Raw genomic sequence first — 115,343 nt, forward strand, 5'->3', positions numbered from 1 at the left:
CCGAGACACGAAGGGCATATCCCTTGATACGGTCGAGTGGCGCGGCGCTGATATCGGTGCAAAAGCGCCCGTCCCTTCGGGTTTCCGATTGGCGGACGCCCGATGGCGAACCGGTCTCGCCCGATGCGGGAGCATCGAACTTCACCCGTTTCACCACCGGATCGTGCGCGCCAATCGAGAAACAGAATTGACCCGGAGTTTACCGGAAATGCTCTAGAACCCACCGCATAAAAAAGCGGGCGCATTTGCGCGCCCGCAACGGTTGGGGGTGTAGCCTGTCAGGCGGCCGAAACGACCGACGGCATATCCTGGATCCGCCAATCCATTCGCCTCTCGAAGGCAATGCCTTCAGCATCGAAGAGATGGCAGTCTGCGGCGCGGATACCCGTTGCGATACGCTGTTCGACGCGAACAGGTGCGGAGCCGGAGAGGAGCGCGCAATAGGGTTCACCATCTGGCAGATTGGCATAAGCCACCGTGTTGACGCCGAGGCGCTCGATCACCGCCGGTTCAACATGGATGGTGAGATCACTTTCCCCGAGCAGCAGATGTTCCGGACGGATGCCGAGAGTGAGGGATTTGCCGGCCATATCGGCGCGCGGCTCAACAGGCAGCACGATGGTTTGTCCGTCATAGGAAACTGTAACACCTTCAGGTCCGACGCTCGTGCAAGTCACCGGAATGAAGTTCATCTTGGGATTGCCTATGAAGCCCGCGACAAACAAGTTCTGCGGCTTGTGGTAAAGCTCCAGCGGCGCGCCCACCTGTGCGATGCTGCCCGCGTTCAGAACGACGATCCGGTCCGCCATCGTCATCGCCTCGACCTGGTCGTGCGTGACGTAGATCATCGTGGCTTTGAGATCACGGTGCAGTTTGGAAAGCTCGATGCGCATATCGGCGCGCAGCGCAGCATCCAGGTTCGAAAGTGGCTCGTCGAACAGGAAAATCTTCGGTTCGCGCACGATGGCACGGCCGATCGCGACACGCTGGCGCTGACCGCCGGACAACATGCCCGGACGCTGCTGAAGCCGCTTGTCGAGTTGCAGGATCCTGGCGACCCCTTCCACCTTCTCGCGGATCTGTGCCTCCGGCATCTTCTCGACGCGCAGGGGAAAGGCGATGTTCTCGAAAACCGTCATATGCGGGTAGAGCGCGTAGGACTGGAAGACCATGGCAATGCCACGCTGGACGGGCGGCTTGTCATTCACACGGTCGCCGTCGATGAGAATGTCGCCGTCGCTGACGGAATCCAGCCCGGCAATCATACGCAAAAGCGTGGATTTGCCGCAGCCGGATGGGCCGACAAAGACGATGAACTCGCCATTGCCCACGTCGAGCTGGATGCGCTTCAGCACCTCGAAATCGCCGTAGAATTTCTGAACGTCTTTAAGAGAGAGCTGTCCCAAGGGGGTCTCCGTTCGCCGGAACGAGCGGCTTAAAATCATGGTCGGAAAAGGGGATCGCGGCGCAACACCGCGATCCCGGCGAATGGAGGCTTACTTGTACTGGTCGAGATCAGCAGCAGCCTTCTTCAGTGCTGCAGCCGGTTCAGCCTTGCCGGTCACGACCGACTGAACCATTTCGATCACGGTGTTCTGGAAGCCCTTGTAGTCCTTGAACAGCGGCTCCGGACCACCATAGGTGATGCCTTCGATCAGCGGCTTCCAGAACGGATCGGCCTTGACGAATTCATCAACCTTCGGCGATGGACGCAGAGGAGTCAGGCCTGCATCGCCCTGCAGTTCGTACTCGCCCTGCGGACCCGGCGAAGTGATGTACTTGGCGAATTCGATGGCCTTCTGTTCAACGCCTGAACCCTTGAAAATGGCCAGCGAGTCGGTGATCAGCAGCGTGCCCGGGCCCTTCGCGGACGGACCGAGTGGCAGGGTTGCGATACCCCAGTTGATGCTGGTCTTCTTCAGGCGGGACGCCGCACCGGAACCAGCCTGGATCATGCCGACCTTGCCGTCGAGGAAGATGGCGCGAATTTCGTTCTGCTCGTAAGCCGTTGCGCCTTCAACGGAGTAAGGCGTGATGTCCTTGTAGGCCTGCAGCGCTGCCAGCACTTCCGGGCTATTGGCGACAACCTTGTCGCCGTCGATCATCTTGCCGTTGTTGGTGTACACCCAGTGCATGAACTGGTGCATGGTGTTGTCAAAGGTCTTGGCCGGCAGGCCGTAACCGGCAATGCCCGTCTTTTCCTTGATCTGCTTGGCGAAGGCGATTTCTTCAGCCCAGGTCTTCGGCGGGGTTTCCGGGTCAAGGCCAGCCTTCTTGAACAGGTCCTTGTTCCAATAGAGAGCCTTGGTGGAGAAAGCGATCGGTACGCCCCACTGGGTGCCGTCGAAAGTAACGGTATCGACGATGTGCGGATAGTAGCTCTTCTTCTCCTCATCCGTCATCGGGACCTTGACGATCATGTCGTTCTCGGCGAACTCCTTGAGAGTACGAGAGCCGACATAGGCCATGGCAACCGGTGTGCCGGCAGCAGCCAGCGTCGTTGCCTTGTCCTGGCACTGCGCCCAGCCCACGACTTCCGGCTTGACCTTCCAGCCGGCATTCTTGCCTTCCCATTCCTTGATGTATTTTTCGTGGATCGGGTCGATCTTGTCGCCGCAATAGATCCAGGAGATTTCCTTGTCGGCGGCATGTGCCGCCATTGCGCTCAGCATTGTAGTGCCGGCCAGCGCTACGGCATAGATCCCAGTCTTGATCGAGATAGTCACGGTCATGCTCCCATTCTCTGTGGTTGTTTATTGTTTCACCGCGCCTGCGGTCAGTCCGCTGACGAGATAGCGTTGCAGGAAGAAGATCACGATCATGGCGGGCGCGATGCCGACAAAGCTCGCAGCCATCAGCTCATTCCAGATCACTTCCTGTCGGCCGAAATAGGCAAACAGCCCAACCGGCAATGGCATGTATTCGCTCTTGGAATTGAAGGTCAGCGCAAAGATGAACTGCTGCGCATAGGACCCGATAAAGGTGGTGATCGCGACAACCGTAATGCCCGGCATGGCGATCGGCAGGATCACCCGGCGCAGCGTGTAGAAGTGGCTGGCGCCATCCACGTATGCCGCCTCATCCAGTTCCTTCGGTATGCGCATCATATAGGTGCGCAGCAGCCAGATGGCAGACGGGATCAGGAATGCAACGCCCGGGACGATCATGGCGAGATAGGTATTCAGCACGCCAAAGGTGCGCATGAGCCGGAATAGAGGGATCAGCAGCACAGCGCCCGAGAACATGTTGACAGCCAGAAAGGCGCCCAGCAGCGGGCCGCGCCCGCGAAACTCGAAGCGCGCAAATGCGTAGGCTGCCGGCACCACCAGAACCAGAACAATGCAGGTGACGATACCAGAGATGAAGAAGGAATTGAAGATGTACCAGCCAAATCCCGGCACGCTCACCCACATGGTGCGATAAGCCTCGAACGAACCGTTTTCCGGCCAGAATCGATAGGGCGATGAAAACAACTGGCTCAGCGGCTTCAGGGAAACCAGAAAACCTTCCACGAAGGGCGACAGGACGAAAGTCAGGAACACGGCAATGCCGCAATAGATCCCGACGATCTCGTACCACTTGTAGCGATTGATCAGGATGGGTGGTTCCTTCATCGCAGATCCCCTTACTTCTTGTCGCCGGCCGAAAGCCGGCTGGTGACGCGGAAATAGCAGATGCAAAAGATCGACAGGAAAATGCAGATCAGCACCGCGCGGGCCGCGCCCTCACCATACTTCTTCGAGCCAATCGCGGTGCGATAGGTATCGATGATCATGGTCGTGGTTTCGCCGTTCGGTCCGCCTTGCGTCAAAATCCAGATGATGTCGAAGGAGTTGAATGTGGCGATCAACGACAGCATCGACATGGTGATCATCGACGGCAGCAGCAGCGGGAGGGTGATGCGGCGCCAGCGATAGAAACGGCCTGCCCCATCCGTCCAGGCGGCTTCGTAAAGATCCTGGGGGATCGCCTGCATGGCGGCCAACATATAGAGCGTGACCATGGGAACGCCGATCCAGACGTCGGTAATGACGGTGGCCCAGAAGGCGGTGGAGCCCTGCGCAAGGAAGGCCACCGGTCCAGACACAAGCCCGACCCGCTGCAATAGCCCGGAGATCATGCCGAACTGGCCATTATACATCCAGCCCCACATGAAGATGCCAATCGCCATCGGCACGATCCATGGCGGCATCGTCAGCACGCGAAACAGTGCTCGGCCTGGCACGGCAGAGTTCAGCATAGTCGCGCCAAACGTGCCGATGATCATCTTGATAGACACAGAAAAGAAGGTCCACACGAAGGTGCGGATGATGACCTCGGCAAAGGTCGAATTGAAAATCTTCTCGTAGTTTACCCAGCCCACCCATTCCGTTGTGCGCTTCAGCGACGCGTCGGTGAAGGACAGGATAAACGTATCGACCAGCGGATAGGCGACGATGATCGTCACATAAAGAAGTGCGGGCGCCAGAAGCAGCCAGGCAAAAAGAACGGCGCTGCGTTGTGCATGCATCCTCGCCTCCCTTTAAGCGGATTTCGCCTGGGCGAGATTTTCCTTGCCGTGCAGGCAGGCATCATATTGAGCCCAGACCGGCGCAAGGTCCACGACCTTTCGATCGATGCGGGCCTGATCCATGGCAAGAGCGAGAATGCCGGCCTCGATGGCGTCAAGAGCCGAAACAGGCTGCTTCGCGCCTGTTTGAACGAAAGCCAGCACGTCTTCCGCCATCTGCTCGTCGGCACCATAGTGCTGCGATTTTTCCGAAGGCGCTTTGTAGGTGTTGGCAATGACCTTCTCATTGGTACGGGCGTTGTGCACGTCGAGGAAGCCGCGCACGAAATCGCCTTCCGCCATGCCCTTCGAACCGATCACGCAGAAGCGGCGGAACTGGTCAGGCACGTTGAGATTGGTGTGGAAGGTCATCGACACGCCGTTCTCGTATTCGATGATCGCCGTCTGGTAATCGATGATATCGGCATCGCTATCGAAGACCTTATCAGCCCCCATCCAGCCGCTCGGCTTGCGGTGGTAAAGCTCGAGATCATTGATGCCTTCATTCTCCGGCGCATTGGTCGGAACGAAACTCTTGCGACCGCCAAAGCTCGCAACGAAGCGCGGGCGAGCGCCAACGACACCATTGTAAAGGTCGAGGTCGTGGCAGCATTTTTCCAGCATGAAGCCGCCGGCATAGCGGCCGTAGCGGCGCCAGTCGCGCATGAAGAACGCGCCGTGATAAGGCTCGATATGCTCGGATGCTTCAATGGAAACGACCTCGCCAAGGCTCCCCTCTTCCTGGGCCCTGCGCAGGTCGCGGTAGAGCGGCGAATAGCGAAGCACGAGCCCGACCAGCAGCCTCTCATGCCCATATTTGTTCAGGAGGCGCGCAAGCTCCAGGCTTTCCTCGATCGAGATAACGATCGGCTTTTCGGTGAAGACAGTGAGGCCGGCTTCCAGACCAATGCGGATATGTTCGAGGTGAAGATGATTGGGGGAGCCGATCATCAGAAGATCGAAGCTTTCGCCGGCAATCAGTTCCTGAGGCGTAGCGTAGGCCTTACCTGCGGAAATGCCTGCTTCAGTCAGACCTTTCAGTCCTGCGGGGGCAGGATCGACATAGCCAACGATCTCGAAGGAAGGATCAATCTCACTGAAGACGCGGCCGAGATACCCGAGACGAAATCCAAGCCCGATAATGGCGACCTTCATGGCGGTCACGCTCCCCTTTTCGTAATTTATTTTCACAGCCTGCGGCAATTCCGCGAGACCGTCAACATGAAATCGGAAAATTCCCGAGATCATGAAAACCATTTTCACAAACACAAAAGGCGAGCATGAGAACCGGCGCGAATCCACGCCACCACTTCTGCACTCCGCTGTTCCACCGAGCAGCATCTGCTGGCCCCTTGCGGTGACCGCCATCTGCTTCATTATCTTTTATTAACAAACCATACCAAAAAAATGCCAATCGTCTACTGCTTTATCCAATTTTTTCCTCATCTCCCGTCGGACGCGCGAATTTGTTTTGATTTCCTCCTCCGACGAAGGCGAATGCTAACAACGGGTAAAACCATTTGCGGTTTTGGCATTGCGTTGGTATTGTTATGGTCTTGGAACCGGAGGGAACGGCGCATGGCGGGACGGCATCCTGCAGATGTCCGATCGGCAAATAGCACCCAGGCATGCGAATGCATGAAGGGTGCATGCCCATGACCACTGCCCTGCCCCTGTCCGATCTCCAGAATACCAGTGGCGGTCCGCTGTACATGAAGCTGAAGCGAATGATTGAGGAGGCCGTATCGACCGGCCGCCTGCAGCATGGCGATGCCCTGCCTGCGGAACGCGACATTGCCGATGCCGCCGACATCAGCCGCGTGACCGTGCGCAAGGCCATCGATGAACTGGTCGATCAAGGCCTTTTGGTCCGCCGCCGTGGATCTGGCACCTTCGTGGTGAAGCCGGTTCCGCGCATGCAGCAGCCGCTGACACGGCTGACCTCCTTTTCGGAAGACATGCGCCGCCGCGGTATGGTTCCGGGTTCTCGCTGGCTAACCCGTGGACTCTATCACCCGACGCCCGAGGAAACGATGGCACTGGGCCTGAGCGGCAGCGCGCTGGTTGCGCGGATCGCGCGTCTTCGAACAGCCAATGACATGCCCATCGCCCTGGAGCAGACGAGCCTGCCGGACGATATTCTGCCAAATCCTGATATCGTTGAGAACTCGCTCTATCAGGTCCTCTCACAACGGGACATACGCCCGGTACGGGCCAACCAGCGCATTTCCGCGGCGCTGCTGCGGGATGAGGAAACCGAATTGCTGGGCGTACCCTTTGGCTCGGCCGCACTGCGCGTGCAGCGTATCGCCTATCTCTCCACGGGTCGGGTCATGGAAGTCTCGACCGCTCTTTATCGCAGCGACGCCTATGACCTCGTTGCGGAACTGACCATCGGCTCCTGAAGCCGCCTTAAATTAGGAAAGACATTGCCCATGACATCGATGATGCGACAAGAGATCAACGAGATCCCGCAGGCGGCTGCCCGTCTTCTGGCGGATTCCAACGGGGCGATCGCAGAGGCCGGACGTCGCCTGCGCGAACGAGATCCCGCTGTCGTCGCCACCATCGGCCGCGGTTCTTCCGATCACGCAGCCTATTTCATGAAATACGCCATTGAGCTGGAACTTGGCATTCCGGTTGCTTCGCTTGGCCCATCGCTGAGCTCCATCTACGAAGTGCCGCTGAAGCTTGAACGTGGCGCTGCAATCGCGATCTCACAATCCGGCGCAAGCCCGGATATCGTATCGTTGGCGCGCACAACCAAAACCGGCGGCGCTCTTGTGGTCGCGTTGGTCAACACACTGCCTTCTCCGCTTGCCGAGATGGCCGCCATGTCGGTCGATATCCTGGCCGGCAAGGAAATCGCCGTTGCGGCGACAAAATCCTTCACAAACTCGATCGTTGCCGGCCTGGCCGTGCTTGCCGCCTGGAGCGACAAGCCGGAGCTTCGTCGTGCGCTTGCCGCCCTGCCGGAGCAACTCGACAGGGCTCTCAGCCTGGATTGGAGCGACTTGGTCGAACCGTTGCGTCACTCCGAATCGCTCTACATGCTGGGTCGCGGCCCGACACTGGCGATTGCCTCGGAAGCAGCGCTGAAGTGCAAGGAAACCTGCGAGCTGCATGCCGAAGCCTATTCCTCGGCCGAAGTACTACACGGGCCGGTGTCGCTTGTGGCGGCAAACTTCCCCATCATCGCTTTTGCGGCGCGCGACAAGGCGGAGACTTCCATTGCAAGCACAGCCAGCGGGCTGGTCGCCAAGAATGCAGCTGTCTATCTGACATCAGCCAAGGGTGAGGGCCCGCATCACCTGCCCTTCATCGAAACAGGGCATCCGCTCACCGATGCGCTTGCGCTGATCGTGCCCTATTATGGCATGGTGGAAGCCCTGTCGCGCGCCCGCGGCTTCAACCCGGACAAGCCGGCGGCGCTGAAGAAGGTCACTGAAACGCAATGAGTGAAACTTTTGCCGTCATCGGCGGCCGAATCTTCAACGGCGAAAGCTTCGCAGACGGCGAAGCCCTGCTGATCCGTGACGGAAAGATCGAGGCTGTTGTCCCGCAGGCATCGCTGCCCGCTGATATCAGCCGCATCGATGCGCATGGCGCCTTGGTCGCACCGGGCTTCATCGATCTGCAGGTCAATGGCGGCGGCGGCGTGCTGCTGAACAACGACCCAAGCGTGCAAGGCATAGCCACGATCTGCGCTGCCCACGCGCGATTCGGGACCACAGCGTTGCTGCCGACCCTGATTACCGACAGGCCTGATATCCGCAACCGGACTGTCGCTGCCGCACAACAGGCGTTTCAGCACAACGTGCCCGGCTTCCTCGGTCTCCATCTGGAAGGCCCACATCTCTCCCTAGCCCGCAAGGGCACGCATGACCCGGCTTTAATCCGTCCTATGACGGACGACGATCTGGATTATCTCGTGAGCGAGGCCCAAGGGTTCGGCCTGAAGCTCATCACCATCGCGCCGGAAAATGTCACGGAAGCGCAAGTGGCTGCCCTCATCAAGGCCGGTTATGTGGTGAGTCTCGGCCATACGGATGTCGGCGCTGAAACTGCCGGTCGCTACTTCCAGGCTGGCGCCAGCATGGTGACGCACCTGTTCAACGCCATGAGCCAGCTCGGCAATCGCGAGCCCGGCGTGGTGGGTGCCGCACTGGACACGGCCACCGTTTCCTGCGGATTGATCGCGGATGGTTTCCACGTCGATCCCATCTCCATGCACGTGGCACTCCGGGCCAAGCGTGGACCGGGCCGGATCTTTCTGGTGACGGATGCCATGTCGACCATCGGTACCGATGACACCGGCTTCGAGTTGAATGGAAGGCAGGTCTATCGCCGCGAGGGACGCCTGACGCTGGCGGACGGAACGCTGGCGGGTGCCGATATCGACATGCTGTCCTGCGTGCGTTTCATCCACGAACGGTTAGAATATTCGCTGCCGGAAGCGATCTCCATGGCAACGTCCGCCCCCGCCGAGGCCATCGGTGCGACAAGCAAGGGAAGCCTCGTCGCCGGAAAGGATGCGGACTTCATCCTTCTGTCGGATGATCTCCAGCTGCTGTCGACCTGGATCGGCGGCACCTGCGTCTATGATGCCGCAGGCGGGGGAGCACAAGCATGATCGTATGCTTCGATATCGGGGGGACGGCCATCAAGGGTGCGGTCGCTTATTCCGCCAATGACATCCGGCCCTTTCCGCGCCAGCCGACGCCCATCGATGACTTCGACGCCTTCGTTGCCGTGCTGCAAAGCGTGATCGATCAATCGGGTGGCAGACCGGATTGCGTGGCGCTTTCCATCGCGGGCGTCATCGATCCAGATACGCGCCGCGCCGTGGTCGCCAATGTGCCCTGTATCCATGGGCGCCGGCTGCAACAGGATCTGGAAGCCGCTCTTGGCCTTCCGGTTCTGGTGGCCAATGATGCCGATTGCTTCGTGCTGGCGGAAGCCGGCATAGGGGCCGGTCGCGGACACCGTGTCGTCTTCGGCGTCATTCTCGGCACCGGCGTCGGCGGAGGGCTTGTCATCGACGGGCATCTGATCAATGCGGAAGGCGGCTTTGCCGGTGAATGGGGTCATGGCCCGGTGGCTGCCACGGAAGCGGGCAATCCGCCCGTGCATCTGCCCCGCTTCGCCTGCGGTTGCGGTCAGATCGGCTGCGTCGATGCCATTTGCAGCGCGCGGGGCATGGAAAAGCTTCACCACCATCTGCATGGCGAGACGCTGACCAGCGAAGAGATCGTCAAGGCCTGGGGCGAACGCGATCCGCTCGCATCCCGCACCATCAATGTCTATGTGGACCTTTTAGCCTCGCCCCTGGCGCTCGTCGCCAATGTCACCGGCTGCACGATCATGCCGACCGGCGGCGGGCTGTCCAATTCGGCCGAACTGCTGGCAGAGATCGATCATGCCTTGCGGGCCCGCATCCTGCGCAAGTTCAATCGCCCGCTTCTGGTGAAGGCCGAGTGCGAGATCGAGCCGGGCCTGATCGGCGCGGCCCTGCTGGGATTGAGCTACCGGGCGGCATGACCGCCCGGGTCTACGATCTCAGGGATTATCGCGCTTGAAAATCCAGTCGTGGTCGGGATGGTTCTTGAAGCGCCACTTGCGCATCGGGCCTGCCATGACGTTGAGATAATACATCTCGTAGCCGTAAGGCGAACCGCAGGGATGATGCCCCTTTGGCACCAGCACCACATCGCCGTCGGACACCGACATGGTTTCATCCAGCGATCCGTCTTCGGTAAAGACGCGCTGGATGCCGAACCCTTGAGCCGGGTTCAGGCGATGATAATAGGTCTCTTCCAGATAGGTCATATCGGGATAATTGTCCTCGTCATGCCGGTGCGGCGGGTAGGACGACCAGTGGCCCGAAGGTGTGAAGACTTCCGTCACCAACAGGCTGTCGGCCACATCGCGCTCTTCCATGGCGATCGGGAAGATGTAGCGCGTATTGGTGCCCTTGCCGCGTTCGGCCAGCGAAATACCGTTGGGACCGATCACCTGCGCCTCGCGACCGGGCTTGGCCGGCGCCGTGCAGATGGCAAGCGTCACATCGGTCGTCGCAACCGCCGACCAGTCGCTACCGGCGGGGATGTAAACGCAATGCGGCGGCTTGCGCTCGAAAACATTCATGCGGTCGCCAAGTTCGCCGAAGCTTTTTCCGCCGCCAGAAATCTCGGCCTTGCCTTCGACCAGAACCAGGATCACTTCCGTCTCGCCGGTCGCTTCCGCCGCCGTTTCACCTGGCTTCAGATTATAAAGCCCGAAGCCGACATAACCCCAATTGGCGCTTTCCGGGGTGATGTCATGCACCTTGCCGCTTTTGCCCGTCGGCTTGCGCAAGAGATTGGTCATTCCGCGTCTCCTTCCCGCGAGGCGACGGAAGCCTGCTGTTTGGCGGCCTCCGCCTCTGCGATCGAACGATCATAGATGATAAGCAGTTCATAGGCCGCATAGGCAGCAGCGCCCAGGAACATGATGGCCCAACCCCAAGACCCGTTCAGCACCTCCACACCGCCCCAAAGGGCTGGCAGCACGGCGGTGAGAACACGCCGCCATAGCGGCTTGAAGAACGGATGCGTGGGGTCGAGCAGCTTCAACAGATTTTCCTTCGGGATGAGGTCAGATCAGGCCCGCATCCTTGGCGAAGCCCTTTAGCGATTTCAAGCCGAGGCTCTGATATTCGAAGGGATTGCGCACATCCGGATCCTGTTCCGCTTCGATGACGATCCAACCCTCATAGCCGTGTTCAGCAGCAATTTTCAGAACCGGCGGGAAGTTGACGCCACCTTCGGCATCGCCCGGAACGGTGAACACGCCACGGCGCACGCCTTCCAGGAAGGAGAGCTTTTCTTTGCGAACCTGTTCTGCAATGACCGGACGCACGTTCTTGGCGTGGATATGGCCGACGCGGTGCATGTATTTCTTGGCGACCGCCTCCGGGTTGCCGCCGCCGAAATAGCAATGGCCGGTATCGAGCAGCAGCTTGGCGTGCGGGCCGGTGTGCTGCATGAGCTTGTCGATTTCCTCTTCGCTCTCAACCACCGTGCCCATGTGGTGGTGGTAGACAAGCGAGATGCCCTGAGACGCCGAGAACTCGGCCAGCGCCTCTACGCCTGCGCCGAACTTGGCCCAATCGGCTTCCGCAAGCTTCGGGCGATCGGCAAGCGCCGTATCATCAGCGCCGTGGATGGCGTTCGAGGTTTCGCAAACGATGATGACTTTGCAGCCCATGGCCTTCAGTACATCGAGGAACGGCTGCATGGCAGCCTTTTCCTCTTCAATCGTGTTGGTCAACAGGTTCAACGAATGCCAGCCGGACACGAATTTCAGGCCGCGCGGCTCCAGAACGGATTTCAGGCCAGCCGGATCGGTCGGCAGCTTGTGGCCCTTCTCGATGCCATCGAACCCGATCTTCGCGGTTTCATCCAGGCACTGCTCGAGGCTGATATGGGCGCCGAGCGAACGGTCGTCGTCATTGGACCAGGCAATCGGGTTTGTACCGAAGAGGATCATCTTAAATTCTTTCCTTCAGGGCAGCTTCATATGCGGCGCGCGCCGTGTTGACTTGCTTACGGGCCGAGACCTCGGGCACGGCGACATCCCACCAATGGCCACCGCCATCCGGCGTCGGATAGGGGTCCGTATCGATGACGATGACCGTCGTCTGCGTTGCATCCCGAGCAACAGCCAAGGCGGCCTCTAGCTCGGTGACAGACGATACCTTGGTGGACTTCGCCCCCATGGCCGCCGCATGCGCGGCGAAGTCGATGGCAATCGGGCTGACATTCGAATGGGCGTAGAGATTGTTGAACTCCGCGCCGCCGGTGCCCATCTGCAACCGGTTGATGCAGCCATAGCCCCTGTTATCGGTGATCACGACGGTGATCTTCACGCCCATGCCGACTGCGGTCGCCAGCTCCGAGTTCATCATCATGTAGGAGCCGTCGCCGACCATGACGATGACATCGCGTTCCGGCTCCGCCATCTTGATGCCAAGGCCGCCAGCGATCTCATAACCCATGCAGGAGAAACCGTATTCCATGTGATAGGACAGCGGCAGCTTTGCCTTCCACAACTGGTGAAGCTCGCCCGGCATGGTGCCCGCCGCGCACATGACGACAGTGTTATCCCGCGAGGCACGCTGAACCGCACCGATAACCTGCATATCTGTCGGAAGCGTGTTGGCTTCCTTGGGCGCTGCGGTAACGGCATCTGCCTTGGCAAACCAGCTGGCTTTGAGGCCTGCATCGGGGGCATCAAAGCGATGATCACCGAGAGCCGCCGAAATCTTTTCCAGCCCCACCTTGGCGTCGGCCACGAGCGGAATCGCATCATGCTTGGCGCTGTCGTAAGGCTGCACGTTGAGCGCCAGGATTTTGCGGTTAGGGTTTTTGAACAAAGCCCAGGACCCGGTCGTGAAATCCTGAAAGCGCGTGCCGACGCCAATCACCAGATCAGCCTTTTCCGAGACGATGTTCGCGCTTTCGCAACCGGTGACGCCCACGGGGCCGAAGTTCAGCCCATGGTCCCAGGCAAGAGCCGACTTACCCGCCTGCGTTTCGACAACCGGTATCTGGTGCTTCTCGACGAAGCTCTTCAGCGTTTCCGTTGCACCAGAGAAATGCACGCCGCCGCCAGCGACGATGACCGGGTTCTTGGCAGCCTTGATGGCAGCGATCGCGGCTCCCAGCTCCACCACGTCAGGCTCCGGACGGCGGAAGCGCCAGGTCTTCTTCGCAAAGAAGCTTTCCGGGTAATCGTAAGCCTCGGCTTGCACATCCTGGCAGAAGGCGAGCGTCACAGGGCCGCAATCGGCCGGATCCGTCAGGGTGCGGAAGGCACGCGGCAGCGCCGTCAAAAGCTGTTCGGGCCGCTCGATCCGGTCGAAATAGCGGCTGACCGGCTTGAAGCAGTCATTGGCGGATACCGTGCCGTCCTCGAAATCCTCGATCTGCTGAAGAACGGGATCGGGACCACGATTGGCAAACACATCGCCGGGAATGAAGAGAACCGGCAGACGGTTGACATGCGCGAGTGCGGCCGCCGTCACCATGTTCAGCGCACCGGGACCAATGGAGGAGGTGACCGCCATCGCCCGGCGACGGCCAAGCTGCTTGGCGTAAGCAATCGCCGCATGCGCCATCGACTGTTCGTTCTGGCCGCGATAGGTCGGCAGCTCCTCGCGGATGCCATAGAGGGCCTCGCCGATACCGGCGACATTGCCGTGACCAAAAATGGCCCAGACGCCGGCGATGTAGGGAACGCCATCCTCGTTCAGCTGATTGGCGAGATAGCGCACCAGCGCCTGCGCCGCCGTCAAACGGATCGTTTTCATGCCTTTCCTCCCTTAACGGCCTTTGCGCGCGCTCCATCCCAGATCGCGCACAGGCTCTTGTATCGGGCCACCATATCCTCCACGGCGGCCTCATCCGTGATCTGACCGGCCAGCCACTTGCGGGCCGCATCGCCGAAGATGGTGCGGCCAACGGCAAAGCCCTTGACCAGATCGAAGCCTGCAGCCAGCGCAAAACTTTCCTCAAGCTCCGCCTGCGGCGCATCCAGACCCAATACCACGATACCGCGCGTACGTGTATCGTGGCGTTCTACCGCAGCACAGGCATTGGCCCAGGCGGCGTGAGACTTCATCGGCTCCAGCTTCCACCAATCCGGATAAACGCCGATCTCATAGAAGCGATCAATGATCTTGGCGGTCGTCTCATCATCCACAGCGCCGACCTTGGACGGAATGACTTCCAGCAGGAATTCCAGACGGTTGCGGCGGGAGGCCTCGAACAGGCGCTTCACCGTTTCTTCCTGTTTCTCCTTCACCTCCGCGGTATCATCGGGATGATAGAAGCAGAGAACCTTGACGACATGCTCGGCAGCCCATTCGCCCAGGCCACCGGAATCGAGGCCGAGTTCCGGCTCCAGCGTCAGCGGACGCGAGCCCGGCCACTCCGCGGGACGGCCGATCCAGAGGCCCGTACCGGCCGCGGCATAAAGTGCTTCCTTGCCGAGCCGGCCATCGCAGAGGATGCCATAACCGCCCCGCCCGCCAGCGACAGTCGTCGCGGCCTGGAGGCAGAGCTTCTTGAAGGCACCGATGCGGTCCACCGGCACGCCGGCCTCTTCGGCCATGGCTTCCAGCTGCATGCGGTGATCGAAGGCGAAAACGCGCATCGTCGACCAGTCACCCTTTCGGTTGGTCGACCAGTGAACCTGTTCGAGCGCCGCATCCTTGCGCAGCGCCTTGTTCTTGATGCCGGTTGCAAAGAAATATTGCAGCTCTTCCCAGCTTGGGTAAGCAGGCGTGCAGCCATGGCGGGACACGGCGAAGGCGCCGCAGGCATTGGCATATTTCAGGGCCGTCGGCCAGTTCTCGCCCGTCAGCCAACCCTTCAGCAGACCGGCCATGAAGCCATCGCCCGCTCCCAGTACGTTGAAGACTTCGATCGGGAAACCGGGGCCGGTCTGACCCTTGTCCAGACTATCCGGGATCTCGCCCTCAAAGACAGCCGCGCCCATGGGGCCGCGCTTGCAAACCAGCGCCGCCCTGGAGACCTTACGCACAGCGCGCAGCGCCTCCAGCGTATCGGTCGAGCCACCGGCAATGTGGAACTCTTCTTCCGTGCCGACGATGAGGTCGAACAGATGCAGCGTGCTTTGCAGCTTGGCGGTGACCTTGGCCGATTCCACGAAACGGCTTTCGCCATCGCCATGACCGGCGACGCCCCAGAGGTTCGGGCGGTAATCGATGTCGAGCGCGGTCTTGGCACCATTCTCGCGCGCCAGCCTGAGCGCCTTCATCACTGCCGCCTCCGTGCGCGTGTGCGACAGATGCGTGCCTGTCACCGTGACGCAGCGGGATTCCGCGATGAACGCCGGATCGATATCGTCTTCGCACAGCGCCATGTCGGCGCAGTTTTCGCGGTAGAAGATCAGCGGGAACTGGTTTTCGTCGCGAATGCCGAGCAGCACCAGCGCCGTCAGCCGTTCAGGGTCAGTGACCACACCGCGCACATCCACGCCCTCGCGCACCAGCTGTTCGCGAATAAAGCGGCCCATATGTTCGTTACCGACGCGCGTGATGACTGCGCTCTTAAGGCCCAGACGCGCTGCACCCGCGGCGATATTGGTCGGAGAGCCGCCAATGTACTTGTTGAAGGAGGACATATCCTCAAGCCGGCCACCCACCTGGGCGCCATAGAGGTCTACGGACGAACGTCCGATCGTAATCACGTCGAGTGGCTTCAATAGGCCCTCCCTTAGGCCGAGAATGGCAGATGGCGCTTGACGCGCAGGTTCGGCGTCTCCCACGCCGATTTCATTTTTGGACTATAAATTCTATTTTTGATGCTTTCAACACGAATATTCAAACTTTCCGCCGCGCACCGACCGCAGCGGACAAAGCGATGGCAACGCAGAGCGTGGCAGAAAGCGAACGGAATGCGCCGAAATCCACCTCAGACACGGTGAGAATGGTCGCTCCCATCTTGCGAAGCGGATTGACTGCCGTATCGGTCAGTGCCACGACGGCCACGCCGCGCGCCCGAACGGACTCGACGAGATCAAGCGTTTCTGCAGAATAGGGCGAGAAGGTAATCGCCAGCAGCGCGTCACTCGGACGAATCGCGGCGGAGCTATCCAGCCGCCCCGCTACACTGTGCAGCATGGCGGGCACCTGCATTTTCTCCAGCGCGTAGGCAATGTAACTCGCCACCGGGAAGGAGCGGCGTAGACCGATGATGTGGACGAGGTTCGCTGATGCCAGCAGGTCCACGGCCTCCTCAAGAGATTGAGGATCAACGGATTTCAGCAGATTTTCGAGTGATGAGCGTCCTGCCTCCACGAATTCCGCCAGAAGGCGCGGGCCGCTATGCTCCCCCATTTCGCGCAGGTGGTCGAGGCGGGTCGAATAATCCGGCCAGCCACCCACATAGTTCTCGCGAAACAGGCGCTGCATTTCCGAATAGCCGGAAAAACCCATGATCTGGCAGAAGCGCATGAATGCGGATGGCTGCACCCCTGCGGCCTCTGCCATTTCAGCGACAGTGGAGACGGCGATGCGATCGGTATTGGCTGCCACATAATCCGCACACTGCTTCAAACGTTTAGGCAGGGACGCCGCCACCTCCAGCAATTTCTCCTCGAACTCCCGCACTGTCGCGGGCGCCGCTGCATGCGTCATGCAATCGTCCTTTTTCTGCGCTTGACATGAATATGGCTACACACTAGCAAAATGGAACAGATATTCCAAATGCGTTTGGAACAAAAATTCCATCGACAGTTTCACTGGAGGAGAACCCATGGTGACGAAATTGGCCCTGCTCGGTGCAGGACGTATCGGCAAGGTGCATGCAAAGGCCATCGCTTCCGACCCGCGTGCAAAGCTGGTGGCCGTGGTGGATGCGATGGAAGCCGCTGCAAAGGCGATCGCTGACGAAGCAGGTTGCGAGGTCAGCACCATCGAGGCCGTTCTGGCCAACAAGGATGTCGACGCTGTTATCATCTGCACGCCGACCAACACCCATGCGGACCTGATCGAAAAGTTTGCCCGCGCCGGCAAGGCAATCTTCTGCGAAAAGCCGATCGATCTGGATGTTGCACGTGCCCAGGCCTGCATCGATGTGGTGAAGGAAACCGGCGCCAAGGTCATGCTCGGCTTTAACCGTCGCTTCGACCCGCATTTCCAGGCCGTCCGCAAGGAAATCGACAAGGGCACCATCGGCAAGGTCGAGATGGTGACGATCACCAGCCGCGATCCGGGCGCCCCGCCGGTGGAGTACATCAAGGTCTCCGGCGGCATCTTCCGCGACATGACGATCCACGATCTAGACATGGCGCGCTTCCTGCTGGGCGAAGAGATCAAGTCCGTCTTCGCAACGGGTGCCGTGCTGGTTGACCCGAAGATCGGCGAAGCCGGCGATTATGACTCGGCAAGCCTGATCCTCACCACGGCCAGCGGTCGCCAGGCGGTGATCTCTAACTCCCGCCGCGCGACCTATGGCTATGACCAGCGCATCGAAGTGCATGGCTCGCTGGGTTCGGTTGCCGCCGAAAACCAGCGCCCGGTGTCGATCGAAGTTGCCAACAAGGATGGCTACACCCGCCCGCCGCTGCATGATTTCTTCATGACGCGCTACACGGAAGCTTATGCGGCTGAAATCAAGGCCTTCATCGACACCGTTGAAAAGGGCGCTGCCGCTTCGCCGTCCGCTGAAGATGGCCTGATTGCCCTGAAGCTCGCCGATGCGGCGCTGAAGTCTGCCAAGACGGGCGCTGCCGTCAGCCTTTAAGGCCTACTGTTGCTTGAGAGCGTGACGCCAAAGGGCGCCTTGAAAGTCGGGACAACCAGCTTCAAGGGCGCCCTTTGTCTTTCTTTTCTATTTGCATTTCTTGCAACTTGAATGACTCTGGAACCCGCTTTACGAGAGAGCGTGGCAGACGCAGGCAGGCGCGCCAACTCCAAGACAGCGACACAATGCCGGAGGAACGAGTGAAGCCGAAAATTGGCCTGAAGGATGTTGCCAAAGATGCGGGCGTTTCTCTCAGCACTGCTTCCCACGCATTAAACGGCACCGCCCCCCTGACCGTTGAAGTGCGCGACCGTGTCATCGATTCGGCGCAGCGTCTTGGCTATCTCGAACGCAGGCGGACCCGCGCAACGATCGCAACGCTCAGAACCATCGTTCTTGCCATCACCAGCGACGCCGCGCCGCACAGTGACCTGAACCTCGTCAGCTGGACGATCCTGAACGGGCTGCGGCAGGAGTGCGAACGTCGTGGCATTCGAATTGTGCCCTTCGTCAGCGCTGGCAACCGCATTGACGGTACGGACGTGCGCCGTCTGGCGCAGACGGAGAGTGTCGACGGCATCATTGTCCTGAACGACGATCATCCAGACCTTATTCGCACGCTTTCGCAAGGCAAGGTACCGTTGGTGATCCTGAATGGCGAGGATCCCTCCATGTCGGTTGATACTGTCACCGGGGAGAACCGCTTTGGTTCCTGCCAGGGAATCGAGCATCTTCTATCGCTCGGACATCGCCGCATTCTGCATCTGACCTGGAAGGGCCGCACAACCATTCGTCGTCGTTATGACGGCTATCTGGACGCCCATCTGGCGGCTGGTCTGCAGGCCCCGGTCGAACTGGTTCTGGAGGCTGCTGGCTATGAACCGGAAAAGGGCGAGCGTGCCATCGCCGAATTTCTCAAGCGGGAGCCAGACCTTCGCGGCGCAACAGCGATATTCTGTGCGGCCGACAATCTTGCCCTTGGCTGCATGAAGGCGCTCCAGGCGGCCGGTCTTCGTGTACCTGAAGACATCTCCGTTCTTGGTTTCGACAACATCATGCCGGGTGAATTCAGCACGCCGCCGCTCTCCACCGTGCAGATGCCCTCGGATCGTCTGGGGACCGCAGCCGTCAGCCTGCTGGAGCAGAAGCTGCTGAGCAATGACCCCTTGCGTCCGGCACACAGGCTTGAACTGGGATGCAAGCTGGTGCTGCGGGGAAGCACGGCGCCTCCCCGCCAGCGCTGATTACTTCATGCCGGTGCCGGCAATGCCCGTCGTGATGTATTTCTGCAGGAACAGGAACACGACTGTGACAGGTGCAAGGCTGAGGAAGGTCATGGCGAGGATGTAATTCCACTGGACCGAGAACTCGCCCTGGAAGGAATTCAGGCCGACCTGCAGCGTGAAGTGGTCGCGGCTGCTCAGCACGATCAGAGGCCATAGGAAATCGTTCCAGCGCCAGAGCACCGAGAAGATGGCGAGAACAGCCAGAGCCGGTGCCGTGAGCGGAAGAACAATGCGCCAGAAAATGCGGAACTCGCTGGCAGCATCGACGCGGGCCGCTTCGATCAATTCGTCGGGGATCGTCAACATGTACTGGCGAAGCAGGAACACGCCGGTGGGCGATGCAACGGTGGGTATGATAATGCCCCAGAGATTGTCCACCAATCCGACGCCAACGACCACCAGATAGGCCGGCACCATGATGACGGTCAGCGGAATCATCAAAGTCGAGATGATTAGCAGAAAAATCGCCTTCTCACCGCGAAACTTGTATTTCGACAGGGCAAAAGCCGCAAGCGCGTTCACGATCAGTGTCATCAAGGTCGCGACGACCGTCACGAACACAGAGTTCTTCAGGAACGTCAGGAAGTCAAAGCGCGTCAGCGGGTCTGTGAAGTTCTCCGTTGCGACCGTGAGACGCTGAACCTGAGTCATTTCCTTCACATCAACAGAGATAGGCGGACCAGGCTTATCCGGATCGACCATCTGCGCCTTCAAGCCGATGCGGCGCACCATAGCCATCTGCTTCTGCTGACCGTCGATCGTCACGTTCCAAAGGCTGAGGGGCTGCTCAAAGCCGGGCACGGATTTCTGAACTGCAGCATGTGGCAGCAAGGACGGCGGGAAGCGCGTGATTTCGGCGGCAGGCTTCAGTGACGATAGCCCCGCCCAGACGACAGGGATCAGCACGATCAAGGTGCCGCCAATGAGCCAGACCCATGACAGGATATCGGTGATATCGATGCGGCCGGGCCGGCGGGTTCTGGTGAGAAATGCAATGGGATTGAGACCATTCGCCATGGATCAGGACTCCATCTTCTTGCCAAGCTTCAACTGCACGAGGGTGAGGCAAAGCAGCACCAGACCCATCAGGACCGAAGCGGCAGAGGCCAGACCAAAGAGACGCAAGTCGCTGCCGAAGGCCATCTGGTAAATGTATTGCACGATGAAGCTGTTGGCCGTACCCGGACCGCCGCCATTGGTCAGAACCCAGGCTTCATCGAAAATTTGAACTGAGCGGATCATCAACAGAATCAGCACGACAAGCAGATTGGGAGCGAGAAGCGGCAAGGTGATGCGAAACAGGGTGCGCCGAGGAGATGCAGCGTCAATAGAAGCAGCCTCATACAGATCCTTGGGGATCGCCTGCAGGCCAGCCAGCAGGATCAGCGTGTAGAAGCCCATATGGCACCACACTGACACGACGACCACGAAAAAGCGTGACCAGCCAACTTCCAGCAGAAAGATTTCGGGAGGAACGCCCAGCATTTGCAGGAAGGCGTTCAAAAGCCCGTTGCGATCAAGGAACCACTTCCAGATCAAACCGATCACCACCGGTGAGAGTAGAACCGGATAAAAGAACATGGCGCGGAAGAAACCGCGACCGGCAATGGCGCGGTTGAGGATGAGCGCAGTGGTAAGCGCAACCAGCAGCGTTGCCGTCACATTGAAGCTGACGAACCACAACGTATTCCAGATCGCCGTCCAGAACAAAGACTCCTTGCAGCTGCCAGGCTCGAGATAGTTTTCGCAGCTCAGCAATTGCCGGAAATTATCAAACCCGACGAAAGGGCGCTCCGTCACGAAGAGCCCAGTGCCTCCCGTGAAGGCATAGCCAACCGCGATGGCGATCGGCAAAAACGTAAAGATACCGAACAGGACAAGATTGGGGGCGAGAAAGAGATAGGGCATGCGCTTGCGCCCCATCAGCCGTTCGAAGCCATTGATGGGAGCTTCGACAATGGACATCACACCGTCCAGCAACCGATCTCCCAATGACGAGATGCTTCTGGCCGCCATTACGCGACCCTCCGCACTTCACCGAAATTTGGAACTGCCAGGCTCGTCTGCGGATCAAAGACATGCAGACGACCTTCAGCCGGCGCGATCGTCAGCCGCTCACCGACCTGCGGTGCGAAATGCCCCGGCTGATGAATGATGACCTGCTCGCTCTGCCCTTCAAGCGTGCCGTAGACGTAGGTCTCCGTACCCAGGCTTTCGTAATACTGCACGATGAACGGCAGACCTTGGGAGGACACCTTGAAATGGGCCGGACGCACGCCGGCCAGGACCGGCTGCCCATCCGAAACGCTTGAGGGATCAACCTTCGCAGTGAGATACTGGGCATAACCGAGATCGATTACCACCCCTTCTGCACTGCGCGACACCACCTTGCCCTTGAAGATATTCATGCGCGGCGAACCGAGGAAGCCCGCGACGAACAGGTTGCGCGGATGATCGAAAAGATCCAGTGGGCTACCGACCTGCTCGATACGGCCGGCATTCAGCACTACGATCTTGTCGGCCATCGTCATGGCTTCCACCTGATCGTGCGTCACGTAGATCATGGTGGTCTTGATGTCGCGGTGCAGCTTGGTGATTTCCGCGCGCGTCTGAACACGCAGCGCCGCATCAAGGTTCGACAGTGGCTCATCGAAGAGGAAGATGTCCGGCTCGCGTACGATAGCTCGGCCAATGGCGACGCGCTGGCGTTGACCGCCGGATAGCTGGCGCGGCTTGCGCTCCAGATAGGGTTCAATGGCCAGCATGCGCGCAGCTTCAGCAATGCGGCTTTCAATCTCTTCGCGCTTGAAGCGCAGGTTTTCCAGGCCGAAGGCCAGGTTCTTGCGCACGCTCATATGCGGATAAAGCGCATAGGACTGGAAGACCATCGCGATCTTGCGTTCTGCCGGTGAGAGCTGGCGCACATCGCGACCGCTCATGTCGATGCCGCCCGACGTGATATCTTCGAGACCCGCGATCACCCGCAGAAGCGTCGATTTTCCGCAGCCGGAAGGGCCGACGAACACGACGAATTCGCCGTCCTCGATGGTCAGGTTGATGTCGTGCAACACGGCGAGCGCGCCGTATGCCTTGTTCAAATTGGTGAGTTTCAAATCTCCCATGCCCTGCTCCTGTCAGGTCAATTTACATATTCCACGACCTCGCGGGCATTGAAGCCAGCGGGCAGTGGAGCGGGTCGTTCGACCCGAACGTCAGTGAGGGCGAGCTTCTCGACGCCCGTATGGAATAGCGCTGGCATGCCGCCTGGATAATCTTCCAGTCCCACCACCTTACCATCGGCACCACGCGTCCAGGCATTGGCGCGTCCTGCTGCCTCCTTGCTGGGGGCAAGGTCGGCGTTGGTGGGACGAAGATCATAACGCAGACCTGTTCCGAGCGGACCGGCGACTTGGCGAACCTGTATATTGCGAAGCGCGACGTTGCGAATACCGGCCTTCGATATGGAAATCAGCGTCATCGCGCCTTCCATCGAGCCGGTGATATCTTCAACTATGAGGTTTTCCACAGAACCGGCCTGCTTTTCCGGCCGGCGATCGATGACGGTGACCGTCAATGCCTCGCCTGATCCCCAGAAGCCATCCGGCGTTTCATGGCAGTCGAGCGCGATCCGCGAGAAGCGGATATTGGAGAAGCGTCCACCGTCACGCGAGAACACTCCGAGACCCCGGTTAGACTCGCGCACATCACAATCTTCGAACACGACATTGGTGAAGTCGCCATGCGACTCAGTGCCAAGTTTCAGAGCGCAACTCTTGCTGATCACGGCGCAGCGACGCACAAGGATGTTTTCGCAGCGCCCGATCGCCTGCCCGCTCGGTCCGATGCTGGTCTTGAGGCAGATGCCGTCATCGGCGGTCGCAATATCACAGTCCTCAATGAGCACCTGCCGGCAGGCATCCAACACCATGCCGTCCGTGTTCGGCATGCGCAAATTGTTGCGCACCTGAACCCCGCGGACGCTCACTCGTTCGCAGTTCACGAAATGCAGCGTCCACATCGGCGAATTGCTGACTTGGAGATTTTCGACACGCACCGACTGGCATGATTCCAGCACAAGAACGCGCGGGCGGTATTCCGCCGGGACAAAAACGCCAACGGTCTCGTCATCGCCAGTGATGAAGGCATCTCCCCCCGCATCGATCAGGCCCGGGCCCGTCAGCGCAATATCGACAGCGTCGCGCGCGACAATCATGCCGCGGTCAGACTTTTCTGCGATGACATCCACCGTGGTATGGCCATAGGCCTCATACTCAGGCAGCGGCCGCAGAATAGCGCCTTCCGCCAAGTGAAGTTCTACCCCGGACCGCAGATGCAACCCGCGCGTCATATGATTGCCGGCAAGAAGTGCAACCCGGCCGCCACCTGCCTGCGATACCTGGTCAATGGCTGTCTGGATAACCTGCGTTTCCTCGCGTTCGAGGGGCTGTATCAGACGGACGATCTTATCGGTCATGCCTTGCCCTCATTTTGCAACAGCACTTCCGTCAGCAACAGCATCGTCAATGCCTGCCCATAAGGTGTCGGAAGGTTTGGAATGCGGCGATAGAATTCGAGGTCATGCCCCATTGCAGTGCCGTCCGAAACGCCGTGAACAACACCTTCGCCATCGATCTGTTCAAGGACGGCGGCCAGCGCACGCTCAGCGTGGATGCGATCTTCTGCCGGCAACAGGCCGGCCGCCACTCCACGCAGGATGCCATAGGCAAAGCCGGCAGTCGCGGAGGTTTCGACAGGTGAAGTCGGATCGTCCAGCAAGGTGTGGAAGAGGCCATCCGGGCGCTGAAGCGACTTCAGGCTGCGAACCTGGCTTGCCAGCACATTCGTGAGGAACCGTTTGTCCTTTTCATCGAGATCAGGAACGAGCGAAAAGAGTTCAGGGATCGCGACGGTAATCCAGGCATTGCCCCGGCCCCAGAAGGCCTTGGCAAAGTTGTGGCGACCAACGAAAGTCCAGCCATGATACCAGAGCCCGGTTACCGGATCCGACAGATAACGGGTGTGCACCATGAACTGGTACACGGCTTCGTCCACCCAGTCCTTGCGGCCGAAATGTGCGCCTGCGCGCGCAAGGAAGAGGGCCGCCATGAACAGCGTATCATCCCAAAGCTCACCCTCGTTCAGGCGCTCCTTGACCACGTGCTGGAAACCGCCGTCTTCAGTCTTCGGCAAATTGTGGACCAACCAATCCGCCCAATCCATCACAAGATCACGAAAATCGGGCCGGTCCACATGCTCAATGAGAATGGCGAGCGGCAACATGGGAGCCGAACTGTTGATCTGCCGGGGCGGAATTCCGCGCTTGATCTGCCAGCTGTACCAATCGACCAGGTCGTTGATCGCACGACGATCATTGGCGGCGATGGCACGGCGCAGGAAGCCATAAAGGCCGACACCCACTTCCCAATCCCATTCGTCGAACTGGATGCCGCCGGTCGGTCCGGCGTCGACCAGACCTTCCTTGATACCCTTCAATCGGCTGAAAGCTGCGGCAACATTGTCGATCGTCTGCTGCAGATTGGGGCTTCCGGCTTTGGTTATGGAATCCATTCTTAACTGCTCCTCAGTATTTGAGAATTACGTATAAAAGGGGCGTGCAGCATTGCTGTCGGCCGCCGCGCTGTCATAGGTTATTGAAGGTTCCGGCTGCTCATGCCGGAAAGGTTGCCGCACGCCGCCCACCTTGAAAGAACCGTCATAGAGAAGCTCAAGGCTCTCGCGTCCGGGTGGCGTCAGCACCAAGCGCTTGGTTTGGGCATCAAACTGCACATCCGTACTCAAAACGCGGTTTCTAAATGCTGTGAACGCTTGGGCGTCACCGGCACCAACGACGGCCGCCCACCCCACCAGATCTCCGGGTGAACGCGCTTCTCGCCCTGCGGTCGGACCTTCCGGCACCATCTCCAGGCCGTTGCTGGCATAGAGCGCCGTATAGCCCCGGCCGGAGCGCGCGATCAGCCAATTTCCCTCAAGGATCACCTCATCCAGACCGTCGCGTCCAAGATAGGCATGTGTCCAATCGATTCGTGCACCCGCCGCATCTGAAATCAGAAGAGCAACATCCCGGTATTGCTGCACCCTTGGCAGGATACCGCTGCCCGCCCAATAGGATGGGCGCTGCGTACCCCAAGGGTCATCCTCACCCGGATGATTGATCCAAAGTCTTGCCATGGGGTGCCCGGCAAGACGCACATCCAGTACATGCTGCTGATGTCCCTTGCGCCCTGTCTTGTGGTCGACGACCGTCGAAAGCTGCGAGGCTTCGGTCTTGAAAAGCACAAGCTTGCCAGCTTCCAGTCCCTGGGTATAGCGTGCCTCGATCGAACGATCCGGGGCCAAGGCAGCGAACTCCTTAAACGCGGGCGGAGGAGTGTAATCGCTGGCGCAGAACATCGGCAGCGAGGCTACGCCGCCGTTCAACCATCCATGTCCGAACGCCACCTGTGCAAAAGGAGCGAGTTCTGTGAGCGGACCTGCCCGCAACTCCTTATCATAGGCACGACCTTGCGACCCGGCGGGAACACCGGCCAAGGTGTGAAGCGCAACCATCTGGAAAATAAGGTCGAGTTGATGGCGCGCGCGCGCTGCAATCGCATCATCCGCCCAATGTTCAAGTGCCAACAACCCGATGAAATCGACAGGATAGTAGGCGGCGGAGTTCCACTCCGCCAAGCCATGCGCCTCTACCGCATCAAACCAGCGGGCAAGGCGCTGCCTCGCCAACGCCGCCTGCTGGCGGCCCGTTCTGCCCGATGCCGTAAACACGGAGTCAGGCAGCAATTGGCCAGCAATCAACTGGCTCGTGTGGAAGCAGAGAACGTGGTTCTCGCTCCAAAACCACATCACATCATTGCCCGGCTCATCGACCCAGTAGCGGTAGTTCAGCACGGATTGTTCGATCCGCTCCACCATTTCGGCCGGCAGATGTTCGCGATATGCACCGAGCAACCAAAGCAACGGTACCATCGAGAAGTCAGAGCAATCATCGCGGCGATCAATGGAAGCGAGCGTCGCATCGACAATCGCGTCACGCGCCAACGGCTCCACTTCACCGCTCGCAACCATTGCAAGCACTCGACCGATGCGCGGTGCGCCATGCCGGGCGCTAAAGGAAAGCGCCGCCTTCTTTCGCTCAGCGAGGCTGGCATGTCCTGGAAGGGGCTTCAGGTCGGACAGGAAAGCAGCGTCCAGGTTTCGGGTAACACTTCCAGTGCCGGAGCCGATCGTCAGCCGGATGCCATGGTAACCATCTGGCAAGCCGATGACTTCCGGGAAGGCAAGAGAGCCCTGATCCGCCTGCAACACTGCCTTGGCACGCGCCAGAACGGCCTTGTCATGGCCATGGCTATAGATCTCGACGGTGACAGGCAGGGGCTCGCCTCCCCCTTGATCAAAGACCAATTCCAGCGGCGTCCCGACAAACACGTCTCGCGACGGACGCACCGTCCTCGCAAGTGCTTCAAGCCTTCTAACTTCCTCACCATCCAGCGCGACCGGCAACACCACAGTGAGGGGCGCTTCGTCGGTCAGTTCCAATTCGAAGAACCAGATCGTATCTCGCTCCGCGAGATCCTCAGTCAGGAGCAGGACATCGTTATCGCCAGCGCGGAGAGCGAGACGGATACTCGTCGCACTTTCGGTATTACGCTTGAACGGTTCGAAGCGAACTTGCTCCTCTCCGTTTACCCAGATGCGAACACCCCCGCATGTCTTCAATGTGAAATTGGCTTCCCGCGCTTCGTCAGCCCGAAATGTACCGCGCAACCATCGACTGACATGGGTCGGCACATGCCAGAAATGGGTAAACTCGACGCGGCGGTTGGAGCCGGGAAGATTGAGAGAGGCCGGCACCCAGTCCAAGGAAGGAACAATCGACCTTCCAACCATGGTTGCCCAGAAGGCCTTTCGGCACGGAAGGTCACCGACATCCACGAAGCCGTTGATAAATCGGTAATCCACGCGATCTTCCGCGAGTGCCGGTTCGCCTGGAAAGTCATTGGCCGTCAAGCCAGACACAGTCCACGCCGTCACCGTACCACCCTGCAGAACAGTGTAGGTCGGGTCACCATGAGGTGTGCGGGTTGGGGTCATGTGCTCCATGAGACCGCCTCCCTTCGATCAAATGAAATATTTTTCATATTAAGCCTTCGTGGGTGCAAAATCCGCATAAGGCTCGATTTGGCGCGAGAAAACAGCTTGACGTTTTGAATGTCAAGCATCAAAACAAAGAAAGTAAGGCCGCGTCAGAGGAGATGACGGCCTTGTGTGCAAATATTTTCATAGGGAGGATGAAATGCCGAAACTTCTTTCGGGCGTGAGCTCATTCATTATTGCCGCTGTCGCTCTGTCCGGCTCGGCGCTGGCCGAAACCAAGACTATCACCTTTCTCTTCACAGATGACGATCAGTCCTACGTCGAACGTATGTCTGCCCTCAGCAAGGAGTTCGAGGCGTCGCATCCGGATGTGAAGATCAACTTTGTCTCGTCTGGCTACGACGCCGTCGTAAAGCAGTTGCCGGTTCAGCTGGCCGTGGGCGAAGGTCCGGATGTGGCAAAGATCGCCGACTGGCAGCTGGCGCCTTATTATCTTGATATGCGCACCTACATGAAGGATCCGGCATCCTTTGCGAAGCTGCACGGCAAGAGCCTGGATCAGCTTCGTCTTCCGGGCATCAACGATCCCGAATCGATTAATGGCTATGTGGCCTCGCAGACGCTGAACCTGCCTTTCGTCAACAAGACTTTGTTCGATCAGGCTGGTGAGCCCCTGCCGGGCCCGAAGGCAACGTTCAAGGATATTGTCGAAGCCTCGGCACGCGTTGCGAAGGCAACGGGCGTGCAGATCCCCTTCACCCTGGATCGCTCAGGCCACCGCTTTACCGGCGGCGCATTCTCCTATGGCTCGGTCTACGTCAAGGACGGCAAATTCACCTTCCCGGATGACGGCGCCAAGAAGTACATTGCAGACCTTTACAGCTGGACGAAGAACGGCAGCTTTCCCAAGGAAATGTGGGGCGCCGCCGGCGGTTCGCAGTACAAGAACATGGGTGACGAGTTCGTCAACGGCAATGTCGTCACCTATCTCGCCGGCAACTGGATGGTAAACCCGTTCCAGAAGAAGATCGGCGACAGCTTTGAGTGGCGCGCGCTCAATGCACCCTGCGGTCCGGCTGGCTGCTATGCCATGCCCGGCGCAACAGCCATCGTTGGATTCAAGCGCACCAAATATCCGGAGGTTGTCGGTCAGTTCATCGAATTCCTGGGCTCCGAGAAGATCCAGCGGGAGATTGCCGAGAACTACGTGATCCTGACCGGCGCCGAAATTCAGAACCCGCAGTACAAGATCAACAGCGAGAACGCCAAGGCGTCTATGGCCGTCTTCCTGGACAACAAGAAGAATGTGCCGGCTGCTGCCCGTGAGTTCGAACGCATGAAGGGTGGCACCGCCGTTTATCAGGCAATCGTACAGCGCATGAGCCAGCTGATCGTGGGCGAACTGAACCTCGAAGACACCTACAAGAACATGGCGGCCGACGTGGAAAAGATCAACGCGGCCACTGCCTCGAAATAAAGCCTTTCCTCCCGGAAGAGCTGCCGCGGACCTTGCGCTCAGGGTTCGCGGCTTTTTTCATTTTGCGCTTCAAATGTCGCATCTGCGCCTGGGGTTTTGGCCCCTAGGCGAAGACACGGGATTATCGCGCCTGACGCGTCATCTCGAACAGGAACCAGACGCGCCGTTCCGTTTCATCGATCCAGTTCTCGATCAGGCTGGTGGTGGCGTGATCGTTATGCTCCGATGTGAGCGTATGCAGCTGGCGGAGGCTAGCTGCAAGCTGCATATTGTCTTCACGTAGTTCCGCCAGCATATCATCCGGCGTCACATAATCGGCGTCGTTATCCTGAAGCCGTTGCAGCCTTGCGATGTGGCCGATCGAGCGAAGCGTTGTTCCACCGAGCTTGCGTGCCCTTTCGGCAATGACATCCGTCATCGCAAAGATCTGATCCCCGTGCTCGTCGAGCAGAAGGTGATAATCGCGAAAATACGGACCTGACATATGCCAATGGAAATTCTTGGTCTTCAGATAGAGGGTGAATACGTCTGCAAGTAGCGCGGCAAGTGCTGCGGCGATATCGTGGACGGCTTCAGTGCCGAGATCGCTGCGGGTGGCGAGAGGGGCCTTACGAAGGGTCTTAGCCGTTACCGAATGCTGGGTCATCATTGCTCTCCTGGGAATGCCCGCAACGATAACACGCGCAATTACCTGTCTCGGTAATGGCGCCCGTCGCGGTACTGGAGAGACTATGCCGCAGAGGTGGCGGGCTGAATTGGACAGATATATCGCGGCGTGGAGATTTAGAGCATATCCGGCAAACGCAGGATCATCCTGACAGCGCAGGCGGATCATCCCTTGCCAGGGACGATCGTGCACTCGAAAGCGCTGGATACCAGCTCACGACAGGCGCCTTCTGCATCCTGTTGGCTTGGGAAGCCGCCGAAGCGGGCTCGGTAGGTGGTCGCGCCATTTTGCGTGACAGCCTCGGTCACGATACTCCGCTCATTGAGGGGGCCGCCTACTTTGACCCGCGCGGAGCGCAATTGCTCGATAGCCGCTTCTGCCGTCGGCGCGGAAGCGATCTGTACCTGCCAGCCGGTGTTGCGGCGAAGCGGGAATGGTTTGGCCGGCTGCGCCATGGCGAGCGCCTGAGGCGGGTTGCTGCCGACCGTTTGCGTATCCACCATCACCACCTTGGCAGGACCAGCAACGGGAAGTGCCGCCGTCCCTTCGACATGCGCCACTTCGACAAGTGGCCCCTGGGGCGCCTTGGGTGGTGCGGCACTGACCAGAAGCTTGTCGCCGGGCTCTGCCTTGCCAATATGCTTGCTGATGAGTTTAGACATCAAGCCATCGCGGCTTGCAGCGGTGCGGCCACCCATGATGACGCCGACAACGCGCTTCTTGCCATCCGCGACAGCGCTTACAAGGTTATAGCCAGAGGCGTTCGTATAGCCGGTCTTGATGCCATCCATGCCCTTGTAGGCATACATCAGATTGTTATGGCCGTTGATGGTGCGCCCGCGGAACGAAAAGCTGCGGGTCGAAAACAGGGCATAATCGCGCGGGAAATCGCGCATCAGAGCAACACCCAGCGTCGACATATCGCGCGCCGTGGTAATCTGGCGATCATCCGGCAAACCAGACGCATTCACGAAGGTCGTGTTGGCCATGCCGAGCTGGTGCGCGCGGATCGTCATCACATCAGCGAAATCCTGCTCCGTGCCACCAAGCGTCTCCGCCATGGCGGTTGCCGCATCATTGGCCGACAGCACAATCATGCCCAGGACAGCTTCACGCACGGTGATCTTGTCACCCGCTTTCACGCGCAGCTTGGTCGGCGGGCGGGATGAGGCGTACTTGGAAAAGATAACCGGGCTGTCCCAGCTCAACTTGCCCTTCTTGATCGCCTCGAAGATCAAATAGAGGGTCATCATCTTGGTGAGCGACGCCGGATGATTGAGCGCATCGGGATTTTCCGAGGCAATCACCTCGCCCGTACGGGCATCCAGAAGAAATTGCGCACTACCGGCGTATGCGGTCGATGACGCGAGGCAAATGGCCAGCAGATAGGTAAGCCCGATCCAATACCGGCGCATGCGATCTCCAACGGCAACAAAACTCATGACTCGACCTGCTATGAACCGGAGCGGGGAAACGCGCCGGCAAGACTCTTCTTTCAGCTGCGGATCGTTAACAAAGCGTTTTCCTGAGCGGTTAATCCGCCATTTTATTGCCACAGCTTCGTTGCGTCGCAACAAAAAAATGGACACGGCGCAGGGGGAGGTTCCACCTGCGCCGTCAGAAGTTGAGCCGGAAACCGGAAAAATGCGATCACTCGGCGGCGATGCGCAACTCCGGCTGCGGTTCGTTGTGGTTCTTGTTGATCAGCGGTCGGTTCGCCGTCAGCAGGCGCGCCAGCATGTAGAACACGGGTGTCATGAAGATACCGAAGAAGGTAACTCCGATCATGCCGGAGAAGACGGCAACACCCATGGCCGCGCGCATTTCGGCACCCGCCCCTGTCGATACGACCAGCGGAACGACACCCATGATGAAGGCCATGGACGTCATCAGGATCGGACGCAGGCGAAGCCGGCTCGCTTCAACAGCCGCCTGGAACGGTGTCCTGCCTTCGAACTCCAGCTCGCGGGCGAATTCCACGATCAGGATGGCGTTCTTGGCCGACAAGCCCACCAGCACCACCAGACCGATCTGGGTGAAGATGTTGTTGTCACCTCCCGTCCACCAGACGCCCGTGAGCGCTGCCAGAACACCCATCGGCACGATCATGATGATCGCCAGCGGCAGGGTCAGGCTTTCATACTGGGCGGCCAGCACCAGATAGACCAGCAACAAAGCCAGCGGGAAGACGACGATGCTGGAATTGCCGGCAAGGATTTGCTGGTAGGTCAAGTCCGTCCATTCAAAATCGATGCCGGGCGGCATGGTCTCCCGCAGGATTTTCTCGATCGCTGCTTGCGCCTGTCCCGAGGAGAAGCCGGGTGCTGGTCCGCCGTTGATATCGGACGACAGGAAGCCGTTGTAACGCGTCGTGCGTTCTGGACCGGCAGACGCGTCCACCTTCAGGAGAGCAGACAGTGGGATCATCTGGCCGCTTTGCGAGCGAACCTTCAGCTGACCGATATCCTCCGGCTTTGCGCGGAACTTCGAATCCGCCTGAACACGAACGCTGTAGGTGCGGCCGAACGCGTTGAAGTCGTTCACATAGAGCGAACCCAGATAGATCTGCAGCGTCTGGAAGACATCAGGTACCGACACGCCCAACTGCTGCGCCTTCACGCGGTCCAGATCTGCGAACAATTGCGGCACGTTGATCTGGTAGCTGGAGAAGATGCCAGCCAATTCCGGCGTCTGATAGGCCTTGCCGATGACCGCCTTGGTGGCTTCGTCCAGTCTCTGATAGCCGAAGCCTGCCCGGTCTTCGATCTGCAGCTTGAAGCCGCCAGTCTGGCCGAGACCGTTGACCGGCGGCGGCGGGAACATGGCGATGAAGGCATCCTCAATGCCGGCATATTGCTTGTTTAGCGCCATCGCGATGGCTCCGCCCGAGAGGTCAGGCGTCTTTCTGTTCTCGAAATCATCAAGGACGGCAAAGACGATGCCCGAATTGGATCCGATGGTAAAGCCGTTGATCGACAGGCCCGGGAAGGCGATGGCGTGGGTGACCCCCGGCTGCTTCAAGGCGATCGCGCTCATCTGCTTGATGACACTTTCGGTCCGGTCGAGCGTCGCGCCATCCGGCAGCTGTGCAAAGCCGATCAGGTACTGCTTGTCCTGCGCAGGCACGAAGCCGCCAGGTACGGCGTTGAACATGCTGTAGGTGGCGCCGACCAGAGCCAGATAGATGACCATGACGAGGCTCTTGCGCGACAGGAGACCGCCGACCGTTCGGCCGTAGCCTCGCGAGGCCGCACCGAAGGCGCGGTTGAAGCCACGGAAGAACCAGCCGAAGAAGAAGTCCATCACCCGCGTCAGGCGGTCGCGCGGCGCATGGTGATCCTGCAGCAGCAGGGCAGCCAGCGCGGGCGACAATGTGAGCGAGTTGATCGCGGAGATGACGGTCGAGATTGCGATCGTCAGCGCGAACTGGCGATAGAACTGGCCCGAGAGGCCGCTGATAAAGGCGAGCGGCACGAAGACCGCGACCAGCACCAGCGCGATCGCGATGATCGGACCGGACACTTCCCGCATGGCGCGGTAGGTCGCATCCCGGGGGCTGAGGCCGTTCTCGATATTGCGTTCGACGTTTTCGACAACCACGATCGCGTCATCGACGACGATACCAATCGCCAGCACCAACCCGAATAGGGTGAGCGCGTTGACCGAGAAGCCGAAGGCATACATGACCGCAAACGTGCCGATGACCGAGACCGGAACCGCAATCAGCGGAATGATCGAGGCACGCCATGTCTGCAGGAACAGGATGACCACGAGAACGACGAGCGCCACGGCTTCGAGAAGCGTATCGACAACCTTCTCGATCGAGGCACGCACGAACTTGGTGGTGTCGTAGACGATCTCGTACTGCACGCCTTCAGGCATGGCCTTCTGCAACTCGTCCATGGTGGAACGAACATTGTCGGCGATTTCGATGGCATTGGAACCCGGCGCCTGAAGAACGGCAACGGCAACCGCAGGCTCTCCGTCAAGCAGCGAACGCAGCGTGTAGTCTGCGGCACCCAGCTCGATGCGCGCCACATCGCGAAGACGGGTGATCTCGCCATTGCTGCCGCTCTTGACGATGATATTGCCGAATTCCTCCGGCGTCTTCAGACGACCCTGCGCATTGACGTTAAGCTGCAGATTGACGCCGGCAGGCGTTGGCGAGGCGCCGATGATGCCGGCGGCGGCCTGAACGTTCTGCGACTGGATGGCGCTGGTGACATCGCTGGCGGCGAGACCATGCTCGGCGACCTTTTGCGGGTCGAGCCAGATGCGCATGGAGTAATCGCCCGCGCCAAACACCTGTACCTGGCCAACGCCCTGGATGCGGTTCAGGCGATCCTTGACGTTGAGCGTCGCATAATTGCGCAGATAGGTGATGTCATAACGCTCGGTCTTCGAGACAAGATTGACCACCATGATGAAGTTGGGCGAGCTTTTCACCGTCGTGAGGCCGAGCGAGCGGACTTCGGAAGGAAGACGCGGCTCTGCCTGGGAGACACGGTTCTGCACCAGCTGCTGCGCCTTGTCCGGGTCGGTGCCCAGCTTGAAGGTGACTGTGAGATTCAACACGCCATCAGACGTGGCCTGGCTGGACATGTAGAGCATGCCTTCCACGCCATTGATCTGCTCTTCGAGCGGCGTCGCCACCGTCTCGGCGATAACGGCCGGGTTGGCACCTGGATAGGTGGCACGCACCACGATCTGCGGCGGAACGACATCGGGATATTCGGAGATCGGCAGAGACCGCATGCCAATCAGGCCGGCCACCACGATCAGGATCGAAAGGACGCCTGCAAAGACCGGCCTGTCGATGAAGAAGCGGGAGATATTCATGTCAAAACCCTCTCGGCTGACATATGGAGAGCGCTCCTGCGGTGCCGGTGCACCGCAGGTTCAGGCTGATAAGGATGAAAATTAAGCCGCGATCAGTTGTTCGCGGCCGTCTGTTCCTGCGGCTGGACCACTGCGCCGGGGCGCACGCGCTGCAGACCGTTGACAACGATCCGATCGCCGGCGTTCAAGCCCTTCTCAACGATACGGGCACCATCCACGGCAGCGCCGAGTTCGATCTGGCGGTAGGCAACGGTATTGGCCGCATCCACGACGAGAACGAACTTCTTGTCCTGATCAGTGCCGACAGCCTTTTCGCTCACCACAAGGCGCTCCTCGGCCTTCGGCTGGCCCATGCGAATGCGCACGAACTGACCAGGCAACAGGCGCCCATCCGGGTTGCTGAAGACGGCGCGCACACGGATCGTACCGGATGAGGCGTTGATCTCGTTGTTGATCAGCTGCAGCTTGCCGGTCACCGGGTTCGCATTGTCCAGCGTGGTCACTTCAACCGGGATCTGCTCGATCGCAGCCAGACCGTCCTTGACAGGCAGGCCGGCGACAATGCGAAGCAGCAGCTCCTCGTTGACGTCAAAGCTTGCATAGATCGGATCGACGGACACAAGCGTGGTGAGGGCCTCGGAGGTGGAGCCGGCAGCCACGAGATTACCGACCGTAACTTCAATCCGACCAACGCGACCCGCGATCGGTGCCTTGATCTCGGTGTAGCCGAGATTCAGTTCAGCTACCTTCAGAGTTGCCTTGGCCGATTGAAGCGTAGCAACTGCAGAACTGAAATTGCTCTGGCGCTGCGCCAGTTCGCTCTGGGAGATCGTATTGCGCGCCAGAAGCGTCTTGCCGCGCTCCAGCTCGCTCTGGGCAAGTTCCAGTTTCGCCTGGGCGGAAGCCACTTCGCCTTCAGCCTGCGCGACAGCAGCGAGGTAGGGTTCGCGATCGATGGTGACGAGAAGATCGCCAGCCTTAACCAAGCTGCCTTCGCGAAAATGCACCGACTGAATGGCGCCTGCCACGCGCGGACGAACCTGAACGCGATCGACTGCTTCCAGCCGGCCGGAGAACTCTTCCCAGGTGGTTACGGTCTTCGGCTTGACGGTCGCCACGGTGACAGGCACCGCAGCCGGTGCGGCGGCATTGGCCGAGGCGGCGCGTGCGCCCGTGGGTTGATCCAGATGCAGTGATCCACCGACGATCAGCACTGCCGTCGCCAATCCGGCACCCCACAGTGCCGCGTTCTTGATCCTTGCGGTCATGACACTCTCCTTCGGCCCATTTGGCCGTCTAACCTTGCAAAAACCCTGACCCAATCAGGTCTTCAGGCCCCGCATGAACTTCGAAAATTCAGGGCAAAGCTGCGATGTCCAGGCGCCGCTTTCACCTTTGTAGATACCGGTCCAACCGCTTTCCGGCGGCAGGACCTGCCTTATGACCTCGACACCCGCCGAAGCCAGCCGATCCCCATATCCCAATGCCTCATCCCGCAGCGGATCATTCTCGGATGTCACGACCAATGCCGGAGCGACACCCGAAAGCCGCGAACAAAGACAGGGCGCGGCATAAGGATGTTCGAAACCGCAGGCGGAGCGCAAATAGTGGCTCCAGCCATCCGACCACCGCACGCGCATTTTGATCTGATCGGCCTGGCGAAACGACAGCGTTGCCATGCGCGGATCGATCATCGGCGAAAGCAGGATCTGCCCGGCCAATTCACCTGCCGCATGATCGCGCGCCTTCAACGCAACGCTTGCAGCCAGATTTCCGCCCGACTCATCGCCCGCCACAAGCAACTGGGATCGGGCAAGCCCAAAGCGCTTGCGCTTTGCGATCAGCGCCATGAAGGCACCAAACACGCATTCCAGCGCGCGCGGGAACACGTTTCCCGAAACGCTGCAGTAATCGGCCTCAACCACCTTTGCGCCGGCATCGGCGATGGCACGCGCAGCGGCGCTTTCGACTTCAGGGCGTTCCTCCTCCATGAAGGCGGTGCCCCGGAGGTAAAGCACCAGAGGCTGCGATTTCGTCACAGCGCTCCCTTCATAGAGGCGGAACGGCAACGGAAAGCTGGGATGCGTCCGATCCAGATTTTCCCATTGCTTGACCATTGAATTCTCTCTTTGCCGCCACTTACTAAACGGAGGCGGCTTCCAATTTCACACAAACTAATATTATTATTCCCCTAAACTGCACAAGCTATCCAGATTGGACATCTCTGTTCCAAAATTCGGGATAATGTTGCACCGCAATGGAGGATAGGATGGATCAGTTATCGGCAATGCGGGTCTTTGTGCGCGTGGTGGAGGCCGGAAATTTTTCCAAGGCTGCCAGCTCGCTGAAGATGCCGAAGACAACCGTGACCAATCTGGTACAGGGGCTCGAAAGCCATCTTCGGACAAAACTGCTGAACCGCACCACGCGCCGTGTCGTGGTGACCACCGACGGCGCCCTGTACTACGAACGGGCTTCGCGCATTCTCTCGGAACTGGAAGAGTTGGATATCAGCATGTCCAATTCCCAGTCGCAGCCCTCGGGCAAAGTCAGAGTTGCGGTTGCCGGCGCGTTTGCGGACCTCATCATCATCCCGTCGCTCTGCGACTTTCACCAACGCTATCCGCAAATCCAGCTTGAGTTCGATATCGGCGATCGGGTGGTTGATTACGTGGCCGAAAATGTTGACTGCGCCTTGCGTGCAGGAACACCGGGCGACCAGTCAATGGTCGCGCGAAAAGTTGGCGAAATGTACCTGCGGACCTATGCCTCGCCAGCCTATCTGGCACGGACATCCATGCCTCGGCATCCGCTGGACCTTGAGCAGGGGCATACGTGCATCGGTTACATGAAGGCCGCCCATGCGGGTCGCGTCCTGCCGATGGAATTTCGAAAGGGCGACGAGGTGATCAACGTCGAACCGGACTATGCCATATCCGTCAATGAGGCGCGCAGCTATGTCGCCGCAGCCGTGGCGGGCATCGGTATCGCCCAAGCCGTTTCGTTCATGGTGAGGGATGCCGTCGAGCGCGGTGAGCTTGTGGAAGTGCTGCCCGATTGGCCGCGCGAGCCTTTTCCGCTTTACATCGTCTATCCGCAAAACCGCCATCTCAGCAACAAGGTGCGTGTGTTTGTAGACTGGCTGGCAAGACGCCTGCAGGAGGTCGAGCGGGCTGACGCCAACCTTGTGCCAAGGCCGAAGCCTGAGTTGATCGCCGTTTGAGCCAGCGATCAGACGGGGCGGACGCGCGTGACATAATCTTCGAAGAACCCGGAAAAACGCGCCACCCGCCCCGGCAGCCGATCATAGGGCGGGTAGTAGAGCGTCAGCCAAAGCTGCGGTGGTTCCCAATCGGGCAACACCTGAACAAGACGCTCCTCCTTCAACGCATCCTCCACGATGAAATGGGGCAGAAGCGCCACCCCCTGCCCGTTTTCAGCAAGCCGCGCGACCAGATCCCCATTGTTTCCGACAAGCGCCTGCCCGGCCCGCAAACGACGGGCCTTTCCGCCGCTGGAAAGTTCCCAGGTTTCCGCAAGCGCTTCGGCATCGAAGCCGATGCAGCGGGCGGGATCGAGATCGTCAGGTGTCTCCGGCTTGCCAAACCGTGCGATATAGCCGGGGGCTGCCACCAATAGGCGACGAACCGGACAGATCTTGCGCCAGATCGTGGACTTGTCACTCGGCGGCGTGGAAATGCGGATGGCAAGATCGAACCCGCCTGCGACGATGTCGATGAACTGATCCGTCAGCGTCAGCGAAATGGCGGCGTTCGGATGCTCCACGCGAAAGCCTGTCATCACATCCGGCAGGATCTGCTGTCCGAGCGAGAGTGGCGCATTGAGCCGGATCAGGCCGCTCGTCTCCCCCTGTTGCTCACGCAACTCCTCCGCCGCCAGATCGAACTCCTTCACCAGAGGCGCCACCCTTGCCGCATAGACCGCACCGGCAGAGGTAAGCGTCACCAGCCTTGTGGTGCGCAAAAGAAGCTGCACGCCAAGGCGCTCTTCCAGAGCGCCCACAGCGCGTGTCACCGTCGGCGGCGTCAGCGACAGCTGCCGCGCCGCTGCAACGAAGCTGCGCTGGCGGGCAACCTCCAGGAAAATGCGGATGTCGATCAAATCAGGCATGCTGCGATAATTGCCAAAAATGAAACAATGTCCAACATATTATTGCTATTCTGTTTTGCCCTGCCTTGCATCATCTTCTGCTCAACGAACCGGGCAGACGCACGGTGAACAGAAGGAAGACAGCCATGCTAAAACAGATCAAGGGACTTCATCACGTCACATCGTTGGCCGCAGACGCGCAGACAAACAGCGACTTTTTCACGAAGACGCTCGGCCTGCGCCGCGTCAAGAAGACCGTCAACTTCGATGCACCGGAAGTCTACCACCTCTACTATGGCGACGAGGTCGGCACACCCGGTTCCGTCATGACCTATTTCCCCTTCCCGCATATTACGGCGGGCCAAGCGGGTGCCGGCGAAGTGGGCGAAACCTATTTTGCGGTTCCCAAGGGCTCGCTGCCCTACTGGAAGGAACGCCTTGCCAAGCTTGGCGTCGGTGGTTTGACCGAGCACGAAGTGTTCGGTGAAAAGCGCCTGCGCTTCCATGGCCCAGACAAGGATGCCTTCTCGCTGGTCGAAGTCGATGGCGATGGCCGCCAGGGCTGGACCAAGGCCGGCATCGGCAGCGCCGAAGCCATCCATGGCTTCCAGGGCGCCAGCCTTCGCCTTCGTGATCCCGGTGCCACCCGTGAACTTCTGGGCTTCATGGGCTACCAGGAAGTGGACAAGAAGGATGAATGGTCGCGATTTGCCATTCCCGGCGGCAATGGTGCCGATGTGATCGATATCGAAACGCTGCCGCAGGCGGGCTATGCCCACCAGGGCGCTGGCTCGGTCCACCACATCGCCTTCGCTGTTGAGAACCGCGCTGCCCAGCTGGAAGTGCGCCAGGCGCTGATGGATACCGGCTATCAGGTAACCCCGGTCATCGACCGCGACTACTTCTGGGCGATCTATTTCCGCACGCCGGGCGGCGTGCTGTTCGAAATCGCCACCAATGAACCGGGTTTCGACCGTGACGAAGACACCGCGCATCTGGGTGAAAGCCTGAAGCTGCCGAGCCGTTACGAACCCTTCCGTGACCAGATCAACGGTCTGCTGCTGCCGATCAAGGATTGACCGGAACGCCGGCCGAGGAGAACGACCATGAGCCTGAATGCTTATCATGCCCTGACCAAAACACCCGCCGAGGGTCAGCCGATCATCTTCACCTTCCACGGCACGGGTGGTGACGAACACCAGTTCTCAAAGCTTGCGGAACAGATCCGGCCGGAAGCGGGACTCGTTTCCCCGCGTGGGGATGTCTCGGAAGGCGGCGCGTTGCGCTTCTTCCGCCGCACCGGCGAAGGTGTCTATGACATGGCGGATCTGGAGCAGCGCACAGAAAAGATGGCCGGCTTCATCGCCGCCCATCGCGCCGCCAACCCCGGTCATCCGGTTTACGCGCTCGGCTATTCCAACGGCGCGAACATTCTGGCGGCCGTCCTGTTAAAGCATCCGGAACTGGTAGACCGCGCAGCGCTGCTGCACCCGCTCATCCCATGGACACCAGCAGACAATGCAGGCCTCAAGGGCAAGCCAGTCCTCGTAACCGCCGGTCAGAGAGACCCGATCTGCCCGCTTCCGCTCACGGATGGCCTGATCGGCTATCTGGAAAGCCAGGGCGCTGACGTGACCAAGACGATTCACAGCGGCGGACATGAGCTGAGGACGGAAGAGCTTCATGCTCTGCAGGCCTTCCTCTCATGACCCAGAGCCGGCGGGACGACAGGATTCCCGCCGGCTCCCTTTAGGAGCGCCCAACCGGCATGGACCGGAAAGAGGCCAGGAGGTTACCATGATCCTTATTCACGACGGCATGAGCCGCGGCCATACCAATACCGGCTGGCTGAACAGCTATCACACCTTCTCCTTTGGTTCGTTCCAGGACCCGACCCGGATGGGCTATGGGCCGCTCAGGGTGATCAACGAGGACCGGATCGTTCCGGGATCCGGCTTCTCCGAACATGCCCACGCCGAGATGGATATCCTGACACTCGTTCTCTCCGGCAAGCTCACGCACAAGGATACGCTGGGCAATATTGCGACGATTGCGCCTGGCGAAGCTCAGTTGATGTATGCCGGCAACGGCATCCGCCATTCCGAGATGAATGCCTCGGGCGACGAGCCCGCGCATTTCCTACAGATCTGGCTGATCCCTGATCGCCAAGGCGGCGAGGCACGCTATCAGCAGGTTGCCCTGCCCTCCCCGGAAGCTTCGCGCAACTGGACTGTGTTGGCCAGCGGCCAGGATGAACAGGCCCCGCTTCGGCTTAACTCTGACAGCCGCGTGCTGATCGCCAACCCACTGGACGGAATGTCGACCTCCGTTCCGACCAAGCCCGGGCGCCTCACCTTCCTGCACATCGTCGAAGGATTGGCTCTCTTCGACGGTGAGCGACTGACGTCCGGGGATGGTTTGCAGATCACCAACGAACAGGCGCCCGACCTGACCTGGATCACGGATGGGCAGGCGCTTCTGTTCGACATGCCCCAATGAAAATCGACCGGTCGCGCAAGGCGCGACCGGTCGATTTCATAAGTGCGTATTGCGTTCATCAGCGGCATCACGCAGCCTTGCGACCTCCCCAGAGCTTGATCACCACGCCAACGCCTGCGAGCACCAGGCCGAGGACGCTCACGAAGCTCCAGCCGCCGTGAAGCCAGGCGAAGGTGGCAGCAGCAGAGCCAAACGCACCGCCCAGGAACATGGCCGTCATGAAGATCGTGTTCAGCCGGCTGCGGGCTTCGGGATCAAGGGCGTAGACAATATGCTGGTTGGAGACGAGCGCGCTCTGAATGCCGAAGTCCAGAACGATGACGCCAATCACCAACGCTGCGATTGAGGGCCAGAACCCGAAGATAAGCCAGGCCACCATCGCAAGAACCGCACCGAGTCGCACCACAAAATGTGGTCCCTGGCGATCGGCCAACCGCCCTGCAAGCGGAGCCGCAAACACGCCCACCGCGCCAACGATGCCGAACAGCCCGGCCACCTGCGCACCAAGGCCAAAGGCAGGCTCCTGCAAGTGAAGCGCAAGAATGGTCCAGAAGCTGGTGAAAGAGGCAAACAGGGCGGCCTGCATCAATGCTGCCGTTCTGAGTGCCGGTTCCCGCACCCAGAGATGCGCGAGCGACGCAATGGCGCGATGATACTGCATCCGCGACGTCGGACGGTGCTCGGGCAAGGACACATACATGGCAATGGCGGCGGCCAAAGCGAGCGGCACGCCGATCCAGAACATCTCCCGCCAGCCGGCATGTTCGCCCACGAAGCCGGATAATGTTCGGCTGAACAGGATGCCGGACAAAACGCCAGCCATGACAGTACCGATGGTGGCGCCGCGTTTTTCCGGTGTCGCAAGTGTCGCGGCGAAGGGGACGATCTGTTGCGCGACGGTAGACGCCGCCCCGACCAGGAGGGATGCGAAGATCAGTGTCCAGGCCGACGGAGCAACAGCCGCCAGTACAAGGGCCGCGGCTAGCACCACGAACTGAACGACGATCAGGCGACGGCGGTGAAGGAGATCGCCCAGCGGCAAAAGCAGGAAGAGGCCTACCGCGTAGCCCAACTGTGTCGCCGTGGAAATGAGGCCCGCCGCAGAGTGTTCTCCGAACTCCGCCTCGATCAGCCCCAGCATGGGCTGGTTGTAATAGATATTCGCCACGGCAATGCCTGCTGCGGCAGCCATTGCCAGAAGCTGAATGCCGCCTACTCCCGTACCGGCATGTGCGTGTACATGTGAAGTTACGGTCGTCATGGACGTTACCTTTCGATTGATTGCCGGGAAGGATGTAGCATTGTATCGCCAGATGCATTAGATACTGATATTGTTCAGTCAGTTATGCAGAAAGTGATATAATGGAGACGGATGATGTCAGGGTATTCGTGACGGCAGCGAGCGCCGGAAGCCTTTCCGCTGCAGCGCGCCGTCTCGGCCTCACCCCCATGACGGCAACCCGGCGCCTGGCGTCGCTGGAGGCCGCACTCAACGTGCGCCTGATGCAGAGGACGACCCGCTCGCTATCATTGACGCCGGAGGGAGAGGCCTTTCTTCCCTACGCACAGGCCATGGTCGAGAATAGCGAACTTGCTCTTGCCCATCTGCATGACGGAGAAGGCCACGCCTCCGGCCTGTTGCGTGTCTCCGTTCCCATCGCGTTCGGGCGCAAATTTGTGGCGCCGATCGTGCCGGCTCTGCTGGAGAAAAACCCGAAGCTGCGCATCACGCTCGACATGAACGACGCCCTGCCGGACCTTGTCGCGACCGGTATGGATCTCGCCATCCGGATTGCACGATTGAGAGACAACCAGCTGATTGCCCAGAAGCTGGCAGACAATCCGCGCTTCCTGGTCGCATCGCCGGATTATCTGCAGCGGCGGGGCACGCCACAAACCACGCAGGATATTGTGAACCACGATTGCCTGCCACTTTCCAATGCAACCCACTGGACCTTTCAGGGCGAAAGCGGAGAGCGTCTTGCCCGGCTGAACGTAAGATTCTCAGCGAGCAGCATCGAAGGTTGTCATGCAGCATGCCTTGCTGGTGGCGGAATAGCCCTCCTCTCCCATTGGAACATTGCAGAAGATATCCGCTTAGGTCGTCTGGTACCTATTCAACTTGAAGACGCCTCGCCTGAAACGCTCGCAATATGGGCCGTCTACCCAACAACCCGGCTGGTGCTTCCGAAAGTCCGTGTGTTCATCGCCTCGCTCCGGGAAGCGCTCCATGGAGACAAGTCGTGAGCAGGTGAAGACATCTCGGCTTCACCCAACGGAGAGGACTTGGACCGGACCCCATGGATGCAATCTGAGGGACGTCTGGGGCGGATTACCGTGGTAACGCCGCCACATACTTGGTGTCACCCCCGTCAATTTGCGGAACACGCGGGAAAGATGGGCCTGATCTGAAAGGCCGCAATCAAGCGCGATCTGGCAAAGCGGAGCATCGCTTGTCAGCATCAGATGTTTGGCATGCGCAACGCGGCGGCTCAGCACATAGGCATGCGGCGATGTGCCGAAAGTCACTTTGAATGCCGCTGAGAAATAGCTCGTGCTGAGTTTCACCAGCTTCGCCAGTTCATCCAGCGTGATGGTATGGGAAATACGCTCTTCCACATGGGCACGCAGACGATTTGCCTGCCAGGGTGCCAGCCCCCCGCTGCTATTCGTGAGAAGTCGTAACGGCTTTTCCGTGCGGGGCTTCAGGAGCGCCGAAACAAGCTTCATGCACTCCAGTGCTGTTTCCTGGTCGCGGTCAATGAAATGCACCGCTTTCGACAGCAACTCGGAGATTTCGCAGGAAGCGGATTCTTCAAGCTGGGCAGTTAAGTTTGCAGCATTATGATCGCTGGACTGACGAATATCTGTGGCGAGGCGCAGCATGTTTCGCTCCTTCCGTGCATTCTCAAATTGCCATTTGATAATGAGCGGCTCGCGGAACTTTCGAAATCCTACTGAGATTGCGTTTCGCCAGACTAGGGTTTTGCTGACACATACCGAGGTATAGTTGCAGCCCCAGAACATGCTTAGTAGGTTCGCTCGGTACAGCCATGGTAGCACGCTGGCGAGCGCATGTGCGATGGCACCAACGTCGTAGAGACGCTATTGTCGTGCGCACAGGGTGAGCGTGGAGTGAGGCGCTGCTTCGTTGCCGGGCAGGAAAGTCAGGAATGTCGGAAGCACCGCTGGTTTTGATCGTGGATGACGAGGCACTGGTGCGCCAGGCGCTGAACACTCTGCTGCGGTCCATTGGCTATCGGGTCAAGACCTTTGCTGAGACGCAGGAACTCTACAACGATCCGGAATTGACTGCCGCCGATTGCCTGATACTGGATGTGCGCCTACCCTTCACCAGCGGTCTCGATTTCCAGCGAAAGCTCGTGGAAAAGGGTGTGACCGTTCCGATCATCTTTGTCACTGGCTATGGCGACATCCCCATGTCGGTGCGCGCGATGAAGGCGGGCGCTGCCGATTTTCTATCGAAGCCGTTTCGGGACCAGGATCTTCTGGATGCCGTTGCGTCCGCCACCGAGAAGAGGCGCTCGGCCCGGAGCCACGATAAAACCCAGCAGGAAGTGGCCAAACGCTTCGAGAGCCTTTCCCCGCGCGAGCAGCAGATCATGACCATGGCGACATCCGGCCTGATGAACAAGCAGATCGCAGGCGCACTCGGATTGAGCGAGATCACCGTCAAAATTCATCGCGGTAAGATCACCCGCAAGATGATGGCAAAAACCTTTGCCGATCTGGTGAAGATGGCGGAAGTGCTGGGCCTTTCCATGACGGATCAACGTAACCCGTGATCGCCTTCCCGCCTTTAACCGAAAGATGTTTCCTGCGGCCATACATCCGGCTTCGCTGATAAACCCCTGTATAGTTTGCAGGAAAGGTCGAAGCTGTCATAGTCAATGAAAATGAAGAACCGGCCGGTCCGGAGATTGGTATTGCCCCGGTGCAGACAGCTCATGTGGTATCCATCATTGATGATGAAATGGCGGTTCGCCGTGGCACGAGCAGCCTACTGCGATCCCTCGGCTTCTCAGTAAAGACGTTTGTTTCAGCAGAGGAATTTCTGAGTTCGAATGATATCGCCAAGACCTTCTGCATCGTCTCCGATGTCCAGATGCCAGGCATGAGCGGAATTGATCTCTACGAACATATACGTGCGCAGGATCGCCAAATTCCGTTTATCTTCATCACGGCGTTTTCCGAAACTCTGGTCCGAAGCAGGGTTGGCGGCGAAATCTGTGTGTTGCAAAAACCCTTTGCCGCAGACAAGCTTGTGGAATTTATTCGAAGTGTTGTGCCGGCAGCCGACTAAGGAAGAGCCCTATGCTCTTTCGTCAAACACGAACGGCCGTCGAAATCCCCATGACGATAAACATCGCGCCCGACATCAGGTTCAGACGGGTCAACAGGGTTTCCGGCAACCGCTGCCTAAACAGCCAGGCTGAGCTGCTCATAACCCAATACCACGACAAAGTACCCAGGCAGATACCCATGATGCTCAGGATATGCTCGGCACTTCTGGCAGTGTCGGAGAGAGCGACACTGCCCCCAAAGGCAATATAGGGAAGGATGGTCATGGGGTTGGCGAGTGCCAGAGCCATACCTCGCAAATATACCGAAAGCCTGCCGCCCGTCACATTGACACGCGCTTCAGCAACGCCCCGGCGTAAAATGGTTCGGACGCCAATGAGCAGGAAGACAGTGCCTGACAGGGTGTGAATGAGCGCCTGGTGGCTGACGAGCGAAGCAGCGACAGAGTTTGCCCCTATCATCGCAAGCGTCGCGTAGATTCCGTGCGTTGTCGCAGCCCCCGCCCCACTTGCAAGCCCACACCGGATACCCTGTGAAAGGCTGTGCTCCAGACACATCAGGCTGACCGGGCCGAACGGAATGGCGATGGATAGGCCCAGTATCCACGCCGAAACAAATGCATCCATGCGAATATCCGCGAGCGCTTAGAAATAACACCGTGTAGCCGGTGCTTTAGGCGACCGCTTGCCGGGCCAATGCTGGCCAATGTGTTTCAATAACGCCGGTTTTCGCACTGAATCGTCTCCTGACCGCCGCATCTCCAGGCCTTCAGAAAGACATCAACCATTTTTGGTTCGCATCACCCGAACGGGTAGTATCTTTAAACTTGGAAAAACCATGTTATTTTCCCGCGCGTAAATCTGGACGCAGCTTACATTTCCCGGGAGTTGCTGATGCCCATGTCTGAACGCGAGTTTGAAGAAGTTTCAGGCATGATCGGCTTGGTCTACGAGACTGTTCTCGATCAAAACATGTGGCCGACAGTTCTAGAGCTCATCTGTCAGCATCTAAACGTCAAAGCGTCTCGCATATATTGGCGTGACGCGAGCAACGGACAGGCACAGACGGTGCATTCCTGGGGAATCGAAAACAACTTCATCCGGGACCATAAGGAAAGGTACGTCACCCTCAATCCGCTTTACCCGATCTCGGTTTTCGTCAAACCCGGCCAGATTTTTTCGAGCGGCGACATCATTCCCAATGACGAATTCCGGAAGAGCCGATTCTTCACGGAGTGGGTGGAGCCGCAGGGCTTTTTTGATGCTGCCATCTTCAATATCCAGCGATACCAGGCCACCGCCGCAGCTTTCACTGTCATCACCGGCAGAGACTACGGGTTGGTCGATGAGCGTCTGCGTTCCAAATTGCGGATGCTTGCGCCACATCTTCAACGGGCAGCGCTCATTCGCAGCGAACTGGATGCGACGGCGCAGCATGCCCAGTCGCTTGAGGCCGCCCTTGAGCAGGTGGAAGCTGGCGTATTCATTCTGGATAGCGCTGGACACCCGCTGTGGGCAAACAGGACCGCCAGCAATATTCTGACCCAAGGAAGCCTTCTCCGCGCCGGCGCCGGAGGCCTCAGCCTCATCAGCGCCAAGGCCGACCGAATATTGCGGGAGGGGCTTATTTCCGCCTCCGACCGACCTGAATATATTCTACAACATCGACCAGCCATGATCCGAATGACCGATGCAGAAGGCGTCGAGTGGGTGGCATGCCTGATGCAACTAGGTCAGGAATCGCAGACGCAAGCAGCGTTCGAGCGGGTCGGAAAATCGGCGAGGGCAGCGCTCTTTATTCGCAAGGCAGAGGCGGTGCCGATATCCGGTATAGAGGCCGCAGCGCGATTCTACAGCCTGACGGCCGGTGAAATCCGCGTGCTGCATGTGGCCATGGACATGGATACTGTTGCCGAAATGGCAGAGACGCTCGGCATCTCCCCCAATACGGTCAAGAAACATTTGTCGTCCCTGTTCGGAAAGATGAATGTTTCGCGGCGTGCGGGGCTGATCAAGGCGGTGCTGGCTGCAGGGCCTTGATCAATCCGAGTGACCGGATGCGATCGGATCGCTGGCAGGGAAGGTTTCGCGCAGCGCTTCATCCAGATCGTCATCCTGCTCCTTCTTCGTGGGATGATGAGACGCTGGAAACATGTCGATCGGTTCCGGCAGCATGTCCTTGCCGTCTCTGACGTCCTGCGGTTTGTTTGGGTCGCGGATCATAGTCATCTCCTTGCCAAGGCATGGAAGTAAAGCCCTTCAACGCCACCAAAGCTTGAATGTTTCAGCCGAAATCATGATGCTTTGGCCAAAGCCGGTGTCTGCGCATTTTGCGCCAGAATGGTCATCAGGGACACAAGGGGCGGAATGACGAAGGCCCAGGGCCCGATGAAGGTCACAGCAACAGCCGCCGCCGCACAACCAAGCGCAAAGCAGAGGAGAACGGGCGCAAATCGTTTCAGACGCCCCTTGGCGGCCACAGCGCTCTCACCGGGCGGACCAATCATCAGGTCGCCTATATCGATCATAATCTGGGTCGAGGTCCCGGTCATGATGGTGGAAGGTGGCAGCGTCGATAAGTGCAGTCGATGCGCCGCATTCTGAATCGCCATGGCGGAAACTAGCAGCATGCCCATACTCAGGCTGGGAAGGCTGTCGCCATCGTGGAAAGGGCCATGGACAAGCGTGAGGATGGCAGCGGCCGCCAATAGCGCCAACTTGACCCATAGAAGGGGCAACAGGGCAAGGCGAGCCCGCTTTTCATAAGCCAGCGCGAACAGGCGACTGAACAGGATCACCAGACAGAAGACCGGCAGCGCCAGGAGTTTCGGTACGACACCTGTTGTACCCATGGCAATCGCCGCACCAAGAGTTACGAAATTGCCGGTCACATGGGCCGCGAACAATCCCTGTAGGGCGAGAAAACTGGCCGTATCGACATATCCGCCGTTAAAGCTCAGCAAGAAGGGCAACCAAGCATTCTTGATCATCACAAGCCTCATACCGTCAGCCGGCTTCGTAAGGGGTTTTGGTTTGCGCGCCCGACCACCTGGCCGGGCACCTCAACATTTTCACTCAGCCACCATGCCGGTGGCGCGAATTGACCGCAAGGAAATGCCGGACCACAGGTGGCTGCTGCCCCTTCTGGAACTTGTGCAGTTCAGCCTGCACATCGGCGTCCGCCACCGACACCCGTTTGTGCTGCCGCAAATGCTCCGCCCAGGATTCCACGCAGAACCATTCCACCAGCTTGCCGGGATCAGCCGCGTCCTCCGTGATGCCCCAGCTATAGGCACCGTCGCGGCGGCGCTCGTCGGAAAGCTTCGTGATGGTGCGAATGAACGCTGCACGATCTGCATGGTCGATCATGTATTCAATAAGGATCAAGACCGGGCCACGATCATGTTCGACGGGCTCCGCCGTCAATGGTTCCGGCCAGTGATTTGAGGCGGCAAGGTCAGCCTCGCCCTTGGGCAGCTTGACCCGATGGAAGAGCAACCCGGCGACGAGCAGAGCAACCGCGCCGATGGCAAGGGCCAAGGGTACGCCGGTTGCTTCACCGACAGCCCCCCAGAACAGGCTGCCCGCCGTCATCGCTCCGTTGAAGACGGTGAGATAGACCGCGAGCGAGCGCCCCCGCACCCAGTTGGGCAGGATGGCCTGGGCCACGCCGTTCATCGTCGTGAGCGCCATGATCCAGGCCGCTCCCAGAACGAGCAGCGACACGAGAGCGACCGCCTGCGGTGGCGCCAGAGCGAGTATGCCCATCACGGTCGCCGTCAGAACTGCAGCGATCAGCAGCAGGCCATCGGCATCGACGTGGCGGCGAAGCCGCGGCATCACCACCGCGCCCAGGATGGCACCGGCTCCAACGGCACCAAGCATGACACCGTAAAAGCCGGCATCGCCCTTCAGCACATTGCGGGCAACGAGCGGCAGCAAGGCCCAAACCGAACTGGCACAGCCGAAGAAGACGGCGGCCCGCAAGAGCACGACATGCAGATCTCGGCTCGCCCATGCGTAGCGTAGACCGGCGCGGAAAGCGCCGAAGAATTCTTCAGACAACGCATCCTTCTGATCCTTCGGGCGCTTCCACCACAGCAGTGCCGAGATGACGAAGACATAGGAAATGACATCGACGCCATAGGTGACAGCGGAGCCGAACGAGGCGAGCACCAGACCACCGACGGCGGGGCCGATCGCACGGGAAATATTGATGCCGAGCGAGTTCAGCGCGACGGCGCCTTTGACATCCTGGCGCCCCACAAGTTCCGGCACGATGGCCTGCCAGGTCGGCGCCATGAGCGCGGCGCCGATACCGCCGACGAAGGTGAGCGCGATCAGCGTCTCGATCGTTTGCAATCCTGAGGCCGAGAGAAACAGAAGCGTGGAGCTGACGCAGGCGAGCAGGATCTGGATGGCGATCAGGAATTTGCGCCGATCCAGAATGTCGGACATCACGCCGGCAGGGATCGCGAGTAGAAAGATCGGCAGTGTGCCTGCGGCCTGGATCAACGCCACTGCGGCGGGCGCGGCAGACAGGTCGGTCACAAGCCAGGCGCTCGCGACATCGCGCACGAAGCTGCCAATATTACCGATGATGGTGGCGATCCAGAGAACCAAAAACACCTGCTGACGCAACGGTGCGAAGCTGCTGCCGGAAGAGCCCGCCGCACTCATGACGATACGCCCCGTTCATTGGTCTCGTGATCAAGAGACGTCAGGGGGCCTTGAGATAGCAGGGCCAGTATATGGTCGAGATCGTTCAGCACGAGATGTCTCCTGTCCTTGAGAAAATCCGCCCCGGCCTCGACTATCGAGGTTACGGGGCAGCAGCTCTTGTTCGTTTTCGAGATTTTGGAGAATGGTGCGGCGCTGGCCGCCGCCATCAGGGCTTTACCGAGTGGATCTCCGCCACGTAACCGCCCGGGAATTCCACCATGGCCGACTCTCGCTTGCCGACGGTCTTCGGCTCAACAAGCACGTTGACGGCGTTTGCCTTGGCCTTTTCGAGTGTCGCGGCAAGATCACGCACCTCATAGCCGGTCATTTCGCGGCCATAGGGGAAGGGCAATTGGCCATTGGTCACGAGAACCGCCATGCGCCCATAGACGCTTTCGATATCGATGCGGCGATAGGTTTGCCCCGCCTTGCCAATCTCCTCGCCCGGAGCTTTGCGGTTATCCGCGGTCACCTTCCCCTTGGAGAAAGCGAGCCAATCCCTGACAAAAGTGGAGACAGCATCCGGCGAAACATAGACGCGATTTTCCGGTACGGTTTCAAAGGCAGCATAGTTCGGGGTCTGGGTGTGCCAATAGAGCTGCATGTTGACGCCACCAGGCCACTGTATCACCGCATCACGGCCAATCGGATCATTGAAGCTGTCAACAACGACAGCCGCTCCGGCAGCGCGTGCAGCCTTCAGGGCCTTGTCCATGTCCTTGACCAGATAGCCGGTGCGCTCCGCACCAAAAGGATAGGGAATGGGTGTGCGGAAGCCAAAGAGCGAGACGGTGCCAACGGGCGTCTGCAACAGCTGCGAGCTGGTCAGGCTATCCGTCGGGGTGACATTGACGACCACCTGCTTTGTGCTCTGACCGCCGAACGTGGCAAGGAAGCTCTTGGCGAAAGCATCCACCTTGTCAGGCGCAACATAGACATGGGTCGTGTCATATTGCGGGGCTATACCCACTTGCGGAAGGGCAGCGCCTGCGGCCGATGCCGACAGGGGAGCAAGAGCAACAAAGGTAGATGCGATAAAGGCAAGCGTCGTCAATCGCATGGTTCTCTCCACGTCGTTTGATGGTTCAAAAGCAAGCTTGGTTTTGGTGTCTGTTTTCGTTCACGGCTTTGTCGCGGCCGGGTTGGCGTGGTTCGTAAGATCCTGCAACGCCACGAACAGGAAGGCTCCGGCGAGGCCGACATGCTCGAAAAAGGCATTCATTGCCATGGCTCGACCCATCCCGACCGGCAGCTCCCAGAAACGGAGCGCAATAAAGGTAGCCGCAATGGTGAAAGCACCCAGTGCCAGCGATCCGAGCCAACGGTAGAAGCCGGAAATGACGAGCGCCGACATGGCAAGCTCGAACAGGATCACGCCAACCGCAAACACCGGTGCGGGCGACAGGCCGAAATGCGTCATCTCCCCGATGGCGCCCGGAAAATCGAAGATCTTCGTGAGCGGCCCCTGGATATAGGCCGCGCAGAGCGCGACCAAAGCAAGCGTGCGAAGCGGCGCGGAAGCAGTCAGGCGGGTTATCGAGGCTGGAGTTGTGGTGTGCAATGACATGGTGTTTCCTCACACCGCCCAGCAGGAGCACCCGAGCGCCCCGAAGAATTCCTTGAGGTCATTGATCGGCAGCTTCGAAGTCCAGGCGCCCGCATGGTCATGGCCGTGCACGTTGCAATCATTGGCGCAGCCGCAGGCGCTGATCATCTTTCGGCGCAGCGAGTGTTTGCCTGCCCCTTCCGGCTCGCCCCAGGCGGCATAGCCACCGAAGGTGCGCACCGGCGACCAATCCGGCATGGCTGGCGGAACCGGGTTTTCATCCAGCTTTGCGAAGTCCCCGGCACCGTAGACGATCTTGCCGCCCACCATGGTCAGGTCCGAGGTCAGGAAGGAAATCTCATCTTCCGCGCAGGCGAAGAAGTCCTTGCTGGGCACCACGAGATCCGCGAACTGGCCCTTTTCGATGCGGCCCTTCTTGCCTTCATCGTTGGAGAACCAGGTGACGTTTTCCGTCCACATGCGCAGTGCCGTCTCGCGGTCCAGGCAGTTGCGGCGCGGGTAAAGCTGCATGCCACCCACCGTCTTGCCGGTCACCATCCAGGCCAGCGAGATCCAGGGGTTATAGGAGGCAACGCGGGTTGCGTCGGTGCCTGCCGAAACCTTCACGCCCTTTTCCAGCATGCGTGCAATGGGAGGTGTCGCTTCCGCCGCACCATGGCCGTAACGCTCCACGAAATACTCGCCCTGATAAGCCATGCGATGCTGGACGGCGATGCCGCCGCCAAGCGCCGCGATGCGATCGATGGACTGGTCGGAGATGGTTTCCGCGTGGTCGAAGAACCAGTTCAGGCCCTCAAGCGGCGTATCCTGATTGACCTTTTCGAACACGTCGAGTGCGCGCGAAATCGTCTCGTCATAGGTGGCATGCAGACGCCAGGGCCAGCGGTTCTGCGCCAGAATGCGAACCACTTCTTCCAACTCCCCTTCCATTTCCGGAGGCATGTCCGGGCGCGGTTGGCGGAAGTCCTCGAAATCGGCGGCCGAGAAGACGAGCATTTCCCCAGCACCATTATGGCGGAAATAGTCGTTGCCCTGCTTGTATTTGACCGAGGAGGTCCAGTTGAGGAAGTCGTCCTTTTCCTGCTTCGCCTTCTGGGTAAAGAGGTTATAGGCAAGTCGCACTGTCAGCTGGTTCTCGTCCGACAGCATCTGAATGACCGCATAATCATCCGGGTAATTCTGGAAGCCGCCGCCGGCATCGATCACGCCGGTAACGCCCAGCCGGTTCAGCTCGCGCATGAAATGGCGCGTGGAATTGACCTGGTAGTCGAAGGGAAGCTTCGGCCCCTTGGCAAGCGTTGCATAGAGAATGCCGGCATTTGGCTTGGCGAGAAGCAGGCCCGTCGGATTGCCATTGGCGTCGCGGGTAATTTCGCCGCCCGGCGGGTTGGGCGTATCCTTGGTATAGCCGACAGCGCGCAGAGCCGCGCCGTTCAGCAGCGCCCGGTCATAGAGATGCAGCAGGAAGACCGGCGTATCCGGCGCAATCGCATTGATCTCATCAATGGTAGGCAGCCGCTTTTCGACGAACTGATGCTCTGTGAAGCCACCAACAACGCGCACCCATTGCGGCGCGGGCGTCACCGCCACCTGCCGCTTCAGCATGTTCATGGCGTCGGCCAGGCTGCGCACGCCATCCCAGCGCAGCTCCATATTGAAGTTGAGGCCGCCGCGAACAACGTGCGTGTGATTGTCTATCAGGCCGGGCAGCACGCGCTTGCCCTTGAGGTCGACGATCTTCGTATCCGGACCCGCGTGGGCCATGATGTCTGCATCGTGGCCGACGGCTAAAAACTTCCCGTCCTTGATGGCAACGGCGGATGCCGTCGGGTTCGTCCGGTCCAGGGTGGTGATGAGGCCGTGGTGAAGAATGAGATCGGCATGCATCCGCGAGATCCTCGAAAAACTGTGGTGACGTAAGGATGGCAACCGGCCTCAGCCGGTGGCCTTTTCCGACGTTGCGTCCTGCCGCGCCGGCGGCGTGGTGGCCTTGGGCAGGTCGCCAAAGACATGCGGCTTGACCTGATGATGCAGCCAGGACGTGGTGACGGAGTCGCCCTTGATAATCGTCTTGGCAAAGGGAATGAGCTGTTCACCGATGAGAATGCCGAGCAGGCCAACAAGCGCGACCATGGGTGGCGCGGGCGAGCGGACATTCAGAAGGCTGTAGATGATGCCGACCAGCAGACCGGCGGCAAGCGAAATGAGATAGATCTTCATCGCGGTATCCTCAGAGGATCGGGGGTGCATCGCCCGCTTCCGAGCGATGCAGGTCATCAGGCGGGATGATCTCAATGACCTTCGGAGGCGCCAAACATGGTCTTGGCGTAGATGATGCCGAGGCCATAAGAGCCGCCGAACTTTTTCGCGATGCCCGTCGTCATGTCGTAGGTTTCGGTGCGAGCCCAATCGCGCTGCAGTTCGAGAAGATACTGGAGCGACGTCATCGGCTGCGCGCCGGCCTGCACCATCCGGTCCATGGCGCGGTTATGCGCTTCATCCGATACGTCGCCGCAGGCATCGGCAATGACGAAGACCTCGAAACCCTGATCAATCGCCGAAAGCGCCGGGCCGACGATGCACACGCCCGTCCACAGGCCGGCGAGCACAATGCGCTTCTTGCCGATGCGGTTGACCTCTTCAATGACGGCCGCATCTTCCCAGGTGTTCATGGAGGTGCGGTCAAAAAGCTTCTGGCCGGGGAAGGCATCGGTAATTTCGCTGAACATCGGGCCGGAGAAGCTCTTTTCCGCAACCGTCGTCAGGATCGTGGAAACACCAAAACCCTTGGCGCCGTTGGAAATGAGGGCCGCATTGTTGCGCAGGTTGACGGCATCAATGCTCTTGGTGGCGAAGGACATCTGGGACTGAAAGTCGATGAGGATCAGCGTGTGATCGGTCGGCTTCAGCAGCTTCGAACCGGGGGTCGGGGTCGCGGTGATGGACATTGTGCTCTCCTGGGCTTTGGCCTTGGTTGGCTGGGTTGTTCTTGATGTCCCCCTTATGACGCGGGAGGCCCAAAACCTGCTTGTAGGGAAGTGGCTCCATTTGGACGATCCAACTGTCGGAGCACGCCCACCGACAACACGTTTTCGGGAGAGACAGGAAGCTGCCGTGAGGCGTGACGCGTTCGGATGAGCCCGCCTCAATATGTGGCAATAATTTTTTATTCGAAAAATTCTTTTTATTAGGAATTGAAAATTCCGTCTTTGTTTGTCACTGTGCACCGAAACGCGGCCGAAGACCGTGGGGAGAAGGTAAACAGAGAGGACGAACGTGGCACAACTGTCGCTGCGCGCCATCAAGAAACGCTTCAAGACAACCGATGTCCTGCACGGCATTGACCTGGAGGTGCAGGATGGCGAACTGGTGGTGTTCGTCGGCCCGTCCGGCTGCGGCAAGTCGACCCTGCTTCGCCTGATCGCCGGCCTTGATCCCATCTCCGATGGCGAGTTCTGGCTGAATGGCCAGCTGATGAACACCATCGCCCCTTCCCGCCGGGGCATCGCCATGGTGTTCCAGTCCTATGCGCTTTATCCGCATATGGATGTCTACGAGAACATGGCCTTCGGCGCACGCCTGATGGGCCTTTCCACGCCTGACGTGGAAGCGCGCATTGCCGAAGCGGCCCGGATGCTGAAGTTGGAACCGCTTCTGAAGCGCAAGCCCCGTGAGCTTTCCGGCGGTCAACGCCAGCGCGTCGCGATCGGCCGGGCGCTGGTGCGCAAGCCGAAGCTTCTTCTTCTGGATGAGCCGCTGTCCAACCTGGATGCGGCACTGCGCTCGGAAGTGCGCCTGGAAATCGCCCGCCTGCACCGGGAAATCGGCGGTACCACCATTTACGTCACGCATGACCAGGTGGAGGCGATGACGCTGGCCGACCGCATAGTCGTCATGAACCAGGGGCGGATCGAGCAATTCGGCTCGCCGCGCGAGCTTTACGAGCATCCCGCCAATACCTTCGTGGCAACCTTCATCGGTTCACCCAAGATGGCGCTCCTGCCTCTGACGCGCGAGGGCGATTCGCTGAGATCGGCAGGCTATGGTGCGCTCGTGCCCACCCATCTACCGGCAGCCGCAGAGCGCGAATTGCTGGTTGGCGCGCGGCCTGATGCCTTCGTCATCTCTCCAGGTTCGGAAGGAAACGGCTTAGAAGGTCGGGTGGTCTATACCGAATATCTCGGCGACAATGCCTATGTCTATGTGCGGCTCGGGGATGACCAACTGGTGTCCGTGCGGGCAACGCCTGAGACGAACCTTCCGCCGGATACGCCCGTTCGCCTGGATATCCTGCCCGGCAAGGCGCACTACTTCAGCCGTCAGACCCAGCAGAGGATCGCGGCATGACGCAACCAACAATCAGAACACATCAAAAACAGTGAGAGGAACAGATGAAAAAATTCGTCATCAGCGCCGCTTTGGCTCTTGGCTCGCTTGCCTCCGCCCTGCCCGCCTTTGCGGCGGACCTGACGTTCTGGACGTGGCGCCAGGAAGACAAGGCGCAATATGAAAAATTCTTCAAGGAATTCAACAAGGACAATCCGGATATCACGGTGAAGTTCGAGGCCTTCGAGGCGACGAGCTACAACACGATCCTGTCAACGGCGCTGGCCGGCGGCACGGGTCCGGACCTGATGATGACCCGCACCTATGGTGGCATCGAAAGCCTTGCGGGCGCCGGCTACCTGATGCCCCTCGACAAGACGAAGATCCCGGCGCTGGAAGGTTTCTCCGAGCCGGCTCTCGCCTCCGAGACGATGCGCTCCAACAAGACGCTCTATGCTGTTCCGGCCGCCAGTCAGACCATGCTCGTGATCTACAACAAGGAGATCTTCGAGAAGAACGGCATTTCGGAGCCCGCGAGCTGGGATGAATTCCTGAAATCCTGCGAGAAGCTGAAGGCCGCCGGCGTGATGCCTTTTGCCAACGGCACCGCCACCGGCTGGCAGAATGAGACGATCGTCTCGGCACTCACCTCCTCCATCATGGGTAAGGCCTTCTATGAAGACCTGATGGCGGGCAAGACGACCTTCAACGATCCGCGCTATGTCGCGGCCATCGGCAAGCTCAAGGAAATCTCCGCCTATTTTCCGGATGGCTTCATCGGCCTTGATTACGCATCCGCGCAGCAGCTCTTCACGTCAGGCATGGCCGCGATGTTTGCCGGCGGCTCCTTCGAGCTCGCAAGCTTTGCCAAGCAGAACCCCAGCCTGAAGATGGGTGTCTTTGCCGCGCCCAGCCTCAAGAAGGAAGATCCGAAGCTGGTCGGCCTGTTCTTCGACTCCGGCTTTGCCGCAAATGCCAAGACGAAATCGCCGGACGCCGCGCTGAAGTTCCTGAACTATGTGGCGAACAAGAAATTCGCCCAGGCCTTCGCCAATGATCTCAGCAACGTCTCGGCGGTGCCGGGCGTCACCTTCGACAGCCCGCTGCTGGCCCGTGTCGCTGAGCTCAACAAGCAGTCCATTCCCTACATGACGCTTGTCAATTTCCGCTACGGCGAGCCGACCGGCTCAAACCTCATCCAGGCGGGCGTGCAGAAACTCTTGAACGGACAGGCAACGCCGGAACAGGTGGGCAAGTCGATGACCGACGGGCTGTCGGCCTGGTATGCACCGTTCAAGAAGTAAGCCTGTGGCCCGGTCTTCAAAGGCCGGGCTCCTTTCATCATTCAACTGGCGGATCGAATGTTCACCACCCGGCTGACCGGACGGAACCTGTGGATCGCGGCGCTCATCCTGCCGCCGCTGGCCTTCATGTGCCTGTTCCTCGTCTATCCCATTCTGTCTGCCTTCGCCTATGCCTTCTATGAATGGCACGGGCTGGCGCGGGGTGAATTCATCGGGCTCGCAAACTTCCACAAGGTGCTGTTCGAATATCCGTTTTCGGAGCGCACGGTGAATGCCTTCGTGCACAACATCTTCGTGTTCTTCGCGCTGATGGTGCTGCAGAACGGTGTGGGTTTCGTGCTAGCTTATTGCCTGTGGCGCGAGCTACCGGGCGCCCGCTTCCATCGCATCGCGGTCTTCCTTCCGGTCGTGCTCTCCACCGTCATCGTCGCCATCCTCTGGAAGCTGTTCCTGCATCCGCTGTTCGGTGTCGTGAACATCTCCCTGCGCGGCTTGGGGCTCGGCTTCCTCGCACAGCCCTGGCAGGGGCAGGATACGACGGCGCTGACCGCCATTGTTGTCGCCAATGCCTGGCACATGGTGGGCTTTCCGACCCTCGTTTTCCTGGCGGGCATGCAGCGCATCCCGACCGAAATTCTCGATGCCGTGCGCATGGAAACAGAAAGCGAATGGGTGAAGGTGCGAAAGATCGTTTGGCCGCTGGTGGCACCCAGCGCGACCGTCGTTTTCACACTGCTCTTTGTCAGCGCCTTCAACTTCTTCGAACTGCCCTTCCTGATGGGCGGCGTCGATGGCTCGCCGCACGGCGCAACGGACGTTCTGGGCCTTTATTTCTATCGCACCGCCTTCGGCAGCATGTCGGCATCCGCCGAAAATTTTGGGCCAGGTAGTGCGCTCGCCGTGCTGATCTTCCTGTTCATCGCCATCCTCTCCAGCGCTATCACGCTGTGGCTGCGCAAGCGGGAGATCCAGCTATGACGACCAAGACCTACGACCATCGTCCCGGACTGCTAGCAACGCTTGGCCGTGACGGCCTGATCCAGATCATCCTGATCGCCAACAGCTTCATCATGCTGGCGCCGATCGTCATCATGATCTTTTCCGCCTTCAAGACGAATGCGGAAATCTTCCGCTCGCCCTTCGCGCTGCCTGATTTCACCAATGTCACCAGCATCATGAAGATCTGGAGCGGCACGAATTTTCCGCTCTATCTCCTCAACTCGTTTATTGTCGCGGCAAGTTCAATCGCCGTGATCCTGACGCTCGGGACGATGGCCGCCTATGCGATTGCACGCTACGAATTTCGCGGCGCGAACTTCATCCTGCTGTTCTTCCTGGCGGGCCTGACCCTGCCGCTGAAGCTTGCCATCATTCCGCTGTTCATCCTGATGCGGGATCTGGGGCTGCTCGACACGCGCTTCTCGCTGATCTGCATCTATGTGGCGACGGGGCTTCCGACCACCGTCTTCATCATGACCGGCTTCATCCGCACCCTGCCGAACGAGCTTGAGGATGCGGCCCGCATGGATGGCGCCAGCGAAGCCCGCATCATGTGGTCGATCATGCTGCCGTTGGTTAAACCTGCCATGGTGATTGCCGGCATCCAGAACGCGGTGCCGATCTGGAACGACTTCTTCTTCCCGCTGATCTTCATCCAGAAGGACAGCCTGAAAACCCTGCCGCAAGGGCTGACCACCTTCATGGGCGAATATGGCACGGACTGGGGCGTGCTGTTTTCCGGCCTGACGCTCTCGGCGCTGCCGGTCATCGTGCTCTACATCATCCTGTCGCGGCAGTTCATCAACGGCATGACCGCCGGCGCGGTGAAATAGAGCGGCCCGCGATGTCAGGATTTGAGCACCGCCACCGCCGCCTCGCTGTTGTGGATGTAGTCATGCGCATCGGCCTGGTTGCGGACAACCAGAATGAACAGAAGATCCGTCAGCGCCAGTTGCGCATCCCGCGAGGTGATCGCCGAGGAGCGAACGCGTTCCTCGTCCGCAATCGTGTAAAGCTGGATATCGGCCAGTTCCGCCAGCCGGTTGCTCTGCAGCCCGGTCATGGCGATGATCGTCGCACCGCGCTCGCGCGCCAGTTCCGCCACCCTGAGCGTCTCAAGGCTCGCCCCGGAGTAAGAGAGCGCCACCAGCACGTCGTCAGGCGTCAGCGTCGCGGCATTAGCCAGCTGCACATGCGTGTCGCTGTCCAGCAGCACCATGCGGGCGAGCTTCTGCAGCTTGTAGGAAAAATCCCGCGCCACCAGCGAGGAGGCACCGACGCCAGCCAGATGGATGCGGCGGGCGGAAGTGAGCGCCTGCACGGCGCGCCCGATCGTCTCCTCGCTATTGACCTGCAGCGTCTGCTGCATGGAGGCGATCTTGCTCGCCGCCAGCTTGTGCAGGATGGTCATGTAGCTATCGCCCACATCGATCGTGCCATGGATCATGCCCGCCGGCACCTGCCATCCTTGCGCATTGGCCTTGGTAACGGCGAGCTTCAGCTGCTGGTAGCCGCCATAACCCATCTTCTGCGAGAACTTGACGACGCTGGATTGGCTGCGCCCGGTGGCGGCCGCCAGCTCCGCGGAGGAGAGCGACAGCATCCGTTCCGGGTTGTCGACAATGAACTGGCCGATCTGCCGGTCAGCATCCGTCATGTCGTCAAGCTTGGCCCTGATAATGTTGAGAACCGACATGCACGCTCCGCTGAAAATGGAAGGCGGCGCCTGATGCGCCATTTGGAATATATCATTCCCGAATCTGAAATCGTCAGGAATAATAGCGCGGATTGGCGCGCTGCCCAAGAGCATGGGCAGACGGCTGTTCGTCGGGAAAGGAACTGATGCCCATGGACCAGTTGCGGATCGTCGGAGGCAATCGCTTGAGCGGTGCTGTCTCCATCGCCGGCGCCAAGAACGCCGCCCTGCCGCAGATCGCCGCCTCGCTTCTGAGCCCCGTACCGCTGGAGCTGACGAACCTGCCGAGGGTTTCCGATGTCGAGAACATGCTGCGCATCGTTCAAACCTACGGCGTTCAGGTGACCCGCGAGGGCCACAGCACCACGCTCGATACCGCCTCGCTGGAAGTGCGCGAGGTGGATTACGACACGGTGCGCCGCATGCGCGCCTCCATCCTCGTTCTGGCGCCGCTTCTGGTGCGGTTTGGAAAAGCGCGGGTCTCGCTTCCCGGCGGCTGCGCCATCGGCGCGCGTCCTGTCGATATGCATCTGAAGGTGCTCTCGGCGCTCGGCGCCGATGTTTCCATCGATGGCGGTTACATCATGGCCGATGCGAAGGGTGGGCTGAAGGGTGCCCGCATCGTGTTGCAGGGCCCGTCGGTCGGCGCCACGGAAACAGCGATGATGGCAGCGACGGGTGCATCCGGCGAAACGGAAATTCTGAACGCCGCCCGCGAGCCGGAAGTGGTGGATCTCGCCGCCTGCCTTTCCGCCATGGGGGCGAAGATCGAAGGGGCTGGCACCCACCGCATCCTGATACAGGGTCCGGCAGAATGGCGCGCTGCCAGCCATCACGGCATCCCTGACCGTGTCGAGGCCGGCACCTACGCCGCCGCGGTCACCATTGCCGGCGGGCAGCTGGAGCTGGTCAATGCGCGGTTGGAACACCTCGCCTCCGTGTTTCAGGTGCTGGAAAGCGTCGGCACGACCATCTGGCCCAGCGACCGCGGCATCGTCATCAGCGGGCCGGACAAGCTCGCACCCATGGATCTCACCACCGAGCCCTATCCCGGTTTCCCCACCGATCTGCAGGCACAGTTCATGGCGATTGCCTGCCGCGCGGAAGGGGCCAGCCTGTTTCGCGAAACGATCTTTGAAAACCGTTTCATGCATGTGCCGGAACTGAAGCGGCTGGGGGCGGATATCACGCTCACCGGCTCATCGGCCTTGGTGCGCGGCGGCAAGCCGCTGCGCGGCGCGCCTGTCATGGCAACGGATCTTCGCGCCTCCGTCTGCCTCGTGCTGGCGGGTCTCGCCGCCGAAGGCGAGACGATCGTCAATCGCGTCTACCATCTCGATCGCGGCTATGAGCGGCTGGACCGTAAGCTCGCCCAATGCGGCGTTGAGATCGAGCGGATTTCCCAATGAGCGCGGAGAAGCGTCCCATTCGCTATTTGCTCGGCGTCGATGGCGGCGGCACCGGCTGCCGCGCCCGGATCGTCGACCTTAAAGGCAACACGATGGGACAAGGGCTCTCCGGCCCCGCCACCACGCGGCTTGGTGTGGCGGGCGCGTGGGCCTCCATCATGAAGGCTTGGGCCGCCGCCGCCGAGGATGCGGGGCTGGACCCGGAAGCAGCGCCGGAGGTTCAGGCAGGCATCGGCATTGCAGGCGTCAGCCGCAAGGGTGCCCTGGAAGAGCTACACGCCCTGCCCCACCCCTTCGCCGGCATCAGCTTCATCAGCGATGGCGCCGGCGCCTGCCTCGGCGCCCATTCGGGGCGTGACGGCGCTATCGTGATTGCCGGCACCGGCTCGATCGGCCTGGCATTCGTGGACGGGAAAGAACTGCGCGCCGGCGGGTATGGCTTCCCGATTTCCGACGAGGGCAGTGGCGCGGATCTCGGCCTGAAAGCGATCCAGCTGGCCTTGCGCGCCTATGACGGGCGGGTGGAACAAACGCCGCTGCTGCGTGAGGTGATGGCCCGCTTCCATGATACGCCGGCCACCGTGATCGGCTGGATGGATGGCGCGACCGCAACGGATTACGCCACGCTCGCCCCCATGGTGATGCGCCATGCTGATCAGGGCGATCCGGCCGCACGGCGCATCGTGCAGACTGCGGCCGAGCAGATCGACGCGCTGGTGAGGCGCATGTTCGACTACGGCGTATCACTTGTCACGCTGCTGGGCGGTCTTTCCGGCCCCATCGAACCTTGGTTGTCGCCGGACGTTCGCCGCCGCCTGAAGCCGGCGGATGGCGATGCCGTGTCGGGTGCGATCATTCTTGCCGAGAGGAGCATCGCCAAGTGATCACACAGGGCAAAAATTCGCACGCGACGATTGGAATAATTTATTCCTCATACCGATTGACGACCGGAATATTCGGTTCTACCAATATCAGAACATGCAAGAGCGAGCAGGTCTCATGACACACGATCCCCTTCTCTCCGAGCTCGAAAAGCTGGTTTCGGAAGCGCGCAATCCGAAGTCCATGGAGATCGACCTGCTGCCTTCAGAAGGCATTCTCCGGGTGATGAATGACGAGGACAAGAACGTCCCTCTGGCAGTGGAAAAGGTCATTCCCGAAATTGCAAAAGCCGTCGATCGCATCGTTGCCGCCTTCCAGTCCGGCGGGCGCCTGATCTATATCGGCGCCGGCACCAGCGCGCGGCTCGGCGTTCTCGACGCCTCCGAATGCCCGCCCACCTTCAGCGTGCCGGAGGGCATGGTGGTCGGCCTGATTGCGGGCGGCCCGAAAGCCCTGCTGCAGGCGGTGGAAGGCGCAGAAGATGACCCGGAACAGGGCCGCGAGAACCTCGAAGCCATCGAACTCACCGCCAACGACGTGGTGGTCGGCATCGCCGTCAGCGGCCGCACGCCATACGTGATCGGCGCGCTGCAATATGCCAAGTCCATCGGTGCGACGGCGATCTCGCTGACCTGCAACCCGGATTCCGTGCTTTCGGAGATTGCCGATATCGCCATTTCCCCCGTCGTCGGGCCGGAAGTGGTGACGGGCTCGACACGGTTGAAATCCGGCACCGCGCAGAAGCTAGTACTCAACATGCTGACAACGGCCAGCATGATCCGCATCGGCAAGACCTATGAGAACCTGATGGTCGATGTCAGCATCAGCAACAAGAAGCTGCAGGCGCGGGCCCTGCGGATCGTGGCGGATGCCACCGGCTGTTCCTTCGATGAGGCAGAGGATTATCTTCGCCGCGCCGACAACAATGTGAAGCTTGCCATTCTGATTGCACTCACCGGCATGGGGGCCGAGGAAGCCGAGCAATCGCTGAAAAACGCAGGCGGTTACCTGAGAAAAGCAATAGAAGAGACGCAGCACCGCAAAGCTGCGCGCATGTGAAGACCGTATAAACAGAGGGAGAATGGGACATGACACTGAAACTGACGCGCAAGCTCATGGCTTGCATTGCTCTTGCTGCCGTCATCGGCGGCACAGCCGTTCAAGCAAACGCCGCAACGCTGAAAATGGCCTGGTCGCAGGATGCCACGGGTCTCGACCCGCACAAGCAGACAGCCTTTTCCTCGATCCGCCTGCTGGAACTCATCTATGAGCCGCTGGTGCGCCTCGACCCGGACCTGAAGGTAACGCCAGGCATTGCCACCTCCTGGACATTTTCGCCCGACGCCAAGACGCTGACCTTTAAGCTGGACCCGAAGGCGAAGTTCCACAATGGCGCGGCAGTGACATCTGCGGACGTGAAGGCGTCTTACACGCGCATTCTCGACCAGGCGACGGGTGCTGCCGCACGCGCCAATTACCTCTCGATCGCGACCATCGACACGCCCGACGACCAGACCGTCGTCTTCAACCTGTCGCAGCCGGATGTGCCGCTTCTCTCGGCCATGAGCAGCCTCAATGCGGCGATCGTACCGGCTTCGGAAATCGCAGCCGGCAAGGTCGGCACGTCAGCCATCGGCTCCGGCCCCTTCAAGCTGAAGACGTGGGAGCCGAATGTGAAGGAAGAGCTGGTCGCCAACCCGGATTGGGCAGGCGGCAAGACCGGCGTTGACGGGATCAATATCAGCGTGCTGCCGGATGAAAGCGCGATCCTCGCCGCGCTTCGCGCCAAGCAGGTGGATTTCGCCCTGCTGAATGATCCGCTGGTCGCCACGCTGGTGCCTAATGTGCCGACGCTGAAGCTGAACCGCGTTCCCGTTCTCGCCTATCACGCGCTGCAGCTCAACCCATCGCGCAAGCCGATGACGGAACTCGCCGTGCGCCAGGCCATCTCCTGCGCCATCGACCGCAAGGATGTGCTGGATACCGCCCTCCTCGGCGAGGGCAAGTTGACCGGCCCGCTGACCATGCCGGACTTTCGCTCCAACACGGACGACCTCTTCTGCTACAAACGGGATCTTGCCAAGGCGAAGAAGCTGATGGCCGATGCGGGCTACAAGGACGGTTTTTCCGCCACCGTGATTGCCGCAACCGGCGAACCGCCGACCGCCGCCTCCGAGGCTCAGGTCATCCAGTCTCAGCTGAAGGAAATCGGCATCAAGCTCGAAATCAAGCTGATGGAAACGAGTGTCTATGTCGACACCTGGTTGAAGGGCGATTTCGACATGGCGGTGGCGCTGAACGGCGGCCGTGCCGACCCTTATCCGATGTATAATCGCTACTTCACCAAGGCTGGCAACCTGCAGAAAGTGTCCAACTACATCGACGACACGCTGGATACGCTGATGCAGCAGGGCCGCGTTGAGACCGATCCGAAGAAGCGCAAGGAGATCTTCTCCGCCTTCGACAAGCACCTGACGGAAGTCTCCCCCTGGATCTGGCTCTACACCGGCTACAGCTACACCGCGCAGCAGCAGAACGTGCAGGGCTTCGTGCCCTCGCCCGATGGTTCGCTGTTCAGCCTCGCGCGCGTCTCGGTCAAGTAACCGGGACAGGCGCAAGACGGGAATGTTGATGCCATGAATTACCTGACGCGACGCCTTGTGACCTTCCCGCTGATCATGCTGGGGGTCTCCGTGCTGGTGTTCGTCGCCATCCGCATGGTGCCGGGCGATGCCATTACGGCCATGCTTGGCACCGAAGCGGGGTTGCTGACACCGGATCAGCGAAAGGCGCTGGCAGGCTATTTCGGCATCGATCGCAGCTGGACCGCGCAATACTGGCATTGGCTGCTGGGCGCGCTCCAGGGCGATCTCGGCCTCTCCGTCACCAACGGCAAACCGGTTCTGGATGTGATCCTCAGCCGGTTTCCGCTGACCATCGAACTGGCGCTGCTCGCCGTCGTGATCGCGCTTTGCATCGGCCTGCCGCTCGGGGTCTTTGCAGCGACCCGCAATCAGAAGCCTTCCGATCTTGCCGTGCGCATCTTTGCCATGCTCGGCCAATCCACACCGAGCTTCGTGATCGGCCTGTTGATCCTTTATATCCTCTCCAGCGTGTTCGGCATTCTGCCAACCATGGGTTCCGCCGTTTCTCTCTTCGAAGACCCGATCGGCAATCTGAAGCAACTCATTCTTCCGGCCCTAACGCTCGGCTTCTCTTTCACCGCCTCGGTCACCCGTATTTCCCGCTCCGCCATGCTGGATGTGCTGAACGATGATTACGTGCGTACTGCCCGCTCCAAAGGCGTTCCGGCGCTTCAGGTGATCTGGCGGCATGCGCTGCCGAATGCGCTGATCCCGGTCGTGACGCTGAGCGGTGTCGAATTCGGCTATCTCTTGGGCGGCGCGGTGCTGGTCGAAAAAATCTATGCCCTGCCCGGCCTTGGTCGCCTGGCGCTCGATGCCATCCTGCAGCGCGATTATGCACTCGTGCAAGGCTGCGTGCTGTTCGTGGCGCTCAATTTCATGATCGTCAATCTCCTCGTCGATCTCGCCTATGCGGCGCTCGATCCGCGTATCCGGCTGGGAGGGCGCTGATGGCCGATCTTCTGCGCGGACTCTTGAGGCATCCCAGCGGCCGCATCGGCGGCGCGATCGTTGCGCTCTACATCATCGTTGCTGTTCTCGCGCATCTGGGCGTAACACCTTACGATCCGATCCAGCAGTTTCGCATCGACCGGCTGAAGCCGCCAAGCGGCGCCCACTGGATGGGCACCGACATGTTCGGTCGCGATGTGTTGAGCCGGCTGATGGTCGGCATCGGCCAATCCTTCCTCGTCGCCTTCGCCTCGGTCGGCATATCGGCCGTGATCGGCACGGCGCTCGGCCTCACCGCCGCCTGGTTCGGGCACCTGTGGGACGGTGTCGTGATGCGGCTGATGGATATTCTGCTCGCCTTCCCGGCGGTACTACTGGCTCTTCTCATCATCGCCGTCATCGGCCCCGGAACCGGCACCAGTGTGATGGCGATCGCCTTCGTCTATACGCCGATCTTCACCCGCGTGGTGCGCGGACCGGCACTCTCCATCAAGTCGCGCGATTTCGTCGATGCAGCGCGAACCTTCGGCAGCAGCCGCGTTTATATCCTGACCCGACATCTGATGCTGAACCTCGTGGCGCCGCTGACGGTGCAGGTGACGCTGGCGCTGGCATGGTCGCTTCTGACGGAAGCGGGCCTGAGCTTCCTCGGCCTTGGCACCCAACCGCCCGCCTCGTCGCTCGGGCTGATGCTATCCGAAAGCGGCAACCTCATGGAAATGGCGCCCTGGCTGCTGGTCTTCCCCGGCATTGCCATCATGCTTGGCATTCTCGGCTTCAACCTGCTGGGCGATGCGCTGCGCGATATTCTCGACCCGAAAACCCGGAGTGCGCTCGCATGACCCCGCTTCTTTCGGTGCGCGATCTTCGCGTCGGCTTCGGCAAGGGCGATGCGGTCAAGGAAATCGTTCATGGCGTAAGCTTTGATCTTCACCCCGGCGAGACGCTGGCCATCGTCGGCGAAAGCGGTTCGGGAAAATCCGTCACGGCGCTTTCCATCAACCGGCTGATCGATTACGGCGGCGGACGCATCCTCTCAGGTGCAATCGCGCTACGGACGCGCAAGGGCGAAGCACTCGACCTGACACAGACCAGCCCGCAGCGGATGGAAAAAATCCGCGGTGCGGAGATCGGCATGATCTTCCAGGAGCCGATGACCTCGCTGAACCCGGTGAAGACGATCGGCTGGCAGCTGGAGGAAGCCTTTCGCCTGCATCGCGGCCTTTCCGGCGCGGCCGCGCATAAGGCGGCCATCGAAGCACTGGAGCGTGTTCGCATTCCCGACGCTGAACGGCGGCTTGGCTACTATCCGCACCAGCTCTCCGGCGGCATGCTGCAGCGGGTGATGATCGCAATTGCGCTCGCCACCAACCCGCGCCTGTTGATCGCGGACGAGCCGACCACGGCGCTCGATGTCAGCGTGCAGGCGCAGATCATGGCGCTGCTGGCGGAATTGAAGCGCGAAACCGGCACGGGCATGATCTTCATCACGCACGACATCGGTCTTGTCGCTGGCATTGCCGACCGTGTGCTGGTGATGCAGGCGGGCGACGTCGTGGAACAGGGGCCACTCGATCAGATCCTCGACGCGCCGCAACACCCCTATACCCAGCATCTCCTAAAAGCCGTGCCGCATTTCGCTGGTGGCGAAGCGGTGCGCCATGACTTCCGGCGCGTCGATGCCCTGAAGCAACGGCCTGCACTGACGGTGGACGATCTCACCGTCCGCTTTCCTGTGACCTCTGGCCTGTTACGGCGGAAGACAGGCGCGGTGCATGCGGTGGAGTCGGTCAGTTTCGACCTCATGCCCGGCGAGACGCTGGCGATTGTTGGCGAAAGCGGCTCCGGCAAATCCACCACCGCCCGCGCCCTGCTCGATCTCGTCCAGCCGGTACGCGGTTCCTTCGAGGTGCGGGGGCTGGAAGGCAAGTCGCAGCACCGGCCGGTGCAGATGGTGTTCCAGAACCCTTATGCCTCTCTCAATCCGCGGCTCAATGTCGAAAGTCTTCTGGCGGAACCCGTCCGCGCGGGGGGTGGCAGGCTGACCAGCGCCATGCGTGACCGCATGACATACCTGCTTGCGCGGGTCGGCCTGCCGACAGACAGCCTGACGCGTTACCCGCACGAATTTTCCGGCGGCCAGCGCCAGCGCCTTTGCATCGCACGCGCCCTGATGGTCGACCCGTCCGTGCTGGTGCTGGACGAGGCGGTGTCCGCACTTGACGTGTCGGTTCAAGCCAAGGTGCTGGAACTGCTGGTCGATCTGCAGAAGGAACTGCATCTCGCCTATCTCTTCGTGTCCCATGACATGGCCGTGGTGGAGCGGATCGCACACCGCATCGCCGTCGTCTATGCCGGGCAGATCGTGGAAATGGGGGATGCGGCGGCTGTTCTTTCCAACCCGCAGCATTCCTATACGCGCCGCCTGATCGCCGCCGTTCCAACGATCGAGCGCCGCCGCGAGCGCTTCGAGCTCGATACAAGGTCCGTGCCGTCGCTCGTCAAACCGATAGGCTACGAACCACGAGAAGCATCCTGGATCTCCTATGGTCCCGATCACAAAGCTCGCGCAGAGGAGCTGTCAGCATGAGCCAGTCCCCTGATCTGCATCAGGCCTTCGAGGCAGCCTTCACCCTTCTGCAGGCTTCCGTTGAAGCGGGCAAAATCCCGGGCGGTGTGCTGGGCATCCATGATCTGAAACATGGCCGTCTCACCCGCGCCGTGGGTCTTGCCCAGAAGGAGCCGGACCAGCGGGACATGGATGTCGAGACCTGGTTCGATCTCGCTTCGCTGACGAAGGTGATCTTCACCACGCCCCGCATTCTGGGGCTGGCGGCGCGAGGAGTCATCGATCTCGATGCGCCGATCACCTCTGTCATTCCGGATTTTCGCCAATATGCGCCGGATGCCTGGGAGCGTGCAGTCACCTTCCGCCAATGTCTTGGCCACCGCACCGCCTTTCCTGCCGTCGAGCCGATCTATACCTATGGCGGCGACCCGGAGCGCCTGCGCGCATTCGTGCTGCAACGGGAATGGAAGGCGGGACCCTCCGTCTATTCCGACATCAATTTCATCCTGCTCGGCATTGCCCTGGAGCGCCTCGGCGGAGAGACGATCCGCGTCATGGACCCGGGCCCCGGCTTTTCCTTCACGCCCGATCCGGCGATCACCGCGGCGACCGAACGCTGCGCCTGGCGCGGCCGCGTAATGGTGGGCGAGGTGCATGACGAGAACTGCTTTGCGTTGCAAGGTTCCGGTCACGCCGGTCTGTTCGGCACGGTCGATGCCGTCCTGGATTTCGCCACAGGCGTGCTGGAAGATGACGCGAAAGGGGACGAGATCGTCAAGCTGATGCGCACGCCGCTGTCTGCCACGCGCACCCATGGCTGGGAGAGGCCCTATCGTGGCTGGTCCGGCGGCGATCACTGCAACGCTTCGGTCATCGGCCATACCGGCTTCACCGGTGTCGCGCTCTGGGTGGATGTCGACAATGGCCGCACCTGGACGCTGCTGACAAACCGCGTGCATCCGACCCGCCATTTTGATAGCGGCATCCTCGGCTTGCGTGCAGGAGTGAGCAACGCCGTCAACGCGATGAATGGGAGGACTGCATGAACCCGATCTGGACCGTCGGCCTGATGACCGGCACCGTGCTCGACGGCAATATCGACGTGGCACTGTTGAAGACCGATGGCGAGCGGATCGTGGAGTTCGGGCCTTTCACACTGGCGCCCTACCCGCAGGAAACGCGGGCGCTGCTGGAAGAGACGCTGCAGGCCGCTCGCGCCTGGAACTTCGAAGGTGCGGAACCGGAAATCTTTGCCAGGGCCGAGAAGGTGCTGACCGAGGCGCAGTCGCATGCGGTGCGGCAACTGGTGGAACAGGTTGGCCTGACCATGGCTGATATCGGCGTCGTCGGCTTCCACGGCCAGACGGTGCTGCATCGCGCGCCCACGAAGGATCGCATCGGCGCGACCCGCCAGCTGGGGGATGGCGCGCTGATGAGCCGCATGCTGGGCTGCAAGGTGGCCTATGATTTCCGCAGCACCGATGTCGCCGCCGGTGGACAGGGCGCGCCGCTGGCTGCCTGCTATCACGCAGCGCTGTTGAAAGACGTCGCGATTGATGGCGACAGCGCCGTGCTCAACCTGGGCGGCGTTGCGAATGTTACCTGGACGGACGGCAAGGACCAGCTTGTCGCCTTCGACACCGGCCCCGCCAATGCTCCGATCAATGATTTCATCAAGCGTCACGGCAAGGGCGAGATGGATCGCAACGGGCAATATGCCCGCCAGGGCAAGGTGGATGAGGAGCGGCTGGCCCGCCTGCTGACCCACCCTTACCTGACCGCCCGCTACCCGAAATCGCTCGACCGCTTCGATTTCACCGCAGACATGGCGGGCGATCTCGGCCTGGAGGATGGCGCGGCAACGCTGACGGCGTTCACTGCCTCCGCCGTCGGCAAGGCGCTCGATCTTCTGCCCACACGTCCGAAGCGACTGATCGTCAGCGGTGGCGGTCGGCACAATCCTGTTCTGATGGAAATGCTGGCGGACCGCGCCAAGGTCGAGGTGATCCCGGCGGAGAAATTCGGCTGGCGCGGGGACGCGGTGGAAGCCGAATGCTTCGCCTTCCTTGCAGCGCGTGTGCTGCGCGGCCTGCCCATCAGCTTCCCCAGTACGACGGGCGCGCCGGAGCCAATGACGGGCGGCAAGCTGGCGGGGTAATCACCGGATAATCAGTCTGTAATACCCAGCGCTTCGGCGGAAATCCAGAACACGGCATCCTGCGATTCCGCCGTTTCCAGCCAAATGAATTCCAGATCCGGGAATTCCTCCTCCAGAATTTCGCGGCCCGAGCCGATCTCGCAGATCATGCCGCCATGCGGGTTGAGATAGGAGGGCGCCTGCCGCAGGATTTCGCGCACCAGATCCAGTCCGTCTTCGCCGCCATCATGCGCCATGCGGGGTTCGGCGCGAAATTCTGCCGGATAGCCTTCCAGCGCATCGTGATCCACATAGGGCGGGTTGGTGATGATCAGATCATAGGTACGGCCTTCGAGCGGCTGGAAAAGATCGCCCTGGAAGAGCGTCACCTGATTTTCCACCTCATGAGCCGCAACATTCAGCTTTGCCACCTCAAGCGCATCGGCGGAGAGATCGACCGCATCGACAGTGGCCGTCGGCATGAACTTCGCCGCCAGCACGGCCAGGCAGCCGGAGCCGGTGCAGATATCCACCACGCTTTCGACGGTCATGGGATCGGGCAGGAAATTGGAGCCTTGCGGGTTGAGATATTCGGCAAACAGGATTTCGCCGATATGCGAGCGCGGCACGATGACCCGCTCATCCACGATGAAGCGCACGCCCTGGATATAGGAGCGACCGGTAAGGTAGGCGGAGGGCTTGCGGGTGGTGACGCGCGCTTCGATACGCTCTGCCAGAAGCCTGCGCTCCGGCATCAGCAGGCGGGCATCCAGGAACGGATCGAGCGCGTCAATCGGCAGATCGAGCGAATCGAGAATGAGAAAAGCCGCGTCATCGCTGGCCGTGGTGGTGCCGTGGCCGTAAGAGAGATCGGCGGCATTGAAACGCGAGATCGCATAGCGCCAGTAATCGCGTAACGTTACGAGTTCCGTGACAATATCGTTCTGGTTCACCATCGCCTCACTTTCAAACTGTTGCCACCTCCCTTATTGCGAAAGAGGTGGCGGGGCAACGGCGCAGTGTCGGCCCAGGCCAAGGACTTTAGGATGAAGAACAGCCGCAACCGCCCGACATCAAGGCCACTGACCGGAAAGTCTCCGCCTGCGAAGCGCTCGCCTGGCGAAAGCGGCAAACGTGCGACGCTGCCGCGTGCGCTTTCCAAACTCGGATTTTGCTCGCGGGGAGAGGCGGAGAAACTGATCGCGGAAGGCCGTGTCAGTCTCAAGGGCCGGGTCGTGACAAGCAAGGAAACCTGGGTTGATATTGAGACGGATACGATCTTCGTGGACGGCAAGCCGGTGGCCGCGGAAAAGCCCGTGTATCTGATGCTGAACAAGCCGCGCGGGCTGGTGACGACGCGCCATGACCCGGAGGGCCGACCGATCGTATTCGACTGCCTGAAGGACCATGCCCACGCCCATCTTTCCGCCGTTGGGCGGCTTGACAAGGCGAGCGAAGGCCTTCTGCTTTTCACCAACGATACCGGCTTTGCCAATGCGCTGATGGACCCGGCGACGCATGTGCTGAAAACCTATCACGTGCAGATCAACCGCGTGGCCGATGCGGCCCTGATCAATGCCATGCGGGCAGGCGTTCAGGAAGGAGGCGAGTTTCTGTCCGCCAAGCGCGTCTCATTGCTGCGCGAAGGCGAGAGAAATTCCTGGCTGGAAATCGTGTTGCACGAGGGCAAGAACCGGCAGATCCGCCGCATGCTGGATGCCAATGGCGTCGAGGTGTTGCGCCTCATCCGTGTCGCAATCGGAGGTCTCGAACTCGGAGATCTGGAAAAGGGAGTGGTGCGTGCGCTGACGGAAGCGGAGGTCGCTGGTCTGCGACAAAAGACACCCAACCAGCAAAGAGACCTCTAAATTTCGATCTTTCCATATAATGATCAGATCCTTGTAAGGTTTTACTCCTCTTTTGCCTGAATTGATTGTGAAGAATTTATGACATACGCTTCATGAGAATCAGTTCCGCAACGCTATCCGTGGTTGAACTGGGGGCAAGCATCAGTCTGTTGTCAGAGAGGAGGACGTCAGGTTGTATCGCTACTGTCGGCGTTGGCTTCACTTTTCTCCTCATGGTTTCATTCGTTCATGATCATCAGTATCGCCAATATCAAGGGTGGTTCCGGCAAGACGACCAGTTCGGCTTTACTGGTGTCCGGCCTGCTGCAGCAGGGACATAAAGTTGCCACGCTGGATTGCGACCCCCTTTCGCCTTTTCATGACTGGATGTCGGAAGTTGCAGGCAAGACAAATTTAAGTGCCCGGGCGACAAAGACAGCCGATATCCCGCGTCATCTGGAAAGCTTCCGCAACAAGGCAGATTACATCGTGGTGGATCTTTCTGCGGCATCCGATGCAACGAATGCACTGACCTTTGCACTCTCCGATTTCGTACTCGTGCCTATGCAAGGGTCCGCTGTCGATGCACGCGGTGCGCTGCACACTCTTCAGCTGCTTCAGCTGGTGGGGGAAAACCGGCGGGCACCCATAAGTTCGGCTGTCGTGCTGACGCGGCTGAACCCGATGGTACTGACCCATTCAGCCCGGCATGTTGGCGCCGTGCTCTCCGAACGGCACATTCCGCTGCTCGATGCGGCAATCCTGGAGCGCAGCGCCTATCGCGACATGTTCATCACCATGTCCTCGCTCTTCCGGAGCGAAAACCGGAAGATCCATAATTTGCAAAAGGCGAGAAACGATATCCTCTGCCTAACGGAAGCGGTCAAGCGGCGGCTCACGCATTGAAGACATACCGGTAAGTGCGGCGTTACCGCCACTCATGCAGCTCGGCACCCATCAGCGGACGGGTTTGCGCCAGCGGTATCGTGTCTGAAACATGTTCGGCGTAGGCCGCTGCATCGGCTCTATCGTTGAAACCGATAAAGATCATGGAGAGTGAACGCGCCCTGGGTGCGCCTTTCTTGCGATAGGCAAAACGCACCGCGCAGCAGGGATAGGTTTCATCCAACACGGTGCCAGCGGGCAGATCATCCGATAACGCGAGAAACTCGCCGAGGCCGAAGAAACGATCGATCGCGGCAAAGGCTGCGGCCTGCGTGATCTGGCGGTTTTCCGTGGCACTCGGCGCGCGGCCCCAGAACAGACTGTCGGTGACGCCCTTGGCCCGCTTCATCTCATAGACGACCATGCCACCCGAGGCCGCCAGTTCCAGATGCACGTCAAAGGTCTGGAAGCGTTCCGGCTGGCGATCAAGCTCGGTCAGTATGTCTCGCAGTTCGGCAATCAGATCGGCATAGAAGGCAGGCATGGGAGGGCTCGGCGTTGTTCGGATGGGGCGCGTGTAGCATGGGAAGCGGGCGGGAAGATATGTCAAAATAAGAAGAACTATACTTCCAGATATCGCATGCCAGCGCGTTCACTATCCAGAAGCCACTTCGAAATTTGTCTTATCAAATACCACACATCATCGTCTGCAGGATAAATGTAGTCACTGCTCTCAGGATCAGAGCCCAGCTTTGCGAATATGCTCGCGAGCCACTCCTCCTTCCTCGATGCTACCCCTAGTGCTCTCAGCCAACTTTCGAGTTGTCCTCCCCTTACCGTGAAAAGGCCATAGCGCTCCATCTGATCGAAAAATTCCTTTGCAGACGCAAACTCGTGCCCCACAAGAGCGCGTATGCCACCAGATGTCTCATATTTGTGTGCCGATTTCTCAAGAGAAGATCTAACCTTACGGCGGAATTCCAATTGTGAGGTCCTCATGTCGTAAGGAATGCCGGAGCCCGCTAAATATTTCTGTCCCACCCTTCCATCCTCTTTGACCCAATCTACGTCCAGGATCATAGCTGTAGGGATACCGATCTGTCGCAGAATGCGCACGATATGCGGGGCCTGCTGTTTGTTATGTGCGTTGAGAAAGGAGGCATGCCTTATGCCGCCAATATCATAGGTATTTATTCGATTATTGATCTCTTCGTAAAAAGCTCGGTCAGAGTCACCTTCAACAACGACAGCACTCTCGAAAAATAGTGCTTCGAGAACGCCGATTGACTTCAGCAACGGATCGTTCATTAAAATACGCAGCTGCGAAGCAGGTAGATGTCGAGCGGTGGCTTTTTGCGCCTTATGGGTCAAACGCACTATATCAATAGGCACGCCCACAGATATACAACCCATAAGGAAATGTGGGCTGTGCGTCGATACAAAGAGCTGTTTTTTATTTGACAAATTTCGAGCTATTGCTCGTCCTAGCAAATAGGCAAGAGAAGGATGTAGAAATGCCTCTGGCTCATCGATGATTAATATGTCGTGATGTCCAGCCAACACTTCGCACAGAATACCAATAAATGCTTTTGTTCCATCAGAGGCCTTCTCCACATGCAAGCAGTTACTGAAAAAATGGATCGAGTCGGGTCCGAATGACCGGCTTAGCATGTCGTCGGGGTAGGTATTGGCTAGTGCATATCTGAACGCTGACATCATTGTTGGGTCAATAACTAGGTATTGACCGAATGCTTCATATACCAGTTCTGATACCTTTTTCCTCAACTGATCATCGAGGAACAAAGCTGCAATTGTTGAATAGGGCCTTTCTGCCAAATTTTGAGCGCCGCCAGAGCCTATCATTCCAAGCCTATTCTGGCCGTCCAGATTTAAGACAAAATGGCGTATAAATGATTGGTATACATACTGACTCTGCTTTCCCGCATTGGTGTGTATGCTTTGCCTCAAGTGTTGATAATTGACTTCTTGTCTATCGCCTCTCCATCCGAGGATTTTGTTTCCAGGTTGACTGACAGGAAGTTCCGAAAAACTGAGGTCTTCAAGCTTTTTATCAATTTCCGCGTGATCAAACCTGGAATGGATAATGTCATCAAAAATAAAACGAACGGAATGATCGCCGCGCAAACTTTGGTTGATTTCTCTGAGCGCAGCACTCTTCCCTCCGTTATTGGGTCCAATGAATATTGTTATGTTATTTGCGTTCAATGTTAGAGGCTGCCCGTTATATTCAGAGCCTGCCTTAAAATTCAGCGTATCTATTTTCATAATTTGCCCACAACCTTGAACGTGAATTGATTACAATCCACCTTTTTTGGGTTGTCCACCCTCGTGGGACTTAACGGGGCTAAAGGTCCCATTGAAGCTTCATCTAACCAAAAACCCCGCCGGATCGCTCCAGCGGGGTCATATCTCTCACCAGTCGCGAACGCAGATCAGAACTCGACAGGACGATCGCCGTCTTCGTCCTGGATGCGGGTCGGAAGACCGATCTTGTTCAAGAGGTTGATGAACGGCTTGGGTGGCAGTTCTTCCACATTCGCCATCTTCTTCACATCCCATTCGCCTGTGGCGACCAGCATGGCGGCTGCGACCGGGGGAACGCCGGCGGTATAGGAAATGCCCTGGCTGCCCACTTCGTTATAGGCGTCCTTGTGGTCGGCGACGTTGTAGATGAAGACGGTCTTTTCCTTGCCGTCCTTGAAACCCTTCACATAGTCGCCGATGCAGGTCTTGCCTTCGTAATTCGGGGCCAGTGATGCCGGGTCCGGCAGGCAGGCCTTGACCACCTTCAGCGGCACGACTTCGGAGCCATCGGCCAGCTTGACCGGCTGTTCGGACAAGAGGCCGATCGACTTCAGCACGGTGAAGACGTTGATGTAGTGGTCACCAAAGCCCATCCAGAAGCGCACATCGGCGCCATCCATGTTCTTCGACAGCGAGTGAACTTCGTCATGGCCGCAGAGATAGGCCTTGCGCTTGCCCACGACCGGCAGGTCATATTCCTTGCCGATCTCGAACATCTTGTTTACCTGCCACTGGTTGTTCTGCCAGGAGTAGACGACGCCGGTGAATTCGCGGAAATTGATTTCCGGGTCGAAGTTCGTGGCGAAATATTTTCCGTGGCTGCCGGCATTGATGTCGACGATATCGACATCCGTCACCTTGTCCAGGTACTCATCCTTGGCGAGACGCGCATAGGCGTTGACGACGCCCGGATCGAAGCCTGCGCCGAGGATGGCGGTAATGCCCTTTTCCTCGCATTCGGCGGCACGCTTCCACTCGTAGTTTCCGTACCACGGCGGGGTCTCGCAGATCTTGTTCGGCTCTTCGTGGATGGCGGTGTCGATATAGGCAACGCCGGTATCCATGCAGGCGCGCAGCACCGACATGTTGAGGAAAGCCGTGCCGACATTGATGACGATCTCGGTGCCGAGCTTCTTGATCAGCGCCTTGGTGGCCTCGATGTCGAGCGCGTCGAGCGCATGCGCTTCCAGCACGCCCGGCTGCTTCATCGCCTTCTTTTCATGCACCGAGGCGATGATCGCATCGCACTTGGCCTTGGTGCGCGAGGCGATATGGATATCGCCCAGCACGTCATTGTTCTGGGCGCATTTATGCGCCACGACCTGGGCGACGCCACCGGCGCCGATGATGAGCACGTTCTTCTTCATGATGAGGACTTAACTCCTTGCGTCCAATCGTCAGATGCCTTTTCAGGAAAGGCTTTGTTCGTAGTCCGTGTAGGAAAATTCGCGGACCGTTCTGATGCTGCCATCCAGTTCCCGGATGGCGATTGCCGGCATTTTCACGCCGTTGAACCAGTTCTTCTTGACCATCGTATAACCGGCCGCATCCTGTACCGAGATGCGGTCGCCGACTTTAAGTTCACTGGGGAAGTCGAATTCGCCGAAGATATCTCCGGCAAGACAGGATTTGCCGCAGATCATATAGCGGTTTGGCCCTGCATTCGGGGCGATCTTCGCATTTTCGCGATAGATCAGGAGATCGAGCATATGTGCTTCGATGGATGAATCGACGATGGCAAGGTTCTTGCCGTTGTAGAGCGTGTCGAGCACCGTCACTTCCAGCGTCGTGGACTTGGTGATCGAGGCCTCGCCCGGCTCCAGATAGACCTGAACGCCATATTCGCCGGAAAAACGCTTCAGCCGCTCGGCAAACTTTGCCAGCGGATAGTTCTCGCCGGTAAAGTGGATGCCGCCGCCGAGGCTGACCCATTCCGCACGCTTCAGGAGCGAGCCGAATTTCTGCTCGATGTCACCCAGCATGCGGTCGAACAGGTCGAAATCGCCGTTCTCGCAGTTGTTGTGGATCATGAAGCCGGTGATCAGATCCATCACCGGCTCGACCTGCTTCACATCCCATTCGCCAAGGCGCGAGAAGGGGCGGGCGGGATCCGCGAGGTCGAAGCTGGAGGAGGAGACACCGGGGTTGAGGCGCACGCCGCGCGTGATGCCGGCGGATTGATCGGCAAAGCGTGTGAGCTGACCTACGGTGTTGAAGATGATCTTGTCGGCATGGGAGACGACCTCGTCGATCTCGTGATCCGCATAGGCGACGCTGTAGGCATGCGTTTCCTTGCCGAACTTTTCGCGGCCCAGACGCACCTCGTTCAGCGAGGAGGAGGTCGTGCCATCCATGTAGTCGCGCATGAAGTCGAAGACCGACCAAGTGGCAAAGCACTTCAGGGCCAGCAGAGCCTTCGCGCCTGACAGCTGGCGCAGTTCGGCAATCTTCTCCATGTTCTGGAGCAGCTTGGACTTGTCGATCAAATAATAGGGGGTTTGGATCAAGGCCATATCCTTCGTGAACCCAGCCGTTTCCGGCGGAAGTGAACGGGACGCCCCGAATGCGTCGAGGGGGGCATATGCAAAAGGGGGGCAGAAGGCAAGAGGCAGCGTGCGTCGTTTGCCCGATATTCGGCCTTCATCCCGATTTGCAACGTCATAAACCGCGCTCTGCAGGCTATTATGACAAAACTTTGCCAAGGCGGCAAAATGCGGACAATTCGGTGCGTATCTAATGGTCCGGAAACATTTAGTAATTTGTAAGACGGTATTGTTATCGCAAGTGGCTGCCATCTTCCGGACTTACTATGAAACTTGATCTTGCGACGGTTCTCGTCTTGCATCCTCTTTCACTGGTCATGGGATCAGTGTGCTTTCTCTATGCGATGTCCCAGTCACGCCACCACCGCGGGCTGGGCAAAATGGCGATCGCCTTCCTATTGCTGGGCGGGGGATCGGTTCTGGCCGCACTGGGCGAAAATCAGGCGCTGCCTTATGCCTTCTGGACCTTCACCAGTTTTGCACTCGGTCCGATCGCTTACTGCCTGTTTTGGGTCGGCCTGCGTAATCTGGTGCACGAGCAGCCTATGCAGCGCTCGCTCTGGGTCTTCCTCATTCCGGCGTCCTTGATCGTGGCTGCCTTGGTAACGGGCTTCCATCTGTCGAATAGCCCGCGCGCGACCATCTTCCTACTCACGATGGCGGCCTTTGCCATCGCCGGAGCTTGGCTTGTTTTTTCCGACCCCTTGCAGGAACGGCTTGTCAGCCGTCATGCTTTGTCGGGCGTGCTGTGTGCCAAGGCGTTGACGGCTTGTGCCATCCTCGTCAGCATTGACTTTCCAGACATCGCCGCGATTTCGCCTGCAGCTGCCTTTTGCGTGCTCGTGCTTTGCCAATACGGCATCGCGATGTTCGTGCTGATTTTCGTGCAGGAACGTGTCGAAAGCAGGCTCGTAAAACTCACCGAGACAGATACGCTGACGGGTATCCGCAATCGCCATTGGCTGCATGATCATTTGCCGCAAACGATTGCGCCCGGCGACGTGTATATTGCCGTCGATATCGATTTTTTCAAGCGCGTCAACGATGTGCACGGCCACTCGGCCGGAGATCAGGTTCTCGTCGCTACGGCACAGCGCATGGCAAGGATCCTCGGCGAGGGCGCTTTACTGGCGCGCATGGGTGGGGAAGAATTCGGCCTGTTTGAGCGCGCTTGTGGAGCAGCAAAGGCGCTGGCAATGGCTGAATCGCTGCGGCTGTGCGTCCAGTCTCTGGCTATCCGATATCAGGAGACGTTCATTCCGGTGACGATCAGCGTCGGTGTGGCCGTGGCACAAGAAAGCATGACCCCGGCACTGCTGATGCGCCGTGCGGACGAAGCCCTTTATGACGCAAAGCATCAGGGCCGCAACCGTGTGAACGTCTGGGCAGAAAAACCGGTCGCGGAGAATACAGACGTCCTCCAGAGCGAACACGTCACGCGTTACGCCGCTTCTTAGCCAAGAAACGCTGTAGGTCCAGGACGGTAAGGCAGCCATTTCGGCTTGCCATATCGGCCCGAATTTGCTTCCGCTCTTACTGAGATTTAACGCAAGGATCGGGCGGAGTTCGCGTCTTCCATGTTTAGAGACTTTTCCGGCCAGGCCATGTTCATGGGCCTGCTGATTGCCTTTGTCGGTTTCGTTAGTTCCTTTGCCGTCATCATGCAAGGCTTGACGGCCATGGGGGCCTCACCACCCCAGGTGGCTTCCGCGTTGTTGGCGCTTTCGCTGCTGATGGGAATACTCGGGATCATTCTACCAGTGTGGAAACGCATGCCGATCAGCGTTGCCTGGTCTACCCCGGGCGCGGCCATGATCGCCAGTATCGGTATCATTGACGGGGGCTTTCCGGCTGCGGTCGGCGCTTTCATCATCGCCGGCGTGCTGATCTTTCTAGCGGGGTTGTTTTCTCCGCTTGGCCGCGCCATCCGGATGATTCCAGCGCCAATTGCCAACGCCATGCTGGCCGGCATCCTCGTTAGCCTGTGCCTCGCTCCGGTCAAGGCTGTGGCTTTTAATCCATGGCTCGGTCTACCTATCGTAGCGACCTGGATGATCGTGATTGTCTTTCGTCGGCTATGGGCCGTGCCTGCGGCCTTGGCCGCGTTCGCAGCTGTCCTGGTCTTCGGCGTGGAACTGCCCTCAGATGTGTTCTCACGTCTGGGCGCCGCGATCCATCCAGACCTGTCGCTGGTCACGCCGGTCTTTACCCTGCATGGGTTCATCTCGGTGGCCATTCCGCTCTTTATCGTGACCATGGCATCGCAGAACATTCCGGGCATCGCAATCCTCAAGGTAAACGGCTACGAGCCTTCTCCAAGCCTGTTGTTCATGGCCACAGGCCTGTTCTCAGTCGCCGGAGCGCTGGCAGGCGCCGTACCGGTCAACATGGCGGCCATCACCGCGGCCATGTGCGCCAGCGAGGAGGCGCATGCCGATCCGAAGCGGCGTTACTGGGCCGCGATCATCGGCGGGTTCGGTTATATACTGCTCGGGCTGCTGGCCTCCGCCATCATCGCCTTCGTTGCCTTGTCGCCGCCGATCCTGTTGCAGGCCGTGGCCGGACTGGCACTGGTCGGCGCCTTTTCCAATGCGGCACAAGCCGCATTTCGGGATGCCGAGAGCCGTGAAGCTGCGGCGATCACCTTTCTCGTCACAGCATCCGGCACCACTTTTGCCGGAGTTTCCGGCGCCTTCTGGGGGCTGCTGGCAGGTGCGGCGATGCTGGGGTTTAAGCACTATGTCAAGCCGCTGGGTTGATGACGCTTGTCAGCTGCCGATTCGCTGGCTATAGAAACAGAATGATCGAAGCGATGATTTCCATGTCTGAAATCTCTGCCGCCCGCCGCATCCGCGCTGGCGCGCTTCCGCTTGCTTCGCTTCTTCTTGGCCTTATCGGCGGTTGCCGGGTCCGTTGAGGAGCGCCCGGCGGCCGAACGAGCCTGCCGGCTAGAGCTCCTCGCACAAGAACCCCAGGAATGAACCGACCTTGAACAATGAGGTCTTGTCCGTTCGTCATGGTGTTGTCATAGCCCGAGGGCAGGAACACGCGACGCGGACGTGAAGGAGACGACAAGATGGATGCGAGAAACACCGCCGCCAAGGGCATGGCCAACGCTTCTCAGAAATACCGCCCCTATCCGCAGATCAACATTCCGGACCGGACCTGGCCGGGCAAGACGATCGACAAGGCGCCGATCTGGTGCTCGGTGGATCTGCGTGACGGCAACCAGTCGCTCGTCAACCCGATGGGACATGATCGCAAGTCGCGGATGTTCCAGCTCTTGCTCGACATGGGCTTCAAGGAAATCGAGATCGGCTTCCCTTCCGCTTCCCAGACCGACTTCGACTTTGCTCGCTGGTGCGTGGAACAGGGCAATGCCCCGGATGACGTCTCGCTGCAGGTGCTGGTGCAGTGCCGCCCCGAACTCATCACCCGCACCTTTGAATCTTTGGAAGGCGCCAAGCGTCCGATCGTCCACTTCTACAACTCCACCTCCGAGCTGCAGCGCCGCGTCGTGTTCGGCAAGGATGTGGCCGGCATCAAGCAGATCGCCGTCGACGCCGCCAAGATGATCACCGACATGGCCGCCAAGGCGGGTGGCGGTTTCCGTTTCGAATATTCCCCGGAGAGCTTCACAGGCACGGAGCTGGAGGTGGCGCTGGAAATCTCCAACGCGGTCATCGAGATCATCAAGCCGACGCCTGATAACAAGCTGATCCTCAACCTGCCGTCGACGGTCGAGATGTCGACGCCGAATATCTATGCGGACATGATCGAATGGATGTGCCGCAACATCGACAACCGCGAAAACGTGCTCGTTTCGCTGCATCCGCATAACGACCGCGGCACCGGTATTGCCGCGACCGAACTCGGCCTGATGGCCGGTGCCGACCGCGTGGAAGGCACGCTGTTCGGCAATGGCGAGCGCACCGGCAATGTGGACGTGGTGACCTTGGCGCTCAACATGTACACCCAAGGCGTCGATCCCGAGCTGGACTGCACCGATATCGAGCGCATCAAGGCCGTCTACGAATACTCGAACGAGATGGTCATCCCGGAACGCCACCCGTATGTCGGCGAACTCGTTTACACGGCCTTCTCCGGCTCGCACCAGGATGCGATCAACAAGGGCATGAAGGCGATCAAGCAGTCCAATACCGGCCTGTGGGAAGTGCCCTATCTGCCGATCGATCCGCAGGATGTCGGCCGCACCTACGAGGCGATCATCCGCATCAACTCGCAGTCCGGCAAGGGCGGCATCGCCTATATCCTGCAGCAGGATTACGGCATCAACCTGCCGCGCAACCTGCAGGTGGAGTTCCGCGAGGACATCCAGCGCATCACCGACGAAGAGGGCGTGGAGCTTCCCTCGAAGCGCATCTACGAGCGCTTCATCGAGCGCTATGTCGAGCAGCCGGAAGCCCGCATCAAGTTTGTCGATCACCACACCTATCCGGCAGGTACCGACCAGAAGGGTATCCGGGTGGTCGCTGCCGAAATCACCGACAATGGTGAGACCAAGCGCATTGAAGGCAAGGGCACGGGCCCGATCGACGGCTTCATCAATGCGCTGTCGATCTATCTCGGCATCGAACTCTCGGTTGCCGATTACTCGGAGCATTCGCTGCAGCATGGTTCCAACGCCGCCGCCATCGCCTATGTGGAAGTGGAGCATGCAGGCGGGAAACTGTTCGGCGCCGGCATCAACAAGAACATCGTGGCCGCCTCGCTCGAGGCCATCGTCTCGGCCGCGAACCGGGTCTTGTCCGGCAAATGACATGAAAGAGGGCGGCCTTCGGGTCGCCCTTTTCAATTGCGCTACGCTCGACCTGATCAGATGATGCCGGCGATCTTCTTGGCAACCGTCTCGAGGAAGGCATCCGAGGAGGGACCGGACAGAGCATAGCTTGCCTGCTGACCCTGCCAGACGACCAGACCGATGTCGTCACGGATCGTCTCGTTGAGCGGTGTCGAAAGCGGCAGGATCGACTTCGTGAAGTTCACGGAAATGATCTCGCCATCGGTGTTGCGATAGACGAGCTGGCCAACCGGGCGACCCGCCGCCGCGAACAGCCGGGCGCCCACGAACTCCAGACCGTCCGCCGACATGTCCGGAATGCGGAAGGAGACGCCCGTGGTGGCCATCAGCCATTCGACGATGTGGGCAGATTCGCTTGCCGGCACTTCCACGAGATGGCGCGGCTGGCGCGAGAAAAGCCTGTAATTGGAGGCGACATCATCCAGCCAGGCGCTGGCGGTTTCGCCGGTGAAATCCGCAAATGTCTTGATGTGGGGACGGCTGGCCAGCAGATAGCCCGCCACGCCGCCAATGCCGAACATGACGAGCGAGCATGCGACCGTCAAACCCACCGTATGCTTGATGCGGCGAACCGCACGCGGCGGCGGCTGCAGCTTGATGCTGCGTCTGGGTTCCGGCGTCGTCTTAATTGCCCTGACCAGATCCAGCGGAACGGGTTCGCGCAGCATGGATTCGAAGTTGCGCTTGCCGTAGTCGTTGGCGCGGCGGATTGTCTCCTGCCGCGATTTCAACTGTGGATCGGCAGAGATACGCCCCTCCAGCCTGTGTTTGTCGTCTTCTGTTATCTCGTCATCCAAAAGGGCGGAGAGTTCAGCATCGAACGATGTATTGGAGGAAGAATCCATCGCGGTCAGGCTCTCCGTTCAACATGACGGCTCATCATGGTGGCCAATTCATGCCGCGCCATCACTAGTCGCATGGCAACAGCATCTTGCGTATCTCCGAGAATGGAGGCTGCTTCCCGATAGCTTAATCCCTCCACAGCACACAGCAGGAAAACAGGAGCAAGACCGTCGGATAAACCGTCGAGAATCGAATAGGCCGTTGTATTTTCCTGAGCATCCATCGGAAGCAGAACCGCTTCGCCGCGATGCTTCAGCGCGGCGCGGCGCTTCTTTTTATCGTCCAGCCACATCGCGTGCATGATCGCGAACAGCCAGACCTCAAGGCGGCGATCCTTCTTCCACATATGCGATTTGTGGATAGCCTTCTCGCAGGCGGCGCTCACAAGGCCATCGGCGCTGGTGGTGTCCACCGTCAGGGTCAGCGCAAACCGACGCAGCTGCGGCAGCAGCGCGACAAGATCCCGCCTGATATCGCTCATCTGTGGGTTTTCTTCCATGATGTCCGGCAAGGCTCGTTCAACATATGTGTGACGACTATTTCATCTTCTTGTCATCATTAAAGCAAGCCAGACTTTCCCGAAGCTTTTATGTTGATGGCAAGGCGGGCGCAATGTCCAACAAAATTGCTGCTTCATTTCCATACAACAGACGCCGCTGCTGAAGGGAAATGCCTTGCGCATCGGGCGTCAAACCATAGCGGTCACACACCAGGTGCCAGGCGCCGGGCTCGCCCGTCAAGCTGAAGAGATTGTAGGCGGCTGGCGGCTTATGACCGCCCGGACCCTGTGAGGCAGACGCAATACCGACGACAGGTACGTCACCCTGATGCGTCTTCAAGTGGTACAGCGTGTTGAGATGGGTGTGTCCATGCAGCACGAGTTCCGCACCGCCAAGCGACAGCGCGGCCGCGAAACGGCGAATGCCGATCATTCGCTTGTGCTGGGACGCAGCACCGCGAATGGGCGGATGATGGATCAGCACCACCCGGAACAACCCGTCATCCTTTGCCTGCCGCAACAGATTGACGGTCTCACGCGCCTGTCTGGCACTGAAATAGCCGCTGGCCGCAAAGGGCGGTGTCGCAACTGACGTCGAGCACCCTATGATGGCGATCGGTCCACGCCTGCGATAGGTCGGAAAAACATGCTCGCCGTCCGGCCAGTCCGTCGGGCTTTGGTCACCAGCAATAAAAGGGTACCATTCGCGAACCGATTTATCATGTGCGCCGGGCACGTAGGCATCATGATTGCCGGGCACCACTGTCGTCTCCAGCGGTTCGCCAATGCTGCGCAGCCATTCACCGGCAAGACGGATCTCGATCTTGGTCGCGAGATTGACTAGATCGCCGGTCACCATCAGGTGATCGGGCTCTTTCAGGCGCAGGTCGCTCAACAGAAGATCGAGAGTATTCACCAGAAGATGCTTGCGGCGATTACGATGCCAGTTCACAAATCCGGTAATGCGTTTGGACGCCAGTTCGCGCAAGCTGAGGCGTGGGAGAGGGCCGAGGTGAATGTCGGAAATATGCGCGAATTTGTACATGCCGGAGACATAGAGCTATGAGTGCCACGCGGCAAGCGACGAAAGAACAGGGACTTGTCGAAGGCAGCAGCCTGCGCACAAAGCTTCTCACATTCTTGCTTCACAAGTTCTTCGCGCTTTCCCGTGGGATGACGCTTGGCGTACGTGCCGCGTGTTTTGATGAGGCAGGCCGCATCTTCCTGGTTCGCCATACATACCTGCCGGGCTGGTACATGCCGGGCGGCGGCGTGGAACATGGTGAAACGGTATCGGATGCACTGGCCAAGGAATTGCGTGAGGAGGGAAATCTGGAGATACTCGGCCCACCCCAACTCTTTCACGTCTACCTCAATCGCCGCGCCAGCCGCCGTGATCATGTTGTGCTCTTTCGAGTCACCGTGCGCCAGACTGCTCCCCGGCTTCCAGATCGAGAAATTGCCGAATGCGGGTTCTTTGCGCTGAAGGCCCTACCCGAGGATGTCACCACCGCCACGCTACGCCGTCTGCGCGAACTGTCTGGCGAGGCGGTTAAGACCGACACGTGGTAGCCGTCAGTCAGAACTTGACGGAGGAGATACTGCTCATCGCCGCCACGAAATCTCTCTGACTGGCCATTCTCGCCTTGGAAAGAATAGCTTTGACATGTGTTCGAACCGTCTCCTGCGCACAGCCGATGCGCTCGGTGATCTCGGCGACTGTTAAGCCTTCAACCAGAGCTTCAGCGACCCGGGCTTCTGTCGGGGTCAGATCGTACAGCCCCTTCAACATTGGGGCTGGGACATGGATATGATCGTTGACCGGTGCGAGTGTGAGAAAATACGCTGCATGCAGAAATAGCTCTCGAGCCACTCCCACGACAGGAATGAAATGCAATACCGCCGCCGGGTGCTGGTTTGCAGCCTTTATGGGAAATGATGCGGCGTATCTTCGCGAGAAACTTTGGATTGACCGATAAAACTGTTGGGCCTGCTGCTCTGAAAACGTCAGCATGTCATTAGCGCCGACACCGATGCTGGCGCCGAAGCGTTCGAAGCGCGTGTTCGCGTTCAGGAGCCGCCCGTCCATGCGTATGATCGCACAGGGAATTTGCGCCATATCGAACGCCTGCAATGCAGCTTCGATCTTGCCGAGCTCTGCATGCGCTGCCATTGACGTCGCACGAGCCAAATGCGGCCGAAGACGATTGAGATAGGCCAACTCCTCCAGGCCCACGGGCCCCTTGTCGCGGTGTTTCTCGATCGATATGGCGATCTTTGCGCCCCCGCTTTGCAGGACGGTACCTGTCGCGTAACCAAAGTTGCGGCGCCATAAAAAGTCGCCATAGATTGGTTCGGCGGCCATTTGTTCATGTGTGAAAAAATCGATATCGCTGATAAAGCCTTCATTCGAACGAGCCACCAGCGTTTCGCTGCGCGCGTTCTGATAGTTCCAGCCACCGTCGAAGAAATCCTCGTAGAGTTCGCCGACGCCATCTGAAGCCACCCATGGTAGCTTTTCATTCGACATATTGGCGAGGAGCGCGCCCTCGGCTCCAACAGTCCGTGCCAGCGTATCGAGCAGCTGCGGCCACAAAGCAGGTATCAATGCAGTCTGGTAAATGCTCTCTTCAAGCACATGAATGTCGGTCATAAGCATGACTGCAACCGCTTTTCTTGATATAAGCGAATACTGGCATTCCGTAGCGCTACCATTAGAAAAACTAAATATATTAGTCAAGTTTAAAGGTTGCGCCACAGACACTCAATTGCAGATCACGCTCAAAGAGCGTTTCATACCGCACATGTAGACCAATCTTCGCCCGCCTTAGCTAAAGCTTTTACTATCTCTTCCATGCGGTGCGTCTAAGTCCAGGATGGGGCCAGCCGGTACGATGCCGGTCGGATTGATCGTCTTGTGGCTGCGATAGTAGTGTTGTTTGATATGGTCGAAATGGACGGTCTCCTTCACGCCCGGCACCTGATAGAGGTCCCGCAGATAGGCTGACAGGTTCGGGTAATCGGCAATCCGGCGCAGGTTGCATTTGAAGTGGCCGACATAGACGGCATCGAACCGCACGAGAGTCGTAAACAGCCGCCAGTCAGCTTCTGTCTGCCGGTTCCCGAAGAGATAGCGGCTGGTGGCAAGACGCACTTCCAACTCATCCAAGGTTTCGAACAGCTTGACCACGTTCTGTTCATAGGCCTCCTGGCTGGTGGCGAAGCCGGCCTTGTAGACGCCGTTGTTGACGGTGTCATAGATGCGGGCATTCAGCGCATCGATATCGGCGCGCAGATCTTCGGGATAAAAATCTGCGTCCGACCCCGTCAGCCCGTTGAAGGCGCTGTTGAACATGCGGATGATTTCCGCCGACTCATTGGAGACGATTGTCTGGCGCTGCTTGTCCCACAGCACGGGCACGGTTACCCGGCCAGAATAGACGGGATCGGCCTGCACATAGATCTGGGAAAGCGTCTTGGCACCAAACAGAAGATCGTCGGTGCCACCATCCTCAGAGTGAAATTCCCAGCCCTTTTCCAGCATGATCGGGCTGACCACTGAAACCGAAATGAGGTCTTCCAGCTTCTTCAACGTGCGAAATATCAGCGTGCGATGGGCCCAGGGGCAGGCATAGGATACATAGAGATGATAACGACCGGCTTCCGCCTTGAAGCCATCTTTCCCGCTTGGGCCGGCGGCGCCATCCGCAGTGACCCAATTGCGGAACTGCGATTCGGATCGCTTGAAATGACCACCCGTTGATTTCGTGTCATACCAGACATCCTGCCAGACGCCGTTCACAAGCATGCCCATTGCCATGTCCTTCCTGAAAAAATTACTTGCGGCTAATCTGGCAGGTGAATCCGATAATTGCGAGATAGTTGCCGGTGACACACTGTTTTCGTTGGACGACGAAAAAAAATGCTGTTATCAACCGTCCCCAACTCGAAAAGGGATAGACATGACGGGAACCTGGGCACTCCGACGACGCTGATAGAGCCGCAAGGCGCGCTTCGCGCTGCCGTTCTCATCATCCGTTTTGCTGCCTGAATATGGTTTCTGTCGCTCATGCAAAAGCACGACCTTGTCTACCTGACTGAAGACCCCTCCCACGCCGCCGCAATTGAACTGATCAACGCCGAAGCCTTTGGCCCCGGTCGTTTCACCAAGTCATCCGCGCGCATTCGCGAACAGGGCCCGCATGATCGGTCGCTTTCGTTCATTTGCGCCGATGACGGCGAAACCATCGCGTCGGTGCGCATGACGCCGGTGAAGGCCGGCGGCGTCTATGGTCATTTGCTGGGCCCACTTGCGGTGCGGCCCTCACACAAGAACAGGGGCATCGGACGCGAACTTGTGCGGATCGCCATTGAGGCTGCCAAGCGCAAGGGCTCCGAGGCCGTCATCCTGGTGGGTGACCCGCCCTATTACATGCCGCTCGGTTTCGAGAAGGTTGCCTATAACGCCCTCGCCTTCCCGGGACCCGTTGATCCCGGTCGGGTTCTCGTCGTACCGATCGCTGCTGGCGTGCATGAACGGCTGAAAGGCGTGATTGCCTGGGGCAGGCCACCCGTTGAAGCGTTGGCGCTGGCGGCAGAATAACTGCAAGCACCGCTTGGTAATCACATCGGCGGAATGATGCCGTTCAACCCCACGGAAAGTTGAGCGGAGGAGAGGCTTCCATCCGAAGCCTTTTCCGCATTGACGATGACGCCGGCGCCGGGTTTCACATCGTCTTTGGTGGCCGGGGCAAGAGTTACGATCGGGGTACCTTCCGGAATGTCGATCGTCTTCTCGTGGCCCTGATAGGTCAGGGTTATAGTGTGTCCCTTGACTTGCTTGACGGCATTGCTGACGGTCGCATTGGTCATGGATGAATTCGGACGCGCGTCCCAGGGACGATTGCCTTCGCCAGTCCCTTTCATCGCGGCCGGAAAGATCAGCACTTCAACCGCATCATCCGGTCCGTTGCCATTCGGTACTGAACCGACACCGACAAAATCGCCCGGCTTTATGTCGTTGACGGATGCGCCCGTGATACCGCCGACCTTCCAGCCGGACTTGAGGGTGATCGCCGCTTCGGCACCTTCGCGGGTTTTGACCTTCAGCGTATCGCCGGACAGGCTTTCAATAGTGCCACGAATGCGAACGCGCTGCGCGTCCTGGGCGTGAGCTGATGATAGCGGAAGGACGGCAAACATTGCCGATGCGGCCAGTGCCGGGAGAATGATGGAGTTGGAGAAGGTGCGAGCCATCTTGGTGTCCTTGACGCTGGGCCTCATGTCGGCCCGTAACCTACGCTGCAGCATGACACGGTGACCAATCAAGGAAGCGTGAGAACCGCCCGTTCAATGGCATCGGTGCCGTTGTCTTGCGGCATATGCCAGCTATGCTCGTTCGGCGGCCGGCGACTCGGTTGGCCGAGGATTTCGCGTCTGCTTACAAGGCCGTTCGATGTTCATTGCCCGACGCAGTCTGATCATCCTCCTCATGCTGCTGGTGACAGTGGCGGGCGTTGCCGCCTATGACAGCCTGTCCCGCCGCACGTTGCCGCCTATGCCGGATGAATCGGAAACCGGTTATGCCGAGGTCAACGGCATCCGCATGTATTACGCCATCTACAGCAAGGGCAGAGGTGCACCCATCCTGATGATCCATGGCGGGCTTGGAAACTCGGATGTCTGGAGCCTTCAGGTTCCCGAATTGATGAAGAGCCACGAGGTGATCGTGGCGGATAGTCGGGGCCACGGACGCTCGACGCGAACGTCAGAGGACTTGAACTATCACCTGATGGCCGAGGATTATGTCGCGCTGCTGGATCGGCTAAAGCTGAGCCAAGTGGCCCTGGTTGGCTGGAGCGATGGCGCGATCATCGGGATCGACATTGCGCTTCACCACCCCGAGCGCCTGACAAAACTGTTTGCCCATGCTGCAAATGTCACGCCCGAGGGTCTTTTTCCCGACCCGCCCGGACCGCCGATCTTTCCGCCGAATTCGCCCGAGCGGCTGGCATACGAGCGGCTCTCGCCGACACCCAAGGAATTCGACACTTTCGTAGCAGCCGTGGACAAGATGTGGCGCACCGAGCCGCATTACACAACGGCGCAGTTGAACAGCATCAGGGTACCGACGGCTGTCGTTGTTGGGCAATATGACGAGGCCATTCGCCCGGAGCATTCGCGCTATATTGCAGAGAGCATTCCAAACGCCCAGCTGATCATCCTCAAGGGACTTAGCCACCGGGCACCGATCGAAGATCCGGCGCTTTACAGCAAGACCATTGAGGACTTTCTCCGAAGCTAAATACGAGTGAATGCTTCCGATCGCTTACCGCTTCAGCGCACGCTGCATACGATTCAAACCGTCTTCCAGCAGGCTGCGGGGGCAACCGAAATTCAGCCGGATGAACTGGCCATAGGCTTCACCGAACTCCCAACCGGCGCTGAACCCGACCTTGCCGTGTTCCAGAAAATAGGCCTGTGCATCCGGCCCAAGGTTGAGAGCCGAGCAATCGAGCCAGGCCAGGAACGTGCCTTCGGGCGCCACCATGCGGATCTCCGGGAAGCGGCGTTTGACCTCAGCCACCAGATAATCCCGGTTGGCCTGCAGATAGGTCAACATCGCGCTTTTCCAGGTCAGGCCTCTTTGGAAGGCAGCCAGCGTCGCTTCGAGACCAAGAACATTGACGCTGTCGACCATGCCGAGCCGGGAGGCTGCAAACTTGTCGCGAATCTCCTTGTTCTGGATGATGGCGAAAGCCGTCTTCAGGCCGGCGATGTTATAGGTCTTGCTCGCCGCCATCAGTGTGATCGTGCGATTTTTCGCGTCGTCGGACAGCGTTGCGGTGGGGATATGCGTCCGACCATCGAACAGCAATTCGCAATGGATCTCGTCCGAGATGATCAGCGTATCGTGCTTTGCGCAGAGCGTGGCCATCGCCTGAAGCTCTTCGCGGGTAAAAACCTTGCCGCTTGGATTGTGCGGGTGGCAGAACAGGAAGGCCTTGCTCTTCGAGAGCTGCGTCTCAAAGCCTGCGAGGTCAACCTGATAGCCATTATCCCCCAGCGTCAGCGGCGCTTCATTTCGGACCATGCCCCAATGGCCTGGCGCGTTCAGCATGGGGCGGTAGACCGGGGTCTGGACAAGAACTCCGTCCCCAGGCTGCAGCATGGCCTTCAAGGCCATATTGAAACCCGGCTCCACGCCCGGCAGGAAGACGATATCATCAGCCGTGATCGCCCAGCCATATTTCGCTTCCATATCGGAAACGATCTGTGCCTTCAGCTCTTCCCGCGCCACGCCGTAACCGAGCAGCGGATGGGACAGCCGATGGCTGATCGCTTCGATGATTTCAGGCGCGGCAGGAAAATCCATATCCGCTACCCACATGGGCAATACGTCACTTGAAAACTTGCTCCACTTGGAGCTGCCGGTGCCCTTGCGATCGTGAACCTGATCGAAATCGGTCATGACTATATATTCCTGCTCGAATTATCGGAATGTCGCGAGACGCGCTTCCTGGCGGCGGATCAGCGTTTCGACCTCGGCAATTGCCGCCGCATTCAAACCTGCACCCGGCTTGCGCTGAGCGGCACTGGCGATCGCACCACGCTTGGCGAGCACATATTTGCGCACGGCAAGCCCGATGCCCGGCTGCTGCTCATAGCGAACCAGCGGCAGATAGGCATCGAAGTGATCGAGCGCCGTCTCGAACTGGCCTTCATTGCTGAGGCGTACTACGTCCACCATCATTTCCGGATAAGCAAAACCGGTCATGGCGCCATCGGCACCACGGCGCATTTCTTCCGGCAGAAAGACACCGGCATTGCCGCAAAGAATGGAGGTACGACGGCGACCCTTGGCTTCCGCTTCGCGAAGCTCGGTGATCTTTTGCAGGCCCGGCCAATCCTCATGCTTCAGCATGACGATACTGTCATGCGCCTCGAAGATATGCCCCAGCACGCGCGTCGAGATCTGTACATTCGTCACCAGCGGAAAATCCTGCAGCACGACCGGCACATCCGTGCCGAGCGTTTCCACCACATTGCGGTAATAGGCGATGATCTGGTCATCGGTGCGCAGGTTGGAAGGCGGCGCCACCATGACACCGGCAGCGCCGAGATCCATCACAGCCTTGGTCAGTTCACCGATTGCGGCAAGACCCGGCGCGGACACACCGACGATGACCGGCTTGCCCGCGGAGCGGGCGATCGTGCGGCGTGTCACGTCGATCGATTCCGCCTGCGTGAGTTTCGGCGCTTCGCCCATCATGCCGAGAATGGTCAGGCCATCGGCACCCTTGTCGTAATAGAAATCCACCATCCGGTCGATGCTGCCGTGATCAAGCGCGCCGTTGTCCGTGAAGGGCGTCACGGCAATGACGAAGACACCCTTGGTGCTGGAATTGATGAGGGTCATGGGAAATTCCTTATTCGAACCAGTGCGAATGGCCACGGCGGACATATTGCCCCTGCCCCGGCTGATTGAGAACGGCCGTGCCATCATAGGCCAACTCACCGGCCAGATAAGTCCGCTCGACCGTGACGGAGAATTGGCGCCCGTCGAAGGGGCTCCAGCGTAGCTCGTCATGCGCCTTCGAGGAATCCCAGGTCTGCGGCTTACGGGCCAGAACAGTGAGATCCGCATCCGCACCAAGGCGAATGGCACCCTTTTCCGGCCACAGACCGAAGAAGCGGGCGGGACGCTCGCACAGTTGCTCGACGGTCACCGTGGGTGCATCAAGCCCCTGCACTTCTGCAGCCGTATAGAAGGCGGGCAGCAGCGTTTCCAGGCCGGGCACACCAGCGCCGGCATCGAAGATCGACGGCGTGAACTTGTTGTCGATCGGCCAGCTGGAATGATCGGAGCTGACAAAGGCTACACGACCCGCAGTAATCTCCCCCCAGAGCGCATCGATCTGGCCCGGACGGATCGGCGGGTTCACCTTCATCTTCGCACCGAGTTCAGGCCCATCACGCTCCGGATCGAACCAGAGATAATGCACGCACAGCTCGCCCGTCGAGCGGAAGCCATCGGCGAGGTAATTGTCGACCAGCTGGAAGCCGCGCGCCGTCGTCAGATGAACGATGTGCGCATGCGCGCCAGCTGCCGCGCCAAGTTCGAGAAAATGCGCGGTCGCTGCTAGCTCTGCTGCCGGGGGGCGGCTTGCAGAATGGGCTTCGATACCGTTCTTTCCCTCAGCCTTTGCGGCCGCGATCCTGGCCCGGACGATCTCCTGATCCTCGTTATGAACGCCGAGCGGAATGACCGTATCGGAGAGCGCCGTGAAGATATCCAGCATCTGCTCCGACGTGATGCGGGGAAAGCGCGTCGGGCTGCTTTCAAAGGTCGAGATCTTGAAGGCGACGACGCCGCCGACGATCAGCGGATCGATATCCTCCATGCCCTGCCCCGGCATGACAGTGCCATAGAGCGCCACATGGCAATGGGCATGTTCGCGGATTGCCGCGACCTTCTCGTCCAGCCGTTCGACCGTATTGAGCGGCGCTGGATTGTCATAGGGCATGTCCACGATCGTGGTCACGCCGCCTGCAATGGCAGAGCGCGTCGTGGATCGAATACCGGGCAGGCCGCCATAGCTGCAGGCATGCGTCTGCCCGTCAACCACGCCGGGGATGACGTAATCGGATCCAGCATCAAAACTCGCGCGCGCGTCTGGTGCGTTGCCTATGCCGATAGCGGTTATCTTGCCAGCGGAAACGGCAAGCCAGCTGTTTTCCGAGGGTCCATCCGGCAGCACCAGTGTGCCGCGTATCACCAGATCATAGGTCACTGTTTTGTCCTCGCATACTGAAGATCAAGTTGCATGGCAGCCATTGCAACTCCCGCCTGCACGGGATCAACCACGGGAATACCAAGGCTTTGCTGCAGGGCCGGGCGGTAGGAGCCTAGTCCGGCGCAGCCGAGGATGACGACATCTGCTCCATCCTCATCTTTCAATTGACGCGCAGTGCGCGACACGGTTTCCACCACATCGCCCGCCATCAATTCGACGACAGTCATACCAATGGAGCGGTCACCCGCGAGACGTCCCTCCAGTTTGAGCGTTTTCAGATAGCGGAGGTGGCGATCGATGGAGGATTGACCAAGTGAAATGATACCGAAGCGGCTGCCAAGGCTGAGCGCCGAGAGATAGGCCGCCTCCGCGATGCCAATCACCGGCTTTGCGGTGGCATTCCTTACCCTTGCAATTCCGGGGTCGGAAAAACAAGCCAGGACAAAGGCATCAGCCGACGAATCACCGACAGCTTCAAGTATGTTCGGCACGACCATCTCCACATGCACATCGGTCTCGATGCCCGGAGGAGATTTGGCAAGCTCGATGCACTCGACATCATGCTGAGTGGAAGCCATTTGCGGTGCGAGGCAGGCCTCCATCGATTGTGTTACCGAGGGCGAACTGTTGGGATTGATGACCAGAATACGCGACACCGCATTGCCTTTGGCAGGCGAAAGCCCACCACCTGTGTTGAATTGATATATTACGTAGTATACCAGTTACAGGCAGGGCGTAAATGGGTGATGTCGGTTCCGGTATGAGCCGTAGAAATATTCTTTGACAGATGCGCCGATGCGAAACAAGCAAGTCGCGCGACAAGCATGGAGACGACATTGGACAAGACAGGCGAAACGGCGCAATCTGGGGAGAAGCGCGGCAAGTCCTTGACCGAACAGGCCTATGCCATACTGCGCGACAGGGTTCTGACGGGTGACCTGAGACCGGGAACTGAAATTTCGGAGCCCGAACTGGCCGAACAGCTTGCCATGAGCAAGACACCGGTGCGCGAGGCTATGGCGCGACTCTGCGTTGAAGGTTTGATGGAAGCGTTTCCACGGCGAGGTTACCGTGTAACCCCCGTTACCGTAAAGGACATGAACGATCTGTTTGCTGTACGCGGCGTGCTGGAAGGTATGGCAGCCGCATTGGCCGCGCAGAACATGACAGAAGATGAACTGGACGCGCTCGATCGCCTGGCCGGTGCAAGCTATGTCGTGGGCGAAAATGTGAGCACAAAAACCTTCGTTTCGACGAACGAGGAGTTCCACTCGGCGATTGCGCAGGGATCACGAAATCCGCGTCTTCACGCCCTGGTCATGAGCCATCTGGAGCAATGTGCCCGCCTTTTCTACATGGGCACACGCATTCGAGACATCAATCCGGAAACGAGCCAGGATCACCATAACATCGTTGCCCTGCTGCGCCAGAGAGACAGCGAAGGCGCCCGCACTGCCATGATGGAACACAACGAAAATACGCGCACAGGCATTCTGACAGCCCTCATATCAGAGGCCGGCCCTGGGCTATCACTGTAGGAGCGTCCAACATGAGTGACATCATCCGTCAAAAGGTTCTCCTGGCGCCGCATGAACTGGACGCCCTGCGTCGCTCTAACGCGGACCTAACCATTCTGGCGGTCCACTCGATCAACCCTTATACGGGCGAGCCGACCTTCAAGGGTCAACGCATAGAAGGGGCGATCGACACGGAAGCCTACCGCGACTTCCAATCACCGCCCAGTCCGGAAAAAGGCCAGCGCCCTCTGCCTGATATCAACGTCCTTCAGACCAGCGCCCGCGCCTGGGGTCTGCGGCGCGAGAGCACCATCGTCATCTATGACGGCGATCGCAGCATGACAGCAGCGCGCGCCTGGTGGGTCTTGAAATGGGCCGGCCTACCGGATGTTCGCGTGCTCGATGGCGCTTTTCCAGGCTGGGTGGCAGCCGGATTGCCCACAACGGACAAGGTGACGACCGCACGCCGGAGCGAAATCGTTTTGACGCCCGGCCATATGCCGGAATTGGACGCCGATGCCGCCCTTCGCTTGGCAAGCGACGGCATTCTCCTGGATGCGCGTATCCGCCCCAACTACATCGGCGGCCCGACGGAACCTGGCGCTCCCCCACGCGGACACATTCCTCACGCCATCAGCGCACCGACGCTCGACACCTTGACCGATTACGGCAACTTCACCGACAGCGCGACCCTGCGGGAGATGTTCCGCGGCCTGGGCGCCGATGGATCGCGACAGGTCGGCGTCTATTGCGGCGCGGGCATGTCCGCCGCACATACGGTGCTTGCACTGGCCGCAGTCGGCATACCGTCCGCCATGTATGTGGGCTCTTGGTCGGCTTGGGTGCATGATCCCGCAAGGCCAGTCGCACGTGGGGCAGATCCAACATGAACTTTTTGACTATAACAGTTGCAGACTTCGAAAGATGATGCCTGCGACATCGGCAATTAGGGCAAATGTTACTCATCGAAGCCCACTTATTAGGCAGCTTTTTCTTACCTTAAATGGCGTCTTAACCCAGCTTTACAGCAGGAGATCTCACTGGTATATTTCGTAGTATATCACGAGTGGCGGACCTGAAAATCTCGTTGATACAAATACTTGAGGGGCATAAGCCAATTTAACGAAGGGGCAGACAATGGCATTGTGGAAAGGACTGGCGGCAGCGGGCATTGCGCTTCCGATGATCGTCGGAGCAGCTCACGCACAGACCAACGACCCAAAGACCACCCTGGTGGTGGCGGTTCCCTCCGATCCGGTCAGCCTGGAGCCCGGCACCAACAAGGCGGAGCCTGTTGGCAGTGAAATCATTCTCAATGTCTTTGATACGCTGATCGCCTGGAAAGCCCCGGACTTCAAGGAAATCGAGGCACGTCTTGCCACCAGCTGGTCCGTTTCCGCCGATGGCAAGGAGTTCACCTTCAAGCTGCGGGACGGCGTAAAATTCCAGGACGGCACGCCCTTCGATGCGGCGGCGGTCAAGTTCTCCCTGGAGCGCACCAAGGCCACCAATCCTTACGTCAAAGCGACTTTCGACCTGATCAAGGACATCGCGGTCGTTTCGCCGAGCGAAGTGAAGATTACGCTGAGCGCCGCCTATCCGGCCTTCCTGTCTATCCTGGCCCAGCCGCAATCTGCGATCGTCAGTCCGACTGCCGTGCAGAAATACGGCGACAAATTTGCAGCCAATCCTGTTGGCACCGGCCCCTTCGTCTTCAAGAGCGCGCAAGCCGATACCAACGTCGTGCTGGAGGCGAACCCTTCCTATTTCCGTGGCGCACCGAAACTCTCCAAGATCGTCTACCGCGTCATTCCGGATGCGTCGACACGCCGGCTTGAACTCGAAAATGGCGGCGTAGACGTTGTTCAGCAGCAGGGGCAGCTTTCATCCATCGCTGCAGAGGACATCGCTGCCCTGAAGAGCAACAAGAGCGTCAAGATCCTGGAAAGCTCCAGCCAGATCATCCGCCAGCTGGAATTCAACAACAACAAGAAGGATGGCCCGATCGCTGACGTGCGCGTCCGCAAGGCGATTGCCAGCGCCATCGATTACGATGGTCTGCTGCAGGGTGTTTTCGCAGGCACGGCTGAGCGCGTCTACGGACCGCTGACCTCCAACAGCTGGGCCTTCGATCCGAAGATGAAGGATCTGGCGCCGAAATACGATCCAGCGGCCGCCAAGAAGCTTCTCGCAGAAGCGGGCGTCAAACCGGAAAGTCTGGATCTGAAGCTCTACAGCTTCCAAGGTCCGCTCTGGGGCGCTGTTGCTACATTCGTGCAGGCGAACCTGGCCGATATCGGCATCAAGGCCACCATCCAGCAGACTGAATTCCCGGCTTACCGCACGCTGCAGACTGCCGGTCAGTTTGATATCGCACTCGACGGTCGTCAGCCCTGGTACAACGATCCCGATGCGCACATCACCATCGGCTACCTCTCGTCGCTTGCCAACACCGCCATGACCTTCCGCATGCCGGAGGACAAGGCCCTGGACGATCTGATCCTCAAGGCGCAACAGACCTCCGACTTCGAAGCCCGAAAGAAGCTGTACTTCGAGGTTCAGCAGGAGCTCATGAAGCGCGTGCCCGGCGCCTATCTGTTCAGCCCTAAGCTGATCGTGTTTGCCCGCGCCAATGTGGAAGGTCTCGTGATCAACAGCGCGCCGCCGCTCAACGAATACTGGTCTGTCTACAAGAAGTAAGTCGCTGATCGGCCGGGCAATGCGTCCGGCCGATCTCTCTTCCGTTCTGCACCGAAATCGAAAGGCCCATGGCGAGCTTTCTCCTGAGACGTCTGATCGCGCTGATCCCCGTCATGTGCATCGTGCTGGTGATTGTGTTTTCGCTTGTCCGCATCATTCCCGGCGACCCCGCCGTGACGCTGCTCGGACCGGGGGCGACGGAGGCGCAGATCTCAGCACTCAGAGCTCAGCTCGATCTCGACAAACCCGTCGTCCTGCAATTTCTGTCCTACACATTCGGCCTGCTGCAAGGCGATTTCGGCGTGTCACTGAAAAGCGGACAGCCCGTCGCCCATGAAATCCTGACCCGCCTGCCCGCGACGATAGAGCTCTCAGTGCTCGCGGTCATCGTCGCCGTCATCTTCGGCATCCCGATCGGCGTCTTGTCGGCGACGCGGCCTAATTCGCTGTTCGATCATATAACGCGCATCGTCTCGCTGCTCGGCGTTTCCATGCCCGCCTTCCTGTTGGCGCTGATCCTGCAACTGATCTTCGGCACCTGGCTGGGTCTGCTGCCGGTTTCCGGGCGCATGAGTTCCTTCATCACCGCCGATGCCGTGACAGGCTTTGCGGTGCTGGATGGCCTGCTGACCGGCAATCTGGCAGCGGCTGGAAGCGCGCTTCTGCACCTGATACTGCCGACCGCCGTGCTGGCGGCATTTCTCGCCGCCACCCTCGGACGCTTCGTGCGCAACACCATGCTGGATGTGATGACGGAAGACTTCATCCGCACGGCGCGCGCCAAGGGCCTGCCACAGCGCGATGTCATTCTGAAGCACGGGCTTCGCAATTCGCTGCTGCCAGCCGTGACGGTGATCGGCCTCAAGTTCGCGGAAATGCTGGGGGGCGCCATCCTCACGGAAACCATCTTCGCCTGGCCGGGCATCGGCCGTTTCATGTTCGAGGCAATCAAGAACCGCGACTACCCGGTGATCCAGGGCACGACGCTGGTCTTTGCACTGATGTTCGTGCTCACCTCCATTATCGTCGATTTGATCTACGGCCTTCTCGATCCCCGCATTCGCAAGAAGGTAGCCTGAGCGATGCGCGATATTTTCAAGTTCCTGCGCTACAATCCACTCGCGGTCGTCGGGCTGGCCATCCTGTTATTGCTGATCGCGCTAGTCACCATCGGCCCATGGCTCTCGCCCTACTCGCCCACCAAGCTGGACGTGCTGCACAAGCTGGCTCTCCCCAGTGCCACCCACTGGCTTGGTACGGATGCCTTTGGCCGCGATGTGCTGACGCGCGTCATGGTCGGCGGTCAGGCAACCCTTGTCATCGGCGTTGGCGTGGTCGCCATTGCCTTTGCGGTCGGCGTCTTCTTCGGAATGCTGGCAGGCTTTGCAGGCGGCTGGACGGATACCATCATCATGCGACTGGTCGATGCCATTCTCGCCTTCCCGGCACTGGTGCTCGCTATTGCACTGGCTGCCGCCTTCGGCCCGAGCCTGGAAAACGCCATGCTGGCGGTCGCAATCACGCTGGCTCCGCAGTTTGCCCGTGTGGCCCGCAGTCAAGCGCTGAGCATTTCCGTGCTGCCGTATGTGGAAGCGGCCATTTCGCTGGGCCTGCCCACGCACCGCATCCTGCTGCGCTACGTGTTTGCAAACGGGCTTGGTCCGCTGCTTGTACAATCGACGCTCGCGCTCGGCAGCGCCATCCTGCAGACGGCGAGTCTCGGCTTCCTGGGACTTGGGGCGCAGCCGCCCTTGTCTGAATGGGGCGCGGATGTCTCATCCAATCTGCAATATGTGCGAAGCGCTGCCTGGGTGGCGCTATCCCCCGGCATGGCCATTCTTCTGGCAGTGCTCTCCTTTAACCTGATCGGCGACTCCCTGGCGGACTGGTTCAATCCGCGCCGTCGCAGCGAATTGCAGTGAGGCGAGCATGGACCTGCTGACAATGAGTCTAGAAAAGGTGGACTTTCTGCCGCCCAACCGCGTCACCGATGACACCAGCATTCTCACCCTGAAGAACCTGGTGTTCGAACCGCTTCTGAAATGGGAAAACGGGCTAGTGCGTCCAGCCCTGTTCGAGCGGTGGGTACGCTCCGCCGATGGCCGCGAATGGCGCTTCTTCATTCGCCAAGGCGCCACCTTTCACGACGGCAAACCCTGCACCTCTCAAGATATCATCGCCTTTATTGCGGACATCCTAACGGCAGTGGATACCTTCGGCATGAAGTGGTCCTATGCGCGCTACCTCGCGCAAGCCACCATTTCACCCGAAGCCGGCAATGTGGTGCTGGTCCGCAACCCCACGCCGATTGCTGATATTCTCGACATCTTCTCGGAATTCTACATCTGCCGCACCACCAACGACGGTCGCCCAATCCTCGGCACCGGCCCCTATCAGGTCAGCGAATTCGAAGTGGGTCAGCGGGCGGTTCTGGACCGCGTCTCGCGCGGAACCGGGCCTGACCGGATCGTTGCGCTGGCAGAGCGTCGCGCCGAAGCACGTTACGAGAGCCTGAAGGCTGGATGGTCGGACGCTGCGCTCAATCTGGAGCGGATCGAGGGAGTGCTCGACTTCAGTGAAGACTTCCAGTGGGGCAAGGCGGTCAACACGCTCTCGGTCATGTATTACCTCAATTGCCAGAGCGGGCTGTTCCGTTCGCCGGAGGCGCGTCTTGCGGCAAACCATGCCGTGGACGGCAGCGTGATCGCCCGCGACATCTTTCACGGACTGGCAATCGCCTCCTCAACCATCGTCAGCCCTTTTCATCTGGGCGCACGCGAAGCTGGGCTGAAGCCCATCCCATACGATGTGGAGAAGGCGCGTCGCCTCATAGACAAGGCCGAGGTGAGTGGGCCAATCCAGTTGCGTACGCCGACATTCATGCCGGAACGCGCGCCCGAAATCAGCACCTATGTGGCCGATTGCCTGGAAAAGATCGGCCTGAACGTTGATGTGCAGATCGAGGAGGATCGTCCCGAATACGCACGCCAGATCGGCCGCAAGGAAATGGGCGACATGGCGATCTTCGATTCCTCGCCCCACAGCACCTACCGTATTCTGAACGATAAAATATCCAGCACAACAAAAGCCGTCTGGTGGCAGGGTTTCGATGATGCGGAAACAGAGCGACTGATTTCCGCCGCCAACTGCGCCGTTTCCGATATCGAGCGAGAGGTTGCTTATGGTCGCTGCCTCAAGCGGCTGCACGACAATCCGCCCTGGCTTTATCTGGTTCATCCGATCGATGTGTTTGCCGCGTCCAAGACGGCGCCCGGTCTATCGATCGACCACAAGGGCACACTGAATATTTCCTAATCGCAAGGGGTTGCCATGACCAAGGATTACTCGATCACCTTCTTCTATTACGACGACATCCACGCCGTTGCTCCCTTTTACGAGAACGTGTTGGGCTTTGAACTCGTGCTCGATCAAGGCATGGCCCGGATCTATCGCATCGCGGGTCGCAATTACTTCGGGATCGTGGATGGCAATCGTGGCCACTGCAAGCATCAGGAAAAGAGCGCGGTGCTGCTGACCATCGTCGCGGAGGACGTGGCAGGCTGGCATGCGAAACTGAAAGAAGCGGGCGTGCCTAAGCAAAGCGAGATGCTGCGCGGCACCTTCTGCGAGCACTTCTTCTTCGAGGATCCGGCCGGTTACGCCATTGAGATCCAGCGCTTCCACAATCCTGACGTAGCGAAGTTATTCTGATGTTACACGACGCACGCCCTCCCCTTTCAGCATTTTTCGAAACGCTTCGGGCGCGTGCCCGCGACTTCGGCAGCGCACCGCTTCTGGCCTTGCCGGACGGCTCTGTTGCAGATTTGAAGACCGGCTACATTCCGCTGCTGGTGCATTTCAGCGAGGAAGACAAGGCCGCAAAGGGGCTGCGCAAGCTGAAAGAGCACCAGGAGGTTGAGCCTGCGGTCTATTTTTCTGCACTTGAGATGGTGCGTGAACATCGCTCTCTTCTGTTGCTGGGAGAAACCGGCAGCGGCAAGACGACATTCGCACGGCACCTCGCCTATCGCTTGGCAACAGGCCGCATGGAAGTGGCAAGCCTTCCGCGCAACGATTTTGGCGCCGTGCGCGAAGAACGCTGGGATACAACGAATATTTTGCCAGTCTATATTCCAGTCACCGCGGAGCAAGGCCTTACCCGGCAGCTGGCAAGCCACTACCCCGAGCTCGAAACCACCTTGGCGGACACCGCATGGCAAGAGTCGGATGAGACGCTGCTGGTCATTCTGGATGGGGTGGAAGTAGCAGCCCCCTCCCTTCTTTACGAAGCAGCCAATTTGCAAGCGCGATATCCCCGTATCCGCGTTCTTGCCCTCGGTGAACGTTCGGAGGTGAAAGGCTGGCTACTTTCGACCGACTGGACGCGCATCGAACTGCTGCCCCTGCTTGAAATTCAGCGACACGAAGCGGTTAAGCGGCTTGCTCCGCACGGCTCCGACGTTACCGTGGCACAGGGCGACGCTGCCGCCAATCCAGCACAGTTTGCAATGGCACTTTCGAGCGGCGTTGCAGGCACCTCAATGGAAGAGATCGCCGACGCCTGGACCAACAGGATTGCGGGAGACCCATCCACCGCCAGCTTCCTCTGCGGTCTCGCTTTTGACGCGTTGAGTGGCAAGCTGAACGATCCGACAGTTCTACCGGTTCGGCGCGTCAGGCAGATGCTGGCCGCGCGCCATCTTGCCGACCAGCCCGCATCACTTGCTGTCGGCGTTTTCCGCAAAGATGCGGCCCTTTGGGCGCCGGTGTTGCGCAGTCTTGCGCGTCGTGTTGCCGGCACGCCGCGTGCAGCAACCCTCATAGAAACACTTCTCTCCAGCAAAGGGCAAACACCCCTGCGCGGCGCCTTGCTGGCGGCTGAACTGATCGACGAAAATGACAGCCAGATCCCTGAGCTGCGCCGCCTTCTCCTGCAAATCATCGAGGAGGGCGCGCTTTCCATGGTGGAACGAGAGCGTGCCGGCCGCCACCTCTCGCGTCTCGGCGATCCGCGCGATCTGACGGCGCTGGCGGATGTGCCGGGTGGTGCCTTCACTTTCGGCTCGGAGGCGCATTCGAATTCCGAACCGTCCCATCTCCTGGAAGTCAAGCCCTTCCGCATTGGCGTCTATCCCGTCGTCAACGATTCATACGGACGGTTTATTCAAGAAACCGGAAGACTATGGCGCAGCCCTGATGGCTTTGACCCAGAACGTCGCAATGCGCCCGCCACCGACCTCACCTGGCGAGACGCCAATGTCTATTGTGCATGGCTGACGAAGAAATGGCGAGCAGAAGGCCGGATCACCGAGGACGACGTTGTACGTCTGCCAACCGAACCGGAATGGGAGCGTGCGGCGCGCGGTGCCCAGTCAGACGCAGGCCATGCCGAGGTCTACCCCTGGGGTCTGGGATGGCAGGACGACGCGTCCAACTCGGAAGAGGCGGGCTTCAACAACACCTGCACCGTGGGACTATTTCCGAAAGGTCGTTCGCCCTATGGCTGCTATGACATGGTGGGCCAGGTCTGGGAATGGTGCACGACGCTCTGGGGCGAGGATATGGCAAGCCCAAGCTTCCGCTACCCCTATAGCGATGACGGGCGAGAAAATCCGGAAGCCGGCCCCGGCATCCGTCGCGTGCTGCGCGGCGGCTGCTTCTCCAGCGGAAAGCTGAAGGCCAACTGCACCTATCGCGGCAGCCTGGAGCCGGATGGCTTCTGGCGGGGCAACGGCTTCCGCATCGTCGTGGCGAAGGCGAACTAATCCTTCGGTGGCGCCGTAGAGGACCGCTCGATGAGATGACAGGCAAGCTCCACCCGGCGCGCAGGGTAAACCATGCCAGCCGCCGCATCGCGCAAGAGGTCCAGGCCGACCGCGCCGATCTCGCGCATCGGCAAATGCATGGTCGTCAGCGGCGGGTTGAAGAAAGCAGCCTGCGGCAAGTCGTCCATGCCGACCACGGAGACATCGCCGGGCACAGACAACCCCGTGCGTTGCACTCCGAGAATGGCACCTAGCGCCAGACTGTCTCCGGCGGTCAGGATGGCCGTAAAATCCTGCCCGCGCTCGGATATCCGCTTGGCGATCGCATCGGCGGCCAGCTCCGGCAGCCAGTCATCGACCGTCACGACAAGATCGTCGTCAACCTGCAGCCCCCGCGCCTTCAGGGCATCCTGCCAGCCTTCCATGCGGTGAACGATGGTGCGACGACCGGGGCGCATGAGAAACAGGATGCGGCGATGGCCAAGCCCGATCAGATGTTCCGCCGCAACCCGCGCCGCCGAGCGGTTGCTCGGCGTGACGCTGGAGAGCCGCATGGAGGGATCATGGCCATTCAGAAGAATCACAGGCTTTGAAAAATCCCGCGTCGCGGCCAGCATAGCCTCGTCATCGACCGTCAGGAACAACAGGCCCGATACGGCCGGATCATTGCGCGCTTCTTCCAGCAACTGCTTCTCATCCTGCGTGTCAGCGACCGCCCGCTGCACGACATCGAGACCGAGCGTGGCGGCACGGTCCTTCAGCCCTTCGAGCACATAAAGCGTGAACTGGTTGCGCACATAATCCAGCATGGCAGCGCTTGAGGCGGCGAGGATGACCTGGCTGCCGGCGAGATTGGCGGAGACCGTGTAGTTCACCTGCTTGGCAGCGGCGAGTACCTTTTCCCTGATCTCAAGCCGCACGCCCTTTTCGCCCGCCAGGGCCCGCGACGCCGTGCTGAGCGAAACACCAGCCGCTGCCGCAACGTCATCCAGCGTGATACGGCGGCTCTTCTTGCCGCGCTTGCCGGCAACAGGTTTTGCGTCCATCGGGAAATCCTCCTTCCGCAAACTGCAAGAAATTTTCATGTTGCGCAATCTTTTTCGTCGTGACTAAATTCCTTTCAAGGAGCCGCAGAGGAGTGTGGCCACATATCGGGAGGACTGCATGGCCTTGGATGGATCCACCATTCTTGCCAATCTGGATCGGCTTGTCGCCGGCATGACCGGCCTGAAGGACGACGGCCGTTTTCATGAGCCCAATCTGGATGGAACGGCGGGCGATTATATTTCCTTCGACAGCTGGGAATGGCCGCAGGGTGTGGCCCTTTATGGCTTGATCCGCCTCTGGCAGTTCACAGACCGCGCCGATCTGAAGGCATTGATCGAAAACTGGTACGAAAAGCGCCTGACCGCTGGCCTGCCGTCGCTCAACGTCAACACGACGGCACCGATGCTCGGCCTTTCGCTGCTGTGGCGCGAGACGAAGGACGATCGTTGGAAGGCAGCCCTTGATAACTGGGCCGACCGCGTTGTCGCCGACATGGGCCGCACGGAAGAGCGCGCCTTCGAGCACCACGTCTCCGACAAGGTGAACGATGACGAGCTGTGGGACGACACGCTCTATATGGTCGGGCTGTTCCTTGCGTCCTACGGCCAGGGCAGCGGGCGTCGCGAATTCGTGGATGAGGCAGCCCTGCAATTCCTCGTCCATGCCCGTTATTTGGCCGACACCGAAACCGGCCTCTGGTTCCATGGCTGGACCTTCAACGGTCGCCACAACTTCGCACGCGCCCGCTGGGCCCGCGGCAATGCCTGGATCACTGCCGGCGTTCTCGATCTCTTCGATCTCGCAGAACTGCCGAAGCCGGTGAAGGATTATCTGCAGGGCGTGTTGGTGGCGCAGGTGAATGGCCTTCTGCCGTTGCAGGCGGAAAGCGGCGCTTGGCGCACGCTGCTGGATGATCCGACATCCTATGAGGAAACCTCCGCGACAGCGGGTATCGGTTATGGTCTCCTGAAAGGCTATCGCCTTGGTCTCGGCACCGAGCAATGGCGCAAGGCTGGCCTGAAGGCGGTCGAATTCGTGCTGCGCAACATCGACCCGCAGGGCACCGTGCTGAACGTGTCCTACGGCACGCGCATGGGTCACGACCTGCAGTTCTACAAGGATATCCCGATCCAGCCCACCGGCTACGGCCAGGCGCTGTCGATCCTTTGCCTCTCCGAGGCTCTGAACCATGTCAGCACGGAGGCGAAAGTCGCATGACCATGCGCGTTCTCTACGGGGCCGCCCCCGCCGACATCAAGAGCTACGACACCGCCAAGCTCCGGGAAGCCTTCCTGATCGAGGATCTCTTCCAGCAAGGACAGGCCACCTTCGTCTACACCCATGTCGATCGCCTGATCCTGGGCGGAGCGGTTCCGACATCCGCACCGCTGACGTTCGGTTCGGGCGAGGATATCGGCACGCCCTATCTTCTCTCGGCGCGCGAAATGGGCATCGCCAATCTTGGGCAGGCCGGCACGATCACTGTTGATGGCACCGCCTTCCACCTGGAAAACCGTGATGTGCTCTATGTCGGTCGCGGCGCTCAGGTTCTGACGGCTGAAAGCGACGATTCGGCTAGCCACGCACGCTTCTACATGAATTCGGTTCCGGCCGGGGCCGATCACCCGCATCGGCTCATCACGCGAGCGGAATCGAAACTGCTCGAACTAGGAAACGCCAAGCGCTCCAACCATCGCAAGCTTCGCATGTATATCCACCCGCAGGTGGCCCCCTCATGCCTGCTGTTGATGGGCATTACGGACCTCTCCGAAGGCAGTGTCTGGAACACCATGCCGCCGCATCTGCATGAGCGGCGCATGGAAGCCTACTGCTACTTCGATCTCGCCCCCGAAGACCGCGTCATCCACCTGATGGGACGCCCGGACGAAACACGAAACCTGATCGTCGCCAATGGCGATGCCCTGATTTCCCCCGCCTGGTCCATTCACATGGGCGCGGGTACCGGTCCCTATGCCTTCGTCTGGGGCATGACCGGCGAAAACCAAGAATACAATGATGTGGCCCCGGTGGCCGTGGCGGACTTGAAATGAGCACAGATCAGAACTGGATGCGGAAAACCTTGAGCGCCGGCGAGCCGATGCGCTACTGGCAGCTTGGCGCGCTGATGGAGGAACGTTTCGACGTTCCCGATGCGCCGATGCATGGGGAGATGGACCCCTTCTTCTTCCTCACCAAGCACAAGAATTTCATTCCGCACGAATATCCGTGCCGCACCATCTTCGCGAAGACTTATCGTGAGAAACGCCCGGATGTGCGAGGAAGCTTCGAGGCCGCCCGCTGGTGGCTGCCCTTCGGTTCGCCGCGCGTCGATCTCTCCGGCTTCTGGTTCCGTCCCACGCGCCTTGCCACCTGGGGCCGCACCTATCTGGAAGCGGAAGCCGCGGGAACTGCCAAGGTTCGCCTCGGCACCTGCGGCGGCGCGTTTGTCTTCGTCAACGGCCAGGAAGTGGGCTGGATGGCACCTTACGGCCGCAACCTCGAATCCAAGCAGGAATTCGACCTGCCGCTCACGGCAGGCTCCAACGAGATCACGCTGTTCTTCGACGATCTCGCCGAGCGTGACGCCCGCTATTTCTTCCAGATGGATTTCCTCTCCGGCCCCGCCGTCACGCTTGCCGTGCCGGTTCCTGTCGAAGGCTCTGTCGCCGAAAGCATCGAGGGCGCGCTGGAAGGCATGCATCTCGATAAGAAGGCCTACTTCGGCGGCGATATCGTGCTGTTGCTAGCAAAGCCCCTGCCGGTCGCCGTCGATGTGAACGTGGCCGTCGAAGGCGACTTCATGTCCCGCGAGCGCTTCGATTATGACTACAAGCTGGCAGCCGGTGCGACGAGCCTCAATTTGGGCCCTTCGGAAAAGGCGCCTGCCGACTTCCGCCATTTCCGCATCACGCTGGATGCTGGCGGCTTCGTCGCCGCACGTCCGCTGGGCGTCGAGATCTGCCATGCGGAGCGCCAGGGTACCGCCCCGGCCTCACTGAAAGATCGCATCCGCGAGACACTGGATGAAGTTTCCGAACATTCCGAGCGCGATACCGTGCGCGCCTTTGCCCGTCTGGCCAGTGGCCGCGGCGGTGCCGACACGGATGCGATGATCGAGGAAATCCTGCCCTCGATCGAGGATTGCCATGACTGCGCCGACTTCTCGCTGGTGCCGCTGATCTGGTCGCGCACCGTCTGGGGCGCCGATATCAACGAAAAGACCCGCGCCCGCATCGACAACGCCATCCTGAACTATCGCTACTGGATGGATGAGCCCGGCAATGACGTGCAGTGGTATTTTTCCGAAAACCACGCGCTGCTGTTCCACACCTCCTGCTACCTCGCTGGTCATCTGCTCTCTGACAAGACCTTCGTTCGCTCCGGCCGCAAGGGTTCCGAGCAGAGCCGCATCGGCGCCGAGCGCGTGCGCGCCTGGCTCGATCATTTCGAGCACTGGGAAATGGCGGAGTTCAACTCCGCGCCCTATTTCCCGATCGACCTGAAGGGCCTGACGGCACTGGCCGCGATCGCACCGGATGCCGATATTGCCGAACGCGCCAAGGCTGGTATCGTGCGGCTCTGCGAAGTCGTCGCCCGCTCCGCCCATCACGGCATGATCACCGCTGCCCAGGGCCGCTCCTACGAGCATACGCTCTGCGCCGGCCGTTCGCTGGAGCTTTCCGCCGTTGCCCGCCTGCTCTGGGGCACAGGCTGGTATGGCCGCCGCGTGCATGCCCTGCCGCAGATGGCGGTCTGCCTGCGCGATCACGGGCTGGTCGTTCCTGAAGAGACCAAGGCCATTGCGGACCTGCGTGGAAGCCATCATCAGGAATGGCGCTTCGCGCAAGGCCAGGACAGCTTTGCCGCGCTCTATCACTACAAGGGCGAACACTACGCCATGGGCTCCGCCGTCCATTACCGCTGGGGCGACTGGGGCTATCAGGAAACCGTGCTGCATCTGCGCGTCGGCGAAACGCCGGAAGCCGCCGTCTGGATCAATCATCCGGGCGAAGTCATCCAGCTCGGCTATGGCCGTCCGTCCTATTGGGGCGGCTGCGGGACCGTGCCGCGCGTGCAGCAATATCGAGGCCTCGCCATCGCGGATTTCGCGCTGCATGACGATCAACCGGAATTTTCGCATGCGTGGTTCCCGAAGGCGGAATTCGATGAAACCCGCATCCACGGCTCGACCGCTCTGGCCCGCAGCGGCAGCGGCGCAGTCGTCCTGCTCGGCAGCGGCGCATTGGAGTTTGTCGAAGAGGGCCCCTCGGCCGGCGCCGAGCTGCGGCTGAACGGCAAGAAGACCCGCTGGATCGTGCGCGTCTGCGAAGCCGGCGATCTTGCATCCGCCGAAAGTCGGTACGGGAAACTTGAGGCGAAGCTTTTGGAAGATGGTACATTCGTCATAGACGATCCCGATTATGGGCCGGTTCGTTTCCGGGCGGATGGGAGCGTCGAGGCGGAAGGCCGCACCATCGCACGTGCAGACTACACCGTGAAAGGCGAGGCACTTCAGCTGTAAATATACCCACAAGGGGGCGGGCGGAGGATCCCGGCCCCATTCGAAGAGGAGGAGATGGCATGATTTTGAAGTCGTTCTTGGCAGCGTCCGCTATGGCGCTGCTGGCATCCACCGCCCATGCGGGCGATGTCCGCATCATGTGGTATTCGGACGGGGTGGAAGGCGAGGTCTTCCAGGACCTGATCAACCGCTTCAAGGCGCAGAACCCGGGCATCAACGTCATCGTCGATAACGTTGCCTACAATGTCATCAAGGAACAGCTGCCGGTTCAGCTCGAAGCCGGCAACGGCCCGGATATCGCCCGCGTCACATCGATCAAGGATCTCGCCAAGCACTGGCTGGACCTGCGCCCGCTGGTCGCGAATGCCGCCTATTGGGACGAGAACTTTGGCCAGCAGGCCGACTGGATGCGCCCTGATGGCTCCAACCAGATCTCCGGCTTCATGACGCAGCTGACGCTGACCGGCGGCTTTGCCAACAAGACGCTGTTCGAGCAGGCTGGCGTTCCGCTGCCCGGCCCGAAAGCCACCTGGGAAGAATGGGCGGCTGCTTCCAAGAAGGTTGCCGCAAGCCAGCAGATCCCCTATCCGATGGCGCTTGACCGCTCCGGCCACCGCATCAGCGCGCCGAACATCTCCTATGGTGCGAACTATATCGGTGCTGACGGAAAGCCGGCAGCCCTCGACCAGGGCGCGAAGGCCTACCTTACCAAGTTCATCGACTGGGCCAAGGATGGCACGATGAGCAAGGACGTCTGGGTTTCCGCTGCAGGCCAGACCTATCGCGCCGCCGCCGATGACTTCATCAACGGTCAGGTCGCCTTCTACTATGCCGGCTCCTGGCAGATCCCGAACTTCGCCAAGAAGATCGGTAACAACTTTGACTGGGTGGCAACCGGCAGCCCCTGCGGTCCCGCAGCCTGCACCGGCCTGCCCGGTGGCGCGGCTCTGGTAGCGGTCAAGTACACCAAGAACCCGAAGGAAGTCGCCAAGGTGATGGATTACCTGGCGAGCGAGCCTGTTATCAAGGAGTTCTCCGAACGTACTCTGTTCCTGCCGGCCCACAAGGCGGTGCTCGCCAAGGGCGTCGACTTCAAGACCGACAGCCCGCTGGTCAAGGACGCGCTGAACAAGTTCGTCGAAGCCACCAAGACCACCTCCGACATGGCGCAGAAGATGCCGGGCTGGCGCTGGTCCGATACCGTGTACGGCGCGATCGTGACCCGCGTTGCCCAGGCGATCGCAGGCGAAATGCCGACGCAGGAAGCGCTGACCCGCATCGACGCGGATGTCGCAGCCAAGGTCAAGGCCTCCGGCCTCTGAGCCTGCCCGACACCGGTTGCCCTCCTCGCGAGGGCAACCCTTTTCGAGAAGTCGCAGATCCGTCGAGCCATCCGAGATCAGTCTTGGGGGAAGAATGTCATGTCTCAAAGCCAGCCGGCAACCCGGCCCCTCGCCCCGGCCCCGAAGATGAGCGCTGCCTCGCTGGCGCTCATGCCGGTTCATTTTATCATGGGCCTTGCCGACAAGCCGTTGCGCGCGCTGCAGAAGGCGGCCGGCATCGGTGGCATGGCGACCTTCTTCCTCGCGCCGAACATGCTGATCTTCAGCATCTTCGTGCTGTTGCCGATCATCATCAATATCGTCTATTCGCTGACCGGCGGCACCGCGATCTTCCTCAATGAGCGGACTTTCGTCGGCACCGACCAATATGCCCACATATTCAATTGCAGCAATTATCTCGATCCGCGCTCCTGCCAGGAGGATGCCTTCTGGACAGCTGTCGGCAACACCTTCTGGTTCGTCGTCATCCAGGTGACACTGCTGATCGTCTGCTCGCTGATCACCGCGCTGATCCTCAACCGCGATCTGATGGCGCGCTCCTTCTGGCGCGCGGTGTTCTTCTTTCCGGTGCTGCTGTCGCCGGTTGTCGTCGGCCTCATCTGGCGCTGGATTTTGCAGCGTCAGGGCCTGTTGAACTACATTCTCTACCCCTTCGGCCACGATCCGGTGACCTGGCTTTCGGACCGCACGGTCGCCTTTGCCGCCGCTGTGGGCGTGTCCATCTGGGCGCATATGGGCTTCTACACGCTGATCCTGCTGGCCGGCCTGCAGGCCATACCGAAGGATCTCTACGAGGCCGCCGAAATGGATGGCACGCGGGCCATGCGCGTTTTCCGCCGCATCACCCTGCCGCTCCTGATGCCGAACCTCCTCGTTGTCGTGGTGCTGGCGCTGATCAAGGCCGTTCAGGTGTTCGATGAAGTCTATGTTCTGACGGGCGGCGGCCCCGGCACCGCCACGCAGTTCCTGACGCAATACATCTATGAAACTGGCTTCGTTTCGCAGCCACGCAATGCCGGTCTCGCTGCCGCCGCTTCCATCCTGATGGGCCTGGTTCTGGTGGTTCTGACCCTGATCCAGCTCGGCATCAGCAAACGCAATGAAAACAAGGGGAAACGCTGATGAGCAGGGTTACCCAATTCATCTTCCGCCGTCGCGGCGGCAAGGGCTGGCACTGGACGGATATCGCCACTTGGGTCTGGCTCATCGGCGGCCTGATCATCATGTTCGGCCCCGCCGTCTGGCTGGCGCTCTCCTCCTTCAAGACGCCAGCAGCACTCGCAGAATTCCCGCCCTCCATCCTGCCTTATGTCAGCCAGCAGGCCACCGTGCAGGGCTATGACAAGCCGCTGACCCTCTTCAATGCCACCATGCCTGACGGTTCGACGCGGGTACTGGCCGAGGTTCGCCGCGTGGGTACTGTCGCGCAGATGGTTGATCCGAAGGCACCGGCTGAGATCATCAAGGTCAACATCAACCAGCGCACGCCGGTTCGCAGCGTCTCGTTTTCGACGGAAAACTATGTGCAGCCCTTCCTGCATTTCGATTTCTTCCGCTATCTCTGGAATTCCGTCTTCGTGACCGTCACGGCGACGGTGATCACGCTGGTGGTCAATTCCATGGCCGCGTTTGCGCTGTCGAAATACGAGTTCAAGGGACGCAATGCCGCGATGCTGGTGATCCTTGCGACACTGATGGTGCCGCTGTCGGTCATCCTCGTGCCGCTCTACTCGATCATCTCGACGCTCGGTCTCTTCAACAATCTCTGGGGCGTCATCCTGCCGACGGTTGCAACACCCACTGGTGTCTTCATCCTGCGGCAATACATGCTGACCATACCCGACGAGCTGATCGACGCCGCGCGCATGGACAAGGCCTCAGAGTGGCAGATCTACTGGCGCATCGTGGTGCCGCTGACGGCGCCGGCGCTTGCTGTGCTTGCCATCTTCTCAGTCGTCTGGCGCTGGAACGACTTCCTCTGGCCGCTGATCGTGCTCTCACGCCGCGAGCTTTACACGCTCCAGGTCGGCCTCAACATCTATTCGGGCGAACTGAACGTCCAGTGGCACTTCATCCTGGCGATGACCGTCGTCACCATGATCCCGGTCGTTCTCGTCTTCATCTTCTTGCAGCGTTTCATCACGACCGGCATTGCCGGCACCGGACTGAAGTAGGACATACGTTAATGGGTAGCATCACACTCACCAATGTTCAGAAATCCTATGGCGCGGTGCATGTCCTGCATGACATCAACCTCGATATTCGCGCGGGCGAATTCGTTGTCTTCGTCGGCCCATCCGGCTGCGGCAAGTCCACGCTGCTGCGCGTCATCGCCGGGCTGGAGAAGATTACCGGCGGCGAACTCGCAATTGACGGCAAAAGGGTGAACGAGGTCTCCGCTGCCGATCGCGGCCTTGCCATGGTGTTCCAGTCCTATGCGCTTTACCCGCATATGAGCGTGCGGCAGAACCTTGCCTTCGGTCTGGAAAATTCCGGCATGCCGAAGGCCGAAATTGCTGAACGCATCGGCGAAGCGGCCCGTATGCTGGAGATCGAGCAATATATGGAGCGCCGTCCCGGTCAGCTTTCCGGCGGCCAGCGCCAGCGGGTCGCGATCGGCCGCGCCATCGTGCGCCGCCCCACCGCCTTCCTGCTGGATGAGCCGCTGTCCAACCTCGACGCGGAACTGCGCGTCTCCACCCGCGCCGAAATCGCAGCACTGCACGACCGTCTGAAATCCACGATGATCTACGTGACCCACGACCAGGTGGAGGCGATGACGCTGGCAAACCGCATCGTGGTCATGCGTGCCGGCAAAATCGAGCAGGTGGGCGCACCGCTCGACCTCTACAACAACCCGGCCAACCGCTTCGTGGCAGGTTTCATCGGCGCGCCGCATATGAATTTCATCGAAGGCGATGTGGTGGAAAGCACGGGCGGTACGGTCGTGATCAAGGCCGCGAACGGCGAGCAGTTCACCGCGCCGGTTCCCTTGAACGGCGTGACGACTGGCGAGCGGCTTTCGGTCGGCATCCGCCCGCAGCATATGGGCCTGTCGGAAACCGGTCGCGGGCTGCCTGCCAAGGTGCGGCTGGTTGAAGCGCTGGGCTCCGAAACGGTCATTCATGCCGAAGCGCTGGGGCAGAAACTGCTCGCCATCGTTCCGGGCCAGCGGCATCTCTCCGCCGGGGAAGCGATCACGCTCGCCTATGACGGTGCTCCAATCCACGTCTTCGGTGCGAATGGTCAGCGCGTGAACTAAGTGGGACTTGCCAAAAAGCGGGCGCGGTTCTCCTGAACCGTGTCCCGCAGGAACTGCATGACGGAACGCACACGCGGCACATGCAGGAGATCGTTGTGGCAGACGATCCAATAGTGACGCCGCAGCAACACATCCGGCAGCACACCCTTCAGTTCCGGATACTGATCCGCGATAAATTTTGGCAGTACGCAGAGGCCGAGGCCGTTTCGCGTCGCCGTAAGCTGCGCGAAAATACTGGAGCTTTGGAAGCTGGGGCGGATGCGCGGGTGGATATCGTCAAGATAATCCAGCCCCGGCGCAAAAATCATATCCTGGATGTAGCCGATGAAGGCGTGGTTCAGCAGATCCTCGCGGGATGACGGTTCGCCATTCCGCTGAAGGTAATCCCCTGTCGCATAGATGCTGAGCTGATATTCCGTCAGGTGTTCATGATGGTACGGACCCGCCTTGGGCGGGTCGAGGACAACAGCCAGGTCCGCCTCCTTGCGCGATAGCGCCATGATCTGCTGGATCGTCACCAATTCCAGCGAGATGCCCGGATAGGCCGTGGCCAGCTCACCCAGCCGATGGCTGAAGAAGAAATTGGAAATGCCTTCCGGTGCCGAAAGCCGCACCACGCCGCGCTGGAAGGCGGCACCGCTCGCGGCCTCCTCCTGCAAGCGCGCCGCCTCCAGTTCCACCTTTTCCGCCGTTTCCACGAAGCGATGGCCAAGCGGCGTCAGCACGTAACCGCGCGGATTGCGCTCGAAAAGCTTTACCTTCAGCGCAAATTCCAGCCGGTCGATACGGCGCAGCACCGTGGGATGGCTGGTGCGCAACTGCCGCGCTGCGGTGGAAAGCTGCCCCGTTCTGGCAACCGCCAGAAAGTACTGCAGATCGTCCCAAGTGAACTGCGTCTTCGACATTGGCCCCTCCACGTCTGTTCAAATCTGAACAGAACCTGTTTGCAATTAATTAACACCCCCCGTTGCGTCCATCGCGGAATTCGCTGATCATTCATGAGGACTTGCTGTTTTGAGGAGAGCAGCTGGCCAAAGTTGAACAGTCGAATTTGCTTCGGCATCTCTGGGAGGAGATCGGACATGCGTAAAACGCTTCTGGCGTCGGCCGCGATTTTCGTTGCGGGCGCGGCAAGTGCCTATGCGGCGGCATCGGATGGTAAGGTCAAGATTGGCATCCTGAACGACCAGTCGGGGGTCTATGCGGATTTCGGCGGCAAGTCGTCCGTCGAGGCGGCCAAGATGG

104 protein-coding genes (1 of these 104 running past the window's edge) are annotated in these 115,343 nt (G+C 59.7%); 52 read left to right on the forward strand and 52 right to left on the reverse strand.

What is annotated here, in order from left to right; all coding sequences use genetic code 11:
* Nucleotides 1-278 precede the first annotated feature (278 nt).
* The 5 genes from Q2T52_RS24490 to Q2T52_RS24510 form a co-directional block, all read right to left on the reverse strand.
* Nucleotides 279-1,406 (reverse strand): ABC transporter ATP-binding protein, encoded by a 1,128-nt coding sequence (locus Q2T52_RS24490; protein ID WP_302079549.1) that lies wholly within the window; start codon nt 1,404-1,406, stop codon nt 279-281.
* Nucleotides 1,407-1,496: 90 nt separating this feature from the next.
* Nucleotides 1,497-2,732 carry an ABC transporter substrate-binding protein gene (locus Q2T52_RS24495; protein ID WP_302079550.1) on the reverse strand — a complete coding sequence of 412 codons (1,236 nt, stop codon included), beginning with the start codon at nt 2,730-2,732 and terminating at the stop codon, nt 1,497-1,499.
* 21 nt (nt 2,733-2,753) lie between these two features.
* Complete coding sequence (locus Q2T52_RS24500; protein ID WP_302079551.1) at nt 2,754-3,614, reverse strand: carbohydrate ABC transporter permease; 861 nt, start codon at nt 3,612-3,614, stop codon at nt 2,754-2,756.
* Between the two features lie 11 nt (nt 3,615-3,625).
* The gene (locus Q2T52_RS24505; RefSeq protein WP_302079552.1) at nt 3,626-4,510 is read right to left on the reverse strand and encodes a carbohydrate ABC transporter permease; all 885 of its coding nucleotides are present in this window, start codon (nt 4,508-4,510) and stop codon (nt 3,626-3,628) included.
* Between the two features lie 12 nt (nt 4,511-4,522).
* Complete coding sequence (locus Q2T52_RS24510) at nt 4,523-5,704, reverse strand: Gfo/Idh/MocA family protein (RefSeq protein ID WP_302079553.1); 1,182 nt, start codon at nt 5,702-5,704, stop codon at nt 4,523-4,525.
* 500 nt (nt 5,705-6,204) lie between these two features.
* On the opposite strand from Q2T52_RS24510, the gene Q2T52_RS24515 reads away from it, so the two are divergent.
* The 4 genes from Q2T52_RS24515 to Q2T52_RS24530 are packed head-to-tail and all read left to right on the forward strand — an operon-like array spanning nt 6,205 to nt 10,090.
* The gene (locus Q2T52_RS24515; RefSeq protein ID WP_302079554.1) at nt 6,205-6,954 is read left to right on the forward strand and encodes a GntR family transcriptional regulator; all 750 of its coding nucleotides are present in this window, start codon (nt 6,205-6,207) and stop codon (nt 6,952-6,954) included.
* A 30-nt stretch (nt 6,955-6,984) separates the two neighbouring features.
* On the forward strand, nt 6,985-8,007 hold the full coding sequence (locus Q2T52_RS24520; protein WP_302079555.1) for an SIS domain-containing protein: 1,023 nt from the start codon (nt 6,985-6,987) through the stop codon (nt 8,005-8,007).
* Nucleotides 8,004-9,182 (forward strand): N-acetylglucosamine-6-phosphate deacetylase, encoded by a 1,179-nt coding sequence (nagA, locus tag Q2T52_RS24525; RefSeq protein ID WP_302079556.1) that lies wholly within the window; start codon nt 8,004-8,006, stop codon nt 9,180-9,182. Before Q2T52_RS24520 ends, nagA begins: the two co-directional genes overlap by 4 nt.
* The gene (locus Q2T52_RS24530) at nt 9,179-10,090 is read left to right on the forward strand and encodes an ROK family protein (protein ID WP_302079557.1); all 912 of its coding nucleotides are present in this window, start codon (nt 9,179-9,181) and stop codon (nt 10,088-10,090) included. Before nagA ends, Q2T52_RS24530 begins: the two co-directional genes overlap by 4 nt.
* An 18-nt stretch (nt 10,091-10,108) precedes the next feature.
* On the opposite strand, the gene iolB is transcribed toward Q2T52_RS24530, so the two are convergent.
* The 6 genes from iolB to Q2T52_RS24560 form a co-directional block, all read right to left on the reverse strand.
* Entirely contained in the window at nt 10,109-10,918 is an 810-nt protein-coding gene (gene iolB / locus Q2T52_RS24535) for a 5-deoxy-glucuronate isomerase (RefSeq protein ID WP_302079558.1), read from the reverse strand.
* Entirely contained in the window at nt 10,915-11,163 is a 249-nt protein-coding gene (locus Q2T52_RS24540; protein ID WP_302079559.1) for a hypothetical protein, read from the reverse strand. The genes iolB and Q2T52_RS24540 overlap by 4 nt, the downstream gene beginning before the upstream one ends.
* 22 nt (nt 11,164-11,185) lie before the next feature.
* A complete protein-coding gene (gene iolE, locus Q2T52_RS24545; protein WP_302079560.1) occupies nt 11,186-12,079 on the reverse strand; it encodes a myo-inosose-2 dehydratase in 894 nt (297 codons plus the stop codon).
* A 1-nt stretch (nt 12,080) separates the two neighbouring features.
* Nucleotides 12,081-13,901 (reverse strand): 3D-(3,5/4)-trihydroxycyclohexane-1,2-dione acylhydrolase (decyclizing), encoded by a 1,821-nt coding sequence (gene iolD, locus Q2T52_RS24550; RefSeq protein WP_302079561.1) that lies wholly within the window; start codon nt 13,899-13,901, stop codon nt 12,081-12,083.
* Nucleotides 13,898-15,820, reverse strand: a complete 1,923-nt coding sequence (locus tag Q2T52_RS24555; protein WP_302079562.1) for a bifunctional 5-dehydro-2-deoxygluconokinase/5-dehydro-2-deoxyphosphogluconate aldolase — start codon at nt 15,818-15,820, stop codon at nt 13,898-13,900. The genes iolD and Q2T52_RS24555 overlap by 4 nt, the downstream gene beginning before the upstream one ends.
* 118 nt (nt 15,821-15,938) lie before the next feature.
* A complete protein-coding gene (locus Q2T52_RS24560; RefSeq protein ID WP_302079563.1) occupies nt 15,939-16,754 on the reverse strand; it encodes a MurR/RpiR family transcriptional regulator in 816 nt (271 codons plus the stop codon).
* Between the two features lie 118 nt (nt 16,755-16,872).
* Here Q2T52_RS24560 and iolG point away from each other — a divergent pair, with 118 nt between their 5' ends.
* Together iolG and Q2T52_RS24570 are read left to right on the forward strand one after the other, a co-directional pair.
* Nucleotides 16,873-17,862 (forward strand): inositol 2-dehydrogenase, encoded by a 990-nt coding sequence (gene iolG, locus Q2T52_RS24565; protein WP_302079564.1) that lies wholly within the window; start codon nt 16,873-16,875, stop codon nt 17,860-17,862.
* 185 nt (nt 17,863-18,047) lie between these two features.
* Nucleotides 18,048-19,106: a LacI family DNA-binding transcriptional regulator gene (locus tag Q2T52_RS24570; protein ID WP_302079565.1), complete on the forward strand. Its 1,059-nt coding sequence runs from the start codon at nt 18,048-18,050 to the stop codon at nt 19,104-19,106.
* Here the strand turns inward: Q2T52_RS24570 and Q2T52_RS24575 are convergent, their stop codons facing one another.
* The 6 genes from Q2T52_RS24575 to Q2T52_RS24600 are packed head-to-tail and all read right to left on the reverse strand — an operon-like array spanning nt 19,107 to nt 27,266.
* A complete protein-coding gene (locus Q2T52_RS24575) occupies nt 19,107-20,165 on the reverse strand; it encodes a carbohydrate ABC transporter permease (RefSeq protein WP_302079566.1) in 1,059 nt (352 codons plus the stop codon).
* Nucleotides 20,166-20,168: 3 nt separating this feature from the next.
* On the reverse strand, nt 20,169-21,164 hold the full coding sequence (locus Q2T52_RS24580) for a carbohydrate ABC transporter permease (RefSeq protein ID WP_302079567.1): 996 nt from the start codon (nt 21,162-21,164) through the stop codon (nt 20,169-20,171).
* On the reverse strand, nt 21,164-22,270 hold the full coding sequence (locus tag Q2T52_RS24585; RefSeq protein ID WP_302079568.1) for an ABC transporter ATP-binding protein: 1,107 nt from the start codon (nt 22,268-22,270) through the stop codon (nt 21,164-21,166). Before Q2T52_RS24585 ends, Q2T52_RS24580 begins: the two co-directional genes overlap by 1 nt.
* Nucleotides 22,271-22,287: 17 nt before the next feature.
* On the reverse strand, nt 22,288-23,622 hold the full coding sequence (pglB, locus tag Q2T52_RS24590) for a polygalacturonase PglB (RefSeq protein ID WP_302079569.1): 1,335 nt from the start codon (nt 23,620-23,622) through the stop codon (nt 22,288-22,290).
* Nucleotides 23,619-24,716 (reverse strand): beta-galactosidase BglB, encoded by a 1,098-nt coding sequence (gene bglB / locus Q2T52_RS24595; RefSeq protein ID WP_302079570.1) that lies wholly within the window; start codon nt 24,714-24,716, stop codon nt 23,619-23,621. Before bglB (Q2T52_RS24595) ends, pglB begins: the two co-directional genes overlap by 4 nt.
* A 27-nt stretch (nt 24,717-24,743) precedes the next feature.
* Nucleotides 24,744-27,266, reverse strand: coding sequence for a hypothetical protein (locus Q2T52_RS24600; RefSeq protein WP_302079571.1), 2,523 nt, complete (start codon nt 27,264-27,266; stop codon nt 24,744-24,746).
* Nucleotides 27,267-27,459: 193 nt separating this feature from the next.
* On the opposite strand from Q2T52_RS24600, the gene Q2T52_RS24605 reads away from it, so the two are divergent.
* The gene (locus Q2T52_RS24605) at nt 27,460-28,737 is read left to right on the forward strand and encodes an ABC transporter substrate-binding protein (protein ID WP_302079572.1); all 1,278 of its coding nucleotides are present in this window, start codon (nt 27,460-27,462) and stop codon (nt 28,735-28,737) included.
* A gap of 121 nt (nt 28,738-28,858) precedes the next feature.
* Here the strand turns inward: Q2T52_RS24605 and Q2T52_RS24610 are convergent, their stop codons facing one another.
* The 5 genes from Q2T52_RS24610 to Q2T52_RS24630 all read right to left on the reverse strand — a co-directional run bounded on the left by Q2T52_RS24610 (nt 28,859) and on the right by Q2T52_RS24630 (nt 36,360).
* Nucleotides 28,859-29,383: a Dps family protein gene (locus Q2T52_RS24610; protein WP_302079573.1), complete on the reverse strand. Its 525-nt coding sequence runs from the start codon at nt 29,381-29,383 to the stop codon at nt 28,859-28,861.
* 185 nt (nt 29,384-29,568) lie between these two features.
* Entirely contained in the window at nt 29,569-30,819 is a 1,251-nt protein-coding gene (locus Q2T52_RS24615; protein ID WP_302079574.1) for a D-alanyl-D-alanine carboxypeptidase, read from the reverse strand.
* A 235-nt stretch (nt 30,820-31,054) separates the two neighbouring features.
* Nucleotides 31,055-34,243 (reverse strand): efflux RND transporter permease subunit, encoded by a 3,189-nt coding sequence (locus tag Q2T52_RS24620; protein WP_302079575.1) that lies wholly within the window; start codon nt 34,241-34,243, stop codon nt 31,055-31,057.
* 92 nt (nt 34,244-34,335) lie between these two features.
* The gene (locus tag Q2T52_RS24625; RefSeq protein WP_302079576.1) at nt 34,336-35,511 is read right to left on the reverse strand and encodes an efflux RND transporter periplasmic adaptor subunit; all 1,176 of its coding nucleotides are present in this window, start codon (nt 35,509-35,511) and stop codon (nt 34,336-34,338) included.
* A gap of 54 nt (nt 35,512-35,565) precedes the next feature.
* Nucleotides 35,566-36,360: an alpha/beta hydrolase fold domain-containing protein gene (locus Q2T52_RS24630; RefSeq protein WP_302079577.1), complete on the reverse strand. Its 795-nt coding sequence runs from the start codon at nt 36,358-36,360 to the stop codon at nt 35,566-35,568.
* Between the two features lie 152 nt (nt 36,361-36,512).
* On the opposite strand from Q2T52_RS24630, the gene Q2T52_RS24635 reads away from it, so the two are divergent.
* On the forward strand, nt 36,513-37,466 hold the full coding sequence (locus Q2T52_RS24635) for a LysR family transcriptional regulator (protein WP_302079578.1): 954 nt from the start codon (nt 36,513-36,515) through the stop codon (nt 37,464-37,466).
* Between the two features lie 8 nt (nt 37,467-37,474).
* Here the strand turns inward: Q2T52_RS24635 and Q2T52_RS24640 are convergent, their stop codons facing one another.
* On the reverse strand, nt 37,475-38,374 hold the full coding sequence (locus tag Q2T52_RS24640) for a LysR family transcriptional regulator (protein WP_302079579.1): 900 nt from the start codon (nt 38,372-38,374) through the stop codon (nt 37,475-37,477).
* Between the two features lie 125 nt (nt 38,375-38,499).
* On the opposite strand from Q2T52_RS24640, the gene Q2T52_RS24645 reads away from it, so the two are divergent.
* The 3 genes from Q2T52_RS24645 to Q2T52_RS24655 all read left to right on the forward strand — a co-directional run bounded on the left by Q2T52_RS24645 (nt 38,500) and on the right by Q2T52_RS24655 (nt 40,852).
* Complete coding sequence (locus tag Q2T52_RS24645; RefSeq protein ID WP_302079580.1) at nt 38,500-39,432, forward strand: VOC family protein; 933 nt, start codon at nt 38,500-38,502, stop codon at nt 39,430-39,432.
* Between the two features lie 27 nt (nt 39,433-39,459).
* Complete coding sequence (locus Q2T52_RS24650; RefSeq protein WP_302079581.1) at nt 39,460-40,062, forward strand: alpha/beta hydrolase; 603 nt, start codon at nt 39,460-39,462, stop codon at nt 40,060-40,062.
* Nucleotides 40,063-40,150: 88 nt separating this feature from the next.
* Nucleotides 40,151-40,852, forward strand: coding sequence for a pirin family protein (locus Q2T52_RS24655; RefSeq protein WP_302079582.1), 702 nt, complete (start codon nt 40,151-40,153; stop codon nt 40,850-40,852).
* A gap of 67 nt (nt 40,853-40,919) precedes the next feature.
* On the opposite strand, the gene Q2T52_RS24660 is transcribed toward Q2T52_RS24655, so the two are convergent.
* A complete protein-coding gene (locus tag Q2T52_RS24660) occupies nt 40,920-42,113 on the reverse strand; it encodes an MFS transporter (RefSeq protein ID WP_302079583.1) in 1,194 nt (397 codons plus the stop codon).
* 101 nt (nt 42,114-42,214) lie between these two features.
* Between Q2T52_RS24660 and Q2T52_RS24665 the strand changes: the two genes are divergently transcribed.
* Nucleotides 42,215-43,099 carry a LysR family transcriptional regulator gene (locus Q2T52_RS24665; RefSeq protein ID WP_302079584.1) on the forward strand — a complete coding sequence of 295 codons (885 nt, stop codon included), beginning with the start codon at nt 42,215-42,217 and terminating at the stop codon, nt 43,097-43,099.
* A gap of 21 nt (nt 43,100-43,120) precedes the next feature.
* On the opposite strand, the gene Q2T52_RS24670 is transcribed toward Q2T52_RS24665, so the two are convergent.
* A complete protein-coding gene (locus Q2T52_RS24670; protein WP_302079585.1) occupies nt 43,121-43,738 on the reverse strand; it encodes a helix-turn-helix domain-containing protein in 618 nt (205 codons plus the stop codon).
* Nucleotides 43,739-44,025: 287 nt separating this feature from the next.
* Between Q2T52_RS24670 and Q2T52_RS24675 the strand changes: the two genes are divergently transcribed.
* A complete protein-coding gene (locus Q2T52_RS24675) occupies nt 44,026-44,658 on the forward strand; it encodes a response regulator transcription factor (protein WP_302079586.1) in 633 nt (210 codons plus the stop codon).
* Between the two features lie 164 nt (nt 44,659-44,822).
* Nucleotides 44,823-45,176, forward strand: a complete 354-nt coding sequence (locus tag Q2T52_RS24680) for a response regulator transcription factor (RefSeq protein WP_302079587.1) — start codon at nt 44,823-44,825, stop codon at nt 45,174-45,176.
* A gap of 22 nt (nt 45,177-45,198) precedes the next feature.
* Here the strand turns inward: Q2T52_RS24680 and Q2T52_RS24685 are convergent, their stop codons facing one another.
* Nucleotides 45,199-45,801 carry a LysE family translocator gene (locus Q2T52_RS24685; protein WP_302079588.1) on the reverse strand — a complete coding sequence of 201 codons (603 nt, stop codon included), beginning with the start codon at nt 45,799-45,801 and terminating at the stop codon, nt 45,199-45,201.
* A gap of 267 nt (nt 45,802-46,068) precedes the next feature.
* On the opposite strand from Q2T52_RS24685, the gene Q2T52_RS24690 reads away from it, so the two are divergent.
* Nucleotides 46,069-47,214 (forward strand): helix-turn-helix transcriptional regulator, encoded by a 1,146-nt coding sequence (locus Q2T52_RS24690; RefSeq protein ID WP_302079589.1) that lies wholly within the window; start codon nt 46,069-46,071, stop codon nt 47,212-47,214.
* On the opposite strand, the gene Q2T52_RS24695 is transcribed toward Q2T52_RS24690, so the two are convergent.
* The 8 genes from Q2T52_RS24695 to Q2T52_RS24730 all read right to left on the reverse strand — a co-directional run bounded on the left by Q2T52_RS24695 (nt 47,215) and on the right by Q2T52_RS24730 (nt 54,405).
* Nucleotides 47,215-47,397 (reverse strand): hypothetical protein, encoded by a 183-nt coding sequence (locus Q2T52_RS24695; protein ID WP_302079590.1) that lies wholly within the window; start codon nt 47,395-47,397, stop codon nt 47,215-47,217.
* Nucleotides 47,398-47,468: 71 nt separating this feature from the next.
* Nucleotides 47,469-48,164 (reverse strand): YoaK family protein, encoded by a 696-nt coding sequence (locus Q2T52_RS24700; RefSeq protein WP_302079591.1) that lies wholly within the window; start codon nt 48,162-48,164, stop codon nt 47,469-47,471.
* An 85-nt stretch (nt 48,165-48,249) separates the two neighbouring features.
* A complete protein-coding gene (locus Q2T52_RS24705; RefSeq protein WP_302079592.1) occupies nt 48,250-49,854 on the reverse strand; it encodes an MFS transporter in 1,605 nt (534 codons plus the stop codon).
* A gap of 208 nt (nt 49,855-50,062) precedes the next feature.
* Nucleotides 50,063-50,956, reverse strand: a complete 894-nt coding sequence (locus Q2T52_RS24710) for a glyoxalase (RefSeq protein ID WP_302079593.1) — start codon at nt 50,954-50,956, stop codon at nt 50,063-50,065.
* A gap of 60 nt (nt 50,957-51,016) precedes the next feature.
* Complete coding sequence (locus tag Q2T52_RS24715) at nt 51,017-51,463, reverse strand: DoxX family protein (RefSeq protein ID WP_302079594.1); 447 nt, start codon at nt 51,461-51,463, stop codon at nt 51,017-51,019.
* 9 nt (nt 51,464-51,472) lie between these two features.
* Nucleotides 51,473-53,350: an amidohydrolase gene (locus Q2T52_RS24720; protein ID WP_302079595.1), complete on the reverse strand. Its 1,878-nt coding sequence runs from the start codon at nt 53,348-53,350 to the stop codon at nt 51,473-51,475.
* Nucleotides 53,351-53,398: 48 nt separating this feature from the next.
* The gene (locus Q2T52_RS24725) at nt 53,399-53,683 is read right to left on the reverse strand and encodes a XapX domain-containing protein (protein ID WP_302079596.1); all 285 of its coding nucleotides are present in this window, start codon (nt 53,681-53,683) and stop codon (nt 53,399-53,401) included.
* A gap of 71 nt (nt 53,684-53,754) precedes the next feature.
* Nucleotides 53,755-54,405 (reverse strand): hydrolase, encoded by a 651-nt coding sequence (locus tag Q2T52_RS24730; protein WP_302079665.1) that lies wholly within the window; start codon nt 54,403-54,405, stop codon nt 53,755-53,757.
* A 334-nt stretch (nt 54,406-54,739) separates the two neighbouring features.
* Between Q2T52_RS24730 and Q2T52_RS24735 the strand changes: the two genes are divergently transcribed.
* Genes Q2T52_RS24735 through Q2T52_RS24750 form a run of 4 tightly spaced genes read left to right on the forward strand, consistent with a single transcriptional unit; the run spans nt 54,740 to nt 58,925 of the window.
* Nucleotides 54,740-55,810, forward strand: coding sequence for an ABC transporter ATP-binding protein (locus tag Q2T52_RS24735; RefSeq protein WP_302079597.1), 1,071 nt, complete (start codon nt 54,740-54,742; stop codon nt 55,808-55,810).
* Nucleotides 55,811-55,854: 44 nt separating this feature from the next.
* Entirely contained in the window at nt 55,855-57,093 is a 1,239-nt protein-coding gene (locus tag Q2T52_RS24740) for an extracellular solute-binding protein (RefSeq protein ID WP_302079598.1), read from the forward strand.
* 57 nt (nt 57,094-57,150) lie between these two features.
* Nucleotides 57,151-58,071, forward strand: a complete 921-nt coding sequence (locus Q2T52_RS24745) for a carbohydrate ABC transporter permease (protein ID WP_302079599.1) — start codon at nt 57,151-57,153, stop codon at nt 58,069-58,071.
* A complete protein-coding gene (locus Q2T52_RS24750; protein WP_302079600.1) occupies nt 58,068-58,925 on the forward strand; it encodes a carbohydrate ABC transporter permease in 858 nt (285 codons plus the stop codon). Before Q2T52_RS24745 ends, Q2T52_RS24750 begins: the two co-directional genes overlap by 4 nt.
* A gap of 14 nt (nt 58,926-58,939) precedes the next feature.
* On the opposite strand, the gene Q2T52_RS24755 is transcribed toward Q2T52_RS24750, so the two are convergent.
* Entirely contained in the window at nt 58,940-59,788 is an 849-nt protein-coding gene (locus Q2T52_RS24755; protein ID WP_302079601.1) for a MurR/RpiR family transcriptional regulator, read from the reverse strand.
* Between the two features lie 152 nt (nt 59,789-59,940).
* Here Q2T52_RS24755 and murA point away from each other — a divergent pair, with 152 nt between their 5' ends.
* From murA to Q2T52_RS24800, 9 genes are all read left to right on the forward strand, one after another.
* On the forward strand, nt 59,941-61,197 hold the full coding sequence (gene murA / locus Q2T52_RS24760; protein WP_302079666.1) for a UDP-N-acetylglucosamine 1-carboxyvinyltransferase: 1,257 nt from the start codon (nt 59,941-59,943) through the stop codon (nt 61,195-61,197).
* The gene (locus Q2T52_RS24765; RefSeq protein ID WP_302079602.1) at nt 61,194-62,081 is read left to right on the forward strand and encodes a glucosamine kinase nucleotide-binding domain-containing protein; all 888 of its coding nucleotides are present in this window, start codon (nt 61,194-61,196) and stop codon (nt 62,079-62,081) included. Before murA ends, Q2T52_RS24765 begins: the two co-directional genes overlap by 4 nt.
* Before the next feature lie 115 nt (nt 62,082-62,196).
* Complete coding sequence (gene murQ, locus Q2T52_RS24770; RefSeq protein ID WP_302079603.1) at nt 62,197-63,138, forward strand: N-acetylmuramic acid 6-phosphate etherase; 942 nt, start codon at nt 62,197-62,199, stop codon at nt 63,136-63,138.
* A 29-nt stretch (nt 63,139-63,167) separates the two neighbouring features.
* The gene (locus Q2T52_RS24775) at nt 63,168-64,682 is read left to right on the forward strand and encodes an ABC transporter substrate-binding protein (protein WP_302079604.1); all 1,515 of its coding nucleotides are present in this window, start codon (nt 63,168-63,170) and stop codon (nt 64,680-64,682) included.
* A 33-nt stretch (nt 64,683-64,715) separates the two neighbouring features.
* Entirely contained in the window at nt 64,716-65,675 is a 960-nt protein-coding gene (locus tag Q2T52_RS24780; RefSeq protein ID WP_302079605.1) for an ABC transporter permease, read from the forward strand.
* Nucleotides 65,675-66,517 (forward strand): ABC transporter permease, encoded by an 843-nt coding sequence (locus tag Q2T52_RS24785; RefSeq protein ID WP_302079606.1) that lies wholly within the window; start codon nt 65,675-65,677, stop codon nt 66,515-66,517. The genes Q2T52_RS24780 and Q2T52_RS24785 overlap by 1 nt, the downstream gene beginning before the upstream one ends.
* Complete coding sequence (locus tag Q2T52_RS24790; RefSeq protein WP_302079607.1) at nt 66,514-68,265, forward strand: ABC transporter ATP-binding protein; 1,752 nt, start codon at nt 66,514-66,516, stop codon at nt 68,263-68,265. Before Q2T52_RS24785 ends, Q2T52_RS24790 begins: the two co-directional genes overlap by 4 nt.
* Nucleotides 68,262-69,290, forward strand: coding sequence for a serine hydrolase domain-containing protein (locus Q2T52_RS24795; protein WP_302079608.1), 1,029 nt, complete (start codon nt 68,262-68,264; stop codon nt 69,288-69,290). Before Q2T52_RS24790 ends, Q2T52_RS24795 begins: the two co-directional genes overlap by 4 nt.
* Nucleotides 69,287-70,402 carry an anhydro-N-acetylmuramic acid kinase gene (locus Q2T52_RS24800; RefSeq protein ID WP_302079609.1) on the forward strand — a complete coding sequence of 372 codons (1,116 nt, stop codon included), beginning with the start codon at nt 69,287-69,289 and terminating at the stop codon, nt 70,400-70,402. Before Q2T52_RS24795 ends, Q2T52_RS24800 begins: the two co-directional genes overlap by 4 nt.
* Nucleotides 70,403-70,413: 11 nt before the next feature.
* Here Q2T52_RS24800 and prmB read toward each other — a convergent pair whose 3' ends face one another.
* Complete coding sequence (gene prmB / locus Q2T52_RS24805; RefSeq protein ID WP_302079610.1) at nt 70,414-71,334, reverse strand: 50S ribosomal protein L3 N(5)-glutamine methyltransferase; 921 nt, start codon at nt 71,332-71,334, stop codon at nt 70,414-70,416.
* Nucleotides 71,335-71,427: 93 nt separating this feature from the next.
* Here prmB and Q2T52_RS24810 point away from each other — a divergent pair, with 93 nt between their 5' ends.
* Together Q2T52_RS24810 and Q2T52_RS24815 are read left to right on the forward strand one after the other, a co-directional pair.
* Nucleotides 71,428-72,249: a pseudouridine synthase gene (locus tag Q2T52_RS24810; RefSeq protein ID WP_302079611.1), complete on the forward strand. Its 822-nt coding sequence runs from the start codon at nt 71,428-71,430 to the stop codon at nt 72,247-72,249.
* Nucleotides 72,250-72,477: 228 nt separating this feature from the next.
* The gene (locus Q2T52_RS24815) at nt 72,478-73,134 is read left to right on the forward strand and encodes an AAA family ATPase (protein ID WP_302079612.1); all 657 of its coding nucleotides are present in this window, start codon (nt 72,478-72,480) and stop codon (nt 73,132-73,134) included.
* A 22-nt stretch (nt 73,135-73,156) separates the two neighbouring features.
* Here Q2T52_RS24815 and Q2T52_RS24820 read toward each other — a convergent pair whose 3' ends face one another.
* From Q2T52_RS24820 to Q2T52_RS24835, 4 genes are all read right to left on the reverse strand, one after another.
* Nucleotides 73,157-73,657 (reverse strand): hypothetical protein, encoded by a 501-nt coding sequence (locus Q2T52_RS24820; RefSeq protein WP_302079613.1) that lies wholly within the window; start codon nt 73,655-73,657, stop codon nt 73,157-73,159.
* A gap of 77 nt (nt 73,658-73,734) precedes the next feature.
* On the reverse strand, nt 73,735-75,399 hold the full coding sequence (locus Q2T52_RS24825) for an ATP-dependent nuclease (RefSeq protein WP_302079614.1): 1,665 nt from the start codon (nt 75,397-75,399) through the stop codon (nt 73,735-73,737).
* Nucleotides 75,400-75,566: 167 nt separating this feature from the next.
* Nucleotides 75,567-76,805 carry a saccharopine dehydrogenase family protein gene (locus Q2T52_RS24830; protein ID WP_302079615.1) on the reverse strand — a complete coding sequence of 413 codons (1,239 nt, stop codon included), beginning with the start codon at nt 76,803-76,805 and terminating at the stop codon, nt 75,567-75,569.
* 42 nt (nt 76,806-76,847) lie between these two features.
* Nucleotides 76,848-77,945 (reverse strand): carboxynorspermidine decarboxylase, encoded by a 1,098-nt coding sequence (locus tag Q2T52_RS24835; protein WP_302079616.1) that lies wholly within the window; start codon nt 77,943-77,945, stop codon nt 76,848-76,850.
* Nucleotides 77,946-78,247: 302 nt separating this feature from the next.
* Between Q2T52_RS24835 and Q2T52_RS24840 the strand changes: the two genes are divergently transcribed.
* From Q2T52_RS24840 to leuA, 3 genes are all read left to right on the forward strand, one after another.
* Nucleotides 78,248-79,438: a GGDEF domain-containing protein gene (locus Q2T52_RS24840; protein ID WP_302079617.1), complete on the forward strand. Its 1,191-nt coding sequence runs from the start codon at nt 78,248-78,250 to the stop codon at nt 79,436-79,438.
* Between the two features lie 120 nt (nt 79,439-79,558).
* Nucleotides 79,559-80,740: a benzoate/H(+) symporter BenE family transporter gene (locus tag Q2T52_RS24845; protein WP_302079618.1), complete on the forward strand. Its 1,182-nt coding sequence runs from the start codon at nt 79,559-79,561 to the stop codon at nt 80,738-80,740.
* Nucleotides 80,741-81,057: 317 nt separating this feature from the next.
* A complete protein-coding gene (gene leuA / locus Q2T52_RS24850; RefSeq protein ID WP_302079619.1) occupies nt 81,058-82,761 on the forward strand; it encodes a 2-isopropylmalate synthase in 1,704 nt (567 codons plus the stop codon).
* Between the two features lie 56 nt (nt 82,762-82,817).
* Here leuA and Q2T52_RS24855 read toward each other — a convergent pair whose 3' ends face one another.
* The 3 genes from Q2T52_RS24855 to Q2T52_RS24865 all read right to left on the reverse strand — a co-directional run bounded on the left by Q2T52_RS24855 (nt 82,818) and on the right by Q2T52_RS24865 (nt 85,190).
* Nucleotides 82,818-83,648 carry an anti-sigma factor family protein gene (locus tag Q2T52_RS24855; RefSeq protein ID WP_302079620.1) on the reverse strand — a complete coding sequence of 277 codons (831 nt, stop codon included), beginning with the start codon at nt 83,646-83,648 and terminating at the stop codon, nt 82,818-82,820.
* Nucleotides 83,649-83,653: 5 nt separating this feature from the next.
* A complete protein-coding gene (locus Q2T52_RS24860; protein WP_302079621.1) occupies nt 83,654-84,157 on the reverse strand; it encodes an RNA polymerase sigma factor in 504 nt (167 codons plus the stop codon).
* Between the two features lie 76 nt (nt 84,158-84,233).
* On the reverse strand, nt 84,234-85,190 hold the full coding sequence (locus Q2T52_RS24865; protein ID WP_302079622.1) for a metallophosphoesterase family protein: 957 nt from the start codon (nt 85,188-85,190) through the stop codon (nt 84,234-84,236).
* 17 nt (nt 85,191-85,207) lie between these two features.
* Between Q2T52_RS24865 and Q2T52_RS24870 the strand changes: the two genes are divergently transcribed.
* On the forward strand, nt 85,208-85,717 hold the full coding sequence (locus Q2T52_RS24870; protein WP_302079623.1) for an NUDIX domain-containing protein: 510 nt from the start codon (nt 85,208-85,210) through the stop codon (nt 85,715-85,717).
* Between the two features lie 7 nt (nt 85,718-85,724).
* Here Q2T52_RS24870 and Q2T52_RS24875 read toward each other — a convergent pair whose 3' ends face one another.
* Nucleotides 85,725-86,798, reverse strand: coding sequence for a helix-turn-helix transcriptional regulator (locus Q2T52_RS24875; protein WP_302079624.1), 1,074 nt, complete (start codon nt 86,796-86,798; stop codon nt 85,725-85,727).
* A 174-nt stretch (nt 86,799-86,972) separates the two neighbouring features.
* Complete coding sequence (locus Q2T52_RS24880; protein WP_302079625.1) at nt 86,973-87,959, reverse strand: glutathione S-transferase family protein; 987 nt, start codon at nt 87,957-87,959, stop codon at nt 86,973-86,975.
* Nucleotides 87,960-88,214: 255 nt separating this feature from the next.
* On the opposite strand from Q2T52_RS24880, the gene Q2T52_RS24885 reads away from it, so the two are divergent.
* On the forward strand, nt 88,215-88,748 hold the full coding sequence (locus Q2T52_RS24885) for a GNAT family N-acetyltransferase (RefSeq protein ID WP_302079626.1): 534 nt from the start codon (nt 88,215-88,217) through the stop codon (nt 88,746-88,748).
* Nucleotides 88,749-88,768: 20 nt separating this feature from the next.
* Here the strand turns inward: Q2T52_RS24885 and Q2T52_RS24890 are convergent, their stop codons facing one another.
* Entirely contained in the window at nt 88,769-89,347 is a 579-nt protein-coding gene (locus Q2T52_RS24890) for a hypothetical protein (protein ID WP_302079667.1), read from the reverse strand.
* Between the two features lie 253 nt (nt 89,348-89,600).
* Between Q2T52_RS24890 and Q2T52_RS24895 the strand changes: the two genes are divergently transcribed.
* Entirely contained in the window at nt 89,601-90,449 is an 849-nt protein-coding gene (locus tag Q2T52_RS24895) for an alpha/beta fold hydrolase (RefSeq protein WP_302079627.1), read from the forward strand.
* 24 nt (nt 90,450-90,473) lie between these two features.
* Here the strand turns inward: Q2T52_RS24895 and Q2T52_RS24900 are convergent, their stop codons facing one another.
* The 4 genes from Q2T52_RS24900 to Q2T52_RS24915 are packed head-to-tail and all read right to left on the reverse strand — an operon-like array spanning nt 90,474 to nt 94,598.
* Nucleotides 90,474-91,616: a MalY/PatB family protein gene (locus Q2T52_RS24900; protein WP_302079628.1), complete on the reverse strand. Its 1,143-nt coding sequence runs from the start codon at nt 91,614-91,616 to the stop codon at nt 90,474-90,476.
* Nucleotides 91,617-91,637: 21 nt separating this feature from the next.
* Nucleotides 91,638-92,564 carry a dihydrodipicolinate synthase family protein gene (locus Q2T52_RS24905; RefSeq protein ID WP_302079629.1) on the reverse strand — a complete coding sequence of 309 codons (927 nt, stop codon included), beginning with the start codon at nt 92,562-92,564 and terminating at the stop codon, nt 91,638-91,640.
* Between the two features lie 10 nt (nt 92,565-92,574).
* The gene (locus Q2T52_RS24910) at nt 92,575-93,939 is read right to left on the reverse strand and encodes a dihydroorotase (RefSeq protein ID WP_302079630.1); all 1,365 of its coding nucleotides are present in this window, start codon (nt 93,937-93,939) and stop codon (nt 92,575-92,577) included.
* Complete coding sequence (locus Q2T52_RS24915; RefSeq protein ID WP_302079631.1) at nt 93,936-94,598, reverse strand: aspartate/glutamate racemase family protein; 663 nt, start codon at nt 94,596-94,598, stop codon at nt 93,936-93,938. Before Q2T52_RS24915 ends, Q2T52_RS24910 begins: the two co-directional genes overlap by 4 nt.
* A 168-nt stretch (nt 94,599-94,766) precedes the next feature.
* On the opposite strand from Q2T52_RS24915, the gene Q2T52_RS24920 reads away from it, so the two are divergent.
* The 8 genes from Q2T52_RS24920 (at nt 94,767) to Q2T52_RS24955 (ending at nt 103,924) form a co-directional block, all read left to right on the forward strand.
* On the forward strand, nt 94,767-95,480 hold the full coding sequence (locus tag Q2T52_RS24920) for a GntR family transcriptional regulator (protein WP_302079632.1): 714 nt from the start codon (nt 94,767-94,769) through the stop codon (nt 95,478-95,480).
* 11 nt (nt 95,481-95,491) lie between these two features.
* The gene (locus Q2T52_RS24925) at nt 95,492-96,349 is read left to right on the forward strand and encodes a sulfurtransferase (RefSeq protein WP_302079633.1); all 858 of its coding nucleotides are present in this window, start codon (nt 95,492-95,494) and stop codon (nt 96,347-96,349) included.
* Nucleotides 96,350-96,596: 247 nt separating this feature from the next.
* Entirely contained in the window at nt 96,597-98,159 is a 1,563-nt protein-coding gene (locus Q2T52_RS24930; protein ID WP_302079634.1) for an ABC transporter substrate-binding protein, read from the forward strand.
* Nucleotides 98,160-98,227: 68 nt separating this feature from the next.
* Entirely contained in the window at nt 98,228-99,238 is a 1,011-nt protein-coding gene (locus tag Q2T52_RS24935) for an ABC transporter permease (RefSeq protein WP_302079635.1), read from the forward strand.
* Between the two features lie 3 nt (nt 99,239-99,241).
* Nucleotides 99,242-100,081 carry an ABC transporter permease gene (locus Q2T52_RS24940; RefSeq protein WP_302079636.1) on the forward strand — a complete coding sequence of 280 codons (840 nt, stop codon included), beginning with the start codon at nt 99,242-99,244 and terminating at the stop codon, nt 100,079-100,081.
* Between the two features lie 7 nt (nt 100,082-100,088).
* Nucleotides 100,089-101,474 carry an ABC transporter substrate-binding protein gene (locus tag Q2T52_RS24945; RefSeq protein ID WP_302079637.1) on the forward strand — a complete coding sequence of 462 codons (1,386 nt, stop codon included), beginning with the start codon at nt 100,089-100,091 and terminating at the stop codon, nt 101,472-101,474.
* A gap of 15 nt (nt 101,475-101,489) precedes the next feature.
* Complete coding sequence (locus Q2T52_RS24950) at nt 101,490-101,870, forward strand: VOC family protein (protein ID WP_302079638.1); 381 nt, start codon at nt 101,490-101,492, stop codon at nt 101,868-101,870.
* Nucleotides 101,870-103,924, forward strand: a complete 2,055-nt coding sequence (locus tag Q2T52_RS24955; RefSeq protein ID WP_302079639.1) for a formylglycine-generating enzyme family protein — start codon at nt 101,870-101,872, stop codon at nt 103,922-103,924. The genes Q2T52_RS24950 and Q2T52_RS24955 overlap by 1 nt, the downstream gene beginning before the upstream one ends.
* Here the strand turns inward: Q2T52_RS24955 and Q2T52_RS24960 are convergent.
* Nucleotides 103,921-104,970, reverse strand: a complete 1,050-nt coding sequence (locus Q2T52_RS24960) for a LacI family DNA-binding transcriptional regulator (protein WP_302079640.1) — start codon at nt 104,968-104,970, stop codon at nt 103,921-103,923. The two genes, Q2T52_RS24955 and Q2T52_RS24960, sit on opposite strands and share 4 nt — an antisense overlap.
* 118 nt (nt 104,971-105,088) lie before the next feature.
* On the opposite strand from Q2T52_RS24960, the gene bglB (Q2T52_RS24965) reads away from it, so the two are divergent.
* From bglB (Q2T52_RS24965) to Q2T52_RS24995, 7 genes are all read left to right on the forward strand, one after another.
* Nucleotides 105,089-106,189, forward strand: coding sequence for a beta-galactosidase BglB (gene bglB / locus Q2T52_RS24965; RefSeq protein ID WP_302079641.1), 1,101 nt, complete (start codon nt 105,089-105,091; stop codon nt 106,187-106,189).
* Complete coding sequence (gene kduI / locus Q2T52_RS24970) at nt 106,186-107,022, forward strand: 5-dehydro-4-deoxy-D-glucuronate isomerase (RefSeq protein WP_302079642.1); 837 nt, start codon at nt 106,186-106,188, stop codon at nt 107,020-107,022. Before bglB (Q2T52_RS24965) ends, kduI begins: the two co-directional genes overlap by 4 nt.
* Nucleotides 107,019-109,493: a hypothetical protein gene (locus Q2T52_RS24975; protein ID WP_302079643.1), complete on the forward strand. Its 2,475-nt coding sequence runs from the start codon at nt 107,019-107,021 to the stop codon at nt 109,491-109,493. The genes kduI and Q2T52_RS24975 overlap by 4 nt, the downstream gene beginning before the upstream one ends.
* Before the next feature lie 59 nt (nt 109,494-109,552).
* Nucleotides 109,553-110,815, forward strand: coding sequence for an ABC transporter substrate-binding protein (locus Q2T52_RS24980; RefSeq protein WP_302079644.1), 1,263 nt, complete (start codon nt 109,553-109,555; stop codon nt 110,813-110,815).
* Nucleotides 110,816-110,962: 147 nt separating this feature from the next.
* Nucleotides 110,963-111,958 carry a carbohydrate ABC transporter permease gene (locus tag Q2T52_RS24985; RefSeq protein WP_302079668.1) on the forward strand — a complete coding sequence of 332 codons (996 nt, stop codon included), beginning with the start codon at nt 110,963-110,965 and terminating at the stop codon, nt 111,956-111,958.
* Nucleotides 111,958-113,010, forward strand: coding sequence for a carbohydrate ABC transporter permease (locus tag Q2T52_RS24990; RefSeq protein WP_302079645.1), 1,053 nt, complete (start codon nt 111,958-111,960; stop codon nt 113,008-113,010). Before Q2T52_RS24985 ends, Q2T52_RS24990 begins: the two co-directional genes overlap by 1 nt.
* 11 nt (nt 113,011-113,021) lie before the next feature.
* Entirely contained in the window at nt 113,022-114,098 is a 1,077-nt protein-coding gene (locus Q2T52_RS24995) for an ABC transporter ATP-binding protein (protein WP_302079646.1), read from the forward strand.
* Here Q2T52_RS24995 and Q2T52_RS25000 read toward each other — a convergent pair.
* Nucleotides 114,095-115,003: a LysR family transcriptional regulator gene (locus tag Q2T52_RS25000; protein WP_302079647.1), complete on the reverse strand. Its 909-nt coding sequence runs from the start codon at nt 115,001-115,003 to the stop codon at nt 114,095-114,097. The two genes, Q2T52_RS24995 and Q2T52_RS25000, sit on opposite strands and share 4 nt — an antisense overlap.
* 177 nt (nt 115,004-115,180) lie before the next feature.
* On the opposite strand from Q2T52_RS25000, the gene Q2T52_RS25005 reads away from it, so the two are divergent.
* Nucleotides 115,181-115,343, forward strand: the beginning of a protein-coding gene (locus Q2T52_RS25005; RefSeq protein WP_302079648.1) for an ABC transporter substrate-binding protein. 1,040 nt of this gene lie beyond the right edge of the window; the window shows 163 of its 1,203 coding nt (coding positions 1-163); the start codon lies at nt 115,181-115,183; the stop codon falls past the right edge of the window.

It is taken from the genome of Rhizobium oryzicola (assembly GCF_030504645.1).
GTDB lineage: Bacteria > Pseudomonadota > Alphaproteobacteria > Rhizobiales > Rhizobiaceae > Neorhizobium > Neorhizobium oryzicola.

Bases quoted from the DNA above. Each gene is read 5' to 3' on its own strand.
- Q2T52_RS24495 (WP_302079550.1), bottom strand. From the start codon at position 2,732: ATGACCGTGACTATCTCGATCAAGACTGGGATCTATGCCGTAGCGCTG.
- Q2T52_RS24500 (WP_302079551.1), bottom strand. From the start codon at position 3,614: ATGAAGGAACCACCCATCCTGATCAATCGCTACAAGTGGTACGAGATC.
- Q2T52_RS24505 (WP_302079552.1), bottom strand. From the start codon at position 4,510: ATGCATGCACAACGCAGCGCCGTTCTTTTTGCCTGGCTGCTTCTGGCG.
- Q2T52_RS24510 (WP_302079553.1), bottom strand. From the start codon at position 5,704: ATGAAGGTCGCCATTATCGGGCTTGGATTTCGTCTCGGGTATCTCGGC.
- Q2T52_RS24515 (WP_302079554.1), top strand. From the start codon at position 6,205: ATGACCACTGCCCTGCCCCTGTCCGATCTCCAGAATACCAGTGGCGGT.
- Q2T52_RS24520 (WP_302079555.1), top strand. From the start codon at position 6,985: ATGACATCGATGATGCGACAAGAGATCAACGAGATCCCGCAGGCGGCT.
- nagA (WP_302079556.1), top strand. From the start codon at position 8,004: ATGAGTGAAACTTTTGCCGTCATCGGCGGCCGAATCTTCAACGGCGAA.
- Q2T52_RS24530 (WP_302079557.1), top strand. From the start codon at position 9,179: ATGATCGTATGCTTCGATATCGGGGGGACGGCCATCAAGGGTGCGGTC.
- iolB (WP_302079558.1), bottom strand. From the start codon at position 10,918: ATGACCAATCTCTTGCGCAAGCCGACGGGCAAAAGCGGCAAGGTGCAT.
- iolE (WP_302079560.1), bottom strand. From the start codon at position 12,079: ATGATCCTCTTCGGTACAAACCCGATTGCCTGGTCCAATGACGACGAC.
- iolD (WP_302079561.1), bottom strand. From the start codon at position 13,901: ATGAAAACGATCCGTTTGACGGCGGCGCAGGCGCTGGTGCGCTATCTC.
- Q2T52_RS24560 (WP_302079563.1), bottom strand. From the start codon at position 16,754: ATGACGCATGCAGCGGCGCCCGCGACAGTGCGGGAGTTCGAGGAGAAA.
- iolG (WP_302079564.1), top strand. From the start codon at position 16,873: ATGGTGACGAAATTGGCCCTGCTCGGTGCAGGACGTATCGGCAAGGTG.
- Q2T52_RS24570 (WP_302079565.1), top strand. From the start codon at position 18,048: ATGCCGGAGGAACGAGTGAAGCCGAAAATTGGCCTGAAGGATGTTGCC.
- Q2T52_RS24575 (WP_302079566.1), bottom strand. From the start codon at position 20,165: ATGGCGAATGGTCTCAATCCCATTGCATTTCTCACCAGAACCCGCCGG.
- Q2T52_RS24580 (WP_302079567.1), bottom strand. From the start codon at position 21,164: ATGGCGGCCAGAAGCATCTCGTCATTGGGAGATCGGTTGCTGGACGGT.
- Q2T52_RS24585 (WP_302079568.1), bottom strand. From the start codon at position 22,270: ATGGGAGATTTGAAACTCACCAATTTGAACAAGGCATACGGCGCGCTC.
- pglB (WP_302079569.1), bottom strand. From the start codon at position 23,622: ATGACCGATAAGATCGTCCGTCTGATACAGCCCCTCGAACGCGAGGAA.
- bglB (WP_302079570.1), bottom strand. From the start codon at position 24,716: ATGGATTCCATAACCAAAGCCGGAAGCCCCAATCTGCAGCAGACGATC.
- Q2T52_RS24600 (WP_302079571.1), bottom strand. From the start codon at position 27,266: ATGGAGCACATGACCCCAACCCGCACACCTCATGGTGACCCGACCTAC.
- Q2T52_RS24605 (WP_302079572.1), top strand. From the start codon at position 27,460: ATGCCGAAACTTCTTTCGGGCGTGAGCTCATTCATTATTGCCGCTGTC.
- Q2T52_RS24610 (WP_302079573.1), bottom strand. From the start codon at position 29,383: ATGACCCAGCATTCGGTAACGGCTAAGACCCTTCGTAAGGCCCCTCTC.
- Q2T52_RS24615 (WP_302079574.1), bottom strand. From the start codon at position 30,819: ATGCGCCGGTATTGGATCGGGCTTACCTATCTGCTGGCCATTTGCCTC.
- Q2T52_RS24620 (WP_302079575.1), bottom strand. From the start codon at position 34,243: ATGAATATCTCCCGCTTCTTCATCGACAGGCCGGTCTTTGCAGGCGTC.
- Q2T52_RS24625 (WP_302079576.1), bottom strand. From the start codon at position 35,511: ATGACCGCAAGGATCAAGAACGCGGCACTGTGGGGTGCCGGATTGGCG.
- Q2T52_RS24630 (WP_302079577.1), bottom strand. From the start codon at position 36,360: ATGGTCAAGCAATGGGAAAATCTGGATCGGACGCATCCCAGCTTTCCG.
- Q2T52_RS24635 (WP_302079578.1), top strand. From the start codon at position 36,513: ATGGATCAGTTATCGGCAATGCGGGTCTTTGTGCGCGTGGTGGAGGCC.
- Q2T52_RS24640 (WP_302079579.1), bottom strand. From the start codon at position 38,374: ATGCCTGATTTGATCGACATCCGCATTTTCCTGGAGGTTGCCCGCCAG.
- Q2T52_RS24645 (WP_302079580.1), top strand. From the start codon at position 38,500: ATGCTAAAACAGATCAAGGGACTTCATCACGTCACATCGTTGGCCGCA.
- Q2T52_RS24650 (WP_302079581.1), top strand. From the start codon at position 39,460: ATGAGCCTGAATGCTTATCATGCCCTGACCAAAACACCCGCCGAGGGT.
- Q2T52_RS24655 (WP_302079582.1), top strand. From the start codon at position 40,151: ATGATCCTTATTCACGACGGCATGAGCCGCGGCCATACCAATACCGGC.
- Q2T52_RS24660 (WP_302079583.1), bottom strand. From the start codon at position 42,113: ATGACGACCGTAACTTCACATGTACACGCACATGCCGGTACGGGAGTA.
- Q2T52_RS24665 (WP_302079584.1), top strand. From the start codon at position 42,215: ATGGAGACGGATGATGTCAGGGTATTCGTGACGGCAGCGAGCGCCGGA.
- Q2T52_RS24670 (WP_302079585.1), bottom strand. From the start codon at position 43,738: ATGCTGCGCCTCGCCACAGATATTCGTCAGTCCAGCGATCATAATGCT.
- Q2T52_RS24675 (WP_302079586.1), top strand. From the start codon at position 44,026: ATGTCGGAAGCACCGCTGGTTTTGATCGTGGATGACGAGGCACTGGTG.
- Q2T52_RS24685 (WP_302079588.1), bottom strand. From the start codon at position 45,801: ATGGATGCATTTGTTTCGGCGTGGATACTGGGCCTATCCATCGCCATT.
- Q2T52_RS24690 (WP_302079589.1), top strand. From the start codon at position 46,069: ATGCCCATGTCTGAACGCGAGTTTGAAGAAGTTTCAGGCATGATCGGC.
- Q2T52_RS24695 (WP_302079590.1), bottom strand. From the start codon at position 47,397: ATGATCCGCGACCCAAACAAACCGCAGGACGTCAGAGACGGCAAGGAC.
- Q2T52_RS24700 (WP_302079591.1), bottom strand. From the start codon at position 48,164: ATGATCAAGAATGCTTGGTTGCCCTTCTTGCTGAGCTTTAACGGCGGA.
- Q2T52_RS24705 (WP_302079592.1), bottom strand. From the start codon at position 49,854: ATGAGTGCGGCGGGCTCTTCCGGCAGCAGCTTCGCACCGTTGCGTCAG.
- Q2T52_RS24710 (WP_302079593.1), bottom strand. From the start codon at position 50,956: ATGCGATTGACGACGCTTGCCTTTATCGCATCTACCTTTGTTGCTCTT.
- Q2T52_RS24715 (WP_302079594.1), bottom strand. From the start codon at position 51,463: ATGTCATTGCACACCACAACTCCAGCCTCGATAACCCGCCTGACTGCT.
- Q2T52_RS24720 (WP_302079595.1), bottom strand. From the start codon at position 53,350: ATGCATGCCGATCTCATTCTTCACCACGGCCTCATCACCACCCTGGAC.
- Q2T52_RS24725 (WP_302079596.1), bottom strand. From the start codon at position 53,683: ATGAAGATCTATCTCATTTCGCTTGCCGCCGGTCTGCTGGTCGGCATC.
- Q2T52_RS24740 (WP_302079598.1), top strand. From the start codon at position 55,855: ATGAAAAAATTCGTCATCAGCGCCGCTTTGGCTCTTGGCTCGCTTGCC.
- Q2T52_RS24745 (WP_302079599.1), top strand. From the start codon at position 57,151: ATGTTCACCACCCGGCTGACCGGACGGAACCTGTGGATCGCGGCGCTC.
- Q2T52_RS24750 (WP_302079600.1), top strand. From the start codon at position 58,068: ATGACGACCAAGACCTACGACCATCGTCCCGGACTGCTAGCAACGCTT.
- Q2T52_RS24755 (WP_302079601.1), bottom strand. From the start codon at position 59,788: ATGTCGGTTCTCAACATTATCAGGGCCAAGCTTGACGACATGACGGAT.
- murA (WP_302079666.1), top strand. From the start codon at position 59,941: ATGGACCAGTTGCGGATCGTCGGAGGCAATCGCTTGAGCGGTGCTGTC.
- Q2T52_RS24765 (WP_302079602.1), top strand. From the start codon at position 61,194: ATGAGCGCGGAGAAGCGTCCCATTCGCTATTTGCTCGGCGTCGATGGC.
- murQ (WP_302079603.1), top strand. From the start codon at position 62,197: ATGACACACGATCCCCTTCTCTCCGAGCTCGAAAAGCTGGTTTCGGAA.
- Q2T52_RS24775 (WP_302079604.1), top strand. From the start codon at position 63,168: ATGACACTGAAACTGACGCGCAAGCTCATGGCTTGCATTGCTCTTGCT.
- Q2T52_RS24780 (WP_302079605.1), top strand. From the start codon at position 64,716: ATGAATTACCTGACGCGACGCCTTGTGACCTTCCCGCTGATCATGCTG.
- Q2T52_RS24785 (WP_302079606.1), top strand. From the start codon at position 65,675: ATGGCCGATCTTCTGCGCGGACTCTTGAGGCATCCCAGCGGCCGCATC.
- Q2T52_RS24790 (WP_302079607.1), top strand. From the start codon at position 66,514: ATGACCCCGCTTCTTTCGGTGCGCGATCTTCGCGTCGGCTTCGGCAAG.
- Q2T52_RS24795 (WP_302079608.1), top strand. From the start codon at position 68,262: ATGAGCCAGTCCCCTGATCTGCATCAGGCCTTCGAGGCAGCCTTCACC.
- Q2T52_RS24800 (WP_302079609.1), top strand. From the start codon at position 69,287: ATGAACCCGATCTGGACCGTCGGCCTGATGACCGGCACCGTGCTCGAC.
- Q2T52_RS24810 (WP_302079611.1), top strand. From the start codon at position 71,428: ATGAAGAACAGCCGCAACCGCCCGACATCAAGGCCACTGACCGGAAAG.
- Q2T52_RS24815 (WP_302079612.1), top strand. From the start codon at position 72,478: ATGATCATCAGTATCGCCAATATCAAGGGTGGTTCCGGCAAGACGACC.
- Q2T52_RS24820 (WP_302079613.1), bottom strand. From the start codon at position 73,657: ATGCCTGCCTTCTATGCCGATCTGATTGCCGAACTGCGAGACATACTG.
- Q2T52_RS24825 (WP_302079614.1), bottom strand. From the start codon at position 75,399: ATGAAAATAGATACGCTGAATTTTAAGGCAGGCTCTGAATATAACGGG.
- Q2T52_RS24830 (WP_302079615.1), bottom strand. From the start codon at position 76,805: ATGAAGAAGAACGTGCTCATCATCGGCGCCGGTGGCGTCGCCCAGGTC.
- Q2T52_RS24840 (WP_302079617.1), top strand. From the start codon at position 78,248: ATGAAACTTGATCTTGCGACGGTTCTCGTCTTGCATCCTCTTTCACTG.
- Q2T52_RS24845 (WP_302079618.1), top strand. From the start codon at position 79,559: ATGTTTAGAGACTTTTCCGGCCAGGCCATGTTCATGGGCCTGCTGATT.
- leuA (WP_302079619.1), top strand. From the start codon at position 81,058: ATGGATGCGAGAAACACCGCCGCCAAGGGCATGGCCAACGCTTCTCAG.
- Q2T52_RS24855 (WP_302079620.1), bottom strand. From the start codon at position 83,648: ATGGATTCTTCCTCCAATACATCGTTCGATGCTGAACTCTCCGCCCTT.
- Q2T52_RS24865 (WP_302079622.1), bottom strand. From the start codon at position 85,190: ATGTACAAATTCGCGCATATTTCCGACATTCACCTCGGCCCTCTCCCA.
- Q2T52_RS24870 (WP_302079623.1), top strand. From the start codon at position 85,208: ATGAGTGCCACGCGGCAAGCGACGAAAGAACAGGGACTTGTCGAAGGC.
- Q2T52_RS24875 (WP_302079624.1), bottom strand. From the start codon at position 86,798: ATGACCGACATTCATGTGCTTGAAGAGAGCATTTACCAGACTGCATTG.
- Q2T52_RS24880 (WP_302079625.1), bottom strand. From the start codon at position 87,959: ATGGGCATGCTTGTGAACGGCGTCTGGCAGGATGTCTGGTATGACACG.
- Q2T52_RS24885 (WP_302079626.1), top strand. From the start codon at position 88,215: ATGCAAAAGCACGACCTTGTCTACCTGACTGAAGACCCCTCCCACGCC.
- Q2T52_RS24890 (WP_302079667.1), bottom strand. From the start codon at position 89,347: ATGTTTGCCGTCCTTCCGCTATCATCAGCTCACGCCCAGGACGCGCAG.
- Q2T52_RS24895 (WP_302079627.1), top strand. From the start codon at position 89,601: ATGTTCATTGCCCGACGCAGTCTGATCATCCTCCTCATGCTGCTGGTG.
- Q2T52_RS24900 (WP_302079628.1), bottom strand. From the start codon at position 91,616: ATGACCGATTTCGATCAGGTTCACGATCGCAAGGGCACCGGCAGCTCC.
- Q2T52_RS24905 (WP_302079629.1), bottom strand. From the start codon at position 92,564: ATGACCCTCATCAATTCCAGCACCAAGGGTGTCTTCGTCATTGCCGTG.
- Q2T52_RS24920 (WP_302079632.1), top strand. From the start codon at position 94,767: ATGGAGACGACATTGGACAAGACAGGCGAAACGGCGCAATCTGGGGAG.
- Q2T52_RS24925 (WP_302079633.1), top strand. From the start codon at position 95,492: ATGAGTGACATCATCCGTCAAAAGGTTCTCCTGGCGCCGCATGAACTG.
- Q2T52_RS24930 (WP_302079634.1), top strand. From the start codon at position 96,597: ATGGCATTGTGGAAAGGACTGGCGGCAGCGGGCATTGCGCTTCCGATG.
- Q2T52_RS24935 (WP_302079635.1), top strand. From the start codon at position 98,228: ATGGCGAGCTTTCTCCTGAGACGTCTGATCGCGCTGATCCCCGTCATG.
- Q2T52_RS24940 (WP_302079636.1), top strand. From the start codon at position 99,242: ATGCGCGATATTTTCAAGTTCCTGCGCTACAATCCACTCGCGGTCGTC.
- Q2T52_RS24945 (WP_302079637.1), top strand. From the start codon at position 100,089: ATGGACCTGCTGACAATGAGTCTAGAAAAGGTGGACTTTCTGCCGCCC.
- Q2T52_RS24950 (WP_302079638.1), top strand. From the start codon at position 101,490: ATGACCAAGGATTACTCGATCACCTTCTTCTATTACGACGACATCCAC.
- Q2T52_RS24955 (WP_302079639.1), top strand. From the start codon at position 101,870: ATGTTACACGACGCACGCCCTCCCCTTTCAGCATTTTTCGAAACGCTT.
- Q2T52_RS24960 (WP_302079640.1), bottom strand. From the start codon at position 104,970: ATGGACGCAAAACCTGTTGCCGGCAAGCGCGGCAAGAAGAGCCGCCGT.
- bglB (WP_302079641.1), top strand. From the start codon at position 105,089: ATGGCCTTGGATGGATCCACCATTCTTGCCAATCTGGATCGGCTTGTC.
- kduI (WP_302079642.1), top strand. From the start codon at position 106,186: ATGACCATGCGCGTTCTCTACGGGGCCGCCCCCGCCGACATCAAGAGC.
- Q2T52_RS24975 (WP_302079643.1), top strand. From the start codon at position 107,019: ATGAGCACAGATCAGAACTGGATGCGGAAAACCTTGAGCGCCGGCGAG.
- Q2T52_RS24980 (WP_302079644.1), top strand. From the start codon at position 109,553: ATGATTTTGAAGTCGTTCTTGGCAGCGTCCGCTATGGCGCTGCTGGCA.
- Q2T52_RS24985 (WP_302079668.1), top strand. From the start codon at position 110,963: ATGAGCGCTGCCTCGCTGGCGCTCATGCCGGTTCATTTTATCATGGGC.
- Q2T52_RS24990 (WP_302079645.1), top strand. From the start codon at position 111,958: ATGAGCAGGGTTACCCAATTCATCTTCCGCCGTCGCGGCGGCAAGGGC.
- Q2T52_RS24995 (WP_302079646.1), top strand. From the start codon at position 113,022: ATGGGTAGCATCACACTCACCAATGTTCAGAAATCCTATGGCGCGGTG.
- Q2T52_RS25000 (WP_302079647.1), bottom strand. From the start codon at position 115,003: ATGTCGAAGACGCAGTTCACTTGGGACGATCTGCAGTACTTTCTGGCG.